125 protein-coding genes, 1 tRNA gene and 1 pseudogene (2 of these 127 running past the window's edge) are annotated in these 107,884 nt (G+C 66.5%); 56 read left to right on the forward strand and 71 right to left on the reverse strand.

Features of this window, described 5'->3' with window-relative positions; genetic code table 11:
• Both ACNI3R_RS09460 and aat read left to right on the forward strand, forming a co-directional pair.
• A protein-coding gene (locus ACNI3R_RS09460; protein WP_426182467.1) for a hypothetical protein crosses the window boundary here: on the forward strand, window positions 1-17 show its 3' end. It extends 397 nt beyond the left edge of the window; the window shows 17 of its 414 coding nt (coding positions 398-414); the start codon falls outside the window, past its left edge; its stop codon occupies window positions 15-17.
• 94 nt (window positions 18-111) lie between these two features.
• Window positions 112-861, forward strand: a complete 750-nt coding sequence (gene aat, locus ACNI3R_RS09465; protein ID WP_426182469.1) for a leucyl/phenylalanyl-tRNA--protein transferase — start codon at window positions 112-114, stop codon at window positions 859-861.
• 35 nt (window positions 862-896) lie between these two features.
• Here the strand turns inward: aat and ACNI3R_RS09470 are convergent.
• The 6 genes and pseudogenes from ACNI3R_RS09470 to ACNI3R_RS09495 all read right to left on the reverse strand — a co-directional run.
• Window positions 897-1,130 (reverse strand): annotated as a pseudogene (locus ACNI3R_RS09470) (DUF2155 domain-containing protein); the annotation flags it as partial.
• A 245-nt stretch (window positions 1,131-1,375) separates the two neighbouring features.
• Window positions 1,376-1,870, reverse strand: a complete 495-nt coding sequence (mlaD, locus tag ACNI3R_RS09475; protein ID WP_426182471.1) for an outer membrane lipid asymmetry maintenance protein MlaD — start codon at window positions 1,868-1,870, stop codon at window positions 1,376-1,378.
• Window positions 1,871-1,873: 3 nt separating this feature from the next.
• On the reverse strand, window positions 1,874-2,257 hold the full coding sequence (locus tag ACNI3R_RS09480) for an NADH:ubiquinone oxidoreductase subunit NDUFA12 (RefSeq protein WP_296618922.1): 384 nt from the start codon (window positions 2,255-2,257) through the stop codon (window positions 1,874-1,876).
• 98 nt (window positions 2,258-2,355) lie between these two features.
• Window positions 2,356-2,835 (reverse strand): DUF192 domain-containing protein, encoded by a 480-nt coding sequence (locus ACNI3R_RS09485; protein WP_426182474.1) that lies wholly within the window; start codon window positions 2,833-2,835, stop codon window positions 2,356-2,358.
• 2 nt (window positions 2,836-2,837) lie between these two features.
• Window positions 2,838-3,362 carry a cold-shock protein gene (locus tag ACNI3R_RS09490; protein ID WP_426182476.1) on the reverse strand — a complete coding sequence of 175 codons (525 nt, stop codon included), beginning with the start codon at window positions 3,360-3,362 and terminating at the stop codon, window positions 2,838-2,840.
• A 133-nt stretch (window positions 3,363-3,495) separates the two neighbouring features.
• Window positions 3,496-4,059, reverse strand: a complete 564-nt coding sequence (locus ACNI3R_RS09495) for a regulatory protein RecX (protein ID WP_426182479.1) — start codon at window positions 4,057-4,059, stop codon at window positions 3,496-3,498.
• A gap of 162 nt (window positions 4,060-4,221) precedes the next feature.
• On the opposite strand from ACNI3R_RS09495, the gene ACNI3R_RS09500 reads away from it, so the two are divergent.
• The 11 genes from ACNI3R_RS09500 (at window position 4,222) to ACNI3R_RS09550 (ending at window position 12,567) form a co-directional block, all read left to right on the forward strand.
• The gene (locus ACNI3R_RS09500) at window positions 4,222-5,946 is read left to right on the forward strand and encodes a fatty acyl-AMP ligase (protein WP_426182481.1); all 1,725 of its coding nucleotides are present in this window, start codon (window positions 4,222-4,224) and stop codon (window positions 5,944-5,946) included.
• Between the two features lie 113 nt (window positions 5,947-6,059).
• Window positions 6,060-6,779, forward strand: a complete 720-nt coding sequence (locus ACNI3R_RS09505; protein ID WP_426182484.1) for a hypothetical protein — start codon at window positions 6,060-6,062, stop codon at window positions 6,777-6,779.
• A gap of 93 nt (window positions 6,780-6,872) precedes the next feature.
• Window positions 6,873-6,948: transfer RNA gene (locus tag ACNI3R_RS09510), tRNA-Trp, on the forward strand.
• A 148-nt stretch (window positions 6,949-7,096) separates the two neighbouring features.
• Entirely contained in the window at window positions 7,097-7,294 is a 198-nt protein-coding gene (secE, locus tag ACNI3R_RS09515) for a preprotein translocase subunit SecE (protein ID WP_426182486.1), read from the forward strand.
• A 21-nt stretch (window positions 7,295-7,315) separates the two neighbouring features.
• Window positions 7,316-7,855: a transcription termination/antitermination protein NusG gene (nusG, locus tag ACNI3R_RS09520; RefSeq protein WP_426182489.1), complete on the forward strand. Its 540-nt coding sequence runs from the start codon at window positions 7,316-7,318 to the stop codon at window positions 7,853-7,855.
• 193 nt (window positions 7,856-8,048) lie between these two features.
• The gene (gene rplK, locus ACNI3R_RS09525; protein ID WP_165323192.1) at window positions 8,049-8,480 is read left to right on the forward strand and encodes a 50S ribosomal protein L11; all 432 of its coding nucleotides are present in this window, start codon (window positions 8,049-8,051) and stop codon (window positions 8,478-8,480) included.
• A gap of 4 nt (window positions 8,481-8,484) precedes the next feature.
• Window positions 8,485-9,183 (forward strand): 50S ribosomal protein L1, encoded by a 699-nt coding sequence (rplA, locus tag ACNI3R_RS09530; protein ID WP_426182493.1) that lies wholly within the window; start codon window positions 8,485-8,487, stop codon window positions 9,181-9,183.
• A 215-nt stretch (window positions 9,184-9,398) separates the two neighbouring features.
• Window positions 9,399-11,231, forward strand: coding sequence for a methyl-accepting chemotaxis protein (locus tag ACNI3R_RS09535; protein WP_426182496.1), 1,833 nt, complete (start codon window positions 9,399-9,401; stop codon window positions 11,229-11,231).
• Window positions 11,232-11,454: 223 nt separating this feature from the next.
• Entirely contained in the window at window positions 11,455-11,649 is a 195-nt protein-coding gene (locus tag ACNI3R_RS09540) for a hypothetical protein (protein ID WP_426182499.1), read from the forward strand.
• A gap of 206 nt (window positions 11,650-11,855) precedes the next feature.
• Window positions 11,856-12,173: a phosphoribosyl-ATP diphosphatase gene (locus tag ACNI3R_RS09545; RefSeq protein ID WP_426182502.1), complete on the forward strand. Its 318-nt coding sequence runs from the start codon at window positions 11,856-11,858 to the stop codon at window positions 12,171-12,173.
• Between the two features lie 16 nt (window positions 12,174-12,189).
• Window positions 12,190-12,567, forward strand: a complete 378-nt coding sequence (locus tag ACNI3R_RS09550; RefSeq protein ID WP_426182505.1) for a histidine triad nucleotide-binding protein — start codon at window positions 12,190-12,192, stop codon at window positions 12,565-12,567.
• A gap of 30 nt (window positions 12,568-12,597) precedes the next feature.
• Here ACNI3R_RS09550 and ACNI3R_RS09555 read toward each other — a convergent pair whose 3' ends face one another.
• Genes ACNI3R_RS09555 through ACNI3R_RS09580 form a run of 6 tightly spaced genes read right to left on the reverse strand, consistent with a single transcriptional unit; the run spans window position 12,598 to window position 20,055 of the window.
• Window positions 12,598-13,839 (reverse strand): TolC family protein, encoded by a 1,242-nt coding sequence (locus ACNI3R_RS09555; protein ID WP_426182508.1) that lies wholly within the window; start codon window positions 13,837-13,839, stop codon window positions 12,598-12,600.
• Window positions 13,836-14,135: a DUF3240 family protein gene (locus ACNI3R_RS09560; RefSeq protein ID WP_426182511.1), complete on the reverse strand. Its 300-nt coding sequence runs from the start codon at window positions 14,133-14,135 to the stop codon at window positions 13,836-13,838. Before ACNI3R_RS09560 ends, ACNI3R_RS09555 begins: the two co-directional genes overlap by 4 nt.
• Complete coding sequence (locus ACNI3R_RS09565) at window positions 14,128-17,199, reverse strand: efflux RND transporter permease subunit (protein ID WP_426182514.1); 3,072 nt, start codon at window positions 17,197-17,199, stop codon at window positions 14,128-14,130. Before ACNI3R_RS09565 ends, ACNI3R_RS09560 begins: the two co-directional genes overlap by 8 nt.
• A 3-nt stretch (window positions 17,200-17,202) precedes the next feature.
• Complete coding sequence (locus ACNI3R_RS09570; RefSeq protein WP_426182517.1) at window positions 17,203-18,318, reverse strand: efflux RND transporter periplasmic adaptor subunit; 1,116 nt, start codon at window positions 18,316-18,318, stop codon at window positions 17,203-17,205.
• 46 nt (window positions 18,319-18,364) lie between these two features.
• Window positions 18,365-19,381 (reverse strand): sensor histidine kinase, encoded by a 1,017-nt coding sequence (locus tag ACNI3R_RS09575; protein ID WP_426182520.1) that lies wholly within the window; start codon window positions 19,379-19,381, stop codon window positions 18,365-18,367.
• Window positions 19,381-20,055, reverse strand: a complete 675-nt coding sequence (locus ACNI3R_RS09580) for a response regulator (RefSeq protein ID WP_426182523.1) — start codon at window positions 20,053-20,055, stop codon at window positions 19,381-19,383. The genes ACNI3R_RS09575 and ACNI3R_RS09580 overlap by 1 nt, the downstream gene beginning before the upstream one ends.
• A 198-nt stretch (window positions 20,056-20,253) precedes the next feature.
• Here ACNI3R_RS09580 and ACNI3R_RS09585 point away from each other — a divergent pair, with 198 nt between their 5' ends.
• Complete coding sequence (locus tag ACNI3R_RS09585; RefSeq protein ID WP_426182526.1) at window positions 20,254-21,777, forward strand: amino acid permease; 1,524 nt, start codon at window positions 20,254-20,256, stop codon at window positions 21,775-21,777.
• Between the two features lie 54 nt (window positions 21,778-21,831).
• Here the strand turns inward: ACNI3R_RS09585 and ACNI3R_RS09590 are convergent, their stop codons facing one another.
• Window positions 21,832-22,833 carry an adenosine kinase gene (locus ACNI3R_RS09590; RefSeq protein ID WP_426182528.1) on the reverse strand — a complete coding sequence of 334 codons (1,002 nt, stop codon included), beginning with the start codon at window positions 22,831-22,833 and terminating at the stop codon, window positions 21,832-21,834.
• A gap of 93 nt (window positions 22,834-22,926) precedes the next feature.
• On the opposite strand from ACNI3R_RS09590, the gene ACNI3R_RS09595 reads away from it, so the two are divergent.
• Entirely contained in the window at window positions 22,927-23,295 is a 369-nt protein-coding gene (locus ACNI3R_RS09595) for a hypothetical protein (RefSeq protein ID WP_426182531.1), read from the forward strand.
• A 3-nt stretch (window positions 23,296-23,298) separates the two neighbouring features.
• Here the strand turns inward: ACNI3R_RS09595 and ACNI3R_RS09600 are convergent, their stop codons facing one another.
• Window positions 23,299-23,907 carry a TetR/AcrR family transcriptional regulator gene (locus ACNI3R_RS09600; protein ID WP_426182534.1) on the reverse strand — a complete coding sequence of 203 codons (609 nt, stop codon included), beginning with the start codon at window positions 23,905-23,907 and terminating at the stop codon, window positions 23,299-23,301.
• Window positions 23,908-23,955: 48 nt separating this feature from the next.
• Here ACNI3R_RS09600 and ACNI3R_RS09605 point away from each other — a divergent pair, with 48 nt between their 5' ends.
• Window positions 23,956-24,396, forward strand: coding sequence for an ABA4-like family protein (locus ACNI3R_RS09605; protein WP_426182537.1), 441 nt, complete (start codon window positions 23,956-23,958; stop codon window positions 24,394-24,396).
• Window positions 24,393-25,223: a hypothetical protein gene (locus ACNI3R_RS09610; protein ID WP_426182539.1), complete on the forward strand. Its 831-nt coding sequence runs from the start codon at window positions 24,393-24,395 to the stop codon at window positions 25,221-25,223. Before ACNI3R_RS09605 ends, ACNI3R_RS09610 begins: the two co-directional genes overlap by 4 nt.
• Here the strand turns inward: ACNI3R_RS09610 and ACNI3R_RS09615 are convergent.
• The 24 genes from ACNI3R_RS09615 to efp all read right to left on the reverse strand — a co-directional run bounded on the left by ACNI3R_RS09615 (window position 25,212) and on the right by efp (window position 46,825).
• Complete coding sequence (locus tag ACNI3R_RS09615; RefSeq protein ID WP_426182542.1) at window positions 25,212-26,009, reverse strand: PEPxxWA-CTERM sorting domain-containing protein; 798 nt, start codon at window positions 26,007-26,009, stop codon at window positions 25,212-25,214. The genes ACNI3R_RS09610 and ACNI3R_RS09615 overlap by 12 nt on opposite strands.
• 165 nt (window positions 26,010-26,174) lie before the next feature.
• Entirely contained in the window at window positions 26,175-26,444 is a 270-nt protein-coding gene (locus ACNI3R_RS09620; protein ID WP_426182545.1) for a DUF1467 family protein, read from the reverse strand.
• 24 nt (window positions 26,445-26,468) lie between these two features.
• Entirely contained in the window at window positions 26,469-28,049 is a 1,581-nt protein-coding gene (locus ACNI3R_RS09625; protein ID WP_426183136.1) for a ribonuclease J, read from the reverse strand.
• Window positions 28,050-28,129: 80 nt separating this feature from the next.
• Window positions 28,130-28,912, reverse strand: a complete 783-nt coding sequence (locus tag ACNI3R_RS09630; RefSeq protein ID WP_426182548.1) for a type III pantothenate kinase — start codon at window positions 28,910-28,912, stop codon at window positions 28,130-28,132.
• A gap of 29 nt (window positions 28,913-28,941) precedes the next feature.
• Window positions 28,942-29,652, reverse strand: coding sequence for a biotin--[acetyl-CoA-carboxylase] ligase (locus tag ACNI3R_RS09635; RefSeq protein WP_426182551.1), 711 nt, complete (start codon window positions 29,650-29,652; stop codon window positions 28,942-28,944).
• 46 nt (window positions 29,653-29,698) lie between these two features.
• A complete protein-coding gene (gene nuoN, locus ACNI3R_RS09640) occupies window positions 29,699-31,138 on the reverse strand; it encodes an NADH-quinone oxidoreductase subunit NuoN (protein WP_426182554.1) in 1,440 nt (479 codons plus the stop codon).
• Complete coding sequence (locus ACNI3R_RS09645; RefSeq protein WP_426182557.1) at window positions 31,138-32,664, reverse strand: NADH-quinone oxidoreductase subunit M; 1,527 nt, start codon at window positions 32,662-32,664, stop codon at window positions 31,138-31,140. The genes nuoN and ACNI3R_RS09645 overlap by 1 nt, the downstream gene beginning before the upstream one ends.
• Window positions 32,665-32,668: 4 nt before the next feature.
• On the reverse strand, window positions 32,669-34,762 hold the full coding sequence (nuoL, locus tag ACNI3R_RS09650; protein WP_426182559.1) for an NADH-quinone oxidoreductase subunit L: 2,094 nt from the start codon (window positions 34,760-34,762) through the stop codon (window positions 32,669-32,671).
• 103 nt (window positions 34,763-34,865) lie between these two features.
• Window positions 34,866-35,171, reverse strand: coding sequence for an NADH-quinone oxidoreductase subunit NuoK (nuoK, locus tag ACNI3R_RS09655; RefSeq protein WP_296625521.1), 306 nt, complete (start codon window positions 35,169-35,171; stop codon window positions 34,866-34,868).
• A complete protein-coding gene (locus ACNI3R_RS09660) occupies window positions 35,168-35,779 on the reverse strand; it encodes an NADH-quinone oxidoreductase subunit J (protein ID WP_426182562.1) in 612 nt (203 codons plus the stop codon). The genes nuoK and ACNI3R_RS09660 overlap by 4 nt, the downstream gene beginning before the upstream one ends.
• 160 nt (window positions 35,780-35,939) lie before the next feature.
• Window positions 35,940-36,425, reverse strand: coding sequence for an NADH-quinone oxidoreductase subunit NuoI (gene nuoI / locus ACNI3R_RS09665; RefSeq protein ID WP_426182565.1), 486 nt, complete (start codon window positions 36,423-36,425; stop codon window positions 35,940-35,942).
• Window positions 36,426-36,430: 5 nt separating this feature from the next.
• Window positions 36,431-37,477, reverse strand: a complete 1,047-nt coding sequence (gene nuoH, locus ACNI3R_RS09670) for an NADH-quinone oxidoreductase subunit NuoH (protein WP_426182568.1) — start codon at window positions 37,475-37,477, stop codon at window positions 36,431-36,433.
• On the reverse strand, window positions 37,474-39,483 hold the full coding sequence (gene nuoG, locus ACNI3R_RS09675) for an NADH-quinone oxidoreductase subunit NuoG (RefSeq protein ID WP_426182571.1): 2,010 nt from the start codon (window positions 39,481-39,483) through the stop codon (window positions 37,474-37,476). The genes nuoH and nuoG overlap by 4 nt, the downstream gene beginning before the upstream one ends.
• Before the next feature lie 13 nt (window positions 39,484-39,496).
• Window positions 39,497-39,643 (reverse strand): hypothetical protein, encoded by a 147-nt coding sequence (locus tag ACNI3R_RS09680; protein WP_426182574.1) that lies wholly within the window; start codon window positions 39,641-39,643, stop codon window positions 39,497-39,499.
• Entirely contained in the window at window positions 39,640-40,935 is a 1,296-nt protein-coding gene (gene nuoF, locus ACNI3R_RS09685; RefSeq protein ID WP_426182577.1) for an NADH-quinone oxidoreductase subunit NuoF, read from the reverse strand. Before nuoF ends, ACNI3R_RS09680 begins: the two co-directional genes overlap by 4 nt.
• Window positions 40,936-41,034: 99 nt before the next feature.
• On the reverse strand, window positions 41,035-41,184 hold the full coding sequence (locus tag ACNI3R_RS09690; RefSeq protein ID WP_426182580.1) for a hypothetical protein: 150 nt from the start codon (window positions 41,182-41,184) through the stop codon (window positions 41,035-41,037).
• Entirely contained in the window at window positions 41,181-41,858 is a 678-nt protein-coding gene (locus tag ACNI3R_RS09695; RefSeq protein ID WP_426182583.1) for a complex I 24 kDa subunit family protein, read from the reverse strand. Before ACNI3R_RS09695 ends, ACNI3R_RS09690 begins: the two co-directional genes overlap by 4 nt.
• Entirely contained in the window at window positions 41,858-42,163 is a 306-nt protein-coding gene (locus tag ACNI3R_RS09700) for a nuclear transport factor 2 family protein (protein ID WP_165325137.1), read from the reverse strand. The genes ACNI3R_RS09695 and ACNI3R_RS09700 overlap by 1 nt, the downstream gene beginning before the upstream one ends.
• Window positions 42,164-42,189: 26 nt before the next feature.
• Entirely contained in the window at window positions 42,190-43,410 is a 1,221-nt protein-coding gene (locus tag ACNI3R_RS09705; protein WP_165323224.1) for an NADH-quinone oxidoreductase subunit D, read from the reverse strand.
• Window positions 43,410-44,189 (reverse strand): NADH-quinone oxidoreductase subunit C, encoded by a 780-nt coding sequence (locus ACNI3R_RS09710; RefSeq protein ID WP_426182587.1) that lies wholly within the window; start codon window positions 44,187-44,189, stop codon window positions 43,410-43,412. The genes ACNI3R_RS09705 and ACNI3R_RS09710 overlap by 1 nt, the downstream gene beginning before the upstream one ends.
• Window positions 44,186-44,752, reverse strand: a complete 567-nt coding sequence (locus ACNI3R_RS09715; RefSeq protein ID WP_426182590.1) for a NuoB/complex I 20 kDa subunit family protein — start codon at window positions 44,750-44,752, stop codon at window positions 44,186-44,188. The genes ACNI3R_RS09710 and ACNI3R_RS09715 overlap by 4 nt, the downstream gene beginning before the upstream one ends.
• On the reverse strand, window positions 44,743-45,120 hold the full coding sequence (ndhC, locus tag ACNI3R_RS09720) for an NADH-quinone oxidoreductase subunit A (protein WP_426182593.1): 378 nt from the start codon (window positions 45,118-45,120) through the stop codon (window positions 44,743-44,745). The genes ACNI3R_RS09715 and ndhC overlap by 10 nt, the downstream gene beginning before the upstream one ends.
• A 194-nt stretch (window positions 45,121-45,314) precedes the next feature.
• On the reverse strand, window positions 45,315-46,139 hold the full coding sequence (locus ACNI3R_RS09725) for an inositol monophosphatase family protein (protein WP_426182596.1): 825 nt from the start codon (window positions 46,137-46,139) through the stop codon (window positions 45,315-45,317).
• 122 nt (window positions 46,140-46,261) lie between these two features.
• A complete protein-coding gene (gene efp / locus ACNI3R_RS09730) occupies window positions 46,262-46,825 on the reverse strand; it encodes an elongation factor P (RefSeq protein ID WP_056361879.1) in 564 nt (187 codons plus the stop codon).
• 206 nt (window positions 46,826-47,031) lie between these two features.
• On the opposite strand from efp, the gene ACNI3R_RS09735 reads away from it, so the two are divergent.
• A complete protein-coding gene (locus ACNI3R_RS09735) occupies window positions 47,032-47,256 on the forward strand; it encodes a twin transmembrane helix small protein (protein WP_426183138.1) in 225 nt (74 codons plus the stop codon).
• A gap of 13 nt (window positions 47,257-47,269) precedes the next feature.
• Window positions 47,270-47,839, forward strand: a complete 570-nt coding sequence (locus ACNI3R_RS09740; RefSeq protein ID WP_426182600.1) for a cob(I)yrinic acid a,c-diamide adenosyltransferase — start codon at window positions 47,270-47,272, stop codon at window positions 47,837-47,839.
• Window positions 47,840-47,878: 39 nt separating this feature from the next.
• Here the strand turns inward: ACNI3R_RS09740 and ACNI3R_RS09745 are convergent, their stop codons facing one another.
• On the reverse strand, window positions 47,879-48,013 hold the full coding sequence (locus ACNI3R_RS09745) for a hypothetical protein (protein WP_426182602.1): 135 nt from the start codon (window positions 48,011-48,013) through the stop codon (window positions 47,879-47,881).
• Window positions 48,014-48,146: 133 nt separating this feature from the next.
• On the opposite strand from ACNI3R_RS09745, the gene uvrA reads away from it, so the two are divergent.
• From uvrA to ACNI3R_RS09760, 3 genes are all read left to right on the forward strand, one after another.
• Window positions 48,147-51,230, forward strand: a complete 3,084-nt coding sequence (gene uvrA, locus ACNI3R_RS09750) for an excinuclease ABC subunit UvrA (protein ID WP_426182604.1) — start codon at window positions 48,147-48,149, stop codon at window positions 51,228-51,230.
• A gap of 85 nt (window positions 51,231-51,315) precedes the next feature.
• Window positions 51,316-51,978 carry an SOS response-associated peptidase family protein gene (locus ACNI3R_RS09755; RefSeq protein WP_426182606.1) on the forward strand — a complete coding sequence of 221 codons (663 nt, stop codon included), beginning with the start codon at window positions 51,316-51,318 and terminating at the stop codon, window positions 51,976-51,978.
• Between the two features lie 104 nt (window positions 51,979-52,082).
• Complete coding sequence (locus ACNI3R_RS09760; protein ID WP_426182609.1) at window positions 52,083-53,204, forward strand: calcium-binding protein; 1,122 nt, start codon at window positions 52,083-52,085, stop codon at window positions 53,202-53,204.
• Window positions 53,205-53,249: 45 nt separating this feature from the next.
• Here ACNI3R_RS09760 and ACNI3R_RS09765 read toward each other — a convergent pair whose 3' ends face one another.
• The 3 genes from ACNI3R_RS09765 to ACNI3R_RS09775 form a co-directional block, all read right to left on the reverse strand.
• Window positions 53,250-53,711, reverse strand: coding sequence for a hypothetical protein (locus ACNI3R_RS09765; protein WP_426182612.1), 462 nt, complete (start codon window positions 53,709-53,711; stop codon window positions 53,250-53,252).
• 120 nt (window positions 53,712-53,831) lie between these two features.
• On the reverse strand, window positions 53,832-54,677 hold the full coding sequence (locus ACNI3R_RS09770; protein ID WP_426182615.1) for an AAA family ATPase: 846 nt from the start codon (window positions 54,675-54,677) through the stop codon (window positions 53,832-53,834).
• Between the two features lie 93 nt (window positions 54,678-54,770).
• The gene (locus ACNI3R_RS09775; RefSeq protein ID WP_426182618.1) at window positions 54,771-55,445 is read right to left on the reverse strand and encodes a DUF6975 family protein; all 675 of its coding nucleotides are present in this window, start codon (window positions 55,443-55,445) and stop codon (window positions 54,771-54,773) included.
• Window positions 55,446-55,662: 217 nt separating this feature from the next.
• On the opposite strand from ACNI3R_RS09775, the gene ACNI3R_RS09780 reads away from it, so the two are divergent.
• Window positions 55,663-56,190 carry a J domain-containing protein gene (locus ACNI3R_RS09780; protein ID WP_426182621.1) on the forward strand — a complete coding sequence of 176 codons (528 nt, stop codon included), beginning with the start codon at window positions 55,663-55,665 and terminating at the stop codon, window positions 56,188-56,190.
• Here ACNI3R_RS09780 and ACNI3R_RS09785 read toward each other — a convergent pair whose 3' ends face one another.
• From ACNI3R_RS09785 to ACNI3R_RS09820, 8 genes are all read right to left on the reverse strand, one after another.
• Window positions 56,191-57,144 carry a DNA topoisomerase IB gene (locus tag ACNI3R_RS09785; protein ID WP_426182624.1) on the reverse strand — a complete coding sequence of 318 codons (954 nt, stop codon included), beginning with the start codon at window positions 57,142-57,144 and terminating at the stop codon, window positions 56,191-56,193. It lies immediately after the preceding gene.
• 57 nt (window positions 57,145-57,201) lie between these two features.
• Window positions 57,202-57,621, reverse strand: coding sequence for a SecDF P1 head subdomain-containing protein (locus ACNI3R_RS09790; protein WP_426182627.1), 420 nt, complete (start codon window positions 57,619-57,621; stop codon window positions 57,202-57,204).
• Window positions 57,618-58,031, reverse strand: coding sequence for a SufE family protein (locus ACNI3R_RS09795; RefSeq protein WP_426182629.1), 414 nt, complete (start codon window positions 58,029-58,031; stop codon window positions 57,618-57,620). The genes ACNI3R_RS09790 and ACNI3R_RS09795 overlap by 4 nt, the downstream gene beginning before the upstream one ends.
• A 51-nt stretch (window positions 58,032-58,082) precedes the next feature.
• Window positions 58,083-58,793 (reverse strand): ATP12 family chaperone protein, encoded by a 711-nt coding sequence (locus ACNI3R_RS09800; RefSeq protein WP_426182632.1) that lies wholly within the window; start codon window positions 58,791-58,793, stop codon window positions 58,083-58,085.
• Window positions 58,790-59,470: an HAD-IA family hydrolase gene (locus ACNI3R_RS09805; RefSeq protein ID WP_426182634.1), complete on the reverse strand. Its 681-nt coding sequence runs from the start codon at window positions 59,468-59,470 to the stop codon at window positions 58,790-58,792. Before ACNI3R_RS09805 ends, ACNI3R_RS09800 begins: the two co-directional genes overlap by 4 nt.
• Window positions 59,467-60,600 (reverse strand): RluA family pseudouridine synthase, encoded by a 1,134-nt coding sequence (locus ACNI3R_RS09810; RefSeq protein WP_426182637.1) that lies wholly within the window; start codon window positions 60,598-60,600, stop codon window positions 59,467-59,469. Before ACNI3R_RS09810 ends, ACNI3R_RS09805 begins: the two co-directional genes overlap by 4 nt.
• The gene (gene crcB, locus ACNI3R_RS09815; RefSeq protein ID WP_426182639.1) at window positions 60,597-60,974 is read right to left on the reverse strand and encodes a fluoride efflux transporter CrcB; all 378 of its coding nucleotides are present in this window, start codon (window positions 60,972-60,974) and stop codon (window positions 60,597-60,599) included. The genes ACNI3R_RS09810 and crcB overlap by 4 nt, the downstream gene beginning before the upstream one ends.
• A gap of 87 nt (window positions 60,975-61,061) precedes the next feature.
• Window positions 61,062-61,613: a hypothetical protein gene (locus tag ACNI3R_RS09820; RefSeq protein WP_426182642.1), complete on the reverse strand. Its 552-nt coding sequence runs from the start codon at window positions 61,611-61,613 to the stop codon at window positions 61,062-61,064.
• Between the two features lie 88 nt (window positions 61,614-61,701).
• On the opposite strand from ACNI3R_RS09820, the gene ACNI3R_RS09825 reads away from it, so the two are divergent.
• The 13 genes from ACNI3R_RS09825 (at window position 61,702) to ACNI3R_RS09885 (ending at window position 75,498) form a co-directional block, all read left to right on the forward strand.
• On the forward strand, window positions 61,702-61,923 hold the full coding sequence (locus ACNI3R_RS09825; RefSeq protein ID WP_296625299.1) for a hypothetical protein: 222 nt from the start codon (window positions 61,702-61,704) through the stop codon (window positions 61,921-61,923).
• The gene (locus ACNI3R_RS09830; protein ID WP_426182645.1) at window positions 61,923-62,369 is read left to right on the forward strand and encodes a cupin domain-containing protein; all 447 of its coding nucleotides are present in this window, start codon (window positions 61,923-61,925) and stop codon (window positions 62,367-62,369) included. Before ACNI3R_RS09825 ends, ACNI3R_RS09830 begins: the two co-directional genes overlap by 1 nt.
• Before the next feature lie 113 nt (window positions 62,370-62,482).
• On the forward strand, window positions 62,483-63,169 hold the full coding sequence (locus tag ACNI3R_RS09835; RefSeq protein ID WP_426182648.1) for a Crp/Fnr family transcriptional regulator: 687 nt from the start codon (window positions 62,483-62,485) through the stop codon (window positions 63,167-63,169).
• A gap of 74 nt (window positions 63,170-63,243) precedes the next feature.
• Window positions 63,244-63,888 carry a phosphoribosylanthranilate isomerase gene (locus tag ACNI3R_RS09840; protein WP_426182650.1) on the forward strand — a complete coding sequence of 215 codons (645 nt, stop codon included), beginning with the start codon at window positions 63,244-63,246 and terminating at the stop codon, window positions 63,886-63,888.
• Complete coding sequence (gene trpB, locus ACNI3R_RS09845) at window positions 63,885-65,102, forward strand: tryptophan synthase subunit beta (protein WP_426182652.1); 1,218 nt, start codon at window positions 63,885-63,887, stop codon at window positions 65,100-65,102. Before ACNI3R_RS09840 ends, trpB begins: the two co-directional genes overlap by 4 nt.
• Before the next feature lie 34 nt (window positions 65,103-65,136).
• Complete coding sequence (trpA, locus tag ACNI3R_RS09850; RefSeq protein WP_426182655.1) at window positions 65,137-65,952, forward strand: tryptophan synthase subunit alpha; 816 nt, start codon at window positions 65,137-65,139, stop codon at window positions 65,950-65,952.
• Entirely contained in the window at window positions 65,949-66,803 is an 855-nt protein-coding gene (gene accD, locus ACNI3R_RS09855) for an acetyl-CoA carboxylase, carboxyltransferase subunit beta (RefSeq protein WP_426182658.1), read from the forward strand. The genes trpA and accD overlap by 4 nt, the downstream gene beginning before the upstream one ends.
• Window positions 66,804-66,850: 47 nt before the next feature.
• Complete coding sequence (locus tag ACNI3R_RS09860; protein WP_426182661.1) at window positions 66,851-68,176, forward strand: bifunctional folylpolyglutamate synthase/dihydrofolate synthase; 1,326 nt, start codon at window positions 66,851-66,853, stop codon at window positions 68,174-68,176.
• A 77-nt stretch (window positions 68,177-68,253) separates the two neighbouring features.
• A complete protein-coding gene (locus ACNI3R_RS09865) occupies window positions 68,254-68,685 on the forward strand; it encodes a DUF6628 family protein (RefSeq protein WP_426182663.1) in 432 nt (143 codons plus the stop codon).
• Window positions 68,686-68,786: 101 nt separating this feature from the next.
• Window positions 68,787-71,471: an aconitate hydratase AcnA gene (gene acnA, locus ACNI3R_RS09870; RefSeq protein WP_426182666.1), complete on the forward strand. Its 2,685-nt coding sequence runs from the start codon at window positions 68,787-68,789 to the stop codon at window positions 71,469-71,471.
• A 118-nt stretch (window positions 71,472-71,589) separates the two neighbouring features.
• The gene (locus tag ACNI3R_RS09875) at window positions 71,590-72,717 is read left to right on the forward strand and encodes a hypothetical protein (RefSeq protein WP_426182668.1); all 1,128 of its coding nucleotides are present in this window, start codon (window positions 71,590-71,592) and stop codon (window positions 72,715-72,717) included.
• Window positions 72,718-72,776: 59 nt separating this feature from the next.
• On the forward strand, window positions 72,777-74,078 hold the full coding sequence (locus ACNI3R_RS09880; RefSeq protein ID WP_426182671.1) for an Hsp70 family protein: 1,302 nt from the start codon (window positions 72,777-72,779) through the stop codon (window positions 74,076-74,078).
• Window positions 74,079-74,166: 88 nt separating this feature from the next.
• Complete coding sequence (locus ACNI3R_RS09885; RefSeq protein WP_426182674.1) at window positions 74,167-75,498, forward strand: MFS transporter; 1,332 nt, start codon at window positions 74,167-74,169, stop codon at window positions 75,496-75,498.
• 9 nt (window positions 75,499-75,507) lie between these two features.
• Here the strand turns inward: ACNI3R_RS09885 and ACNI3R_RS09890 are convergent, their stop codons facing one another.
• The 4 genes from ACNI3R_RS09890 to ygfZ form a co-directional block, all read right to left on the reverse strand.
• Window positions 75,508-76,038, reverse strand: coding sequence for a cytochrome b (locus ACNI3R_RS09890; protein ID WP_426182677.1), 531 nt, complete (start codon window positions 76,036-76,038; stop codon window positions 75,508-75,510).
• The gene (locus tag ACNI3R_RS09895) at window positions 76,035-77,069 is read right to left on the reverse strand and encodes a catalase family peroxidase (protein ID WP_426182680.1); all 1,035 of its coding nucleotides are present in this window, start codon (window positions 77,067-77,069) and stop codon (window positions 76,035-76,037) included. Before ACNI3R_RS09895 ends, ACNI3R_RS09890 begins: the two co-directional genes overlap by 4 nt.
• Window positions 77,070-77,079: 10 nt before the next feature.
• Window positions 77,080-78,207 (reverse strand): zinc-binding dehydrogenase, encoded by a 1,128-nt coding sequence (locus ACNI3R_RS09900; RefSeq protein WP_426182682.1) that lies wholly within the window; start codon window positions 78,205-78,207, stop codon window positions 77,080-77,082.
• Between the two features lie 82 nt (window positions 78,208-78,289).
• Window positions 78,290-78,970: a CAF17-like 4Fe-4S cluster assembly/insertion protein YgfZ gene (gene ygfZ / locus ACNI3R_RS09905; RefSeq protein WP_426182685.1), complete on the reverse strand. Its 681-nt coding sequence runs from the start codon at window positions 78,968-78,970 to the stop codon at window positions 78,290-78,292.
• Between the two features lie 103 nt (window positions 78,971-79,073).
• Between ygfZ and ACNI3R_RS09910 the strand changes: the two genes are divergently transcribed.
• Both ACNI3R_RS09910 and ACNI3R_RS09915 read left to right on the forward strand, forming a co-directional pair.
• Window positions 79,074-80,396 carry a dihydroorotase gene (locus ACNI3R_RS09910; protein ID WP_426182687.1) on the forward strand — a complete coding sequence of 441 codons (1,323 nt, stop codon included), beginning with the start codon at window positions 79,074-79,076 and terminating at the stop codon, window positions 80,394-80,396.
• A 232-nt stretch (window positions 80,397-80,628) separates the two neighbouring features.
• Complete coding sequence (locus tag ACNI3R_RS09915) at window positions 80,629-81,111, forward strand: CHAP domain-containing protein (protein ID WP_426182689.1); 483 nt, start codon at window positions 80,629-80,631, stop codon at window positions 81,109-81,111.
• A 40-nt stretch (window positions 81,112-81,151) separates the two neighbouring features.
• On the opposite strand, the gene ACNI3R_RS09920 is transcribed toward ACNI3R_RS09915, so the two are convergent.
• Entirely contained in the window at window positions 81,152-81,823 is a 672-nt protein-coding gene (locus tag ACNI3R_RS09920; RefSeq protein ID WP_426182692.1) for an HAD family hydrolase, read from the reverse strand.
• A 104-nt stretch (window positions 81,824-81,927) separates the two neighbouring features.
• Between ACNI3R_RS09920 and ACNI3R_RS09925 the strand changes: the two genes are divergently transcribed.
• From ACNI3R_RS09925 to ACNI3R_RS09940, 4 genes are read left to right on the forward strand one after another with little or no spacing between them, the layout of a single operon-like run.
• The gene (locus ACNI3R_RS09925) at window positions 81,928-83,025 is read left to right on the forward strand and encodes an ABC transporter permease (protein WP_426182694.1); all 1,098 of its coding nucleotides are present in this window, start codon (window positions 81,928-81,930) and stop codon (window positions 83,023-83,025) included.
• Window positions 83,025-83,843: an ABC transporter ATP-binding protein gene (locus tag ACNI3R_RS09930; protein ID WP_426182696.1), complete on the forward strand. Its 819-nt coding sequence runs from the start codon at window positions 83,025-83,027 to the stop codon at window positions 83,841-83,843. The genes ACNI3R_RS09925 and ACNI3R_RS09930 overlap by 1 nt, the downstream gene beginning before the upstream one ends.
• A 7-nt stretch (window positions 83,844-83,850) precedes the next feature.
• Window positions 83,851-84,798 carry an MlaD family protein gene (locus ACNI3R_RS09935; RefSeq protein WP_426182698.1) on the forward strand — a complete coding sequence of 316 codons (948 nt, stop codon included), beginning with the start codon at window positions 83,851-83,853 and terminating at the stop codon, window positions 84,796-84,798.
• 5 nt (window positions 84,799-84,803) lie between these two features.
• Entirely contained in the window at window positions 84,804-85,391 is a 588-nt protein-coding gene (locus tag ACNI3R_RS09940; protein ID WP_426182701.1) for an ABC-type transport auxiliary lipoprotein family protein, read from the forward strand.
• Between the two features lie 17 nt (window positions 85,392-85,408).
• Here the strand turns inward: ACNI3R_RS09940 and ACNI3R_RS09945 are convergent, their stop codons facing one another.
• The 8 genes from ACNI3R_RS09945 to ACNI3R_RS09980 form a co-directional block, all read right to left on the reverse strand.
• Complete coding sequence (locus tag ACNI3R_RS09945; RefSeq protein ID WP_426182704.1) at window positions 85,409-85,654, reverse strand: hypothetical protein; 246 nt, start codon at window positions 85,652-85,654, stop codon at window positions 85,409-85,411.
• A gap of 22 nt (window positions 85,655-85,676) precedes the next feature.
• Entirely contained in the window at window positions 85,677-85,925 is a 249-nt protein-coding gene (locus tag ACNI3R_RS09950) for a hypothetical protein (RefSeq protein WP_426182707.1), read from the reverse strand.
• Between the two features lie 23 nt (window positions 85,926-85,948).
• A complete protein-coding gene (locus ACNI3R_RS09955; RefSeq protein WP_426182710.1) occupies window positions 85,949-86,206 on the reverse strand; it encodes a hypothetical protein in 258 nt (85 codons plus the stop codon).
• Between the two features lie 9 nt (window positions 86,207-86,215).
• Window positions 86,216-86,518, reverse strand: coding sequence for a hypothetical protein (locus ACNI3R_RS09960; RefSeq protein ID WP_426182713.1), 303 nt, complete (start codon window positions 86,516-86,518; stop codon window positions 86,216-86,218).
• Between the two features lie 157 nt (window positions 86,519-86,675).
• The gene (gene pspC / locus ACNI3R_RS09965) at window positions 86,676-87,059 is read right to left on the reverse strand and encodes an envelope stress response membrane protein PspC (RefSeq protein WP_426182716.1); all 384 of its coding nucleotides are present in this window, start codon (window positions 87,057-87,059) and stop codon (window positions 86,676-86,678) included.
• Window positions 87,060-87,098: 39 nt separating this feature from the next.
• Window positions 87,099-87,362 (reverse strand): envelope stress response membrane protein PspB, encoded by a 264-nt coding sequence (gene pspB / locus ACNI3R_RS09970; protein ID WP_426182719.1) that lies wholly within the window; start codon window positions 87,360-87,362, stop codon window positions 87,099-87,101.
• 4 nt (window positions 87,363-87,366) lie between these two features.
• Complete coding sequence (gene pspA / locus ACNI3R_RS09975; RefSeq protein ID WP_426182722.1) at window positions 87,367-88,038, reverse strand: phage shock protein PspA; 672 nt, start codon at window positions 88,036-88,038, stop codon at window positions 87,367-87,369.
• An 82-nt stretch (window positions 88,039-88,120) separates the two neighbouring features.
• A complete protein-coding gene (locus tag ACNI3R_RS09980) occupies window positions 88,121-88,267 on the reverse strand; it encodes a hypothetical protein (RefSeq protein WP_426182724.1) in 147 nt (48 codons plus the stop codon).
• Between the two features lie 170 nt (window positions 88,268-88,437).
• Here ACNI3R_RS09980 and pspF point away from each other — a divergent pair, with 170 nt between their 5' ends.
• Both pspF and ACNI3R_RS09990 read left to right on the forward strand, forming a co-directional pair.
• Complete coding sequence (gene pspF, locus ACNI3R_RS09985) at window positions 88,438-89,496, forward strand: phage shock protein operon transcriptional activator (RefSeq protein ID WP_426182727.1); 1,059 nt, start codon at window positions 88,438-88,440, stop codon at window positions 89,494-89,496.
• Complete coding sequence (locus ACNI3R_RS09990) at window positions 89,493-90,233, forward strand: glycosyltransferase family 25 protein (RefSeq protein ID WP_426182729.1); 741 nt, start codon at window positions 89,493-89,495, stop codon at window positions 90,231-90,233. Before pspF ends, ACNI3R_RS09990 begins: the two co-directional genes overlap by 4 nt.
• A 57-nt stretch (window positions 90,234-90,290) precedes the next feature.
• Here the strand turns inward: ACNI3R_RS09990 and ACNI3R_RS09995 are convergent, their stop codons facing one another.
• The gene (locus ACNI3R_RS09995) at window positions 90,291-90,857 is read right to left on the reverse strand and encodes a urate hydroxylase PuuD (RefSeq protein WP_426182732.1); all 567 of its coding nucleotides are present in this window, start codon (window positions 90,855-90,857) and stop codon (window positions 90,291-90,293) included.
• Between the two features lie 236 nt (window positions 90,858-91,093).
• Between ACNI3R_RS09995 and ACNI3R_RS10000 the strand changes: the two genes are divergently transcribed.
• Window positions 91,094-91,723 carry a superoxide dismutase gene (locus ACNI3R_RS10000; RefSeq protein WP_426182735.1) on the forward strand — a complete coding sequence of 210 codons (630 nt, stop codon included), beginning with the start codon at window positions 91,094-91,096 and terminating at the stop codon, window positions 91,721-91,723.
• Between the two features lie 46 nt (window positions 91,724-91,769).
• On the opposite strand, the gene ACNI3R_RS10005 is transcribed toward ACNI3R_RS10000, so the two are convergent.
• The 6 genes from ACNI3R_RS10005 to ACNI3R_RS10030 all read right to left on the reverse strand — a co-directional run bounded on the left by ACNI3R_RS10005 (window position 91,770) and on the right by ACNI3R_RS10030 (window position 98,499).
• A complete protein-coding gene (locus ACNI3R_RS10005; protein WP_426182738.1) occupies window positions 91,770-93,077 on the reverse strand; it encodes a methyl-accepting chemotaxis protein in 1,308 nt (435 codons plus the stop codon).
• 108 nt (window positions 93,078-93,185) lie between these two features.
• On the reverse strand, window positions 93,186-93,800 hold the full coding sequence (locus ACNI3R_RS10010) for a septation protein A (RefSeq protein ID WP_426182740.1): 615 nt from the start codon (window positions 93,798-93,800) through the stop codon (window positions 93,186-93,188).
• Window positions 93,797-94,732 (reverse strand): signal recognition particle-docking protein FtsY, encoded by a 936-nt coding sequence (ftsY, locus tag ACNI3R_RS10015; RefSeq protein ID WP_426182743.1) that lies wholly within the window; start codon window positions 94,730-94,732, stop codon window positions 93,797-93,799. Before ftsY ends, ACNI3R_RS10010 begins: the two co-directional genes overlap by 4 nt.
• Complete coding sequence (gene mtaB / locus ACNI3R_RS10020) at window positions 94,729-95,976, reverse strand: tRNA (N(6)-L-threonylcarbamoyladenosine(37)-C(2))-methylthiotransferase MtaB (protein WP_426182746.1); 1,248 nt, start codon at window positions 95,974-95,976, stop codon at window positions 94,729-94,731. The genes ftsY and mtaB overlap by 4 nt, the downstream gene beginning before the upstream one ends.
• Window positions 95,976-96,791: a diaminopimelate epimerase gene (gene dapF / locus ACNI3R_RS10025; protein ID WP_426182749.1), complete on the reverse strand. Its 816-nt coding sequence runs from the start codon at window positions 96,789-96,791 to the stop codon at window positions 95,976-95,978. Before dapF ends, mtaB begins: the two co-directional genes overlap by 1 nt.
• Before the next feature lie 64 nt (window positions 96,792-96,855).
• Window positions 96,856-98,499 (reverse strand): putative bifunctional diguanylate cyclase/phosphodiesterase, encoded by a 1,644-nt coding sequence (locus ACNI3R_RS10030; RefSeq protein WP_426182752.1) that lies wholly within the window; start codon window positions 98,497-98,499, stop codon window positions 96,856-96,858.
• A gap of 254 nt (window positions 98,500-98,753) precedes the next feature.
• Between ACNI3R_RS10030 and ACNI3R_RS10035 the strand changes: the two genes are divergently transcribed.
• The 11 genes from ACNI3R_RS10035 to ACNI3R_RS10085 all read left to right on the forward strand — a co-directional run bounded on the left by ACNI3R_RS10035 (window position 98,754) and on the right by ACNI3R_RS10085 (window position 107,664).
• On the forward strand, window positions 98,754-100,349 hold the full coding sequence (locus tag ACNI3R_RS10035) for an isocitrate lyase (protein WP_426182754.1): 1,596 nt from the start codon (window positions 98,754-98,756) through the stop codon (window positions 100,347-100,349).
• A gap of 270 nt (window positions 100,350-100,619) precedes the next feature.
• Window positions 100,620-102,104 carry a signal recognition particle protein gene (gene ffh / locus ACNI3R_RS10040; protein ID WP_426182757.1) on the forward strand — a complete coding sequence of 495 codons (1,485 nt, stop codon included), beginning with the start codon at window positions 100,620-100,622 and terminating at the stop codon, window positions 102,102-102,104.
• Between the two features lie 42 nt (window positions 102,105-102,146).
• A complete protein-coding gene (gene rpsP / locus ACNI3R_RS10045) occupies window positions 102,147-102,563 on the forward strand; it encodes a 30S ribosomal protein S16 (RefSeq protein WP_426182759.1) in 417 nt (138 codons plus the stop codon).
• 156 nt (window positions 102,564-102,719) lie between these two features.
• Window positions 102,720-103,193: a ribosome maturation factor RimM gene (gene rimM / locus ACNI3R_RS10050; protein WP_426182761.1), complete on the forward strand. Its 474-nt coding sequence runs from the start codon at window positions 102,720-102,722 to the stop codon at window positions 103,191-103,193.
• Window positions 103,190-103,468 carry a hypothetical protein gene (locus tag ACNI3R_RS10055; RefSeq protein ID WP_426182764.1) on the forward strand — a complete coding sequence of 93 codons (279 nt, stop codon included), beginning with the start codon at window positions 103,190-103,192 and terminating at the stop codon, window positions 103,466-103,468. Before rimM ends, ACNI3R_RS10055 begins: the two co-directional genes overlap by 4 nt.
• 33 nt (window positions 103,469-103,501) lie before the next feature.
• Window positions 103,502-103,846 (forward strand): AbrB/MazE/SpoVT family DNA-binding domain-containing protein, encoded by a 345-nt coding sequence (locus tag ACNI3R_RS10060; RefSeq protein ID WP_426182767.1) that lies wholly within the window; start codon window positions 103,502-103,504, stop codon window positions 103,844-103,846.
• Window positions 103,843-104,217: a type II toxin-antitoxin system VapC family toxin gene (locus tag ACNI3R_RS10065; protein WP_426182769.1), complete on the forward strand. Its 375-nt coding sequence runs from the start codon at window positions 103,843-103,845 to the stop codon at window positions 104,215-104,217. The genes ACNI3R_RS10060 and ACNI3R_RS10065 overlap by 4 nt, the downstream gene beginning before the upstream one ends.
• Before the next feature lie 106 nt (window positions 104,218-104,323).
• The gene (trmD, locus tag ACNI3R_RS10070) at window positions 104,324-105,064 is read left to right on the forward strand and encodes a tRNA (guanosine(37)-N1)-methyltransferase TrmD (RefSeq protein WP_426182772.1); all 741 of its coding nucleotides are present in this window, start codon (window positions 104,324-104,326) and stop codon (window positions 105,062-105,064) included.
• Window positions 105,065-105,066: 2 nt separating this feature from the next.
• On the forward strand, window positions 105,067-105,456 hold the full coding sequence (gene rplS, locus ACNI3R_RS10075; RefSeq protein ID WP_426182775.1) for a 50S ribosomal protein L19: 390 nt from the start codon (window positions 105,067-105,069) through the stop codon (window positions 105,454-105,456).
• 192 nt (window positions 105,457-105,648) lie between these two features.
• A complete protein-coding gene (locus ACNI3R_RS10080) occupies window positions 105,649-106,674 on the forward strand; it encodes an aspartate-semialdehyde dehydrogenase (protein ID WP_426182778.1) in 1,026 nt (341 codons plus the stop codon).
• Between the two features lie 216 nt (window positions 106,675-106,890).
• Complete coding sequence (locus ACNI3R_RS10085) at window positions 106,891-107,664, forward strand: alpha/beta fold hydrolase (RefSeq protein ID WP_426182781.1); 774 nt, start codon at window positions 106,891-106,893, stop codon at window positions 107,662-107,664.
• An 18-nt stretch (window positions 107,665-107,682) separates the two neighbouring features.
• Here the strand turns inward: ACNI3R_RS10085 and ACNI3R_RS10090 are convergent, their stop codons facing one another.
• Window positions 107,683-107,884: the 3' portion of an alkylphosphonate utilization protein gene (locus ACNI3R_RS10090; RefSeq protein ID WP_426182784.1), read on the reverse strand. It continues 101 nt past the right edge of the window; the window shows 202 of its 303 coding nt (coding positions 102-303); its start codon lies beyond the right edge, outside the window — the gene reads right to left on this strand; the stop codon is at window positions 107,683-107,685.

Genomic DNA, 107,884 nt, shown 5'->3' on the forward strand with positions numbered 1-107,884 from the left:
CCGAAGCGGAGCAATAGACCCGCGCCAGCTTCCGCTACGTCAAGCGGGATGGTGCGCGGGGCGGCTTGGGATATCGGCCGGGCGGCGCTATAGTCGGGGGCGGATCCGCACATGAAGACAATCGACCCCGACCTGCTCCTCAGAGCCTATGCGATCGGCGTGTTCCCGATGGCGGACAGCCGTGGTGCCGACGATGTCTATTGGGTCGAGCCCAAGAAGCGCGGCATTTTGCCGATCGACCAGTTCCGCCTGTCGCGCTCGCTGGCCAAGGTGATCCGTTCGGATCGCTTCACGGTCACCTGCGACACCGCCTTTGCCGAGGTCGTGGCGCAGTGCGCGGAATCGACCGATGACCGGCCCGACACCTGGATAAACCCCGCGATCGAATCGGCCTATGCCGATCTCCACCGGCGCGGCCATGCGCATTCGGTCGAATGCTGGCGCGACGGCCATCTGGTCGGCGGGCTCTACGGCGTGCGACTGGGCGGCGCCTTCTTCGGGGAAAGCATGTTCAGCCGCGAAAGCAACGCGTCGAAGGTCGCGCTCGCCTGGCTGATCGCGCGCCTCCAGGTCGGCGGTTTCCGCCTGCTCGACTGCCAGTTCATCACCGACCACCTCCGCTCGCTCGGCGCGATCGAGGTGAGCCGCGACGACTATGTGGCATTGCTGGACGGGGCACTGGGCGTCGCCGGCCTCGGCGCAGGCGGGGCGGCAGCCGGAACTCCGGTCGACGGCGGCGCGGGCTGGTCGCCGCCCGACTTCTTCGCGCTCGATGGTGTCGCGACGCGGCCCGACAGGCGCACCGTGTCCGGGCCGATATCGGGGTGCACCATCGTGCAGCTCTTGGGCCAGACGTCGTAGACCGCGTCCTCGACCGCGTTGAGCGACGGGGATTCCTTGAACAGCCAGCCCGAAAAGATCCGCCGCCACGCCCCGTCGCGTCCGCGCACGTCGGTCTGGACGAAGGCGCCAGTGAGCTTCTGATCCTCCCAGGGTGCGGTCGTCTCGCAGGCGCGCAGGCGAACGATCACGTCGCCGACACGGATCGCCTGACCGGGCCGCATCTTCAGATCGCGCGACTCGCCATTGCGCTTGTTGAGCAGGCCGAGCACCGCCACACGGTCGCCCATCGGCGTACCTTCGGTGACGAGCGGCTTGTCGGGAATGGGGTCGGCGACGGGAACCGCCGCCTGAGCCGCATTGGCGGGTTCGGCGGCCGCGCTTTCGCTCTCTTCGCCTGCGGGATCGAGCGGCACGGCGCCCGCCTGTTCTTCGGACTGGACGGCTTCGACCGGAGCCTGCTGCTGCCCGATCGCCTGCCAGGCGCCAAAGGCGACCAGGCCGCCGAGCGCGACCGCGCCCAGCAGGACCGGCTTCACGGCTTGGCCGCTTCGTCGCTGCCGCCGCCCGACGAGCCACCGGACTTGTTGATGAACTGGCCGACCATGCCCATCAGGTCCATCGCACCCTGCGTGTCGGCGATGGTGTCGCCTTCCTTCAGCGATACGGTGTCACCGCCGGGGATCAGCGAGATGAAGGTCGCACCCAGAAAGCCTTCCGAGGTGATCGCCGCGCTGCTGTCGGCGGGCAGCTTGACCGCCGGATCGAGCGCGAGCTTGACCTTGACCTGATAGCTTTGCGGGTCGAGCGCTTGCTCGGCAACGGTGCCGACTTTCATGCCGGCCACGCGCACGTCGCTGCCGACGTTGATGCCGGTGCTGTTGGGGAAGAAGGCGGTGACGTGGATCGCCCCTGCCTTGGCGCCGCCGCCGGTCGCGCCATAAGCGAACCAGACAAACCAGACGGCGAACAGAATGACGAACAGGCCGACCAGCGCTTCGCCGATATTTTCACGCAACAGCGATTTCATGACTCAGTTCGGGCTCCATGCCTCATAATCGCCGGTCGCCGCCGCTCGGACGCCGCCCCGCTCCAGGGCACCAGACGGACGATAGGCCGCTTCGGTTCCCGTCAGGTTCGGCACCGCCGGCTGCTGCCAGGCGCGGGGCGCGGGCAACTGGTCGGGGGTGAAGTCGGTGCTGTAGTGCAGCCAGCCATGCCATTCGGCCGGCACCCGGCTTGCGTCATTGGCACCGGAATAGATCACCCAGCGGCGGGGGCGACCGTCGGTCGCCTTGCCACCCTCATAATAGACATTGCCCAGCGAGTCTTCGCCGATGCGGGTGCCATTCTTCTTGGTAAAGCGGAGCGTGCCGATCGTGGCGCCGTCCCACCAGGTGAAAATCTTCTTGAGCATGAAGTTCGCTTAGCCTCTGCCGCCCATGCCGTGCAACCGTTTAGACGCTGGACCCCGGCAGCTTGCGCAGGGCTGAACATCGCTGCCGGATTTCGAGATCATTTGCCGGCCCAGGCAACGCGATCACCCTCGACGATGCCATGGCGCGCCGCGCCGCCCCCGGCGATCTCCAGCACGGCCGCGACGGGCTCGCCCGACGGAATCGGGCTCAGATCCTCGGGCACGGCATTGGCGGCGATCCGGGCAATGCTGCCATCCGCACGGATGAAGATCAGGTCGAGCGGAATATAGGTGTTCTTCATCCAGAAGCTGGCGAAGCGCGGCGGGGTCATCGGGAAGATCATCCCGCGATCCTCGGCGAGGCTGGTGCGGTACATCAGGCCCCGGGCCTGCTCTTCGGGGGTACGGGCGACCTCGACGCGGAACGCGACCTTGCCGGCCTTGGTCGCGATGCTGAGCGGCACGGTCGCAGCAGCCGCTTCACCGGCGGCAGCATCGCGCGCGCCAGCTGGCCCGGGCGCACAGGCGGCGAGCAGCATGGCGGCGGCAACAGCGCCGGGCAGACGCAGGGCGCGCATGATCAGTCCGCGATCAATTCGACCGCGAGCGGCCCCTTGCGGCCCTCGGCGATGCGCGCGCGCATCCGAGTCTCAGGCAGCAGATCGGCGAGGCCCGCACGGCGGACCGTCTCCATGTGCACGAAGATATCCTGCACGTCGCCCTCGCGGACGACGAAGCCATAGCCCTTGAGTCGATTGAACCATTTGACCACGACGGGCTCGGGCTCGCCGGCAGTATCGATCAAGGCGGTGGGATCGACGCGGTCGGCATTGCGCTTGGCGACGAGATCGGGATCAGGACCGGTGGCGGTCGACAGATCGATCGCGAGAATGCGGCGCGCCTGCAGGCCGCGGTCGCGGGCGACGACCTCGCAGGCCACGCGCGCGCCTTCGGGCAGGGTGCGGCGGCCATGGTCGCGCAGCACAGAGAAATGGACCAGCACGTCGCCCTTGTCGCCGTCGGTGGCGATGAAGCCGAAGCCGCGGGTGGCGTCGAACCATTTGACCGCCCCCACAACGGTCTCGGCGGGCTCGCCTGCTGACATCGATAGACGTTCTTGGTCGCTGTCCAAGCTGACATCGCGCAACGTCACAGACGCAACTGACTTATCATTCATTGTCGAGATACCCGCTGCTTGACGTGGCAGTTTATCACAGCGCCCCGCTGAAACGAAGCTCTTACGTGCCAGGGCGCCTTCCATCGCTCGTTACGCCGTCGACTTCAATATCCAGTTCGGCCGCGTCCATCGCCAGCACGCGCGCAACGATGTCCATCGGATGCCCGGCCCGTGCCATGGCGGCGACCCAGCGGCGGTGCTCGTCCCGATCCGGCACATGATCGGCATAGGGGCCGATCCGGCGGCGCCGCGCGAAGCACAGCGCGGCGTCCTCGGCTCCGGAGTCGATATCCTCGCGCACCATATCGGTCGTCTCGGCATCGATCCCCGACGCCCGCAATGACGCCACGATCCGCCTGGCACCATAGCCGCGCCGGAGCAGCGACTGCGCGCGCGCATCGGCGAAGGCCCCGTCGTTGACATAGCCGCGCTCGGCAAAGCGCGCGACCATCGCCTCGACCGGCGGCGCCCCCTCCCCCGCCCATCCGCGTTCCCTGAGCTTGCGGCGCAGATAAGCGGTCAGCTTCGCCCGCGTCGTCGCGTAGCGCGCGGCATAATCGAGCGCGGCGCGGGACAGCGTTTCGGCGTCATAAGGACGGGCTTCGCGGGGAGCGGATCGGGGCATACGCCATCTTTGTGCCACAGTCGGGCCGGATTTTGAACGCGTGGCTGGGTGAATGCAGCCAGCTTGTACAGGCCTGTCCGGCGATCGGGCCGCCGCCATGGAGGTGCGTCGATGCTGGAAGGGGCCGAAATCACTTCGGAAAGACAAGGGATCAAGACGAGAATGGCATTGGTGCCGACGCCGACAGTCGATGCGCTGCCGCGCCGCTTCGCCGATTTCGAGACGCTCGGTGAAGCGCTCGACTATGCCGCGAGCGGCGTTCGCGGGCTGAACTTCCATGACGCCCGCGGAACGCTGACGACGCCTTATCCCTTCGCGCAGCTGCGCATCGACGCGCTCGCCAATGCACGGCGCCTGATAGCGGCCGGCATCGCCCCCGGCGACCGCATCGCGCTCGTCGCCGAAACCGGCCCCCATTTCGCAGCGCTGTTCTTCGGCGCGGTCTATGCCGGCGCCTGGCCGGTTCCGTTGCCGCTGCCAACCTCCTTCGGCGGCAAGGACAGCTATATCGACCAGCTGGTCGTCCAGCTGTCGAGCTCCGATCCCCGGATGCTCTTCTATCCTGAGGAGCTGTCCGAAATGGCGTCGGCCGCCGCTGCGCAGCGCGGCGTCGAAGGACTGACCTATGAGGGCTTCGAGACCCGCGACGCGCCAGAGGCTCCGCTGCCGCAGTCGGCCCCGGACGAGATCGCCTATCTGCAATATTCGAGCGGCTCGACCCGGTTCCCGCACGGCGTCGCGGTGACGCATCGCGCGCTGCTCAACAATCTCGCCGCCCATTCGCACGGCATGCTGGTCGAGCCACTCGATCGCTGCATCAGTTGGCTGCCCTGGTATCACGACATGGGGCTGGTCGGCTGCCTGCTCTCGCCGATCGCCAACCAGGTGTCGGCCGACTATCTCAAGACCGAGGATTTCGCCCGCCGTCCGCTGGCGTGGCTCGACCTGATCAGCCGCAACGAAGGAACGACGATCAGCTATTCGCCGACTTTCGGATACGACATCTGCGCGCGGCGCATGTCGAGCCAGACCAAGGCGTCGGACAGGTTCGACCTGTCGCGCTGGCGGCTGGCGGGCAATGGCGCCGACATGATCCGTCCCGACGTGATGCAGTCCTTCGTCGATGCCTTTGCCGAGGCAGGCTTCAAGGCGAGCGCCTTTCTGCCGAGTTACGGTCTCGCCGAAGCGACGCTGGCGGTATCGATCATGCCTCCCGGCGAAGGCATCGTCGTCGAGCTGGTCGAGGAAACCCAGCTGTCGGGCGGCGCCCATAGTCAGGATCGCCCGCGCCGCTTCCGCGCCGTGGTCAATTGCGGCAAGCCGGTCCGCGACATGGCCGTCGAGATTCGCGACGAGGATGGCTCCCCGCTCCCCGAGAAGATGATCGGGAAGCTGTGGGCCAAGGGCCCGTCGATCATGACCGGCTATTTCCGCGACCCGGATGCGACCGACGCCTGCATGGTCGACGGATGGCTCGATACCGGCGACATGGCCTATATGTCGAACGGCTATATCTACATCGTCGGCCGCGCCAAGGACATGATCATCATCAACGGCAAGAACCACTGGCCGCAGGATATCGAGTGGGCCGTGGAGCAGCTGCCGGGCTTCAAGGCGGGCGACATCGCCGCTTTCTCGATCACCACGCCGGGCGGCGAGGAAGCGCCGGCGGTGCTGGTCCAGTGCCGCACCTCGGATCCCGCAGAGCGGACCCGCCTGCGCGACCAGATCCGCGACAAGGTCCGCTCGATCACCGGCATGCATTGCGTGGTGGAGCTGGTGCCACCGCGGACCCTGCCCAAGACCAGCTCGGGCAAGCTGAGCCGGGCCAAGGCACGCAATCTCTATCTGGCGGGCGAGATCCAGGGCTACGACATCGCGGCGTGAGGCCCGGTCGGCCGCCATCGTCGACCGGAGAGCTTGATCCCCGGCGGCCGACCGCTGCAAGGTGGAGCAGCGCGCTCGGCCTGCCCCGATCGACGCTGCGGAGACGATCCCCGATGCGCTTTCGATTGCTGATCTCGTCGCTGCTGGCGCTCGCCGCCACCGCCGCCCAGGCGCTGCCGCTCGATCCGCTGGGCGATCCCGGCCAGTTCCGTCGCGATATCGAGACGATCAACAGCAAGCCGCTGCCCGATGGCGAAGCCTTGGCGCGCGCAGTGGGCGAAGCCGTCGCGTTCGACGCACGGATGCGCGGCCGCTGCCAGCCGAAGAAGCTGCGCATAGGCCCGCTTGCACCCGTCACGCTCGACGGCATGGTCACCGGACTGATCGTCGCCGGCAAGATTGAGAATGGCTGGATCACCTCGGTCGTGCTGGAGGACTGCCCAGCGGGCGACCCGATTCGCATCCTGCTTTTGCGCGACGCCGACGGGACGACCCTGCAGGGCATCTTCGCCGGTCAGGGTGACACGCTCGCCTGGCCGACATTGGCGCGCGAGGCGCTGCGCGCGACAGTGGCGATGGCGGCGCAGCGGCTGACCGCCGAGGATCCCGCCTGTGTGCCGAAGGACCTGACGCCGACCAGCGTGCGGATCACCGGAACCAGCCCCGATCTGGGGCCCGACCAATATGGCATAAGGCTCAAAGGTTCGTGGAGCGAGCTTTGGACCTTCGAACCCTGCGGCCATCGCCTGTCGATCCCGATCGCCTTTCGCACCAATGGCAATGGCGGCGCCTATTGGGATCTCGACCGGGGCGGCGTCCTGTACGTGCGCTGATCCCGCCGATCGACGGACAGCGTCACCGTCTATTGGCTGCAACCCCTTGCGCTTCCATGACCCCACCGCTATGTGCCCGCTTCTCGGACCCGGAGGAGTGTAGCTCAGTTGGTAGAGCATCGGTCTCCAAAACCGAGGGCCGGGGGTTCGAGTCCCTCCACTCCTGCCATTTGAAATGGTCGGTTGGCCGAAGGGTACGAGGTGCGAAAAGAGGTCGGGTCCGCCGGTCGTTAAGGCCGAGAAAGCGGGCAGCGGCCTCTTGTCGCTATTTTGATGTTTTCCCGGATTTTCGAATCGGGGCAGGATAGGCTGGGAACGTGGCGAAGACTTCTCCCGTCGAGTTCATCAATCAGGTGAAGGCCGAGACCCGCAAGGTCGTCTGGCCGAGCCGGAAGGAAACCGTGACGACCACCATCATGGTGGGCATCATGACGACGGTCCTCGCCTTGTTCTTCTTCGGGGTCGACCAGTTCTTCTCGGCGATCGTGAAGTTCCTCCTGTCCCTGCTGGGCTAAGAAACGGAGACGTTGGCGTTCATGGCGCGCTGGTACATCATTCACGCCTATTCGGGCTTCGAGAACAAGGTCCGCGAAGCGATCCTGGCCGATGCCTCGCGCCTGGGCCTGGAACAGCTCGTCGAGGCCGTCGAGGTTCCGACCGAGAAGGTCACCGAAGTCCGCCGCGGCAAGAAGATCACGTCGGACCGGAAGTTCTTCCCCGGCTATGTGCTGGCGAAGCTCAGCATGAACGACGACGTCTATCACCTCGTCAAGAACACCCCGAAGGTGACCGGCTTCCTCGGTTCGTCGGGCAAGCCGCAGCCGATCAGCGAGGCTGAGGCCGCCCGAATCCTGAACACCAAGGAAGAGGCCGCCGCCGCCGCACCGAAGACCAAATTGCGCGTCGACTATGAGATCGGCGATCAGGTCAAGGTGCTCGACGGTCCGTTCGCGAGCTTCAACGGCGTCGTCGAGGAACTCGACTTCGACCGCAGCCGCGTCAAGGTTTCGGTGTCCATCTTCGGCCGCGCAACCCCGGTCGAGCTCGAATTCGAGCAGGTCGAGCGCGCCAAATGATTTCGGAGTGCCGGCTTGCGCCGGTGCGTCCACCCTGTTCCGGAGCGATCCGGGAGGGCGCCTTCGAGGCGCCCGACGTCGCGGGAGAGGGCTTCGGCCTTCGCAGGAACCGCTAAACTTGAACGGTCGGATTGCGGGATCGGTGCTGGCACCCTTCCACCACGCACACCGGCCAACACAGAGTGAGTGAGACATGGCAAAGAAGATTACGGGCTACATCAAGCTCCAGGTGCCCGCTGGAAAGGCGAATCCGTCGCCGCCGATCGGCCCCGCGCTCGGTCAGCGTGGCGTCAACATCATGGACTTCTGCAAGGCGTTCAACGCCCAGACCGGTGACCAGGAAGTCGGCACCCCGCTGCCGACCGTCATCACCGTCTATGCGGACCGTTCGTTCAGCTTCGTCACCAAGACCCCGCCGGCCAGCTATCTGCTGAAGAAGGCTGTCGGCCTGAAGTCGGGCTCGAAGGAGCCGGGCAAGGCGACCGCCGGCAAGATCAAGCGCTCGCAGCTGTCCGAGATCGCCCAGATCAAGATGAAGGACCTCAACGCCAACGACATCGACGCGGCGACCCGCATCATCGAAGGTTCGGCCCGCGCGATGGGCCTCGAAGTGGTGGAGGGCTGAGATCATGGCCAAGCTGAGCAAGAAGCAGAAGAACCAGCAGGCGTCGGTCGACAGCCAGAAGCTGTATGGCATCGATGAGGCGATCACCCTCGCCAAGCAGAACGCGACTTCCAAGTTCGACGAGACCATCGAGGTCGCGCTGAACCTGGGCGTCGACCCGCGCCACGCCGACCAGATGGTCCGCGGCGTCGTCACACTGCCGAAGGGCACCGGCAAGGACGTCCGCGTCGGTGTGTTCGCCCGTGGCGCCAAGGCCGACGAAGCCAAGGCCGCCGGTGCCGAAGTCGTCGGCGCCGAAGATCTGCTCGAGCAGATCCAGGGCGGCACGGTCGATTTCGACCGCTGCATCGCGACCCCGGACATGATGGGTCTGGTCGGCCGTCTCGGCAAGATCCTGGGTCCGAAGGGCCTGATGCCGAACCCGAAGCTGGGCACCGTCACGATGAACGTCGCCGAAGCCGTCAAGGCGGCCAAGGGCGGCCAGGTGGAGTTCCGCGTCGAGAAGGCCGGCATCATCCACTCGGGCATCGGCAAGGCGAGCTTCCCGGCCGAGGACCTGCGCGCGAACTTCGACGCCTTTGTCGACGCCATCGTCAAGGCGAAGCCGTCGGGCGCCAAGGGCAAGTATCTGCGCAAGGCCGCCGTCAGCTCGACGATGGGCCCGGGCGTCAAGATCGACGTCGCGGAGGTCGCGGGCGCCTGATCGCCAGCGACGTCCAGAGAACCGGAAGGGGTCGGGAGCAATCCCGGCCCCTTTTTCGTTGCGCGGCCGACAGACCCTAGACCTTCGTCTAAGATTCGATTGCAAAACAGGATGCGGAATTAGCGCCCCCTTAAGCCCCCCGATGCAACTCCGGTCCCAGCCCCCGGACATTCCCCTGTGCCCGGCGGCACCCAATTTACGTGATGGAGACGTGCGTGGCTCAGGACTTGGGCAAAATCGAAAGCTGGGTGACCAGCCGGGCTCTGGGAGAGAGGCTGTCGCTGCAGACGCGGGCGACGCTGATTTCCAGCCTGCTGATCATGCTGGCGATCATCGGCGGTTCGCTGCTGAGCCTCCAGATGATCAGCGAGGATGGTCATGTATCGAATCAGGCGCTGTCCTCAGCGTTGCTCGAAAAGGATTTCGCGTCGCTCGAGCGCGACGTGTTCCGCAATGCGCTGGTCCGTTCCGAGGAAAGCCGCGGCGATGTGGTGACCAACCTGTCCGACATGTCGAAGGCGATCGCAGCCGTGCGCGCCGATTCGGACGAGGCCGACCTGCCGCTGATCGACGCGATCACCGCCGCGCAGACCAAATATTCGTCGCTGGTTTCCACCTCGATGGAAAATGGCGGACCGAATCCCGCAGAGCTTGCCGCGATCATGGCCGCCGGCAACAAGGTGGACGACTCGATCGAGGCGATCCGCAACCCGATCATCGCCCGTGCCGAGGCGATTGCCGCCAAGCAGATGGCGCTGGCCTTCGTCACCATGGCGCTGACCGCGCTGATCGCGCTCGGCGGCGGCTGGCTGGCTTACAAGATCGCCCGTTCGATCCGCACCAGCGTCGGCGAGGAGCTGGCCGAGGTCAGCGGCGTCATGACCCAGATCACCAACGGCCGTTACGACGTGACCGTGCGCCATTGCGAGCGCGGTGACGAGATCGGCGACCTGTCGCGGGCTGCCGTCCGCCTCCGCGACGCCAGCCGCGAGCGCGATGAGGCCGAGCAGGCGCTGCGCAACATGATCGACATTGTCGGCAGCAATCTGCGCCAGCTGGCCGATGGCGACCTGCGCGTCGTCCTGCCGCCGCTCGGCTCGGGCTATGAGACGCTGCGCGACGACTTCAATCGCACCATCGCCGCGCTGCACGACGCCATGGCCGAAGTCGCCCGTTCGGCCGAGTCTATCCATGTCGGTTCGTCCGAAATCAGCCGCGCCACGATCGATCTGGCGCAGCGTTCCGAGCAGCACGCCGCCGAACTGGCCGTGACTGCGGAGACCATCTCGGGCGTGACCGCCGCCGTCGGCGCGACCTCGAACCGCACCGCCCAGGCCGACGACTTCGTCCGCTCGGCGGTCCGCGAGGCCGATGCAGGCTCCGAAGTGGTGCAGCGCGCCGTCAGCGCGATGGCAAACATCGAAAAGTCGACCGCCGAGATCGGCCAGATCATCTCCGCGATCGACGCGATCACCTTCCAGACAAACCTGCTGGCACTCAACGCCGGTGTCGAGGCGGCACGTGCCGGTGAAGCCGGCAAGGGCTTCGCAGTCGTCGCCAACGAAGTCCGCGCGCTCGCTCAGCGCTCGGCCGACTCGGCAGCCGACATCCGCGCGCTGATCGACACCAGCGTGACGCAGGTGGCGTCGGGCGTCGAAATGGTCCGCCAGGCCGGTACCGCCTTCGACAGCATCGGATCGCGCATCCGCGAGATAACGACGATCGTGTCGGAGATCAGCGAGAGTGCCGCCGATCAGGCCGCCAAGCTGTCGAGCAGCAACAAGGTGATGGCCGGCATGGATGGCGTCACCCAGCAGAATGCGGCGATGGTCGAGGAGAGCACCGCCTCGGTCCGCCAGCTGGCCGACGAAGCCGATACGCTGGCCGAGCTCGTTACCCGCTTCCGCCTGCGTGAGGCCGAAAAGAAGGCCCGGATCGTTACGCCAATGGCTCCGGTCGCCGCCCGTGCACCGGCAAGGGCCGCCAGCCGTCCGGCGGTGAGCGGCAATCTCGCCCTGCGCGATGAACAGGACTGGGCCGGCTTCTGACGCCTTCTGGCCAGACGGCGTCGTCCCGAGGGGGCGGTCGGAGCGATCCGGCCGCCCTTTTCCGTGTCGGGATACTTGACAGGAACGACAGGGCATTAACCAGCCGCTGCCGCACTTCCCCCGGAAATACGCGCTTTCCAGGATTTGGCACGCTTCTGGCTTAACGATTGAAGAACCCGTTTCGGCTCGTCGCGAGGGCAGTGCGGGGGAAGGAGAACCGATCGTGGGTATCGCAGTCCGGGGGGTTTTTGCGGTGCTCGCAGCGGTCGCTCTCGCTTTCCCCGCCATGGCCCAAGCCGAGACGGTTTCGGATTGGCTGGAGTATGTACCCCAGCCGAGTGCGTTGATTTTGCTTCTGGTCGCGGTCGCCGGCGTGCTGGTGGGGCGCATTGCAAGCCGCCGGCGGCGCGACCCCTGAAGCGAAGTCCCGGTAGTGTTCACCAGTATAGTGTCGAGTGGATTTGCGTACGAGTTTGCTTTTTCCCCTGTAGCGTTGCGCGGCGTGTTCGGCCCCCGTCCGCCCTTCCCCGAGATACTCGGCGAACGGCAGGCGGGGGCCGTGCCGTGTTCGGCGCCCGCGCTTCGACATTGACCTGACGCGCCTGCCGGGCTTTGAAGCGCGGTATGACCTCGACACTCCACACGCTCGAATCGACCATCGCCGCCCGGCGCGGAGCCGACCCGTCTGCGTCCTATGTCGCCTCGCTGTTCGGCAAGGGGCTGCCGAAGATCGCGCAGAAGCTGGGCGAGGAGGCGGTCGAAACCGTGATCGCCGCGCTACAGGGCGACTCGAAGGCCGTCATCGGAGAGGCTGCCGACCTGCTGTTCCACCTGCTCGTCCTGCTCAATGAGACCAAGGTGCCGCTGTCGGATGTCCTTGCCGAGCTCGAGCGGCGCGAGGGACTGTCCGGGCTGGCCGAAAAAGCCGCCCGCACAGCCTGAATGACCGGAGATACCGATGCCCATCGATGCGACCCAGCCCTATGACGACGGCAACATCTTCGCCCGGATCCTGCGCGGCGAGCTGCCGTCGAAGACCGTCTATGAGGACGAGTGGGCGCTCGCCTTTCACGATATCAACCCGCAGGCGCCCCTGCACATCCTGGTGATCCCCAAGGGACGCTATGTGTCGTGGGACGATTTCAGCGAGCGCGCGAGCGAAGCGGAGATTGCCGGATTTATCCGGGCCGTCGGCAAGGTCGCGCGGGATGCCGGCCTGCCCGCGCCGGGCTATCGCCTCCTCGCCAATGTCGGCGGGCACGGGCATCAGGAGGTTCCCCACCTCCACGTCCACATCTTTGGCGGCCGTCAAATGGGCGCGATGCTGCCCCGCTGAACGATCGGAGCCGGCCCCACACTGGCCGGATCACTGGACATGTTCGTCGAGCCACAGCGCATGGGCGTCGATGCGCAGCCGCGTGATCGCGCGATGCGCCTCGGCGCGGGCCTCGATCTCGGCCCGCCGCGTCTCTCGCGCCTGACGGCGTGCGTAGAGCAGATCGGCCAGATCGACATGGCCGAGCGCATTGCCCTGTTCGGTGCGCCCGGCGGCGGCGTCCGCTGCAGCAGCAGCCTTCTCCATCTCGATCCAGGCGGCATGCCGACTGCGTGCGCCGGACAGATCCGCGCTCGCGGTCGCCTCGACCGACCGCTGTACCGCCGACAGCTCGAAACGGGCGGCATCCGCCTCCGCTCCCGCCTGGTCCGCGACCGCCCGCCGGTGACCGCCGCCGAGCGGGATCGACGCGACGACGCCGGCGCCGCGCTCCATCCCGCTGCGCTCGCTGAACATCCGCACACCGAAGGAGGGATCCGCCACGCGGTCGGCCCGCGCGCGACGCGCCAGCACGTCCATGCGCATCGCTTCGCGGTCGGCCGCGACGATCTCGTGGCTGTTCTCGACAACCTTATCGCGCAGGCGATCGAGCCCGCCGTCGGGTAGCTCGGGCACAGCCAGCGGCGGCGGTTCCTCGCCCATCACGAGGTCGGGGAAATTGGCGGCCAGCTTCGCCCGCGCCTGCTCGCGCTCGGCGAAGGACGCCGCGGCCTGTGCCTCGATCTGGCCGAGCGCGGCGACCGCCTGATCGACTTCCAGATCGGAGGCATCGCGGAGCCGTCGGCGCAGGCGAACGGCATCGACAGCCTTGCGCGCGAGCACCGCGCTGTCGCGATCGTTGCGATGCAATTCGCCCGCTGTCAGCCAGTCATACCAGAGCGTCGCCAGCTCAAGTGCCGTCTGGTGGCGCACATCCTCCATCCGGTTTTCGGCGACATCGACGCCGAGATTGCCCGCAGTGCGGTCGAGCCCCGCCTTGCCCGGCAGTCGGAACGGCCGACTTACGGTTACGTCGAACTCGTCATAGCCGCCCTCGCGATCGACGCTGCGGCGGATATAGCTGCCGTTGACGACCGCTTCCTGCGTGCCGCGCCGAAGCGCTACGCCCTGCGCGCGCGCCGCCTCCAGCCTCGCGCGGGCCGCCGCGACGGTGGGGTGGCCGTCGAGTGCAGCGAGAACCTGGGGCGTCGGCGGCAGGCTGGATGCCGCGAGTGCGGGCCGCGAAAGCGCGGCGACCACCCAGACCGATGCCAGAAGGCGAACGATCCTCATCCGATTCTCCCTCGCGCCGCAATCGGGGTGGCGAACCAGCGGACCGGCCAGCGACGGCGCGCGCTCTCGACCGTCGCGACCAGCGAGGCGGCCGCTTTTTCGTCGACAACCAGCTCGACCGCGCTGCGCCGGAGCGTCGCCAGCACCTGCTCGCCGGTCCCGGCATCGCTGAAGTCGCGGCCGAGGACGCGCTCGTCGCGCAGGTGAACCGGCGCCTGGGCGACAGCGCGCAGCGCCTCGGCGATCGCCTCGGCATCGGCCGACGCACAATGGAAGCAGAGCAGCACCTCAGCCACGGGCAGCCTCCGCGCGGCTTTCGCCGAATCGTTCGTAGAGCATGGGCAGCAGGATCAGGGTCAGCAGGGTGGAGGTGACGAGGCCGCCGATCACCACGATCGCCAGCGGGCGCTGAATCTCGGACCCGGGCCCCGTCGCGAAGAGCAGCGGCACCAGCCCGAAGGCGGTGATGCTGGCGGTCATCAGCACCGGGCGCAGCCGTCGCTCCGCACCCAGGCGAACCGACTGCGCGATGGGCAGGCCTTCGTCGCGCAGCTGGCGGAAATAGGCGACCAGGACGAGCCCGTTGAGGACCGCGATGCCGAGCAGGGCAATGAAGCCGACCGAAGCGGGGACCGAGAGATATTCGCCCGACGCCCACAGGCTGACAATGCCACCCACCATCGCGAAGGGGATGTTGAGCAGGATGATGATCGCCGCCCGCAATGAGCGAAGCGTGCCGAGCAGCACCCCGAAGATCAGCAGCAGCGCGCCCGGCACGACCAGCGCGAGCCGGGCAGAGGCGCGTCGCTGATTCTCGAACTGGCCACCCCAGACGATGCGATAGCCGTGCGGCAAGGTCACCTTTGCCGCGACCGCAGCTTGCGCGTCGTCGACATAGCCGACAAGGTCGCGGCCCGAGACGAACGCCTGAACGAGAGCGAAGCGCGATCCATTTTCATGGTCGAGCTTGACCGGCCCCTCCGCGCGCTCGACTTTGGCCATGTCACTGACGCGGGCGAGCGTCCCTTCGGGCGTGTGCAACTGGAGGTCGGCGAAGCGGGCCGGATCGGCGCGCAGGCTCTCGTCGCCCCGGATCAGGATCGGCACGCGCTTCTGCCCTTCGGCGACCACCCCGGCGCGGACGCCCTCGACCTGCGCGCGCAGCGAGTCCTGCAGCTGGTCGATCGGCATGCCGAAGCGGCCGGCAGCGGCACGGTCTATGTCGAGGCGCAGATAGTCGACGTTGGAATTGGCGACGGTCATCACCTCGGACGCGCCGTCGATCCCGGACAGGACGTGCTGCACCTGCCCGGCCAGATCGGCGAGCGTCGCGAGATCGGGACCGAAGATCTTCACCGCCAGGTCGCCGCGCGCACCGGTGAGCATTTCCGACACGCGCATCTCGATCGGCTGGGTGAAGGTCGGTTCGATCCCCGGCAGCCCTTCCATTGCCTTGCGCATCTCGGCGAGGACGAAGTCCTTGTCGCCACGCCATTCCGAGGCGGGCTTGAGCCGGATGAAATTGTCGGTTTCGTTGGGCCCCATCGGATCGAGCCCGATTTCGTCCGACCCGACGCGTGCGATCACCTCGCTCACTTCGGGAATGGCCTTCAGCGTGCGGCCGACGAGCAGATCGTCGCGCACCGACTGGTCGAGGCTGATCGAAGGGAGCTTGCTCGTCTGGACGATCATCGAGCCCTCGTCCATCGTCGGCATGAAGGTTTTGCCGACGGCGCCATAAGCGATGCCCGCGACCACCAGCCCCGCCCCCGACAGCGCATAGACCAGCCGCCGTCGCGCGAAGGCCGCCTCCAGCAGCGCATGGTAGCGCGGGTTGAGCCAGCGCATGATCCAGGGCTCGCCATGATAACCGCTTCTGAGCCCATAGGAAGACAGCACCGGCACCAGCGTCAGCGCGAGCAGCAGCGACCCCGCCAGCGCGAACACGATGGTGAGCGCGACGGGGGCGAACAGCTTGCCCTCCAGCCCCTGCAGTGAGAGCAGCGGCAGGAAGACCAGCGCGATGATGACGATGCCGGCCGTGACCGGCACGATCACCTCGGCGGTGGACCGGAAGACGAGGTTGAGGCGCGGGTGCCCCTCGTCATGCTCGCGGCCCAGCCGCTCGACGATATTCTCGACCACCACGACCGCGCCGTCGACGAGCATCCCGATCGCGATGGCGAGCCCGCCCAGGCTCATCAGATTGGCGGACAGGCCCATGCCGCGCATGAACAGGAAGGTGATCAGCGCCGCCATCGGCAGCGTCACCGCGACGATCGCCGCCGCGCGCCAGTCGCCGAGGAACAGGATCAGCAGGATGACGACGAGGATCGTCGCCTCGATCAGCGCCTTTTCGACCGTGCCGACCGCGCGTCCGATCAGGTCGGAGCGATCGTAGAAGACGTCGAGCCTGGCCCCGGCCGGCAGAGCGCGCTCGACCTCCGCCAGCCGCTCGCGGACGCCGTCGACCACCTGCCGGGCGTCGGCACCACGCAGGGCGATCACCAGCCCCTGCACCGCTTCGCTCTCGCCGTCCTTGGTGACCGCGCCATAGCGTGTGAGGCTGCCCATGCCGACGGCGGCGACATCGCCGAGCCTGACGATCCGGCCGTTGCGACTGGCGACGACCATCGAAGACAGGTCCTCGACCGAGGCGATCGCGCCGACCGACCGCACGATCAAGGCCTCCTCGCCGCTGGTCAGCCGGCCAGCCCCATCATTGCGGTTACCGCGCTCTATCGCGGCGCGCAGTTCGTCGATCGACAGGCCCGCGCTCGCCAGCGCGACCGGATCGGGACGCACCTCGAAGCTGCGGACGAAGCCGCCCAGCGCATTGACGTCGGCGACGCCGGGCACGGTGCGCAGCGCGGGGCGGATCGTCCAGTCGAGCAGGTCACGCTTCTCTTGCAGCCCCAGCGGCCCTTCGATCGTGAACATGTAGATGTCGGACAAAGGCGTGGAGATCGGAGCGAGGCCGCCGCTGACGGCGTCGGGCATATCGGCAAGGACACCGCCCAGCCGCTCCGCCACCTGCTGGCGCGCCCAATAGATGTCGGTGCCATCGGCAAAGTCGATCGTGATATCGGCGATCGCATATTTGGCGGTCGAGCGCAGGATCGCCTGACGCGGGATGCCGAGCATCTCAATCTCGATCGGCGCGATCACCCGGCTTTCGACCTCTTCCGGGGTCATGCCGGGGGCCTTCAGGATGATCTTGACCTGGGTCTGGGCGATGTCGGGATAGGCATCGACCGGCAGCGTCGAAAAGGCCCAGCCGCCGAGGCCGGCCGTGACGAGCGCCAGCATGAGGACCAGCAGGCGATAGGACAGCGCCTGCGCGACGAGCGAGCGAAGCATCGATCAGCGCGCCAGGGCCAGCGCCTTGAGCGCGCTGGTCCCGGCCACGGCGATCAGTTCGCCCGGCTTCACGCCCGAAAGGAGCAGCGCCTGCCCGTCGCTGGTCGCGCCACTGGAGACGGTGCGGATGCGGAAGCCGCTGCGGGTCCGGACGAAGACCACGTCATGGCCGTCGAGACTGGTGACCGCTTCCGCAGGCACCGACACCGCGCCTGCCGGCGGCGGGCCTTCGAGCGTGACGCTCGTCGCGCGCCCGGCGATCACGCCGGGCCCTGCGGGAAGCTTCGCCTTGAGCGTGATCGAACGGGTGGCGGGATCGATCGTGCTGCCGACCGAGGTGACCGTCCCTCGCGCTGCGCCGAGACGGATGCCCATGCCGGGTCGCGCCTGACCGGCCAGCCGCTCGGGCAATTGTGCCTCGACCTCGTAGCGGTCGACCGCGTCGATCACATAGGGCGCGCCGGTGCCGTCGACCGGATCGCCGGCCTGCAGCATGGCCTTGGTCACCCGGCCCGCGATCGGGGCGACGAGTGTGTAGGTACCGTTGCCGCCGCGCCCGTTGACGAGATCGAGGATGCGCGCCTTTTCGGCGACATCGGCGCGCGCCTCTGCGGCCTGGGCCTGCGCCTCGTCGAGCCGGGCACCCGCGACGACGCCCGCCTTCTGTAGCTGCGCCATGCGCTGCGCGCTCGAACTGGCGACGCCCAGCCGCGCCCGGGCACGGGCGAGGTCGCCGCTCAGCGAGACGACGTCGCGGCTGGCGATCACCGCCAGGGGCTGGCCGCGCCGGACACTGTCGCCCTCGACCGCCATCGTACGGACCACCACGCCGGGTAGTGCGGCGGCGACCGCAACGCGCGCGCCGGGCGGCGGCACGACCACCGCCGGCAGCTGCGCAATCGGCGCACTGGTCGCGACCATCGCCGGGACCGTCCGGATCGCGAGACGGCCCAGTTGATCGGGCGTCAGCGGGAGAATGTCGGATGGCGGCGCGGCAGCCGCAGTCGTGCCGTCCGGCTCACCGTTGCGGGCGGGCTCGCCGCCCATGCCCCACCACAGGAGACCCGCAGCGACGATCGCCGCCAATCCCCCAATCGCATAGCCCCGATAGTTTCGCATGCGCAGCAATTAGCCTGCGAAGCTGACGCCTGCCTGACGGGGCCGGTCAGTTGATCCGAAAGTCGAGGATAAGCTCGCGCTGCATCTGATCGGTCGAAAGGCGCCCGCCGGCCGCCACCATGATGCGGTCGGCGATGGCCAGGCCGAGCCCGGCGCCGGTCCGACTGGCATGGTCGGCGCGGCTGTGTCGCTGGACGAGAACCGCCAGCCGGTCCGGGGACAGGCCCTCTCCCTCGTCGCGAACGCGCAACGTCGCGCCGGGGCCGGCGGCAACGATCACCGAGCCGCCCTCCGGCGTTGCGCGGATCGCATTTTCCACCAGATTGCGCAGCGCCGCCGCGATCGCTTCACGGTGTCCGTTGACGACCGGGGGCGCGCCGACGGTCTCGATCGCGATGCTGCGCCCGGCGTCGATCGCCTGAGCCGCCATCAGGGCGACCACCTCCTCGGCAATCTCGGGCAGGATGACAGCCCGTGGGGGCTGCGCCGCGACCGCACCCGAATCGACCTGGGCAAGCAGCATCAGCTGGTCGATCAGCCTGCGCATGGCGGACAGATCATGTTTGAGCCGCGCGATTTCGGGATGGTCGATGCTGTCGAGTTCGAGCGACAGCACGGCGAGCGGCGTCCGCAGTTCGTGCGCGACGTCGGCGGCGAAGGCCTCGTGCCGGGCCGCCGCTTCGTCGAGCCGACCAAGCAAGCGGTTCACCGCCTGGGCGAAGGGCAGCGCTTCGGCGGGAAAGCGCCCGGTATCGATGCGGATGCCGCGCTCCATGCCCTGCGCGCTTTCGATCGCCTGCGCCGCATCGCCAAGCGGGGCAAAGGCACGTCGGATCACCCAGAGGCTGGCGAAGGCGAGCGGGAGAACGAGGACGAGCACCGGCAGGCCGACATGCTCGGTCATCTCCTCGATCGCGAGATCGAGTGCCGGTCCGGGGCCGAGATCGCTGAAGGACAGCCCATATTCGAGCAGGACGCCGAATATCAGCAGCACCGTCCCGCCGGCGCCGATCAACGACAGGCCGAGACCAAGCCGGCGAATGACCGAACGTCGCGTCGGCATCAGTCTGCCGCGCGGAGCATATAGCCCAGCCCTCTTATGGTGTGCAGCATCCCTCCCGCGCCGGCCTGGTCGAGGCGGCGGCGCAGGCGCGAGACGATCGCCTCGACCGCGTTGGGGGTGACCGGCTCGGCAAAGCTGTAGAGCGCATCTTCGATCACGGACCGGCGCACCACCGTCCCCGCCTGGCGCATGAGGATTTCGAGCAAGTCGGCCTCGCGCCGGCCGAGATCGAGCATCCGGCCTTCGACACTGGCCTGCCGGGTCGCTGTATCGAAGCGCAGCGGCCCGTTCTCGAGCAGGCTGTTCGCGCGCGGGCCGGGTCGGCGAAGCAGCGCACGGATCCTGGCGGCGATCTCGTCGATCTCGGCAGGCTTGGTGACATAATCGTCGGCGCCGGCATCGAGACCGGAAACCCGCTCCTCGAGCGATCCTCGCGCGGTCAGGATCAGCGCCGGCACGCTCTCCCCTGCCCTGCGCCGCGCTGCGAGCCAGTCCACCCCGTCGCCATCGGGCAATCCGAGGTCGAGGATCAGCGCATCATAATGAGCGGTGGCCATGGCCGCGTCCGCCGCATCGAGCGAATGGGCGGTGTCGCAGGCCAGCCCGCGACGGCCCAGGCCTTCGGCGGTCAGGGCCGCGAGCCGCGCATTGTCCTCGACGATCAGCAGCCGCACATGACCTCCTAGCGCGCCGGGCCCGCACGTCCCGCAACGCGACGCTTTTCGCTACAGCAGACCAGCATGGCGAGGCAATCTGACCTCAGCCTGACGCAAGGGTCCGCGCAATTCTATTGCGCGGTTAAAATTAGGGGCTAGGCTGCACTTCCCATGACCGGCCGCGCACCAGAAGCCGGCCAGACAAGGGACATCCGCATGATATTCGGGCGCGTAAAGCCTCTCGACGCCATTCTCGCTACCGCAGCCAAGAAGTCGCTGCACCGGTCCTTGGGCCCCTTCCAGCTGACCATGCTGGGCATCGGCGGCATCATCGGCACCGGCATCTTCGTTCTCACCGCCGAAGCCGCCCAGAAGGCGGGGCCGGGCATGATGCTCAGCTTCATCATCGCCGGTTTCGTCTGCGCGGTTGCCGCGCTCTGTTACGCCGAAATGGCAGCCATGGTGCCCGTATCGGGCTCGGCCTACACCTATAGCTATGCCGTGATGGGCGAGCTGGTCGCCTGGATGGTCGGCTGGGCGCTCGTGCTCGAATATGCGATCGCGGCGGGCGCCGTCTCGGTCGGATGGTCGGGCTATGTCGTCGGGCTGTTCCAGCATCTGACAGGCATAACCGTGCCAAAGACCTTCATATTGGGTCCGATCGACGGCGGCCTGATCAATATTCCGGCTGCGATAATCGCGCTGGTGGTGACCTGGCTGCTCGTCCTGGGCACCAAGGAGAGCGCGACGGTGAACGCCGTCCTCGTGGCGATCAAGGTCGCCGCGCTGAGCCTGTTCGTCGTGCTGGCTCTGCCGGTGATGAACCTGCAGCATTTCGACCCCTTCGCGCCGCTCGGCTTCGCCGGCATCTCGGCCGCCGCCGCGTCGATCTTCTTCGCCTATGTCGGCTTCGACGCGGTCTCGACCGCCGCCGAGGAGACCAAGAACCCGCAGCGCAACATGCCGATCGGCCTGATCGGTTCGCTCGGCATCTGCACCATCTTCTACATGCTGGTTGCGGCCGGCGTGATTGGCGGCGTCGGCGCGCAGCCGATGCTCGACGCGGCCGGCAATGGGCTGCCGACCGGGTCGACCGAGCTTGCCGCCGCCTGCTCGGCGATCGGCGACGCCAAGGTCGTCTGCTCGAAGGAAGCACTGGCCTGGACGCTGCGCGAGATCGGGTGGCCGCAGGTCGGAAACCTGATCGGCCTTGCCGCCGGTCTGGCACTGCCCTCTGTCATCCTGATGATGATGTTCGGCCAGACCCGCATCTTCTTCGTGATGAGCCGCGACGGGCTGCTGCCGTCGGCCTTTTCGCGGGTTCATCCGAAGTACAAGACCCCGCATGTCGTGACGATCATGACCGGCGTGTTCGTGTCGATCTTCGCCGCCTTGTTCCCGGTCGGCGCGCTGGCCGACATCTCCAATTCGGGTACGCTGTTTGCCTTCGCGGCGGTCTCGATCGCGGTGCTCGTGCTGCGTCGGACCGAGCCGGGCCGCAAGCGTCCGTTCAGGACGCCGGCCGTGATGATCGTGGCGCCGCTCGCTGCAGCCGGCTGCTTCTACCTGTTCTTCAGCCTGTCCTTCTATACGAAGTCGTTGTTCTTCGGCTGGGCCCTGGTCGGGCTGGTCGTGTACTTCTGCTACGGTTATCGGAAGAGCAACCTCGGTCGCGGAATCGTGGACACCCACGAAACCGATGCCGACGCCCCGCCGCTCCCGGTTCCGCCGGTCGACTGATCGGCGACCGTCGACAGACGTCAGAAGTCCGGCGAAAGCCGGGCTTCCTTCGTTTCAGCGCTGGTCGAGACGACTCTCGATCAACCCGGCGAGATCCTCGTCCAGCGGCAGGCGCGGTCCCATCTGGGCGATGATCCGGCCGGCGGCGATCGATCCCATGCGCAGGCAGGTCTCGATGTCCCGCCCGCGCGCCAGTCCGGCGAGAACGCCGGCGGCGAACAGGTCGCCCGCGCCGGTCGTGTCGACGATCGGCCCGAAGGGTTCGGCCGGCACCGCCACGCGGCGTCCGCCCTCGATCGCGATCGCGCCCTCCGCACCGCAGGTCGCGATCAGCAGCGGAACGCGCCCCGACGCCCATGCGAGCCCCGCCTCGAAATCGGATCGGCCGCTGAGCTCGGCCAGCTCGCCCTCGTTGGCGAACAAGATGTCGATGGTTCGCAGCTCAAGCAGTTCGACGAAATCGTCATGATGCTCGCGGACGCAAAACTCCGAGGACAAGGTGAAGGCCGTCCGCCGGCCGTGACGGCGCGCCATGTCCAGGGCGGCGCGGCAGGCAGCGCGCGGCTCCTCAGTCCGCCACATATAACCCTCGACATAGAGGATCGCGCTGTCGGCGGCGATGCCCGCGTCGAAGGCGGCAGCGGGCAGAAATTCGGAGGCGCCGATCGCGGTGTTCATCGTGCGATGGCCGTCCGGGCTGACGATGATCAGGCAGCGGCCGGTGGGCGTTTCGATCGGCGGCAGCGGAAAGTCGATGCCGCTGGCGGTCATGTCGCCCGCGAAGAGCAGGCCCAGCCGATCCCGGCCGACCTGCCCGACGAAGGCGAGCCGAAGACCGAGGCGCGCGAGCGCCGCCATGGTGTTGGCCGCCGACCCCCCGCACACCTCCTCGCACAGGCCCATCGCTTCGTGCAGGATCACCGCGCGATCGGGATCGATCGGCTGCATCAGCCCGCGCTGAAGCCCTTGCGCGGACACGAACTGATCATCCTTGTGGCAGAGCACGTCGACCAGCGCATTGCCGATCGCGACCACATCGTAGCGGGGTGGAATCATGCCGCCTCCCCTAGAGCGAGACGCGCCGCGTTGGAAGGGCGCCCCGCGGCAACGGGCTTGCGCCGCGTCGCTAATGGTGCTGATCGCTCCCTTATGACGATGCGCCCGCTTCTGCTGACCATTCCCATCGCCCTGCTGGCCTCCTGCGGCCCGGCCACACCACCCCCGACGCTGACGCCGCCGCCCCCGGTGCGGACCGAAGCAGGACTCGATCGCGTCCTGGGTCGGGATGCCCGCGCGCTGATCGCCTTATTCGGCACGCCGAACCAGGATGTCCGCGAGGGCACCGCGCGAAAGCTTCAATATGCGAGCAGCGTCTGCGTGATGGATGCCTATCTCTATCCATCCGCACCGGGGCGGGAGGCAGTGGTGACGCATGTCGACGCGCGGCTGCCCAATGGCGAGGACATCGACCGCGCCTCGTGCATCGCTGCGCTCAGCCGCCGGCGCGAGGCGCGCTGACCGCTACAGCGCCAGGCGGTCGAGCACCGCCGGCAGCAGCGCATCGACTGCACGTTCGGCCGCTCCCTCGTCGCCTCCGAACACACCGCTGAGCGCGAGTTGGGTAAAGCCGTGGACCGTCGCCCAGGCGGCCAGCGACGACGCTGCGTCCACCTCGCACGGGCTGGCGTCCGCTGCCCCCTCGCCCCGCACGACGCGGTCGAGAATCAGGAAAGCACGCCGGTTTGCGGCTTTCAGCTCTTCATCCGCGGCATCCACCAGCCCGCGTCGCCAGATCAGGTCGAAAGCCGCACGATGCGCGAGTGCGAAGCGGACATAGGCCATGCCCTGCGCGCGCAGGCGGGCGATGCGATCGCGGCCGACATCGGCCTGCTCCAGCGCATCACCGAACGATCTGCTGGTGACCGTTGCGAGCGCCGTCAACAGGCCACGCGCGTCGCCGAAATGATGTCCTGGTGCAGCCGGCGAAACCCCCGCCCGCCGCGCTGCTTCGCGCAGCGAAAAGCCGTCCGGACCGCGCTCCTCGACCACCGCGCGCGCAGCATCGATCAGGGCATCGCGCAAGGCGCCATGGTGATAGCGGCTCCTCCGGCTAATCTTGACACTGTTCATATCATCGGCCATCACCAATCTGTACAGTGTACAGATAGGAGTCGCAACATGGGCCTGCCTGCACAGATTTTCGCGATCGCCAATCTCCTCGCCATGATCGCATGGCTGGCCCTGCTGGCGACCCTTCCTTTCCCCACGATCCGGACGCGAACCAACCGACTCGCGACGATCGCCGTGCCGGTGCTCCTCGCGCTCGCCTATGCCGCGCTGCTGATCGGCGGAGGGCCGGCACCCGGCGAGGGCGGCTTTGGGTCGATTACCGAAGTCAGGGCGCTCTTTGCCGACGACTCCATGCTGACCGCCGGCTGGATCCACTATCTGGCCTTCGATCTGTTCGTCGGAGGATGGGTCGCCCGCGACGCGGCCGACCGCGCCCTGCCCTGGTGGCTGCTTCCGCCCTGTCTGATCCTGTGTTTCCTGTTCGGCCCGACCGGCCTGCTTGCCTATATGCTGGTCCGCACGCTGATTCAGCGAAAGGCGGCAGCATGACGACGGCCCTCGCTACCCGCCCGTCGGGCCCGCTTGCGCGTCTGGCCGACGATCTGGTTGCTGGGGACCGGCTGCTCGCGCGATATGGCTTCCTCCTTCTCGGCCTGTTTCCGGTCGCGCTGCTGCTGCAGACAATCGACCCGCGCCTGTTGGCGAGCGGCGTCGATCCCTGGGTAAAGCCGGCCAAGTTCCTGCTGTCGCTGGGCCTGTTCGCGCTGACGACCGCGTGGATCACCGGCTTCGTCGCGTCAGGGACGAGGGACACGCCGCTGCTTCGCGCCAATCGCCGGATCATTGTCGCGGCTGCGACGTTCGAGCTCGCCTACATCATCGTCCAGGCGGCGCTCGGGGAGGCATCCCATTTCAATCGCGATACGCCGCTGCATGCCGCGCTTTACGCTCTTATGGGTATCGGGGCGACCATGCTCGTCGCGGCGATGCTGCCGATCGCTGGCCAGCTGGTGCGCCACCCCATTGCAGGGCTCCGCCCTTCGTTCCACTTCGCGCTGATCGCCGGCCTGGTGCTCACCTTCCTCCTCGGCGGCGGGCTCGGCCTATATATGGGCGCACAGACGAGCCATGCGGTCGGCCCCGAGGGGCACGGCCTGCCGCTTTTCGGCTGGAACCGGGTCGGCGGCGACCTGCGGGTCGCCCATTTCCTGGGGATGCACGCCCAGCAGGCGATCCCGCTGCTGGGCCTTGCCGTTCGCGGTCTTGATGAACACCACGGCTGGGCACTGCTGGTCGCGGGCACCCTGCTCTACTGCGCGCTGACCTTGGCGAGCTTTGCCCAGGCCGTCTCGGGACTGCCGGTTCTAGCTGCGTGAAAGCGTACCGAAAGGGATCACCGGTCGCGTACGGCGGCGGAGGCTATGGCCGACCAGGCCGAACCCGAGGATCAGCATCATCCACGTGCCTGGCTCCGGTGCGACGATCACCGCCTGGACGAGGAAGTCCTGCTTGCCCGCGACCGTCAACGCCTGCAGGCCCTGCGCGAGCGGGGCCGAGCCATTGGCCGTGCTGACATAGTTCAGATAGGTCTGCGCCTGCGCGATGACCTGCGAGAAGTTGGACGAGGCCGGGGTCGAGAAATAGGTCGTGCCGCTGGTGACGTCGAAGGGGTTGCTCGACGATTCGCTGACGATCTCCCACAGCGCGATCTGGAGCGCCGAGGCCTGAACGGCGGTCATCGGCGCGGACAAATTGGGAGCGAACTGACCGAACAGCTGCGATATCTGGAGCGCCTTGCCGACGCCGATCCCGCCGGAGATGCTGCTCTTGCCAGCCTGCGCGAGAGGATCGACCGTGTAGGTGTAGCTCGAATTGAGCGTCGCGTCCTCATAGGGTTCGACGCAGAAGGCGAAGAAGCTGTTGCCGGAGCCCTCCAACTGCTGCGTGTCGGTACCGCCCGTGCGCGTGAAGGTCGCCAGGCCGTTCAGCACCTGGCTGGCAAAGGGCGTACCGTTGGGGCGAATGGCGTTCATGGTGATCGTACTGCCGGACCCGACGCTGTTCAGTGTCGCGATGATGGTCGCGGCTGAGGCGCTGGACGCCGTGCAGACGCTGGCCAGGCCCAGCATGAAGGAAAGCGCCATGATATGCAGACGGTGCATGATATCGGTCCCCACGCGACCGGTCGTTCCGGCCCTTTCGTTATGGGTAAAAGCTAAGCAAGAAGCGGGCCAGCCGCAGCGCCCATTGATTTCGCGGTAAAAATGCTGGGCGGTGTCGAGCGGCTGTAAAATACTCCGACAGCAAAGAAAGCCCCGCCGGTGGTATCAGCGCCCGTGCAGGCGGCTCAGATCGAGCAGGTCGGCCGTCACCCAGCCATTGACGTAATTGACGTAGAACAGGCCGAAGGCGACCGCCGATACGATCGTGGTCCAAAGCAAGGTACGCCACACCGAGAAACGCGGCGTGGCACTTTCGACCTGCCCGGGCACCGCCGCCTCGGGCTCCGCGCTGCTGCGGAGCCGGAAGGGCAGAACGAGGAACAGACAGCCCCACCAGAAGAGCAGATAGATCGCGATGATCGACGTCAACTTCATGGCGCCGCCTTCCCCCGAAAGCCGTCAGATACGGATGATCGACACGTCGACGATCGGCTTCTTGCCGGTCCAGGCGGTCGCGCGCCGGCGCACGGCGAGACGCACCGCCTCGCGCAGTTTCGCCTCGTCGCGTCCGCCTTTCCGGACCGCGCCCTTCGCGGCCTCGGCGGCGTCCGCGAGAAAGGCCTCGCGGTCCTCTTCAACGGGCAGACCCTGGATCATGAGCGACGGCTCACCCCGCAACCGGTCGCCCTTCTCGAGCACCAGCGTGACGCCGACGAAGCCATATTGCGCCACACGCCGTCGCTCGTTCATCGTCGAGCCGTCGGCGGGCAGGATCACGTCGCCGTCGAGAACCAGCCGTCCGGTGCGCTCCTGGCGGATCGCCTTCGGCCCGTCGGGCGCGAGGCGGACGACCGTGCCGTTCTGCTGGACGATGCCGTGCGGCACGCCTTGTGCCTTGGCGAAGCGGGCCTGCTCAGCCATGTGGCGCAGCTCGCCATGGACCGGCAGGATGATCTCCGGACGGATCCAGTCGTACATCGCCGCCAGTTCGGGGCGGCCGGGATGGCCCGAGACGTGGACATCGGCCTGACGCTCGGTGATCATCTCGATCCCCTTTGCCGCCAGCGCATTCTGGATGCGGCCGATGGCAATCTCGTTGCCCGGAATCTGCTTCGACGAGAAGACGACCGTGTCACCGGCCGAAAGCTTGACCGGATGGCTGTCGAAGGCGATCCGCGACAGCGCAGCGCGCGCCTCGCCCTGGCCGCCGGTGGCGATGATCATCACCTCCTGCGGGGGCAGGCGCATCGCATCCTCGACGTCGATGATCGGCGGGAAATCCTTGAGGTAGCCGCTCGACTTCGCCACCCGGATGATCCGGTCGAGCGAGCGGCCCGCGACGCACAGCTTGCGTCCGGTGTCGTTCGCCACTTCGCCCAGCGTCTGCAGCCGCGCAGCGTTCGAAGCGAAGGTCGTGACGAGCACGCGCGCCTTGCAGGCGCCGATGACCTCGTCGAGCCCCTTGCGCACCGAGGCTTCGGAGCCCGATGCTTCGGAATTGAAGACATTGGTCGAATCGCAGACGAGCGCGAGGACGCCCTTGTCGCCGATCGCCTTCAACTCCTCGGCGGTCGAGGGAATGCCCAGCACGGGCTCGTCGTCGAGCTTCCAGTCGCCGGTGTGGAAGATGCGGCCATAGGGCGTCTCGATCAGCAGCGCGTTGCCCTCGGGGATCGAATGGGCGAGCGGGACATAGGTGAAGCCGAACGGCCCCAGCGCGAAGCTGCCCTCATTGTCGATCACGTGGAGTTCGACCTTGTCGGTGATGCCCTCTTCGTCGAGCTTGCCGCGGATCAGCTCCGCCGTGAACTTGGTCGCATAGAGCGGAACGCCGAGATCGGCGGCGAGGTAGGGGATCGCGCCGATATGGTCCTCATGCCCGTGCGTCAGGACGATGCCGAGCAGGTCGTCGGCACGCTCCTCGATGAAGGCGAGCTCGGGCAGGATCAGCTCGACACCCGGATAGCCGGGATCGGCGAAGGTCAGGCCGAGATCGACCATCACCCATTTGCCCTGGGTGCCGTAGAGATTGACGTTCATGCCGATCTCCCCGGAGCCGCCAAGCGCCAGGAAGAGCAATTCGTTACCGGGAGTCGTCACTTAGAAAATTGTCCAATCTGTCAAAGCCGGGCCTTCAGCCGGTCATACATGATGCCGAGGCCCTGGATGGTGAGGTCGGGCTCGATGCTGTCGAACAGTTTGACATGGCGTTCGAACAGCGGCGCGAGCCCGCCGGTGGCGATGATCTTCACGGGGCGACCGACCTCGGCCTTCATGCGGCCGACGAGCCCCTCGATCATCGAGACATAGCCGAAATAGATGCCGACGAGCATCTGGCTGGTGGTCGTGCGGCCGATCACGCTGGCGCTCTCGGGCGCCTCGATCGCGATGCGTGGCAGTTTTGCCGCCGCCCCGACCAGCGCGTCGAGCGACAGGTTGATGCCCGGCGCGATGATCCCGCCTTTATAGGCGCCGGTATAATCGACCACGTCGAAGGTCGTCGCGGTGCCGAAATCGATCACGATCAGGTCGCCGGGATGGCGGCGATGCGCCGCTATGACGTTCACCGCACGGTCGGCGCCGACATTCTGCGGCTCGTCGACGTCGAGGGTGATCCCCCATTCGACGGGCGGCCGGCCCGCAACCAGCGCGGTCACGCCGAAATATTTACTCGCCAGCACTTCCAGATTGTGGAGAGCGCGCGGCACCACCGTGGCGACGATAACCGCTTCGATGGCCGACCGCTCATAGCCTTCGAGCTGCAGCAGCTGGTGCAGCCACACCGCATATTCGTCGGCCGTGCGCCGGGGATCGGTCGCAATGCGCCAGCGCGCCTTGATCGCGTCACCGTCGACCAGCGCGAAAACGATGTTGGTGTTCCCTGCGTCGATCGCAAGCAGCATGACCGGTACGAGTCCTTCCTTCGGGGCGCCTATAGCAGGAAAACGTCGCCTGCGTGCACATGATGCACATGTCCATCGGGGCAGCGCAGTTTGAGCGCGCCTTCGGGGGTCAGACCATCGAACAGGCCTTCGAGCACGCCTTCGGGTGCTTGCACGCGCAGCGCCGTACCGATGGGGTGCGCACGCATTTGCCACCTGGACAGGATGACGGCCAGTCCTTCCCCCCGCCAGCGGCCGAGCCACGCGGAAAAGCGTGCTGCCAGTTCCTCGGCGAAGTCCGCGGGCGAAGGCGGCGACAGGCCGAGGCCGGCGAGGCTGATCGTGGGCCGATCGAGACCGATCGGATGATGGGCCAGGTTCACCCCGATCCCGACGACCACGGCGTCGTCGGCGCCTTCGAGCAATATGCCCGACAGTTTGGCACCATCGACGAGAAGGTCGTTCGGCCATTTGATCGACAGCCGGTCCGCCCCCACCCAGGCCTGCAACAGCGCGTCGAGCGCGACCGCCGCCACGAAGGCGAGGCTCGACGCCGGCGGATCGCCGGGCAGGCGGCGCACCAAGGTGGATCCGTAGAAATTGCCGGGCGGCGAAACCCAGGGACGTCCCTGCCGGCCGCGACCGCCGGTCTGGGCGTCAGCGCGGATCCAGCTACCCTCCGGTGCTCCGGCGCGGGCGAGCGCGGCGACGTCGGCGTTGGTCGAACCGGTCTCGGCGACGTGCTGGATCGCCGGGGTCATGCCGCCATGTCCCCGGCCATCATGCAATCAGGCCTTTTGCAGGCTATCAGAATAGCGCGCGCGCCGCCGTCATGCTCGTCGCGTCGAGCAGCGGGATCGCCAGATAGCCGAGCGGCGATACCGCAAGAGCCATGAGGACGATGACACCACCTTCGACGCGCGAATCGGCGGGAGCGAAGCCCTCGGCAGGGTCGTCGAAGTAGATCGTCTTGACGATCTTCAGATAATAGAAGGCGCCGATCACCGAGGTCGCGATGCCGATCATCGCGAGCGGCCAATAGCCGGCGCGGACGAGCGCATCGAACACCAGGAATTTCGGCCAGAAGCCGAACAGCGGCGGAATGCCCGCCAAGCTGAACATGAAGATCGCGAAGGCTGCCGCGAGACCCGGACGCGTGCGCGACAGACCCGAAAGGCTGGCGATCGCTTCGACCGGGCGGCCATCGGCATCGCGCATCTGCAGAAGGCAGGCGAAACTGCCGAGCGTCATCGCGACGTAAACCGCGAGATAGGTCAGCGTGGCCGCGATGCCGTCGGCAGTTCCGGCGGCGAGGCCGAACAGCGCGAAGCCGACATTGTTGATCGACGAATAGGCAAGCAGCCGCTTGATGTTCGACTGGCCGATTGCGGCGACGCCGCCGACGATCGTCGAGGCGAGCGCGGCGAAGACGACGATCTGGCGCCACTGATCGGTGGCCGAGCCCATCGCCTCGACCGAGACGCGCATGAGGAGGGCCATGGCGGCAACCTTGGGGGCCGAGGCGAAGAAGGCCGTGACCGGGGTCGGCGCGCCTTCATAGACGTCTGGCGTCCACATGTGGAACGGCACCGCCGAAATCTTGAAGGCGAGGCCCGCCAGGACGAAGACCAGGCCGAACATCGTGCCGATGCCGATGTCCTTCGACATGGCGTCGGAAATGCCCGCGAACAGGGTCGTGCCGGTGAAGCCGTAGAGCAACGAGATGCCGTAGAGCAGGATGCCCGAGGCAAGCGCGCCGAGGACGAAATATTTGAGCGCCGCTTCGGCCGAGCGCGTGTCGCGGCGCAGGAAGCCGGCGAGGACATAGGCCGAGAGCGACTGCAGTTCGAGGCCGACATAGAGCGTCAGCAGGTCGCCCGCCGACACCATCATCCCCATGCCGACGGCCGACAGCAGGATCAGCACCGGATATTCGGCGCGATAGCCGCCCGCCCGGGCAAAGAAGCCGGGCGCAAGCAGCACCGAGACCGCCGCCGCGATATAGATCAGCAGCTTGGCGAAGGCCGCGAAGCTGTCGGCGATATAGAGGCCGTCGAAGCCGGGCCCGCCGCTGCCGGCCGGGCCGGTGAGCGAAAAGGCGGCAGCGCCGAACAGCGCGACCGCACCCCAGCCGATAGCGCGGGACAGGCCGTCACCACCGAAGGCGGCGACGAGCAGCAGGAGCAGCGCTCCGACCGTGAGGATCAGCTCGGGGACGGTGAGAGCGAGGGAGGCGGTAATCGACATCAGTGGTGCGCCTCCGCATGCGCCGACGCTTGAGCTGGGACAGGACCGACGGCGACCTTGGCGTCGCCATGGGGAGCCGTGGGCGCGAGCCGGGCGAGGATCGCCCCGACATCGTTGCGCATCGGCGCGAGGAAACTTTCCGGATAGACGCCCATCCAGAGGGTAGCGGCCGCAAGCGGGGCGAGGATCGCCATCTCACGCGCGGTCAGATCGGGCATGGTCGCCGCTTCCGCCGTGCGCGCCGAGCCGTAGGCGATGCGCGCATAGAGGTAGAGCATATAGGCCGCGCCCAGGATCACGCCGGTGGTGGCGACGAAGCCGACCCAGGAGGAGATCTCATAGGCGCCGACCAGCGACAGGAACTCGCCGACGAAGTTGCTGGTGCCCGGCAGGCCGACCGAGGCCATGGTGAACAGCAGGAACAGCATCGCATATTTGGGCATGTTGTCCGACAGGCCGCCATAGCGGGCGATCTCGCGGGTGTGCATGCGGTCGTAGATCACGCCGACGCACAGGAAGAGCGCGCCCGAGACGAGACCGTGGCCGAGCATGACCATCAGCGCGCCTTCGAGGCCCTGGCGGTTGAAGGCGAACAGGCCGATGGTGACGAAGGCCATGTGCGCGACCGACGAATAGGCGATCAGCTTCTTCATGTCCTCCTGCACCAGCGCGATCAGCGAGGTGACCACCACCGCGACCATCGACAGGCCCAGGACCAGCCACATCAGCTCGGCCGAGGCGACCGGGAACATCGGCAGCGAGAAGCGGACGAAGCCATAGCCGCCCATCTTGAGCAGCACGCCGGCCAGGATGACCGATCCGGCCGTCGGCGCCTGAACGTGCGCGTCGGGCAGCCAGGTGTGGACCGGCCACATCGGCATCTTCACCGCGAAGGAGGCGAAGAAGGCGAGGAACAGCCAGGTCTGCGCTTCCGGCGGGAAGTCATAGGCCATCAACGTCGGGATGAAGGTCGTGCCGGCCTCGTTCACCATCCACAGCATCGCGATCAGCATCAGCACCGATCCGAGCAGCGTGTAGAGGAAGAATTTGTAGCTGGCGTAGATCCTGTCCGCGCCGCCCCAGATGCCGATGATCAGATACATCGGGATCAGGCCGGCTTCGAAGAAGATGTAGAACAGGAACAGATCCTGCGCCGCGAAGACGCCGATCATCAGCGTTTCCATCAGCAGGAAGGCGGCCATATATTCGGGCACGCGCTTCTCGATCGCCTCCCACGAGGCGGCGATGCAGATCGGCATCAGGAACACCGACAAAACGATCAGCAGCAGCGCGATGCCGTCGATGCCAAGCGCCCAGGCGAAACGCCCGAACAGCGCGACATGCTCGGTGAACTGCCACTGCGCGCCGCCGATCTCATACCGGTTCCACAGCAGCAGGCCGAGCGCGAGATCGACGAAGGTCACGAAGAGCGCGATCCAGCGCGCCCCCTTGTCCCCGGCGAACAGACAGGCGAACGCGGCCACCAGCGGCAGCGCGATCATCAGGGAAAGGATCGGAAAGCCCATCGCGTCAGCCCACAATCGCCCAGGTGGCCGCGGCCGCAAGGCCGAGCAGCATCACCAGAGCATAGGTATAGAGGTAGCCCGACTGCGCCGCCCGCGCGATCGTGCCGGTGCGGACCACCAGCGCCGCGACGCCATTGGGGCCGAAGCGGTCGATCGTGCCCTGGTCGCCCTTCTTCCAGAAGAAGCGGCCGAGCCAGAAGGCCGGTACGACGAACATGTAGTGATAGAGTTCGTCGAAATACCATTTGTGCAGAAGGAAGTCGTAGAGGACCCGGAACTGCGCGGTGAAGCGCGCCGGAACCGTCGTGTCGAGGACATAGGCCCACAGTGCGATCAGCAAGCCGATGAACATGACTGCGGTCGCCGACAGCTTCACCCACAGCGGCACCTCATGCATCGCATGCATCAGATGCTCGTCGAACACCAGGCTGCCCGCCCAGAAGGCGGCACCATGGTCACCCTCGATGAAATAGGGCGCCCAGATCCAGCCTGCGAAGATCGCGCCCAGCGTCAGCACGACGAGCGGGATCAGCATCGGGAACGGGCTTTCATGCGGATGATAGCCCGCATCGCCCTCGAGCGCATGACCGTGGCCATGATCATCATGACCATGCGCCGCATGCGCATCATGGCCGTGCGGATCATGACCGGCATCCTCCTGCGCCGGGGCATCGTCGTCATGGCCGTGGCCATGCGCGTCGTGCACCGCATGCTGGATATGCTCGGAACCGGCCCAGCGCGGCTTGCCGTAGAAGGTCAGGAAGACCAGGCGCCACGAGTAGAAGCTGGTGAGCAGCGCCGCGAAAACCGCGATCGCGAAGGCGAAGCCGCCCGAGGTGGTGCCGCTGGCAAAGGCTGCCTCGATGATCGCGTCCTTCGAGTAGAAGCCTGCGAAACCGAACACGCCCAGAATACCGACACCGGTGATCGCGAGCGTACCCGCCATCATCGCGAAAAAGGTCAGCGGGATATGCTTCCGCAGCCCACCATAGAAACGCATGTCCTGCTCATGGTGCATCGCATGGATCACCGAACCCGCGCCGAGGAACAGCAGCGCCTTGAAGAAGGCGTGGGTGAACAGGTGGAACATCGCCGCGCCATAGGCGCCGACGCCGGCCGCCATGAACATGTAGCCGAGCTGCGAGCAGGTCGAATAAGCAATCACGCGCTTGATGTCGGTCTGCGTGGTACCCACCGTCGCCGCGAACAGCGCGGTCGCCGCGCCGACATAGGTGACGACGTGCATCGCGGTCTGGCTGACCTCGAACATCGGCGACAGGCGGCAGACCATGAACACGCCGGCGGTGACCATCGTCGCGGCGTGGATCAGCGCCGACACCGGGGTCGGGCCTTCCATCGCGTCCGGAAGCCAGGTGTGCAGGCCGAGCTGGGCCGACTTGCCCATAGCGCCGACGAACAGCAGCAGACAGATCAGCGTCATCAGGTCGACGCGCGCGCCGAGGAAGCCGATCGAGGCATTGGCGTAGCCCGGAGCGGCTGCCAGGATCTCGGGGATCGAGACGGTGCCGAACACCAGGAAGGTGGCGAAGATACCGAGCGAGAAGCCGAAGTCGCCGACGCGGTTGACGACGAACGCCTTGATCGCGGCCTGATAGGCCGACTTCTTGTGATACCAGAAGCCGATCAGCAGATAGGACGCCAGGCCGACACCTTCCCAGCCGAAGAACATCTGGATGAGGCTGTCCGAGGTCACGAGCATCAGCATCGCGAAGGTGAACAGCGACAGATAGGCGAAGAAGCGGGGCTGGCTCGGATCCTCCGCCATATAGCCCCAGCTATACAGGTGGACGAGGCTCGATACCGTGGTCACGACCACGAGCATCACAGCCGTCAGCGTGTCGACGCGCAGCGCCCAGTCGACGGCAAGATCGCCCGACTGGATGAAGGTCAGCACCGGCACGACATGCGCCGTCGCATGGCCCGCCATGAAGTCGATGAACACCGGCCAGCTCAGCGCGCAGGACGTGAAGAGCGCGCCCGTCGTGATGCACTTGGCGATGGTGTTGCCGAGCATGCGGTTGCCGAGACCGGCGACGATCGCGGCGAGCAGCGGCAGGAAGACGATGGCGGTGATCATGCCGCAAGGCTCCCGTGCGTCATTGCGGCGAAAGCCGGGCTATCGGATTTTCGGCACGCGACCGTGGCGCGCGCCGGCATGGCGGACAGGGACATGGTTGAACTCACCCCTTCATCCGGTTGATGTCGTCGACCGCGATGGTGCCGCGGCCACGGAAATAGATGACCAGGATGGCCAGGCCGATTGCGGCCTCGCCAGCGGCGACGGTCAGCACGAACATCGCGAAGACCTGCCCCACCAGATCGCCCAGATAGGCGGAGAAGGCGACGAGGTTGATGTTCACCGCCAGCAGGATGAGCTCGATCGCCATCAGGATGATGATGACGTTCTTCCGGTTCAGGAAGATGCCGAACACCCCCATGACGAACAGGATAGCCGAGACCACCAGATAATGTTGGAGCCCAATCACAGGTCCACCCCCTGGCCGACGGCCGGCTTGACGTTGCGCACCGCGTCTTCCGGACGGCGCATGTTCTGGGCGGCCACATTCTGCGCCTTCACGCCGCCGCGGGTGCGGTGGGTAAGGACGATCGCGCCGATCAGCGCGACGAGCAGGACGAGGCCCGCACCTTCGAAGATGTAGAGGTAGCGCGTGTAGATCAGCGTGCCGATCGCCTCGATATTCGGTACTTCGCCCGGCGTCGGCGCGATGCGCGACGCCATGTCGACGCCACCGGCCGTCCAGGCGCCGATCGCGAAGATCATCTCAGCCGCAAGCACCAGCACCAGCAGTACGCCGAAGGGCAGATATTGCGCGAAGCCGGCCCGCAATTCGGCGAAGTCGATGTCGAGCATCATGACGACGAACAGGAACAGCACCGCGACCGCGCCGACATAGACGATGACGAGCAGCATCGCGATGAACTCGGCGCCGACGAGCACCATGAGCCCGGCCGCGTTGAAGAAGGCGAGGATCAGCCACAGCACGCTGTGCACCGGGTTGCGCGCCAGGATGGTGAGCGTCCCGGAGGCGATCACCAGCGAGGCGAACAGGTAGAAGGCGATGGTCTGGATCACGATTGAACCTCAACCCCTGGGCCGACAAGCCCCGCCCCTTCAGGGGAGGGGTTGGGGTGGGGCCTCACCCCAAGAAAGGCGCTGGCGGACAGGTCCCACCCCTGAAAAGGAGGGGTGAAGGAGGACCAGCCCTGACGCCGGAACGAAGTCACGCGCGCCATTACCGGTACGGCGCGTCGGCGGCAAGGTTGGCGGCGATCGCGGGTTCCCAGCGGTCCCCGTTCGAAAGCAGCTTCGCCTTGTCGTAGATGAGTTCTTCGCGCGTCTCGGTCGAATATTCGAAGTTCGGACCCTCGACGATCGCGTCGACCGGGCAGGCTTCCTGGCAGAAGCCGCAGAAGATGCACTTGGTCATGTCGATGTCGTAGCGCGTCGTGCGGCGCGAACCGTCGTCGCGCGGCTCGGCCTCGATCGTGATCGCCTGCGCCGGGCACACCGCCTCGCACAGCTTGCACGCGATGCAGCGTTCCTCGCCGTTCGGATAGCGGCGCAGCGCATGCTCGCCGCGAAAGCGCGGGGAGAGCGGGTTCTTCTCATAGGGATAGTTGATCGTCGCCTTGGCCTTGAAGAAATATTTCAAGGTCAGCAGATGCGCCTTCACGAACTCCCAGAGCGTGAACGACTTGATGATGTAGCCGAGGCTCATCGGGCTCAAACTCCGTAGCGGGTGAGCATCAGCCACCCCGAGACAAGGAACACCCAGAACAGCGACAGCGGCAGGAAGACCTTCCAGCCCAGCCGCATCAGCTGGTCATAGCGGTAGCGCGGCACGGTCGCCTTCACCCAGGAGAAGATGAAGAAGAAGACCATCAGCTTGGCGAAGAACCAGACGATGCCCGGCACCATGTAGAGCGGCGCCCAGTCGACCGGGGGCAGCCAGCCGCCCCAGAACAGGATCGCGTTGAGGCCGCACATCAGGATGACATTGGCATATTCGCCGAGCCAGTAGAGCGCGAAGGACATCGACGAATATTCGGTCTGGTAGCCGGCGACGAGCTCCGACTCCGCCTCGGTCAGGTCGAACGGCGCGCGCGCCGTCTCCGCCATGGCCGAGATCAGAAAGACCACCGCCATCGGGAACAGCAGCGGGTTGAAGCCATAGCCGTTGATGAAGCCGAAGATGTGGGCACGCTGCCCTTCGACGATCGCCGACATGTTGAAGCTGCCGGTCCACAGCACCACCGAGATGAGCACGAAGCCGATCGAGACTTCGTAGCTGACCATCTGCGCCGCCGCGCGAAGCGCCGAATAGAAGGGATATTTGGAGTTGGACGCCCAGCCCGCGATGATCACGCCATAGACGCCGATCGACGAGGCCGCGAGGACGTAGAGCAGGCCGATATTGATGTCGGCGAGCACCACGCCCGGCGCGAAGGGGATCACCGCCCAGACGATCAGCGCCACCGTGAAGGTGATGATCGGCGCGAACAGGAACAGGCCCTTGTTAGCGGCAGCCGGGATGATCGTTTCCTGCAGGAAGACCTTCGCACCGTCGGCGAAGCTCTGCAGCAGGCCCCAGGGGCCGACGACATTAGGGCCGCGGCGCAGCGCCATCGCCGCCCAGATCTTGCGGTCGGCATAGATGATCATCGCCACCGCAAGCATCAGCGGCAGTGCGATCACTAGGATGCCGATGATCGTCGAGGCCAGCCAGGCCCATTCGAAGGCGAGGCCCCAGCTTTGGAACAGCGCGGTCATTCGGCGGCCTCCGCGAAGCTCTGCCCATGGATAAGCTCGGCCGAGCAGCGCTGCATCGTGTCGCTCGCGCGAGCGATCGGGTTGGTCAGGTAGAAGTCCTTGACCGGATAGCCGACCGGACCGGAAGCGCTCGTGGCGAGGCCCGTCGGGACCGACCAGCCATAAGCGGCGAGGCCCTCGACACCCAGGGCAGGCACCTCGGCGATCATCGCGGCGCGCAGCTGATCGAGCGTATCGAACGGCAGTTTGTGGCCGAGCACGTCGGAGAGGGCGCGGAAGATAGCCCAGTCCTCGCGCGCATCGCCCGGCGGGAAGACCGCCCGGTCGCTGCGCTGAACGCGGCCTTCGGTGTTCACATAGGTGCCCGGCTTCTCGGTATAGGCCGCACCCGGCAGGATGATGTCCGCGCCGGCGGCACCCGCATCGCCATGATGACCGACATAGACCTTCAGGCTCTTGCCGAAGCGCGACAGGTCGACATCGTCGGCGCCGAGCAGGAAGAGCAGCTTCGGCGCGGCCTCGGCAATATCGGCGATGCCGCCCTTCTGCGCATAGCCGAGCATCAGCCCGCCCATCCGCGCGGCGGCGAGGTGGACGACATTATAGCCGTTCCAGCCGTCCTTCACGAGGCCGAGCGGCTCGACCAGCGCAAGGGTCGCGCCCTGCGCGCCGGCCTTGAGCGCCCCGCCGCCGACGATCACCGCCGGGCGTTCGGCCTTGGCGAAGGCGTCGAGCACCTCCTGCGGCAGCGCACCGAGCAGGCCGAGATCGTTGCCGAGCCAGCTGACCGGGTAGGTCAGGTCGACCTGTTCGCCGATCGCGAACACCTTCGCTCGCTTGCGGACGACCGCCTTGCGGACGCGCGTGTTGATCAGCGGCGCTTCCCAGCGGAGGTTGCTGCCGACCAGCAGGATCACGTCAGCAGTCTCGATGCCGGCGATCGTGCTGTTAAAATTGACCGCCGAGAGGCTCGACACGTCATAGTCCATCCCGGTCTGGCGGCCCTCGATCAGGGTCGATCCCATCGCGCCGAGCAGCGCCTTGGCGGCATACATCGTCTCGCAGTCGAGCTGGTCGCCCGCGATTGCGGCGACCGACGAGCCCGCCCTGGCGGCCTTGATCGCGGCAAAGGCATCGGCCCAGCTCGCCTCGACCAGCTTGCCGTCCTTGCGGACGAACGGACGATCGAGACGGCGACGGACGAGCCCGTCGACGGCATGGCGCGTCTTGTCCGACGCCCATTCCTCGTTCACGTCCTCGTTGATCCGGGGCAGCACGCGCAGCACCTGGCGGCCGCGGCTGTCGAAACGCACATTGGTGCCAACCGCGTCCATCACGTCGATGCCGAGCGTCTTCTTGAGCTCCCACGGACGCGCCTCGAACGCATAGGGCTTGCTGGTCAGCGCGCCGACCGGGCACAGGTCGACGACATTGCCCGAAAGCTCGCTGGTCACCGCCTTTTCGAGATAGGAGGTGATCTGCATATTCTCGCCGCGATAGACCGCGCCGATCTCCTCCACGCCCGACACTTCCTCCGCGAAGCGGACGCAGCGGGTGCACTGGATGCAGCGGGTCATCGTCGTCTTGACGATCGGGCCCATATATTTGTCGGTGACGGCGCGCTTGTTCTCGCCGAAGCGGCTCTGGCCGCGGCCATAGGCGACCGACTGGTCCTGCAGATCGCACTCGCCGCCCTGATCGCAGATCGGGCAGTCGAGCGGGTGATTGATCAGGAGAAACTCCATCACGCCTTCGCGCGCCTTCTTCACCATCGGCGACTGGGTGAGGATTTCCTGATTGTCGGCGGCGGGCAGCGCGCAGGAGGCCTGCGGCTTGGGCGGCCCCGGCTTCACCTCGACGAGGCACATGCGGCAATTGCCGGCGATCGACAGCCGCTCATGGTAGCAGAAGCGCGGGATTTCCTTGCCCGCGGCTTCGCACGCCTGGAGCACCGTGGCGCCGGCGGGGACTTCGACTTCGATCCCGTCTACGGTCAGTTTCGGCATAGGTCCTCGACGGTCATCCCTGAGTGTCAGCGGGCGGCGGAGCCACGGCGCGCTGATAAAGAGCTTCGGCCAGCACTGCACGCAGCGACTGGCGGTTTGCCTTGAGCGTGGCGCCCAGCGGCAGGCACGGCCCGAGCGTCGGGACGGACAACGCGTTCATTCGGCGGCCTCCATCAACGCCGCGCCACCGCGCTCCGCGATGCGGCGCTCGACTTCGGGACGGAAATGGCGGAGCAGGCCCTGAATCGGCCAGGCGGCCGCGTCGCCGAGCGCGCAGATGGTGTGGCCTTCGACCTGCTTGGTTACGTCGAGCAGCATGTCGATTTCCTCGACCGCCGCGTCGCCGGTGCGCAGGCGCTCCATGACGCGCCACATCCAGCCCGTGCCTTCGCGGCAGGGGGTGCACTGGCCGCAGCTCTCATGCTTGTAGAAATAGCTCAGGCGGCTGATCGCACGGACGATGTCGGTCGACTTGTCCATGACGATGACTGCCGCCGTACCGAGGCCCGAACCGACGCCCTTGAGGCCGTCGAAATCCATCGGCGCGTCCATGATCTGGGCGGCCGGCACCAGCGGCACCGACGATCCGCCCGGGATCACCGCGAGCAGATTGTCCCAGCCGCCGCGGATGCCGCCGGCATGCTTGTCGATCAGCTCGCGGAAGCTGATCCCCATCGCTTCCTCGACCACGCAGGGCTTGTTCACATGGCCCGAGATCTGGAACAGCTTGGTGCCTTTGTTGCCTTCGCGGCCGATCCCCGCGAACCAGCTCGCGCCGCGCCGCAGGATCGTCGGGGCAACCGCGATCGACTCGACATTGTTGACCGTGGTCGGGCAGCCATAGAGGCCGGCACCCGCCGGGAAGGGCGGCTTCAGGCGCGGCTGGCCCTTCTTGCCCTCGAGGCTTTCGATCTGCGCGGTTTCCTCGCCGCAGATATAGGCGCCCGCGCCGCGATGGACGAAGACGTCGAAATCATAGCCCGAGCCGGCGGCATTCTTGCCGAGCAGGCCGGCGGCATAGGCTTCCTCGACGGCGGCGAAGAGCACCTTCGCCTCGTAGATGAACTCGCCGCGGATATAGATATAGGCGGCACGAGCCCGCATCGCGAAGCCCGCGACCAGCGCGCCTTCGATCAGCTTGTGCGGATCGTGACGGATGATCTCGCGGTCCTTGCACGAGCCCGGCTCAGATTCGTCCGCGTTGATCACCAGGAAGCTCGGACGGCCGGGCTTCGGCTCCTTGGGCATGAAGCTCCACTTCATGCCGGTCGGGAAGCCGGCGCCGCCACGACCGCGCAGACCCGAGGCCTTGATCTCCTCGATGATCTGGTCAGGCCCGCGTTCGAGCAGTTTCTTCGTATTGTCCCAGTCGCCGCGTTTGCGCGCCGCCTCGAGGTTCCAGGGCTGGAACCCGTAGAGGTTGGTGAAGATGCGATCCTTGTCGTCAAGCATCGAAGGCACCCCGAACAGGAAGCGCGGCTCCGGCAGGGGCCGGATGACCGAGGGAGAGGCCGGTCGGTGCCGGCACGGTGAAAAGGCCGATAACAGCCATCAGATCTTCTTTCCGAACAGCTTTTCGGCCACGAAATAGGCCAGCAGGCCCAGACCGATCGCGATTGCGACGCCCAGCAGTTTGAAGGTCACCTTTACGAGGATGACCGCCAGCACGACCGTGACGATGATCGCGATCAGCGCGCTCATGCGGGCGCATCCCAGCGTCCGCGATAGTCGTGATTTTCGCCGACCATCTCGACCAGCGTCGTCGGGCCGCCTTCGGGGCAGCTCGTCTGGCGGTCGATCTGCGGACCGATCTTCGGCTGCTCGCCGCGCGCGAGCGCATCAAGCACGGTCGTCATGCTGTCGAAGGTCAGATCCTCGTAATTGTCGTCGTTGATCTGGACCATCGGCGCATTGGCGCAGGCGCCGAGGCATTCGACCTCGGTCAGCGTGAACAAGCCGTCGGCCGTCGTAGCGCCCTTCTTCATGCCCTTCTTGTAGCAGGCATCGAGCACGTCGTCGGAGCCGCGCAGCATGCACGGCGTCGTGCCGCACACCTGCACATGATAGCGGCCGACCGGCGCCAGATTGTACATGGTGTAGAAGGTCGCGACCTCGAACACGCGGATATAGGCCATGTCGAGCTGCTTGCCGATATATTCCATCACCGGCACGGGCAGCCAGCCCTGGGTGTTGGTCTCGGCGCCGACCTGGCGCTGCGCCAGATCGAGCAGCGGCATCACCGCCGACTGCTGGCGCCCCGGAGGATAGCGGGCGATGATCTTCTTCACCTGCTCGGCATTGTCCGCCGTCCAGGCGAAATTGCCCCAGCGGGCGCGGGTCTCGGCCTCATCGGGAATATGGGCTGCGTCAGCCATCAGCGCACGAACTCCACGCGCGACACCTTGTCGCCTTCGAAACTGTAGATGCTCATCACCTCGAACGGCTCGGCATCGCTGGACCGGTACACCTTCTCGTGAAGGAGGACATAGTCGCCCAGCTGCTGGCCGGAGAGGATTTCGGCGCGGTTCTCGGGGAACTGCGCGAACATCGCCTTGAGCCCTTCGCGAACGCCCTCGCGCCCGTCGCGCAGCACCGCGCCGCGATAGCCGGCCTCGGCCGCATCGTCGGTCATCAGCGCGACATAGGCGTCGGCGTCCTGCGCATTGTAATGCGCGATCATCTGCTCAGCGATCGACAGCTTGCTGCTCACCGGTCGCACTCCCCGAACACGACGTCGATCGCCGAGAGGATGGCGGTGGTGTCGGCGAGCATGTGACCCTTCATCATGAAGTCCATCGCCTGGAGATGGCTGAACGCGGTCGGGCGGATCTTGCAGCGATAGGGCTTGTTGCTGCCGTCCGAGACCAGATAGACGCCGAACTCGCCCTTCGGGCTCTCGGTCGCGACATAGACGTCGCCCTCGGGAACGTGGAAGCCCTCGGTGTAGAGCTTGAAATGGTGGATCAGCGCTTCCATCGAGCGCTTCATCTCGCCGCGCTTGGGCGGCACGACCTTGCGGTCGAGGCTGGCGATCGGCCCTTCGGGCATTTCGCGCAGGCACTGCTTGATGATGCGCGCCGACTGGCGGACTTCCTCGATGCGGACCATGATCCGGTCATAGCAGTCGCCCTTGGTGCCGACCGGAACCTCGAAGTCCATGCGGTCATAGACGTCGTAGGGCTGCGCCTTGCGGATGTCCCAGGGAATTCCGGCGGCGCGGATCATCGGGCCGGAGAAGCCCCAGGCGATCGCGTCTTCCTTGCTGACCACGCCGATGTCGACATTGCGCTGCTTGAAGATGCGGTTGTCGGCGAACAACGACACCGCGTCCTCGAACAGGCGCGGCATGCGGTCGTCGAGCCAGTCGCCGATGTCGGTCAACAGCTTGAGCGGCACATCCTGATGCACGCCGCCCGGACGGAACCAGGCCGAATGCATGCGGGCGCCCGAGGCCCGCTCGAAGAAATTGAGGCAATCCTCGCGGATTTCGAACAGCCACAGGTTCGGCGTCATCGCGCCGACGTCCATGACGTGCGCGCCGATGTTGAGCATGTGGTTGCAGATGCGGGTCAGCTCGGCAAACAGCACGCGCAGATATTGCGCGCGGATCGGCACTTCGAGCTGGAGCAGCTTTTCGATCGCCAGCACATAGCTGTGCTCCATGCCGAGCGGCGAACAATAGTCGAGCCGGTCGAAATAGGGCAGCGCCTGCAGATAGGTCTTATACTCGATCAGCTTCTCGGTGCCGCGATGGAGCAGGCCGACATGCGGGTCGACACGCTCGACGATCTCGCCGTCGAGTTCCATCACCATGCGCAGCACGCCGTGCGCGGCCGGATGCTGCGGACCGAAGTTGATCGTGTAGTTCTGGATCTCCGTCTCGCCCTTCTGGACCTCGGGAGTCAGCGTGTCATAGGTCGAAGCCATTACTTCTTCGCTCCGTCGCCGAGCGGATCGGCCTTGCCTTCGCCGGTCTGCCCCACATGATCGGTCGTCTTCGGCGTGGGCGGCGGTGCCTTGCCCTCGACCGGCTTGGGCGCGGTGCCGGCCGGAGCGGGCGCGGGCGTCGGCGCACCCGGCTGCGTCGCCGAGACCTTCTCGTCGCCGGGAAGGATATAGTCGGCGCCTTCCCACGGGCTCATGAAGTCGAAGCTGCGGAAATCCTGCGCCAGCTTGACCGGCTCATAGACGACGCGCTTGTGCTGCTCCGAATAGCGCAGCTCGACATAGCCCGTCAGCGGGAAGTCCTTGCGCTGCGGATGGCCGCGGAAGCCATAGTCGGTCAGGATGCGGCGCAGGTCGGGGTTGCCCTCGAACAGCACGCCGTACATGTCGAACACCTCGCGCTCGAGCCAGCCGGCGACCGGCCACAGCCCGGTCACGGACGGCACCGGAGTGACTTCGTCGGCCGCGACATGGACCCGGATGCGATGGTTCCGCGTCAGGCTGAGCATGCAATAGACGACCTCGAACCGCTCGGCGCGGTCGGGATAGTCGACGCCGGCGATCTCCATCAGCTGCTGATATTCCAGCTGATCGCGCAGGATCGTCATCGTCTCGACCAGGCTGTCGCGGGCGACGTGCAGCGCATATTCGCCGACGCACTGGCGCAGCTCGATCAGGCGCACGCCAAGGGCGGCGGTCACCGCCTCGGCAAACCCGTCCTTGGCCGCGAAACGCGGGAAGGTCAGCGACGTGTCACTCATCTCTCGAGCGTCCCCACGCGGCGAATCTTACGCTGCAATTGCATGATGCCGTAGAGCAGCGCTTCGGCGGTCGGCGGGCAGCCGGGCACATAGATGTCGACCGGCACGATCCGGTCACAACCACGCACGACCGAATAGCTATAGTGATAATAGCCGCCGCCATTGGCGCAGGAGCCCATCGAGATCACATATTTGGGCTCGGACATCTGGTCATAGACGCGACGCAGTGCCGGGGCCATCTTGTTGCACAGCGTACCGGCGACAATCATCACGTCCGACTGGCGCGGAGAGGCGCGCGGCGCGGCGCCGAAGCGCTCGAGGTCGTAGCGCGGCATGTTGACGTGGATCATCTCGACCGCGCAGCAGGCAAGACCGAAGGTCATCCACCACAGCGAGCCGGTCCGCGCCCACTGGAACAGCTCCTCGGCGGAGGTGACCAGAAAGCCCTTGTCGTTGACCTCGGCCTGCAGCGACTTGAAGAAGTCGGCATCGGGCTGGACGAGATCGCCGCCGAAGCCTTCCAGCTTGTGCGGATTGCGCGCCGGATCGAGCGTCACTCCCATTCCAGGGCTCCCTTCTTCCACGCGTAGATGTAACCGATCGTCAGTTCGACCAGGAAGATCATCATCGAGGCCCAGCCGGCAAAGCCGATGCCGCCCAGCGACACGGCCCATGGATAAAGGAAGGCCGCTTCGAGATCGAAGATGATGAACAGGATCGCGATCAGATAGAAGCGCACGTCGAACTGCGCACGGCTGTCCTCGAAGGCCGGGAAGCCGCATTCATATTCGGTGAGCTTCTCCGGGGTCGGCTTGTGCGAGCCGGTCGCGCGTGACACGAGCATCGGCAGGAACACGAACGCGCTCGACAAAGCGAGAGCGACCCCCAGGAAGATCAGGATCGGTAGATATCCAGCGGCGACTGACGCCATGAACAGGCTCCGAGCAGAGGGCCGGGAATCCGGCCTTTGGCGCGACCTTTAGGCGCGCCGCATGTGCGAAGCAAGGTGTCGGGGAGTGAGAATGACTCGCAAAAAGGTCAGTGATTCCCGCAGATTTCCGGGAAGCTGGTCCTTGGTGCAGGCGCGCACCCGCACCGCCGCCCACGAGCGGCGGCGCGACGCCCTCAAAGCCCCTTGACGCCCTGCGCGACGAGCTTGTGCAGGCGCGTGGCCAGCCCGTCATTGGTGGCGAGATATTCGTTGCGCTCGTGCATCCGGTCGCCACCGCGGAAATCGCTGACGAAGCCACCCGCCTCGCGCACCAGCAGGATGCCGGCCGCCACGTCCCAGATCTTGAGCTCCGACTCCCAGAAGGCGTCGAACCGGCCGGCCGCGACCCAGGCGAGGTCGAGCGAGGCGGCGCCGAAGCGACGGATTCCGGCGATCTCGGGCCCGACCTGGGCAAAGATGGCGCTCCACTTGCGGATATCGCCATGGCCGAGGAAGGGGATGCCAGTCGCGACCAGCGCATCGGCGAGTTCGCGGCGGGCGGACACGCGCAGGCGACGGTCCTGCAACCAGGCGCCCCGCCCCTTTTCCGCCCAGAAGCTCTCGTCGGTCAGCGGCTGATAGATCAGGCCATGGCTGACGTCGCCGCGCGCCTGGCCCGGCCGGGCCGGCTCCTCGACCGCGATCGAGATGGCGAAGTGCGGGATGCCGTGGAGGAAGTTGGTCGTGCCGTCGAGCGGGTCGATGATCCAGCGCGGCTTGTTGGGATCGCCCTCGATCTCGCCGCCCTCCTCCAGCACGAAGCCCCAGTCGGGACGCGCGCGCTTGAGCTCCTCGACCAGCGTCTGTTCGGCGCGCTGGTCGGCCATCGACACGAAGTCGGCCGGGCCCTTGCGGCTTACCTGCAGCTGCTGGACCTCGTTGAAGTCGCGGCGCAGGCGTGGCGCGGCCTTGCGCGCGGCGCGGTCCATGACGGTGATGAGGCCGGAATGGCTGACCAAGATACTTCTCCGTTCGTGCCGGCCGGGCGGCACTGACTACGCGATACAGGGGCCCGCCGACATTCGGGGAGGGGCCGATACAGGCGGGCCGGCCCGGAGACCGGCCGCGCGATCAGGCAGGATCAGTCCGCGCGGCGGACATATTCCTGGCTGTAGACGTCGACGACGATACGGGTGCCGCTGGCGATGTGCGGCGGCACCATCACGCGGACGCCGTTCTCGAGCAGCGCGGGCTTGTAGCTGGACGAGGCGGTCTGCCCCTTCACCACGGCATCGGCCTCGACGATCAGTGCCTCGACGGTGTCGGGCAGCTGCACCGAGATCGGGCGCTCGTCGTAGAGTTCCATGACGACGTCCATGCCGTCGTTGAGGAAGGCGGCGGCATCGCCGAGCAGATCGCGCGGAAGCGTGATCTGCTCGTAGCTATCCTTGTCCATGAAGGTCAGGTCCTCGCCCTCGGCGAACAGGAACTGGAAATCCTTGGTGTCGAGGCGAACGCGCTCGACCGTCTCGGCGGAGCGGAAACGGACGTTGTTCTTGCGCCCGTCGATCAGATTCTTCATCTCGACCTGCATATAGGCGCCGCCCTTGCCGGGCTGCGTATGCTGGATCTTGACGGCGCGCCAGATGCCGCCTTCATATTCGATGATGTTGCCGGGACGGATGTCCACGCCGCTGATCTTCATGGTTCACCTGAGACTGAGGATTTGAAAGAGCCGGCGCGGCCATAGCCGCAGCGCCGGAAAAGGGCAAGGCGAGTCCATTATCCGGGGCTTCCCGGCAGCGGTCGTCAGGCTTCGAGGGGCCGGGACGAAGTGAACGAAAGGGAAGATGCCCGACGGCGCGGTACATTGCGGTTCACCTGCCCTGCCGATCGCGCTACATCATGCGGATGAATACAGTCTTCTTCATCCTCATCCTGCTCGCGGTGATCGCCACGGTCGTCGCACTGGTGCGGGGAATCATCGCCTTCCTCAAGACGACGGAGGAAGACCTCAAGGCAGGAACGGTCAGCCGATCGGGCCTGCAGCAGAACAAGATGATGCGGATGCGCATCGCCTTTCAGGCGATCGCGGTGATCCTGGTCATCCTGCTGCTGATGATGAGCCGGTCCTGAGCCGCCCACTCCCATGGTCAGGCTGAACAGAATCTACACCCGCACGGGTGATGCGGGCGAAACGGGCCTCGTCGACGGATCGCGCCTGCCCAAATGCGCGCCGCGCATGGCAGCGATCGGCGACGTCGACGAGCTGAACTCGGCGATCGGCGTCGCCCTGACCCACGATATGCCGGAGGCGGCCGGCGCGAAGCTGTCGCGGATCCAGAACGAGCTGTTCGACCTCGGCGCCGATTTCGCCACGCCGGGCCCCGACTTCGCCCCGTCCGAGATGGTGCTCCGCATCGTCGAATCGCAGGTCGAGCGGCTCGAGACCGAGATCGACGAGATGAACGAGGCGCTGGAGCCGCTGCGCAGCTTCATCCTGCCCGGCGGCCATCCGGCGGCGGCCGCGATCCATCTGGCGCGGGCGATCTGCCGGCGGGCCGAGCGGTCCGCCGTCGCGGCGGATCGCGACGCGGGGCTCAACCCGGTCGGCATGGCCTATGTGAACCGCCTGTCCGATCATCTGTTCGTGCTGGCCCGCTGGATCAATCTGGCGGGATCGGGCGACATATTGTGGAAGCCGGGGGCGACCCGCTGAACGGGACCGCACGCCCGGCGGCGCGGACGACCGCGCCGGTCAGACGTGCGAAACCGCCTCCATCGCGTCGGGATCGCCGATCATCCGGTCGAGCAGGATGAATCCCACCGACATGAAGACCAGAGCGATCAGGAGCGACTGCACAAGCTCCCGGCGACTGATCAGACCAAGCATCGCAACGTCCTCCACCAACGGAAAGCCGTGCCCCTTCTAGGCGATAGAGGGTTGAGAAACGCTTAACCACTGCCCACATCGGCGGCCGACGGACCGCCTTGCGCGCGGCGAACAAATCTGGAACATTCCCGACATGCTCACACATATCTCGGTGCGCGGCGCGCGCGAACATAATCTCAAGGGCGTCGACGTCGACCTGCCGCGCGACAAGCTGATCGTGATCACCGGCCTGTCGGGATCGGGCAAGTCCAGCCTTGCCTTCGACACCATCTATGCCGAGGGCCAGCGGCGCTATGTCGAGAGCCTGTCGGCCTATGCTCGCCAATTCCTGGAGTTGATGCAGAAACCCGACGTCGATCATATCGAGGGCCTGTCCCCGGCCATCTCGATCGAACAGAAGACGACCAGCCGCAACCCCCGCTCGACCGTTGCGACGGTGACCGAGATCTACGACTATATGCGCCTGCTATGGGCGCGCGTCGGCGTGCCCTATTCGCCCGCGACCGGCCTGCCGATCGCCGCGCAGACGATCAGCCAGATGGTCGACCGCATCCTGCAGTTGAAGGAGGGCACGCGCTTCCTGCTGCTCGCCCCGGTCGTGCGTGGCCGCAAGGGCGAGTATCGCAAGGAACTGGCCGAATGGCAGAGGGCCGGCTTCAGCCGCGTCCGCATCGACGGCGAGAATTACGAGATCGAGAACGCCCCGGCGCTCGACAAGAAGTACAAGCACGACATCGAGGTGGTGGTCGACCGCCTCGTCGTCCGCGAAGGCATCGAGACCCGGCTGGCGCAGAGCCTCGAAACGGCGCTGCGCCTGGCTGATGGCCTGGCCTTTGCCGATCTGGTCGACACGACCGTGGCCGAGGCGACCGTACAACGCCCCTCCACCGGCTTCGCCGGTCCCCCTCCCCGTTCCGGGGAGGATCAGGGAGCAGGCAATCCTCCCCGGCACGGGGAGGGGGACCAGCCGCAGGCTGGTGGAGGGGCAGCCGTCCGCGAAATGCCCGTCGCCTTCCAATATGGCGAGGCGCTCGCCGATGCCGCCGGCAAGACCACTGGCGGCATGAAGAAGACGGGCATCCCCGCCAACCGCATCACCTTCTCCGAGAAGTTCGCCTGCCCCGTCTCGGGCTTCACCATCGCCGAGATCGAGCCCCGCCTTTTCTCGTTCAACGCGCCACAGGGCGCCTGCCCGGCCTGCGACGGCCTCGGCGAAAAGCTCTATTTCGATCCGCAGCTGGTCGTCCCCAACGAGGCGCTGTCGATCAAGCAGGGCGCGGTCGTGCCCTGGGCCAAGTCGAACCCGCCCAGCCCTTATTATATGCAGGTGCTGAGCTCGGTCGCGCGCGCTTATGGCTTCAAGCTCGAGACGCCCTGGAACGAGCTGCCGCAGGAGCATCGCGACGCGGTCCTCTACGGCACCAAGGGCAAGGCCATCACCCTGACCTTCATCGACGGGCGCAAGAGCTACGACGTCCAGAAGCCGTTCGAGGGGGTGATCCACAATCTCGAGCGCCGCATGCTGGCGACCGAGAGCGCCTGGATGCGCGAGGAACTGTCCAAATATCAGAGCGCAGCCCCTTGCGAGGTCTGCGGCGGCGCCCGCCTCAAGCCCGAGGCGCTGGCGGTGAAGATCGCGGGCGAGGACATCTCGATGTCGACGCGGCGCGCGGTCGGCCCCGCCCTCGCCTTCTTCCGCGACATGCCCAACCATCTCAACGAGCAACAGCGCGCGATCGCCGAGCGCATCCTCAAGGAGATCGTCGAGCGGCTGGGCTTCCTCGACAATGTCGGGCTCGACTATCTCAACCTCGATCGCACCTCGGGCACGCTGTCGGGCGGCGAGAGCCAGCGCATTCGCCTCGCCTCGCAGATCGGCTCGGGCCTGTCGGGTGTGCTCTACGTGCTCGACGAGCCGTCGATCGGCCTCCACCAGCGCGACAATGACCGGTTGCTGATCACGCTGCGGCGTCTGCGCGACCTCGGCAACACCGTGATCGTGGTCGAGCATGACGAGGACGCGATCCGCACCGCCGACTATATTCTCGACATGGGGCCGGGTGCCGGCGTCCATGGCGGCGAGGTCGTCGCCTCGGGCACGCTCGACCAGATCCTCGCGCATGAGGACAGCCTGACGGGGGCCTATCTGTCGGGCCGGCGGATGGTCGACGTTCCGAAGAAGCGGCGCAAGGGCAATGGCAAGAAGCTGACCGTCCACGGCGCGCGCGCCAACAATCTGAAGAACGTCACCTCATCCATTCCGCTGGGCACCTTCACCTGCATCACCGGTGTGTCGGGATCGGGCAAATCGAGCTTCACGATCGACACGCTCTACGCTTCGGCCGCCCGCCAGTTGAACGGGGCACGGGTCGTGGCCGGCGCGCACGACAAGATCAGCGGCCTCGACCATTGCGACAAGGTGATCGACATCGACCAGTCGCCGATCGGCCGCACCCCGCGCTCGAACCCGGCGACCTACACCGGCGCCTTCACCAATATCCGCGACTGGTTCGCCGGCCTGCCCGAGAGCGAGGCGCGCGGCTACAAGCCGGGGCGTTTCAGCTTCAACGTCAAGGGCGGACGCTGCGAGGCCTGCCAGGGCGACGGCGTGCTCAAGATCGAGATGCACTTCCTGCCCGACGTCTACGTTACGTGCGACGTGTGCCACGGCGCGCGCTATAATCGCGAGACGCTGGAGGTGAAGTTCAAGGGCAAGTCGATCGCCGACGTGCTCGACATGACGGTCGAGGATGCGGTCGAGTTCTTCAAGGCGGTGCCCCCGATCCGCGACAAGATGGCGATGCTGGCCGAGGTCGGCCTCGGCTATGTCAAGGTCGGGCAGCAGGCGACGACGCTGTCGGGCGGCGAAGCGCAGCGCGTCAAACTGGCCAAGGAATTGTCGCGCCGGTCGACCGGCAACACCCTCTACATCCTCGACGAGCCGACGACCGGCCTGCACTTCGAGGACGTCCGCAAGCTGCTCGAAGTACTCCACGCGCTGGTCGAGCAGGGCAATACGGTGGTGGTGATCGAACATAATCTGGAGGTCATCAAGACCGCCGACTGGATCATCGACCTGGGCCCCGAAGGCGGCGTCCGGGGCGGCGAGATCGTCGCGGAGGGGACGCCGGAGAAGGTCGCGAAGGAGCCGCGCAGCTATACCGGCCATTATCTGAAGCCGCTGCTGGAGGCGGGTGCGCAGGTGGCGGCTGAGTAGGTTTCCCGGCGCGCATCGCAGAGACTTGCCCCGTCCCGCTCCTCACCCCACCTTCCCGACCGACCCACCCGGAGCGTGACGGCGCATGTGCAACGAGGTGGCCCGCCGGATCGAGCTGGGCCTGATACGACAGGATTTCGCCGAGTTGCGCATCCCGCTGCGCTTCAGCGAAGGGGTGCCGAACATGGCGCCGTTGCCGAGCGTGCGGATCACGGACCGGACGGTGATCATCCGCGCCGCGCGCGATGCGTCCACCCAAGCGGCGTACGAGGCTCCCGACATGGCGCTGGCCGCCGAACTGGTCACCCGGCGATGGAGCTGGCCGGGGGCCTCGGGCAAGCCGGTCTACAACTACCGCAGCGAGGGACGCGATTTTCGCAATTCGGCGCGGCAGGGCCGCTGCCTGGTCCCGGTCGACGGATTCTACGAGTTCACCGCGCCCGCCGATCCGCGCGCGAAGCGCAAGGACAAATGGCTGTTCCGCTGGAACGCGCGCGACTGGTTCGCGATCGCCGGCCTGTGGAAGAGCGATCCCGCCATCCCCGATCCGGCCGGCGAAGCCTTCACCCTGCTCACCTGCGAGCCCGGCCCCGACATAGCGCCCTATCACAGCCGGCAGGTGGTGTTGCTCGACCGTGCGGATTGGGCCGGCTGGCTCGACGGGTCGGCACCGGCGCAGGCGCTGCTGCGCCCCACGCCCGGCGGCACGCTGAGCGTCGAGCCGGCGGGAGAACCGCGTTTGCTCTAGGCCCAGGCAGATAGGGTCCATTTTCGATCATTTTGCAGTCCCCTCGCGCTTGACCCCGTCCCGAAGCTGACGGCACCTGCTGCCCATCATCAGGGGAAAGCGACATGGCGATCATCACCGCACCGGCCGCCGGGCGCCTGCGCATGGACCTGTTCAATTTCGACCGGCTGACCGATTTCGATTCGGTCATCGTGACCCAGACGAGCAACCTGCTGGCGATCGATGTCGACGGCTATCGCTATGCCTTCACGGGCACCGGCGTTCGCTACAACGGCTTTGGCGAGCCGATCAGCGGCGCCATCACCGGCTTTCGCTTCACCCAGGGGTCGACCGTCCTGTTCGAGGCGAGCGGCTTCTCGGTCAACGCCTCGCTCTTCTATCTGCTCACCTACGCGCCAAATGATCCGCTGAGCCTGCTGCTGGCCGGCAATGACGATTATCGCGGCGGCGGCCTCGCCGACGTCGTCCGCGACGTCTTCGGTCACAATGTCATCATGGGCGGCGGTGACAGCGACACGCTCACCGGTGGCAACGGCAACGACCATATCTACGGCCAGTCGCCCAGCGGAGGGGCTGACGGCGGGGATCTGCTCAACGGCGGCGGCGGTTCGGATTATCTGCAGGGCAATGCCGGGCGCGACACGATCGACGGCGGCAGCGGATCGGACCGGATTCAGGGCGGTGCCGACGACGACAGCATCCTGGGTGGCGCAGGGCATGACGTCATCAACGGCAATCGCGGCAAGGATTTGGTCCAGGGCGGTGCCGGCAATGACGCGCTGCGCGGTGGGCAGGATGACGACACGGTCCAGGGCGGCGATGGCGACGACCTGATCATGGGCGATCGCGGCGTCGACCGGCTGGAAGGCGGCAGCGGCCGCGACGTCTTCCTGTTCGGGCCCGACAGCGCAACGATCGGGGCCGACCTCCAGGCGATCGACCGAATAGTCGATCTTTCGACGGTCGATGATGCCCTGTCACTCGGCTTTCGTCCCGAAGCGATCCTGGAGGGCAGCGTCTCGACCTCGCTCGCCGAGGCGCAGGCGCTCGCCCAGTCGCTGTTCGATCAGCGCGCCGGAGTTCACGAGGTCGCACTGATCCGGCTGAGCGGCGCCAATGATGCGGTTCTGTTCTGGTCGCAGGACGGCGGCGGCGGCGTCAACGCGGCCATCGCGCTGGGCGCGTCGTTCGTGAGCGCGTCGCTCGCCTTCGACGATTTCATCTGAGGCTCGCGGCTTATATCCACTCCTGTCACGAAGGAGTGGGCACGTTCAAACGATCTGGCTGCGCTGCGTCATCGGTTCGAAGCGGCGCATGACGACCCGGATGTCGGGGCCGACGCGGCGCTCGATGCGGCCTTCGAACAGGTCGGGGCTTATCGCCTCGGCGACAACGTCCAGCCGGAAGATCGGATCATTGGTTCCGAACATCCGCTGATAGCCGCCGCCGAAGCCGTGGCGCACGATCGTCAGCGATGCCTGCAAGGTGGTGCCGTCGAGCCGAAAGCCGCCGTGGAAGATGACATGGCCGTCGCCGCCCGCCATGCGGTCGGCCTCGACGTGAACGACCCCGCCGCGCGTTTCGTCGTCACGACAGCCAAAGGCACCGAAGCGCAAAGTCCACAGGCCCTGGAGGTCGTCGATCGTCACGCTGCCGGCCTGTGCGCCGATATCGAGCCAGCGCCCGGCAACGGGATGCCGCAGGTCGAATGCTTCGCGGTCCGGTCGTTCCATATGCCAACGCCCTCGCAACAGACTGACGTCGCGAGGGAAAATGGCTGAGCGACCGAGTCGGATACAGACCCGGTGAAATACCTGAGCATTTTGGACGAAAGTCGCGTGACCGGCGTCCCGTCAGTTGCCCGAACGACGGGCAAGGAAAGCGAGGCGCTCGAACAGCATGATGTCCTGCTCATTCTTGAGCAGCGCGCCATGCAGCGGCGGGATCGCCTTCTTGGGGTCGCGATTCTGCAGAACCTCGAGCGGCATATCCTCGACCAGCAGCAGCTTGAGCCAGTCGAGCAGCTCGCTCGTCGACGGCTTCTTCTTCAGGCCCGGTACCTCGCGGATCTCGTAGAAGATATCCATCGCGCGCGACACCAGCGTCTTCTGGATGTCCGGGAAGTGGACGTCGACGATCGCCTGCATCGTCTCGCGGTCGGGAAATTTGATATAGTGGAAGAAGCAGCGACGCAGAAAGGCGTCGGGCAGCTCCTTCTCGTTGTTCGAGGTGATGACGACGATCGGCCGCTCCTTCGCCGCCACCGTTTCGCCGGTCTCGTACACGTCGAACGACATGCGATCGAGTTCCTGCAGCAGGTCGTTCGGGAACTCGATATCGGCCTTGTCGATCTCGTCGATCAGCAGCACCGGCAGGGTCGGCGCGGTGAACGCCTCCCACAGCTTGCCCTTGCGGATATAGTTGCCGATGTCGTGAACCCGCTCGTCGCCCAGCTGGCCGTCGCGCAGGCGGGCGACCGCATCATATTCGTACAGGCCCTGATGCGCCTTGGTGGTCGACTTGATGTGCCACTGGATCAGCGGCGCACCGGTCGCCGCCGCGATCTCATGCGCGAGGACGGTCTTGCCGGTGCCCGGCTCGCCCTTGACCAGCAGCGGACGCCGCAGCGTGACGGCGGCGTTGACCGCCACCTTCAGGTCGTCGGTCGCCACATAGTTGCTCGTACCTTCGAAGCGCACGCCAATCTCTCCCGCCGGAAAACCGCTGTTTCCGGCGATAGGGTGCGACGGCGCCGCTTGTCCAGCCCTGTGGCACTGCCTTTGGGGGCGGGGTCAGAGCAGGGCTTCGACCCTTGCGCCGGAGCGCGCCTCCAGCAGATCCCACAGGCCGCGATGCTGGATCAACAATTGCTGTGCGCCAAAGACGATCGCGCGTTCGGCCGCCGGCGATTCGATCAGTTCCAGGACGCCCAGGGTCTGGCGCATCGACGGCAGCGCCGGTGGGGTGAGCGTCACGCCGAAGCGCTGCGCCGCCGCGTCGACCACCGTACGGATCGCCCGCCAGTCGAGCACCAGCGCAGCCGCCGCGCCCAGCGCACAGCCCTTGCGTTCGGACCGCGCCAGCATCTCCAGCGCGTGCCGCTGTCCGGCAACGGCGGTTTCGCAGCCGGCATGCCCCGGCGTGCTGGGCAAGGGCCCCGCCGCCACGACCGTCCGCATCAGATAGGCACGCTCCTGGGCAAAGCCCTCCGCTGCCGCATCGAGCCAGGCGCGGACAGTCTCCTCGGGCGGGCGCTGCTGTGCGAGATCAACGACGCCCGGATGGCCGCCGTGCAGGCTCGAAATCAGATGCACCGCGTCCGCAAGGTCGCGCGCCGCTTCCCGCCCACGGGCGAAGATGGCGGAGGCGATATAGGGATGGGTCTTGCCACCGTCGGCCGCGAGCAGCGTGCCGACCGCTTCGGCCGCGCCAGGACGCGCGGCCTCCTTGTGTACTTGATACGCCATACGCAACAGGTCCCGAATACAACCGGTTCACACACGATCGGCAAAGACACCGCCTCTCGCGAGACCCTCCTAGCCCAACTGCGGTAAATGCCCCGTTTACGGCGCGAACTTTATTTTGTGGCCGGCATGCGGCGGGATCTCGACTGGGCCTGCACGATGGTGAAGGCGCAAAACATCAATTCCCCGTTCACCCCATCGACGCTACAAGGGACGGCTTATGGCGCGATCATCCCGTACGAATGACTGGGGCTTTCCCCGCTGGCGAGGCTATGGCAGCGAGCGCGGGGCGAGCAAGGTGCGGATGTGCGACCGCCATGGCTGCGACCAGCCGGGCGACTGCCCCGCCCCCAAATCCCCCAACAGCCGCGAACGCTGGTATTTCTGCCCGCGCCACGCCGAGGAATATAACCGCAACTGGGATTATTTCGCCGGCCTCTCGGCCGAGGAAGCGGCAGAGCGCGAGGCAAATGAAAAGCGCGACGCGTCGGGCTTTACCGAGCAGGCCTATCATAGCTGGGGCGGGCCCGGCGACGGTCGCTGGACCCGCGACGAACTGCGCGCCTTCGAAACGCTCGAACTCGAATCGGATGCCGATTTCGAGGAGGTTAAGGCCGCCTGGCGCCGTCTCGCGAAGGCCAATCACCCTGACGTCAAACCGAACGACCCGCAGGCTGCGGTCAAGTTCCAGGCCGTCCAGGCCGCCTTCGAGATATTGCGCCGCGCCGAAGAACGACGCCCGCGCTGATCAGCCGGTAAGAACGGCCAGGCTCGCGCGCTCGCTGCGGCGGAGTCGTGCCGGTCGCGCAGGAATCGTCCCGATCCACTGCCCCGCCTTGGCCATCTCGACGAAGGCCGGCGCGACATAGGAGGACCGGCAGACGGCCGGCGTGTTGCCGAGCTGCGCCGCAACCTCGCCCAGCAATGTCTTCACCGATGTCCGCCGGTCACGCGATAACATACCTGCCGCCACCGCGCAGGCACGCCAGGTGCGGAAGGTCTTGGCGGTGCCGGTGCCGTCGGTCAGTTCGGCGATCCACTGGTTGACGTCGGCGGCGCGGACGCGCAGCCCCGAGCGCATCGCGAACAGTTCGCCCGAACCAGCGCGCTTCAGTTCCGCCAGCGCCGCAGCGAGGGTGGCGTCCTTGGCCGACAGATCGGCCCTGATGCCGTGTTTGCCATAGAAGCAGAGGCGGATCTGGTCGCCCTGGATACGGGCATGGCGGTTGAGCAGCGTCGTCGCCCCGAAGCTGCCATGCGCCGCCGAATCCGATGACCCGACCCGGATTGCAAAGCCGTCGAGCAGGCGAACCGCCGCAGCGCGCGCCTTTTCCCACGGATCGTCGCTCTCCAGCGCCTTGCGCACGACCGCGCGCAGATGCGGGAGATGCTTGGCAAAGGCCGGGAGCGCGGCGAATTTCTCTTCGTCTCGCGCTTCGCGCCAGCGACCATGATAGCGATATTGGCGGCGGCCGGCGGCATCGATCCCGGTGGCCTGCACCGGCGCATCGGGATCGGGATTGATCCAGACCTTGCGCCACGCCGGCGGGATCCCCAGCGCCAGGATGCGCATCCGCTGCCCGGCATCGGCGACGGTCGTTCCGTCGGGCGCGATGAAGCGCCAGCCCCGCCCGCGTCGCAGCCGGGTGATGCCGGGCGCAGCGTCGATCCGTTCGGCGGGGTCTATCGGGCGATGGTCCATGGCGTTGAAACGCCCGACCGGGCGAATCGCTGCGCCGCCCTGCGGTACCCCGTCAGCCTATTCGCTGCCCAGATCGTCGGGCAAAGGGTCGCGGCCGGAGATGCGGCGGGCCAGCGCCTCGCCATCGGTCAGGCTCCAGCGGCCGGGCAGTTCGATCACGCCGTCGGCGATCGGCTTGCGAACGAGTTCGGCCGCGAGCGTCTTGCCGTCGAGCGCGATCAGCAGCGGCTTGCCGACCAGCGCGCCGCTGATCCCCTCCAGCCGCTTCGCCGCATCGGGGGTCAGCGTGAGCATGATGCCGACCTTGCCGTTGATGTCGGGCAGAGCGCGTGCATCCAGCACATCGGCGGGCGCGAAGGCCTCGCCGCCTATGCTGAGCTTGCCGGTCGCGAAGGGCAGGGTCGCGGCGTGCACCATCGCGACGGGGACGGCCAGCGGCACGGCGGCGATCAGGGCCAGAGCAAGACGTCGGCTCATGCGTAACGCTCCGCGGTCGACCGGATCAGCGCGATCATGTTGGGGATGCCCTGGGTGCGGTTGGAACTCAGCTGGTTGCGGAGATCGAAGGGGGCAAGCGCGCCTTCGATATCGGTCGAACGAATGTCGGCCGGCGCCTGATCCTGCACCGTCAGCAGCACCAGCGCGATGATCCCCTTGGTGATCGCCGCATTGCTGTCCGCCAGGAAATGCAGGCGTCCGTCATCGAGCACGGTCGGATAGACCCATACGCTGGCCGAGCAGCCGCGCACCAGTGTGGCGTCGGTCTTCAGTGCATCGGGCATCGGCTCCAGCGTGCGACCCAGATCGATCAGAAGGCGGTAGCGATCGTCGGCATCGAGAAACTCATATTCCTCGCGGACATCGGTCAATTGCGTAGCTTCGGTCATGATCCTGCATCCATAAGGCGGCGAATGGCCCGCGTCATCCTGTCGCTGCGGTCAGGCGGCGACGTCGACCGGAACGAGCAAGGCCAGGAAGCGCGCCGCCGCGCGGAAGTCGGCCCGCTTGACCTCGCGGGCGCGCATCGCAAGCTCGTCCTCGCCCCATTGCTCGACCTGCCACAATTCGTCGAGCTGGCCGGCGGCGAAGGCGCCATCGACGTCGATCTCGCCTTCGGCCACCGCCAGCGCGATGATCAGCGAGCCCGATATGGTGACGAGCGGATGGAGCGCGACCATCCGGAACGGGTCATAAGCCCGGACCGCAGCCGACAGACGCTCGATCGTATCGTCGGGCTGGGGCCGGTGGATGATCCCCGTCGCGATCTCGAACTCGACGCCATAGCGCTCGCCGGCCCAGTCGAGCAGCGGATCCCAGGCTTCGCATTGGCGGGCGATCAGCTCCGACGGGCCGTCTGCGCGATAGCAGGTCAGGTCGCTTTCGGCATAGGCCGACAGACCGCGCGCAAAGGCGGGGGGATCGGCGAGCACGCGGTCGAGCGCGGCGTTGGCAAGCCCGGTCAGCTTCATGGTACGCGGGTCGATGTCCTCGCCCTGCGCGTTCCATTCGCCGACGATGGCGGATGCGAGCGCGGCGGTCGGCACGACCAGTTCGGCGCGCGCCGGGGTCTTTACCGCACGTCCGTCGAGACGGATGCCATAGCCTCCGGCCACCGTTTCGGTCGCCGCCTGTTTATAGAATCGCTTCATGCGCGCGCTGATAGCGCCAGTTTCAGGATTTCGGGAAGCTGATCCGGATGATCGGCGACGAAATGCGCGCCCTCGTCGAACAGTTCCTCCGGCGCATGATAGCCCCAGGCGACACCGATCGCGGCACAGCCCGCGTTGATCCCCATGCCGATGTCGAAGCTGGTGTCGCCGATCATCGCGCTCGTCTCGGGCAGCGCGCCCGCCTCGGCCATCGCCAGCAGCGCCATCGAGGGATGCGGCTTGGACGGGTGGCGGTCGGCGGTCTGGAGCGAGACGAACAGCCGTTCGAGCCCGTGGACCTCGAGACAATGCTTCAGCCCGCGATCGGACTTGCCGGTGGCGACCGCAAGCATCCAGCCATCGGCGTCGAGCGCGTGGAGCAGCTCGGCGACGCCGGGAAAGAGCGGCTCGTCGACCAGGCCGGCACCCCGCATCGCCTGGAAACTGCGCTTATAGGCCTCGGCCAGCTGAACGTGCAGGCCATGATCGGCATCGGGCAGCAGCCCGGCGATCGCCTGGGTCAGGCTCAGCCCGACGACGCGCCGGATCGCCGGATTGGGGGGTGGCGGCAGGCCTTCGGCGGCAAAGGCCTCGACCATCGCCCGGCAGATATTGGCCTGGCTGTCGACCAGCGTGCCATCGCAATCGAAGATGGCGAGCCGGTTCGGTCCGGTCATGCGCGGCTGCGCCCCCGCCGCTCGCCGCGTCGCGCCTTACGGGCGTCCTTGGCCCGCGCGGTCGCGATCCGGCGCTTGCCTTCCTCGGTCGTGGAGAATTTCACCTCGTCGATCGGCAGGTCGCCCTGCGACTGGGTGAAGCCAAGATTGCGCAGCGTGTCGACGATATGCTCGGGCGGCTCTGCGAAGATGTCGATCTGCCCGCCATCGGGATGATCGACCCGCAGGCGGCGCGCATGGAGGTGCATCTTGCGGCTGATCGTGCCCGACAAAAAGGCTTCCGCCCCGCCATATTTGCCGTCGCCGACGATGGGATGGCCGATCGCCGCCAGATGGACGCGCAGCTGATGGGTCCGGCCGGTATAGGGCTGCAATTCGAGCCAGCAGGCGCGATTGCCGACGCGGTCGATCATCCGGTAGCGGGTCCGCGCGGGCGAGCCTTCTTTCTCGTCGACATACATCTTCTCGCCGCCGGTGCCGGGCTGCTTGCCGATCGGCAGTTCGATCATGCCGTCCTCGATCGAGGGAACCTCGGTGCAGACCGCCCAATAGACCTTGCGTGCGGTCCGGCTGCTGAACGCCTTGGCGAAATGGGCCGCAGCGCGCGAGGTGCGCGCGAGCAGCAGGACGCCCGACGTGTCCTTGTCGAGGCGGTGAACCAGCTTCGGGCGACTCTCCGCATCGAACTGCAGCGCGTCGAGCAGCCGGTCGACGTGCATTTCGGTCTTGGTGCCGCCCTGCGTCGCCAGCCCCGGCGGCTTGTTGATCACGATCGCCTGACGATCGCGATGGATGACCAGGCTCTGCGCGAAGGCGATCTCGTCGGGGGTCAGCGGTTCGCGCGGCCGTTCAGGCCGCTTGGCTTTGGCGGCGCTCGCAGCGACCGTCGCGGCCGCGACGATTTCGGCCGGGGGGACGCGGATCGTCTGTCCGGCCTCGATCCGGTCGCCAGGCGCGGCGCGACGGCCATCGACGCGCAACTGGCCCGTCCGCGCCCAGCGCGAGACGATGTTGAAGCTGGTATCGGGCATGTGCCGCTTGAACCAGCGATCGAGACGAATGCCGTCATCGTCATAGCCGACGACGAACTGGCGACCCTCGCCGCTCTCGCTCCTGGGGGGCTCGCTCATGCGAACACCCGCGACAGGCCGACGCCCAGGAACAGCATCAGCACCGAACCCGCGACCGACGACACGGCATAAGCGGTCGCCATCAGATATTCGCCCCGGGTCAGCATGTTGAAGGTTTCGAGGCTGAACGCCGAGAAGGTGGTGAAGCCGCCGAGCACGCCCACGCCGAGGAAAAGCCTGAGCGGCTCACCATCGACCGGCGAGCGGGCGACGACACCGGCCAGAACGCCCATCAACAGGCCGCCGAGCAGGTTCACCAGCCAGGTGCCATAAGGAAAAGCAGGGCCGAGCTGGCGCAGCGCGACCGAGGATATGTGAAAGCGAAAGGCCGCGCCGATGGCGCCGCCGATCATGACAAGAAGCATTGGGGGCATGTCGGCTCCTTTAGAGCCTGATCGCCCCGCGTGAAAGCGCTTTGCGCGCCCCGGCCAGCCGGACCGGGCGCGCGCCATCCGCTTGCCCTATTTCGCCGACATGTCGACCATGACGATGGTGCCCTGGGTGCCCTTGCCCGCAGGCTGGAGCGTGATCGTCATCGGATCGCCTTCCCCATTCACCGCCGTCACCGTCGAAGCCGCACCGGTCCTGGCGAGCTTCACGCCGGTGAAGTCCGCCTGCCCGGCCGCATCGGCATAGTAGCGCGCGACCACATCGGGCGCGGCCGGGCTGACGAAGCGGATCTCGACGCGGCCATTGCCACCCTCCTTGTCGGTGACGTTGACGCCGGTCATCTTCGAACCGGGATAGAGCTTCATCCCGTCGATGTTCATGTCCTCGCCGCCCAGTTCGATGCCCGGAACCTTGATCTTGGCATCGATCCCCGGAATCGACAGCGACAGCGAGGACGGCTCGTCGGCGGACGCCATGGCGACATTGCCGCCGGCGTCGATCGAAATGGCCGCCGATTCGCCCGCGTTCGCATTGGCGTCGCCCTTGGCATCGTCGTTGACCTTGATCTCGCACGCGGCCAGCAGCAGCAATGGCAGCGCCGCCATGACGATCATCTTTCGCATCCCCGGTTCCTCATCCCATTTCGACTGCTGTGTTACTAAAACAGTACAGCGGTTGCAATCGCGTCGGTCATGGTGGAAGCTGCATGCCATGTTCAATGTCCTCTCTCTCGGCTTCGGCTTCATCGCGCTATGTGGTGCGATCCTCGGCTTCTTCCCCTTTCTCGGCTGGTTCAACTGGGCGGTGGTGCCAGTCGCGCTGATCGGCGCCGCATTCGGCATCCTGTCGCACAGCGACAGCGGCCGGCGGCTCAACAGCTTCGTGCTGGTCGTGGGCATCGTCCGGCTGATCATGGGCGGAGGGCTGTTCTGATGCCGCTTCCCGCCGATGAGGACGCCCGGCGGATCGTCGAGGCGCTGGGGCTGGCCCCGCATCCCGAGGGCGGCTGGTATCGCGAGACCTGGCGCGAGGGCGGCAGCGATGCGCCTGCACGGGGTTACGCAACCGCCATCTATTTTCTGCTCGAGGCCGGCCAGCGCTCGCACTGGCACCGGGTCGATGCCGCAGAGCTGTGGATGTTCCATGCCGGCCACGCCCTCGACCTGCTGATCGCTGCTGACGCCGGCGGTCCGACCGAGACGATCCGGATCGGCCCCGACGTCGCTGCCGGGGAGCGGCCGCAGGGCATCGTCCCCACGGGCGCCTGGCAGGCGGCACGGGCGGACAAGGGCTGGGCACTGGTCGGCTGCATCGTCGCACCAGGCTTCGACTTCTCCGGCTTCGAACTGGCGCCGCCCGGCTGGTCGCCGGCGAACTGATCCCCATCTGCCGCAGCGTCACCCCAGGGGACATGCCCGGAGGATCGCTTGCAGAATCGAGCCATGGCGTGCACGGTGCTCCCGGGCGGAGTACAGCGTAAATGGGGGCCGGGATGACACCAGCGGAGCTGCTGGCGCATTTGCCGAAGGGCAGCGTCTTTGCGGAATGCGATGAGCGGGAGCTGGCCGACCTTCTGTCGATCGGAACGCTGCAGGCGACCCGCACCAATGACGAGATTTTGACCCAGGGCGACGAGGGCACCTCGCTGGTCATCGTCCTCGACGGGGTCGTGCGCATCTCGATGGTGACCCCCAATGGCCGCGAGATCATCCTCGATTACGCCGAAGCAGGCGCGGTTCTCGGCGAGATCGCGGTACTCGACGACAAGCCGCGCACGGCGTCGGCGGTCGCGATGTGGCCGGGGCGGGTGATCCGGATTACCCGCGCCAAATTCTTCGGTTTCATCGAACGCCATCCCAGGGTCGCGATACGCCTGCTCAAGGAGATGGCGCGCCGCCTGCGCGAGACCGACAGCACGATCGAGAGCGACCGCGCCTTCACCACCGCCCCGCGCCTCGCCCGCTATCTGAAGCGGCTGACCGACCAGAAGATGCACGGCACCCGCCTGACGCGCGACCTCAGCCAGTCCGAACTGGGCAGCTTCGTCGGCATCAGCCGCGAGAATATCAACCGCCAGCTGGCAGCCTGGGCGAGCGAGGGCGTGATCGAGCTGACCCAGGGCAAGATCCGCATCGTCGACCCCGACTATCTGACCCAGATCGCCGAAGCCGCCGACTGATCGCCGGAATGCAGGAGCTGTCTGATCGGACAGACAGGTTGACGCGGGCGGCGCAGAGTCCGACAGACCGCGCCATGCAGCGAGTCACCGCCAAGATCTGCGGCCTGTCCACGCCGGAAACGGTCGATGCCGCCGTGCGCCATGGCGCGTCGCATCTGGGTTTCGTCTTCTTCCCGAAGAGCCCGCGCAACGTCGATTTCGAACAGGCGCGTTCGCTGACGATGCGGGTGCCGCCCCATATCGGCAAGGTCGGGGTGTTCGTCGACGCCGAGGATGATGTGATAGACGCGGCCGTCCGCACGGGCGGCATCGATGCGCTGCAGTTGCACGGCAAGGAAGCGCCGGCCCGCCTCGCTGCGCTGCGCCAGCGCCATCCGGGCATCGCCCTGTGGAAGGCGATTTCGGTGCGCAACCGCGCCGATCTGGACGCGGCGCATGCCTATCGCCCGGTCGCCGACGTCATCCTGTACGACGCCAAGACGCCCGAGGGCACGCTGCCCGGCGGCATGGGGCTGCGCTTCGACTGGACCCTGCTCGACGGCTTCGACCATCCGCAGCGCTGGGCATTGTCGGGCGGGATCGACACCGACAATGTCGAGCGTGCGGCCGGCACGACCGGCGCGCGTCTGATCGACACTTCGTCAGGCGTCGAAAGCGCCCCCGGCATCAAGGCTGTGGACAAGATCGCCACCTTCCTCCAACGGATCGCATCATTATGACCGCTTCGCTTACGAACACGCTGCGCAACGGACCGGACGAGCAGGGCCATTTCGGCCAGTTCGGCGGCCGCTATGTCAGCGAGACGCTGATGCCGCTGATCCTGGACCTGGAGCGCGAATATCGCGCGGCGCAGGCCGACCCCGCCTTCCATGCCGAACTCGACGACCTGATGGCCAATTTCGTCGGTCGGCCGAGCCCGCTCTATTTCGCCGAGCGGCTGACCGAGCATCTGGGCGGCGCGAAAATCTATCTGAAGCGCGAGGAGCTCAACCACACCGGCGCGCACAAGATCAACAACTGCATCGGGCAGATCCTGCTCGCCCGGCGGATGGGCAAGACCCGGATCATCGCCGAGACCGGCGCGGGCCAGCACGGCGTCGCCACCGCGACCGTCGCGGCGCGCTTCGGCCTGCCCTGCACCATCTTCATGGGCGCGGTCGACGTCGCCCGCCAGCAGCCCAATGTGTTCCGCATGAAGCTGCTCGGCGCCGAGGTCCAGCCGGTGACCTCGGGCGCGCAGACGCTCAAGGATGCGATGAACGAGGCGCTGCGCGACTGGGTCGCGAACGTCCACGACACCTTCTACATCATCGGCACAGCCGCCGGCCCGCACCCCTATCCGGAACTCGTCCGCGACTTCCAGTCGGTGATCGGCCGCGAAACGCGCGAGCAGATCATGAAGGTCGAAGGCCGCCTGCCCGACATGCTCGTCGCCTGCGTCGGCGGCGGGTCGAACGCGATCGGCCTTTTTCACCCCTTCCTCGACGATCCCGATGTCGAGATGATCGGGGTCGAGGCCGCAGGCGAAGGAGTCACCACCGGCCGGCACGCATCGAGCCTCGCCGGCGGCACCCCCGGCGTGCTCCACGGCAACCGCACCTATCTGCTTCAGGACGACGACGGCCAGATCACCGAGGCACATTCGATCTCGGCCGGCCTCGACTATCCGGGCATCGGCCCCGAGCATAGCTGGCTGCACGAGATCGGCCGCGCGCGCTACATCCCGGTCACCGATGCCGAGGCGCTCGAGAGCTTCCAGCGGCTTGCCAAGCTGGAGGGCATCATCCCCGCGCTCGAGACCGCCCATGCCCTGTCCGCGATCGAGAAGATCGCGCCGACCATGGGCAAGGACAAGATCATCGTGCTCAACCTGTCGGGCCGCGGCGACAAGGATATCTTCACCGTCGCCGAGGCCCTCGGGGTGAAGATGTGAGCACTACCCCGACGATTGCACCGGAGTCGAACGCATGAGCCGCCTGTCCGCAACCTTCGCCCGGACCCGCGCCGAGGGGCGCGCCGCGCTCGTTGCCTTCATCACCGGCGGGGACCCGACCCCGGCCGACAGCGCGGCGATGCTCGACGCGCTGGTCGAGGGCGGTGCCGACGTGATCGAACTCGGCATGCCTTTCACCGATCCGATGGCCGACGGCCCCTCGATCCAGCGCGCCAATCTGCGCGCGCTGGGCGCGGGCACGACGACCGGCGACCTGCTGGCGATCGCAAGCGCCTTCCGTGAGCGTCACCCCGATGTGCCGCTGGTGCTGATGGGCTATGCCAATCCCATGGTCCGCCGTGGCGCCGACTGGTTCGCGGCCGAAGCAGCGAAGGCCGGCGTCGACGGCGTGATCTGCGTCGATATTCCACCCGAGCAGGATTCGGTGCTCGGCCCGGCGCTCCGCGCGGCAGGGCTCGACCTGATCCGGCTGGCGACCCCGACGACCGACGCGGCGCGCCTTCCGGCCGTCCTCGATGGTGCCTCGGGCTTCGTCTATTATGTGTCGGTCGCAGGCATCACCGGCATGCAGCAGGCCGGCCAGGCGAGCATCGAGTCGGCGGTCGAGCGGCTGCGCGCCGCGACCGACCTGCCGATCGCGGTCGGCTTCGGCGTGCGCGGGCCCGAACAGGCCGAAGCGATCGGCCGCGTGGCCGACGGCGTCGTGGTCGGATCGGTCATCGTCGACCTGATCGGCGAGCATGGCGCGGCGGCCGCGCCGCATGTCCGCGATTTCACATCCACCCTCAGCGCCGCCGTCCGGCGCGCCGCGAAGGAGAAGGCCGCATGAGCTGGCTCGACCGCGTCCGCAAAAAGATCCCGTTCATCACCAAGCGGGATTCGCCCGACAATCTGTGGCACAAATGCCCGGGTTGCCAGCAGATGGTCTTCGCCAAGGAATATGAGGCGAACCTGTCGGTCTGCCCGAAATGCGGCCATCATGGCCGGATCGGCCCCGACGCGCGCTTCGACCAGCTGTTCGACAATGGCGTCTACACGCTGTTACCCGCGCCGCAGGTCCGCGAGGATCCGCTCAAGTTCCGCGACTCCAAACGCTATACCGACCGCATCAAGGAAGCCCGCACCAAGACCGGTGCGCAGGACGCCTATGCCAATGCGCGCGGCACGATCGAGGGCTTCAAGGCGGTCATCGGCGTGCAGGACTTCGCCTTCATGGGCGGATCTATGGGTCTTGCCGTCGGTGCGGCCTTCGTCGCGGGCGCCGAGGCCGCGATCGCCGACAAATGTCCCTATATCGTATTCACCGCCGCCGGCGGCGCGCGGATGCAGGAGGGCATTCTCTCGCTGATGCAGATGCCCAAGACCACGGTGGCCATCGCCAAGCTGCGCGAAGCGGGTCTGCCCTATATCGTCGTGATGACCGATCCGACGACGGGCGGCGTCACCGCCTCCTATGCGATGCTCGGCGACATCCAGATCGCCGAGCCGGGCGCGCTGATCGGCTTCGCCGGCCAGCGCGTCATCGAGCAGACGATCCGCGAGAAACTGCCTGAAGGCTTCCAGCGCGCCGAATATCTGCTCGAGCATGGCATGCTCGACATGGTCGTGTCGCGCCACAAGCTGCGCGCGGAGCTGGCGCGGCTGATCGACTATCTCTGCCCCGGCAAGAAGGCAGCCTGAGGCAGCCCGGGGGCTCCGGACCGATTTTCGAGACGGCGACAGGTACGATGGCCGACCATGCGATTTCCAGCGACCCGGCGGTACAAGCCCAGCTAGATCGGCTGTCGCTGCTGTCGCCCGGCGCCGACATCCTAGGGCTGGAGCGGATAGCGCAGCTATGCGAGCGGCTGGGCCATCCCGAGCGCCGGCTGCCGCCCGTCTTCCATGTCGCCGGCACCAATGGCAAGGGCTCGACCTGCGCCTATCTGCGCGCCGCGATCGAGGCCGCGGGGATGACCGCGCATGTCTTCACCAGCCCCCATCTTATCCGCTTCAACGAGCGCATCCGTATCGCCGGCACGCTGATCGACGATGCCGAACTGGCGGCATTGCTGGCCGAAGTGCTCGATATCTCGGAGGGCGTAGCTCCGAGCTTTTTCGAGGTCACCACCGCCGCCGCCTTCCTCGCCTTCTCGCGCCATCCGGCCGATGCCTGCATCGTCGAGGTCGGCCTCGGCGGACGGCTGGATGCGACCAACGTGATCGCCGAGCCGATGATCTGCGGCATCGCCCAGCTGGGCCTCGACCATCAGAGCTTCCTCGGCGACACGATCGAAGCAATCGGGGCGGAGAAGGCTGGCATCGCCAAGCCCGGCGTGCCGATCATGACGCTCCATTATCCGGACAGGGTCGCCAACCGCGTCGGCCAGGCGATCGGCGCGGCCGGCGGCGAATGGCATGCCAAGGGCGGCTCCTGGGACGCGGTCGCCTATCAGGGGCGGCTCCATTATCGCGACAGCCAGGGCAAGCTCGACCTGCCTCTGCCGGGGCTCGCCGGGCATCACCAGGCCCAGAATGCCGCGCTCGCTGTGGCGATGCTGCGCAAGCAGGATCGCCTCGCCATACCCGCTTCGGCCTTGCGCGCGGCGATGGGCTGGGCGGACTGGCCCGCCCGACTCCAGCATCTGCGCGGTGGCACGCTCGTCGACATGTTGCCGCCAGGGTCGGAACTTTGGGTCGATGGTGGCCATAATCCGTCGGCCGGCCGGGTGATCGGCGATTTCCTGCGCTCGCACCAGGCATCGGGTCGCCCGCTGCACATCGTGATGGGGCTTCTCGCCAACAAGGATGCCGGTGGCTTCCTGGCCGCGATGGGGCGCCTGTCGGCCAGCTTCCACATGGTGCCGGTGCCGGGGCATGAGCATCATGCCCGCGACGATCTCACCCAGATCGCCCGGCTGGCCGGTTTCGAGGCCCATTCGGCGGCTTCGGTCGAGGGTGCGTTGGCGCGCATCGCGGCGGGTGGCGGCACGGCTCCGCCGACCGTGCTTGTCGGCGGCTCGCTCTATCTGGCTGGCCGTACACTGGCCGCCAACGGCACCGTCATCGACTGAGCCGGCGCCCCACTATTGCGATTGACTCGCATTAGCTATCGTGCTTCTCTTGCCTTCCAACGGTGAGAGAGATGACCATGTCCGACGAAGCAAGCTCGACCGCCCACCTCCTGCCCCATGGCGCGCCCGACCGTTCGGGGAACAGGCTCCTGCTGCTCACCATTCGCCGGATGGGCGTCGGCGGGCTCAACGATGCCCAGGCTGCGTTCATGCTGATCGGCAGTTTCGGCTTGTCGTTCCGCCGCCCGCTGATCCTCGTCCGCGCACTGATGGCCGAAGTCGCCCGCGCGTCGCAGCGGACGATCATGATCGCGCCGTCCTGCTGCTGCCGGATGACCGATGCGGAGTCGATATTGCTGGACGCGGTCGCGGTATCGCTCGACACGCCCGGTTCGGCACATCGCGCCTTCGGCCGCCTTCTGGGTGTGGAAACGGCGATCGGGGTGCTGTCGAGCGCGCAGGCGGTGGCACAGGCCTTCGCCGATCTGGGACGCCCGCTCGACGGCTGATCCTGCGGGTCGTGCGACCCGCCCTCTCCCTCTTTCCCTTGCGCGAACCCCTCGCTATAGCCCCGCTCGACTCTCGCATTTGCAGCATAGGGGCATAGCCAATGACGGCCGTCGGTCAGGACTCTCTCAAAACCCGCTCCACCCTCAACGTCGATGGCAAGCATTATGCCTATTACTCGCTCGCCAAGGCGTCCGAGCGGCTCGGCGACATCTCGCGCCTGCCCTTCTCGATGAAGGTGCTGCTCGAAAATCTCCTGCGCTTCGAGGACGGCGTGACCGTCACCACCGAAGACGTCCAGGCTATCGTCGACTGGCAGAACAACCCCACGTCCGAGCGTGAAATCCAGTATCGCCCGGCCCGCGTCCTGATGCAGGACTTCACCGGCGTTCCCTGCGTGGTCGACCTCGCCGCGATGCGCGACGCGATCAGCAAGCTCGGCGGCGACGCCCAGAAGATCAACCCGCTCGTCCCCGTCCACCTCGTCATCGACCACTCGGTGATGGTCGACAGCTTCGGCACGCCCAAGGCGTTCGACGAGAATGTCGCGCTCGAATATGCGCGCAACGGCGAACGCTACGAGTTCCTCCGCTGGGGCTCGAAGGCGCTCAACAATTTCAAGGTCGTGCCCCCGGGCACCGGCATCTGCCACCAGGTGAACCTCGAGAACATCGCCCAGACGGTGTGGAGCTCCCCCGACGGTTCGGGCGTCGACGTCGCCTATCCCGACACCTGCGTCGGCACCGACAGCCACACCACCATGGTCAATGGCCTGGGCGTGCTCGGCTGGGGCGTCGGCGGCATCGAGGCGGAAGCCGCGATGCTCGGCCAGCCGGTCTCGATGCTCATCCCGGAAGTCGTCGGCTTCAAGCTGACCGGCACGCTCAAGGAAGGCATCACCGCGACCGACCTGGTGCTGACCGTCACGCAGATGCTGCGCGCCAAGGGCGTCGTCGGCCGCTTCGTCGAATTCTACGGCCCGGGCCTCGACGCGCTGTCGCTCGCCGACCGCGCCACCATCGCCAACATGGCGCCCGAATATGGCGCGACCTGCGGCTTCTTCCCGATCGACGACGCGACGATCACCTATATGCGTCTCACCGGCCGTTCGGCCGAGACCGTCGCGCTGGTCGAAGCCTATGCCAAGGAGCAGGGCTTCTGGCGCGTCGCCGGGGCGCCCGATCCGGTGTTCACCGACACGCTCGGACTCGACATGTCGACCGTCGAGCCGTCGCTCGCCGGTCCGCGTCGCCCGCAGGACCGCGTGCTGCTCAGCCAGGTCTCGGCCGGCTACAATGGCGAGCTCGCCAACGGCTACAAGAAGGCCGACGAGGCAACCAAGCGCGTCGCAGTCGAGGGCACCGATTTCGACATCGGCCATGGCGACGTCGTGATCGCGGCGATCACCAGCTGCACCAACACCTCGAACCCGTCGGTCCTCGTCGCCGCCGGCCTCGTCGCCCGCAAGGCGAACGCGCTCGGCCTCAAGGCGAAGCCCTGGGTCAAGACCTCGCTCGCCCCCGGATCGCAGGTGGTCACCGACTATCTCGAAAAGGCCGGCCTGCAGAAGGATCTCGACGCGATCGGCTTCAACCTGGTCGGCTATGGCTGCACCACCTGCATCGGCAATTCGGGCCCGCTGCCCGAGCCGATCTCGAAGGCGATCAACGCCAATGACCTGGTCGCCTCGGCGGTCCTGTCGGGCAACCGCAACTTCGAGGGCCGCGTGTCCCCCGACGTGCGTGCCAACTATCTGGCCTCGCCGCCGCTGGTCGTCGCCTATGCGCTGTTCGGCACCACCGCCAGGGACATCACCACCGATCCGATCGGCACGTCGAAGGACGGCAACCCCGTCTATCTGAAGGACATCTGGCCGAGCACCGCCGAAGTCGCGAACACGGTCGCCTCGGCGATCGACTCCGACATGTTCGTCAAGCGCTATGCCAATGTCTATCTGGGCGACAAGAACTGGCAGGCGATCGACGTCGAAGGTTCGGACACCTACACCTGGCGCGCGGGTTCGACCTATGTCGCCAACCCGCCTTATTTCGACGGCATGTCGATGACCCCGGCTCCGGTCGGCGACATCGTCGACGCCCGCCCGCTCGCGATCTTCGCCGACTCGATCACGACCGACCACATCAGCCCGGCCGGTTCGATCAAGCTCGACAGCCCGGCCGGTCGCTATCTGACCGAGCATCAGGTGTCGAAGGCGGACTTCAACAGCTATGGCGCGCGTCGCGGCAACCATGACGTGATGATGCGCGGCACCTTCGCCAATATCCGGATCAAGAATCAGATGATCCCGGGCATCGAAGGCGGCCTGACCAAGCACATCCCGTCGGGCGAAGTGCTGGCGATCTACGACGCGGCGATGAAGTACAAGGACGAGGGCACCGCGCTCGTCGTCATCGCGGGCAAGGAATATGGCACCGGCTCGTCGCGCGACTGGGCGGCGAAGGGCACCAACCTGCTCGGCGTCCGCGCCGTCATCGCCGAGAGCTTCGAGCGCATCCACCGCTCGAACCTGGTCGGCATGGGCGTTCTGCCGCTGCAGTTCGCCGAAGGCATCGACCGCACCACGCTCAAGCTTGACGGCACCGAGACCTTCTCGATCGACAATGTCGCGGGTCTTCGCCCGCGCCAGACGGTCAGCGTCAAGATGACGCGCGCCGATGGCTCGACCGAGACCTTCGAGACCCGCTGCCGGATCGATACCGTCAACGAGCTCGAATATTTCCTCAACGGCGGCATCCTGCAGTACGTGCTGCGCAAGCTCGCCGCCTGATCGGAAACGCTTGAAGAAAGGGGCCGGTCCGCAGCTGCGGGCCGGCCTTTTTCATGCCCGCACGGCAACCGCAAGCATCCCGCTTCCGCCCGCGACGCCGACGCTCTAGGGTCCCGCCATGATCGCGTCCGAAGCCCGCCCGAAGATCGTCCTGCACATCGGCCAGGGCAAGACCGGCACCTCCGCGCTGCAATCGGCGCTGGCCCGCAATCATGATCTGCTGAAGAGCGTGGGCGTTCTCTACCCCGATCATCCAAGCGCCGAGCAGGCGCGCGCCGGCCATGTCATGTCGGGCAATCTCGACCCCGAAAACTGGTTCGAGGGGCAGGTGATCCCGATCGTGGCTGCGGCCCCGGGCTTCGCGACCTATGTCTTTTCGAGCGAGCATCTGTTCTGGCGGATGGACGCGTTCCTTGCCGCCGAGGGCCGCTACCGCGACATCTATGATTTCGAAATCCTGATGGCCGTGCGCAGCCCGATCGAGATGCTCCCGTCGGTCTATCAACAGGCCGTGAAGCGTGGCGGCTTTCACGAGGACATCGCCGCCTTCGCCGAGCATGAGACGAGCGCGCGCATCGCCGCCGATCTCGTCGCCGCGATGGAGCGGGCGGGCATCGCCTTCACCCTGTTCAACTATTCGGCGATCCGCGACGCGATCGTGCCGCGCCTGCTGGATCACATCGGCGTCCGCGCCATCGTCGAGGGCGGGCATGCCGCGAAGGTGGGCCGGGTCAACCGCTCGCTGACCCTGGCCGAACTGGCCTTCGTCCGCTTCGTCAACCAGATCTTCGGCGCGGACTATGGCCGCCTCATCGCCGATACGCTCGTCAACGAGCTGCCCGACATCGACGGACAGTTACCGTCGCTGGACGAAGCGCTGCGCGACGCGGTGATCGCGCGTAACGAACAAGCGGTCGACCGGCTCAATGCCTGCCTCCCGCACGCCGAGCGGATCGACCTCTACGCGCCGCCCCGATCGCCCGCGCCCGACCGGGGCGAGGCGCTGTCGCCCGAACAGGCCGCGCTGATCCGGCGCATCTTCCCCGCCGCCCTCACGCCGGCGGATGGCGTCATCCTGCGCGACATAGCGATGACCTATGAGCGCGCGGCACCGCTGTCGCGCGACGACGCGATCCGCCTGATGGAATATGCACAGAAAGCGCGCCCCCATGGGCAGATCATCGCGGGCAAGCTCGCCGAATGGCGCGCTGCTGGCGACGCAGGCGCAGGCCGGACGGAAGGCTGACGGGCTTGCGGGGAGGGGACGCGACTGCCATAGGCGCCGGCCCCATGGAGAAGCCCAGCATGTCCGCTCCCAGCGCCGGCGAGGCCATTGGCCTGGATTTCGGCACCACCAACAGCGTCGTCGCGCAGGCCCGTACCGACGGCACCGCCGAGCTGCTGTCCTTCGCGGGCGACCGTGCGACGGGCGCGGTATTCCGCTCGGCGCTGTGTTTCTGGGAGGATGACGGCGCGCGCGGCGGCGTCGCTCATGAAGCCGGCCCCTGGGCGATCGCCGAATATCTCGACTATCCGCAGGGCAGCCGTTTCATCCAGTCGTTCAAGTCGGTTGCCGCCAGCCCGCTGTTCGATCAGGCGTCGATCTTCGGCAAGCGCCTGCGCTTCGAGGAACTGGGCCAGCTCTTTCTTGAACGGCTGCGCAGCCACGCCGGCCCGGCGTTCGACCCACGCGGCCGCCGGATCGTCATCGGCCGTCCGGTCACCTATGCGGGCGCCCGCGCCGATGCGGCGCTGGCGCGCGAACGCTATGACAGGATGTTCGCGGGCTTCGGGGCCGAGATTCATTATGTCTATGAACCGCTGGGCGCGGCGTTCAGCTATGCCTCGCGCCTGACCGAGCCGACCACGCTGCTGGTGGCCGACTTCGGCGGCGGCACCAGCGACTTCTCGCTGGTGCGGGTCGGCGCGCCGCACGAACGCCCGCGCTGCGTTCCGCTCGGCTCCTCGGGCATCGGCATCGCCGGCGATCGCTTCGACAGCCGCATCGTCGAAAATCTCGTGCTGCCGCTGCTCGGCAAAGGCGGCAGCTATCGCTCCTTCGACAAGGTGCTCGAGATTCCGGGCGGCTATTTCGCCGATTTCTCCGATTGGTCGCGGCTGGCACTGATGCGCAACCGCCGCACGCTGGAGGAACTGGAGAAGCTCCGGCGCAGCGCGCTCGATCCCGAGGCGATCGGCCGGATGATCGCGATCGTCGAGCATGAACTGGGCTATGCCCTCTACGACGCGGTGGGAACGCTCAAGCGCCAGCTGTCGGAGCAGGAGGTCGCCCGCTTTCGCTTCACCGGCGGCGGGCTCGACCTCGATCGCGAAGTGACTCGCGCAGAGTTCGAGGGCTGGATCGCCGCCGATCTGGCGCGCATCGACGCGGCGGTCGATGAGGCCCTGCTCGGCGCCGGGATCGCGGCGAACCAGGTCGACCGGGTGTTCCTGACCGGCGGTTCTTCGCTGCTGCCGGCGATCCGCAACCTGTTCGCCCGCCGCTTCGGCGCGGAGCGGCTCGGCTTGGGCGGCGAGCTGACCTCGATCGCGCACGGGCTCGCGCTGATCGGCCAGGCGGAGGACATCGCCGACTGGACGGTGTGAGCCGGCCTCTCCAAAGAGCGGCGTGGCACCGGCGCCGCATCGCGCTATGAGGGCGGCACAACCGGCCATTGGAGAGCGTCGTCCCGCCATGCAGCACGAGCAGACCGCAGACCTTCCCTATCTCCGCAAGGTCGTGGGGGCGTCGATGGCGGGGACGGTCGTCGAATGGTATGAGTTCTTCCTCTACGGCACCGCCGCGACTCTCGTCTTCGGCAAGCTGTTCTTCCCCCAGACGGGCAATGAGCTCGACGGCATCATCGCCGCCTTCGGTACCTATGCAGTGGGGTTCATCGCCCGGCCGCTCGGCGGGATCGTGTTCGGCCATATCGGCGACAAAGTCGGCCGCAAGTCGCTGCTCCAGTTCAGCCTGGTCCTGATCGGCCTGTCGACCTTCCTGATGGGCTGCCTGCCGACCTTCGGTACGATCGGCTATTGGGCGCCCGCGCTGCTGGTCTTCCTGCGCTTCGTCCAGGGCTTCGCGCTCGGCGGCGAATGGGGCGGCGCGGTGCTGCTGGTGGCGGAGCACAGCCCGAACCGCAGCCGCGCCTTCTGGGGTAGCTTTCCGCAGGCCGGTGTGCCGCTGGGCAATCTCCTCGCCACCGTCGTGCTGCTGCTGCTGTCGGCAACGCTCGACGAAACGCAGTTCCTGAGCTGGGGCTGGCGGATCGGTTTCTGGCTGTCGGTCGTGATCGTCGCGGTCGGCTATTATATCCGTACCCAGGTCACCGACTCCCCGATCTTCGAGGCGGCCAAGGCCGAAGCGGAGCAGAAGGCCGAGGCCGGCTATGGCCTGACCGAGGTGTTCCGCCGCTATCCGCGCGGCGTATTCAACGCGATGGGCCTGCGCGTCGGCGAGAATATCCTCTATTATATGGTGGTCACCTTCTCGATCACCTATCTCGCCCATATCGGCGTCGACACGACCGAGATCCTGACGCTGCTGTTCTGCGCGCATCTCCTCCATGTCTTCGTGATCCCGGCGGTCGGGGCTCTGGCCGACCGGATCGGGCGGCGACCCGTCTATCTGATCGGCGCAGCCCTCACCATGGCCTGGCCCTTCGTCGCCTTCCCGCTGTTCGGCACCGGCAGCGCCTGGATCATATTGTCGGCGATCCTGCTCGGCATGGTCGTCCATGCCTTCATGTATGCCGCCCAGCCCGCGATCATGGCCGAGATGTTCCCGACGCGGATGCGCTATTCCGGCGTGTCGCTCGGCTATCAGGTAACGGCGATCGTCGCCGGCTCCTGGGCGCCGCTGATCGGGACCTGGCTGCTGCGCGCCTATGACCGGTGGGAGCCGATCGCCTTCTACATCCTCGGCGCGGGCGCGATCAGCCTGATATCGGCTCTGATGATGCGCGAGACGCGCGGCGTCTCCCTGCTCGCGATCGACCAGGCAGACCGCGCAGCGACCGCCTGACCGGCAGGCTCAGCCGCCGCGCAACATCGAGCGGAGCACATCGTCGCGCCGCACCCAGCCATGGTGGAGCGCCGCGCCGATGTGGACCAGCAGCAGCGCGAACAGGCCCCAGCTCATCAGGAAATGCGCCTCGCGCAGCCAGCCATAGCAGGCGAGGTCGGGGGCGACGAGCGGCGGCAAGGTGAACAGACCGAAGGGTCGCACCGGCGTGCCAGCCGCGCTCTGCATCGCCCAGCCCGACAGCGGCACCGCGAACATCGCGGCATAGAGCAGCCAGTGGCTCGCCTTGGCCGCGAAGACCTGGGCCGGCGAGAGATCGGCGGGCAGCGGCGGCGCGGTGAAACGCAGCCGGTTGAGCAGGCGCAACGCGGCGAGCAGCAGCACGAGGATGCCAAAGGACTTGTGCAGCAGGATGGCGGGATCGTGCCAGCCCGACAGGCTCGTCACCATCGACACGCCCAGGAAGAGCATCGACAGGATCAGCGCTGCCATTGCCCAATGGATCAGCCGCGCGCTTGCGGGAAAGCTGGTGCGGCTCATCGGGCGTCTCCCAAGGCAGTCTCACGGGCACGGCGACGATAGGATTCGGCATAGGCCGAGGAACGGGCCCGCAGGATGGGATCGTCGCTCGGCGCGATGCCCTCCGGCAGGACGAGCGGATCGAAGGTCAGCCCATTGCACGCGCCGCCCGCCTGCGGACGCATCGCGGTGATGCGCAGCACGCCCGCCGAAAGCTGCTGTCGATCCGCAGGCCAGGGCTTGGTCGCATCGTCGGGATCGTCGCCTGCGCCCGCGAAAGTGAAGACCAGGTCGAACTCGACCGGCCCGCGCGCGAGCCGCGCGGCAAGCTCTTTCTGCAGCGCCAGCGGATCGTCGCTCTCCTGCAGGGGAAGCGCGGCCGCTTTCGGCACCGCCTGCCAGCGTACAGCGCGGCGGGTGCCATCAGGTGCGACAAGGTAGAAGGCGTTGATGCTGTTGTAACGCTCGGTCGCCCAGCTGCTGCTCGGCTTGTAGGCGGCTTGCCAGCTGCGGAAGGGCGCGCTTTCGGGATGCGCCGCAAAGAAGGCGGCAATGCGTGCCGGATCGGGCTTGCCCGTCGCCGGGTCGGGCTTCATCGCGCCGATCTGGTCGAAAAAGGCCTGCGGCGTACCGACGGCGAGCACCGGCGGCGTGTTCATCGCCGAGCGCCATTGCTGCCCATCGGGTTGCGCGAGCATGAAGGCGAGGCTGCGGACCGACGCCTTGAGATCGGGCGCCGTCGGATTGCCGCCACCCAGAGAGAAGCGACCGAGCAGTGGCGTCGAGCCCCGCGCGAATAGCGGTGCGCGGCTATAGGAGGCGAGCGCGCCCGAGGACTGGAAGCTGCCGGTCAGGCAGACACCTTTGGCATGGGCGCGGCGGAAGCCGGCGAAGACCTTTTCGCCCTGCATCCGGTTGATCAGCTTCTGCGTCGTCAGGCCCCGCCCGCCCAAGCGACCCGACGCCCAGAGAAACGCCGCGAGCAGCAGCACGATCACGCCGACGATAGCGGCCAGCCGCGCTGCCGAGGCCTTCCCCTTGGGTGTCGTCATCCTGTGGTCCTCAGCCGCGGCTCGGATCGATCAGATATTTCTCGCCGGTCGCCTTGCGCTCATAAGCGCGCAAAATGTCCGGATCGAGCGCCTCCGCGAGGCTGATCGTGCGGGTGTAGCGGCTGGCGAAGGTCGTCGTCAGCTCGTCAACGACGCGCTGGCGGAGCCGGTTCGCCACCTCTTGCCCGGCCTTGCGCAGGAAGGGCATCAGCAGCCAGGCCGACACGCCCCACTGGAAGCCGAAGGCCAGGCGGTTGAGCGTGGTCGGGCTCTGGTCGAGCGCGCCATAGAGATACATCTGCTTGAACACCTCCGAGCCATAGCGGTTATACCCGCTGGAACGCGCATTGGCCGCCTGCTCCATCGCCGTGAGAATGTCGCTGGCGAGGCGTCCTCCGCCGATCGCGTCGAAGCCGACCGTCGCCTCGGTTTCGCTGATCGCCGCCAGCAGCTGCGCCTGGAAGTCGGGCGCGCGGCTGTCGAGGACATAGGTGGCCCCGATGTCGCGCAGGATCGCTGCCTGCTCCTCCGAGCGGACGATGTTCACCAGCGGGATCCCGTCGGCCAGGCAGATCTTCTGCAGCATCTGGCCCAGGTTGGAGGCGGCGGCGGTGTGGACGATCGCCTTGTGCCCCTCGCTCCGCGCCGTTTCAACGAAGCCGAGCGCGGTCAGCGGATTGACGAACATCGCCGCACCATCGGCCGCGGTCGCGCCATCGGGAAGCGCCAGCACCTCGCTCGCTTTCAGCTTGCGATAATCGGCATACATGCCGCCTCCGAAGGCGCCGACCTTGCGTCCCTCCAGCGCCTTGGCCGAAGCGCCGGCGGCGACCACCGTGCCCGCACCCTCATTGCCGACCGGCAGCGACTGGCCGATACGCGCCGCGATCGCGCGCAGCCGCTCCCTGGGCACGTCGAATGCCAAGGCCGGCTGATCGGCGCTGCCCTCGCTGCGGATCGACGACAGGTCGGCCGGGCCGACGAGCAACCCCAGATCGGACGGATTGATCGGGGCCGCCTCGATCCGCACGATGATCTCGTCGTCGGCCGGCGCATCGAGCGCGACCTCTTCCAGCGTCAGCCGCAATGTGCCGTCCTCGGCGACGTTCGAGCGAAGTTCGCGTCCAGTGAAACTCATCGTCATTCTCCCTTGCGGCCGTCGCCCCTGGCGACGGCGTCGCGGCTCGGTCCGGCGAAGCACAGGCTCCGCCGCAGGATCTTCAGGCGGTCTGCCCGCCCTCGACCGTCATCCAGACGGGCACGAGGGCAGGATCGAGGCCGTCCATCTGGCGGCGCTCGACGCTGCCGTCGGGGAGTATGACGAGCCGGCGGTTCACCTTGTTCCGCCAATTCATCCGTGCGGTGTTTTCCTGCCCGACATAGCAGCCCTTGGTGAAGCTCACGCCGTTGAGCAGATCGGCATTGCATTCGAGCCACAGCGTCTTGTCGGAGCCGAGTTCGGCAACGCCTTCGGCAACGCCGAGCGCCTTGCGATGCGCGTGCCAGCCCGGCGCAGCACCGTCGGCGGGCGCGAGCCAGCGGCGGCCGAGCGCCGGCAGTCGGGGGTCGGCTACGCCCTCCGTTCCCGTCGCGGACCAATGCACGGCCAGCGTCTCGTCGCGCGCAATGGTGATCGGCCGGCGCAGGCGGTAGAGCGTCAACCGCCGCACCAGCGCCTCCGCCTGGTCCGCCTCGCAGTCGATCAGCAGATCATCCTCCGCATCGGCGGGATCGGCCCAGATGAGGAAGTCGAACAGCGCCTTGCCCTGCGGCGTCAGCAGGCCCGCCCAGACCGGCAGCGGGCCGGCGACGTCGTTGGTGACGAGGCCCTGGAGAAAGTCGCGGACGCCCTGTCCCGAAAGACGGATGACGGCGCGATCGATGAGGGTGGTATCGGACATGCGCAGAAGGTAGGAGCATCTCCGCCGGAAGTTAACCCGTGCCGACGCGGAGAAGGTGCCGATCGCGACATCGCCTCCGCCGGCGCAACGATGGTGGCTGCACATGACCTATGACCTGATCCTCAAGAACGGAACGGTGTGGACCGTCGGCGGGCCGATCGCGGCCGATGTCGGCGTCAAGGACGGACGCATTGCGGGCATCGGCGTCACGGGCGACGCTGGCGAGACGATCGACTGCACCGGGCTAGACGTGCTCCCGGGCGTAATCGACAGCCAGGTCCATTTCCGCGAACCGGGGCTCGAAACCAAGGAAGATCTGGAGAGCGGCAGCCGCTCGGCGGTGCTCGGCGGCGTCACCGCCGTGTTCGAGATGCCGAACACCAAGCCCAACACCGATTCGGCCGAAGCCGTCGCCGACAAGCTCGCCCGCGCCCATCACCGCATGTGGTGCGATCATGCCTTCTACGTCGGCGCCACGACCGCCAATGCCGAGGCGCTGGCCGAGCTCGAGCGGCTACCCGGCACCGCAGGGGTCAAGATCTTCATGGGCTCGTCGACCGGCAGCCTGCTCGTCGCCGAGGACGAGCATCTGGCGCGCGTGCTGCGTTCGGGCAGCCGCCGGGTCGCGATCCATGCCGAGGATGAAGCGCGGATGATTTCGCGCGAGGGCGAGCGGATCGAGGGCGACCCGTCGAGCCATCCGGTGTGGCGCGACGACGAAAGCGCCATCCTCGCCACCCGCCGCATCCTGCGGATCGCGCGCGAGACCGGCCGGCGCATCCATATCCTCCACATCACCACGCCCGACGAGCTGGCACTGATCGCCCAGAACAAGGACATCGCCACCTGCGAGGTGACACCGCAGCATCTGACGCTGGCCGGCGAGGAAGCCTATCCGCGCCTCGGCACCTATGCCCAGATGAACCCGCCGATCCGTTCGGGCGCGCATCGCGACGGGCTCTGGCATTACCTCCGTCAGGGGGTACCCGATGTGCTGGGATCGGACCACGCGCCGCACACGATCGAGGAAAAGGCGCGGACCTATCCCGCCACCCCCAGCGGCATGCCCGGCGTCCAGACGCTGCTTCCGCTGATGCTCAACCATGTCGCCGAAGGGCGGCTGACGCTCCAGCATCTGATCGCGCTGACATCGGCCGGCCCGCAGCGCGTGTTCGGTCTTCGCAACAAGGGACGGATCGCGCTCGGCTATGACGCCGATTTCACCATCGTCGACCTCAAGGCGCGCTGGACGATCGAGGAAAGCTGGCTGGCTTCGCGCTGCGGCTGGTCGCCCTTCACCGGCATGGCGCTGACGGGCAAGCCGCTCGGCACGATCATTCGTGGCAATCGCGTGATGTGGGAAGGCAGCCTGGCCGATTCGGCGATCGGAGAGCCCGTCCGTTTCGACAGCGTGCCGCTGGCCTGATCGGGCGATTCGCCCCCTGACGCCACGGCACGCTTTCAGCCGATCGTTGCGCCACCGTGCCGCCGCCTGTGGATAAGATGCAGGTCATCGCTTGGCGCAAACGACTCGCCGAATATGAGCGGCAGCTTAACCGTGATGGGCTTTCCTAACGCCGTCTGTGCTGCCAGTCACAGGCTACGGGACGGGTTGGGGAATCCAAATGACCAGAACGACGCGCGCAATGATTGGTTCCATGCTGCTTGCCTGCATGGCGATCGCGCCGTCCGCCGCCCAGGCCCAGACCATCCAGTGCGCACCCTTTGCCCGCATGTTCTCCGGCATCCAGCTGTTCGGCGCCGCCGCCAGCTGGTGGAACCAGGCGGTCGGTAAATATCTGCGCGGCTCGACCCCGCAGATCGGTTCGGTGATGGTGTTCAAGGCGATCGGCTCGATGCGCTCGGGCCATGTCGCCACCGTGACGAAGGTCGTCAGCGACCGCGTGATCAAGATCACCCACGCAAACTGGTCGGTCATCAATGGCCGCCGCGGCCAGGTCGAGCGTGACGTGACCGTGGTCGACGCCTCGCCGTCGAACGACTGGAGCCAGGTCAAGGTGTGGTTCGCACCGATCGGCAAGGTCGGCAACAAGGCCTATCCGGTCAACGGCTTCATCTACAAGGATGGCTCCACGTCCACCGCCGCCGCCGTTCAGGCGCTGCAGAGCGCCGAGGGCTGATCACCCTCCCGGCGCCCAAGCGCCGGTTCGATGCTTCTTCTCAATCCCAGTCGACGATCGTCCATCCGCGACGGCGCGCTTCCTCGCGCAGCCCCGCATGGGGATTGGACGCGATCGCCTCATCCGCCCATTCGAGCACCGGCACGTCGGAGATATGATCCGAATAGAAGCGGATACGGCATGCCGAGCGGTCGAGCCGCTCCAGCCCCATCCATGCCTGGATCATCCGCAGCTTGGCGGGACCATAGCAATTCTCGCCATCGACCTTGTGGCTGACATAATCGTCGATGCCCTTGATCGCCCCGGTGGCGATGACATCGTCCATGCCCAGCCGCCGGGCGATCGGTTCGACCCAGATGCGCGACGACGCCGTCGCCAGCACCAGCCGGCGACCGGCGGCGCGGTTTTCGGCCAGGCTTTCCAGCGCACCGGCCCGGACATTATGCTTCAGGATGTGGTCGGCGAAGCTCTCGGCGATCGGCGTCAGCCGGTCGGCATGGATGCGACGCCCGATCAGCATCGCCTGGTTGAGCTCCTTGACGCGCTTGCGCTCGATCAGCTTGCAGACATAAGCCAGCATCACCCCGGCGGCGAAGGGCACGAAGACGAGGCGCCAGGGCGCCAGCCGCGTGGCCGCGTGGATCATGAAGGGGGTGAAGGTGCCGGTCCGGGTGATCGTCCGGTCCATGTCGTAGATCGCGAGTTCGGTCATCGGCCCGCCCTATAAGCAACAATTGGCAAGGAACAAATCACGGGGCGACACATTTCATTACGGATGCTTGCCGATCTCCGGTCTTTGCGCCACTCCTGGGTCTGATGAACGCTCCCGCCGATTTTCAGTTCGATCAGGGCATATTGCGCTTTTCCGGCGAGCTGACGCTCGCCAGGATCGGTGATCTGTCGCGCCGGCTGTCGGCGCTCGACGCAAGCCCGGAAGAAATCGACCTCAAGGACGTCGACCGGATGGACACGGTCGGGGCGTGGCTCGTCCACCGGATCGTGCGGCGTTGCGATGCACGCGTCGTCGGCGCCGACGAAGAGGTTTGCCAGCTGCTCGAACAGCTCGCCGCCGCCGACAAGCCGCTCAAGATCCGACCCGATTCGAGCCCGCCTTTCGTGCGCGTGCTGCGCGAGATCGGCGACGCAGTCTATGCATCGCTCGATTCGCTGCGCGGACTGGTCGGCTTCTTCGGCGCAACGATGATCGGCCTCTGGGGCCTGATCACCCACCCGCGCAGCTTCCGCTTCAACGCGATGACGCGCCAGTTCGAGGTCGTCGGCGTCAAGGCGCTGGCGATCGTCGGGCTGATGAGCTTCCTGATCGGTATCGTCATCGCCCAGCAGGGCGCAGTGCAGCTGCGGCAGTTCGGGGCGGAAGTGTTCGCCGTCAACCTGATCGGGCGCATAACCCTGCGCGAGCTGGGCGTGCTGATGACCGCGATCATGGTCGCGGGCCGCTCGGGCAGCGCCTTCGCCGCACAGCTCGGTTCGATGAAACTCGCCGAGGAGATCGACGCGATGCGGACGATCGGCGTATCACCGATGGAAGCACTGATCCTGCCACGCGTCCTGTCGACCGTCATCCTGATGCCGTTGCTCGGTTTCTACGCGGCGGTCGTGGCCATCATCGGCGGCGGCATCTTTTGCTGGATCGACCTCGACATACCGCCGATAACCTTCATCCAGCGCATCCGCGAGGTGGTGCCGATGACCGACCTGTGGGTCGGCCTTATCAAGGCCCCGGTGTTCGGGCTGCTGATCGCGATGTGCGGCTGCTACCAGGGCATGCAGGTCAAGGGCAATGCCGAGGAGGTCGGCCTGCGCACGACCGCCTCGGTGGTTCAGGCGATCTTTCTCGTCATCGTCATCGACGCGGTGTTCGCCGTGTTCTTCAGCTCGATCGGGTGGATCTGATGGCGCGGCTGAACGTCCATGACGGGGATATCGTCATCCGGGTGCAGGGTCTGCGCAATGCCTTTGGTGACCAGATCGTGCATGAGGGGCTCGATCTCGATGTGCGTCGCGGCGAGATCCTCGGCGTCGTCGGCGGATCGGGTACCGGCAAGTCGGTGCTGATGCGCTCGATCATCGGGCTGCAGCGCCCGGTGATCGGTACGGTCGAGGTGTTCGGCGAGCCGATGATCGACCGCGACGAAAGCGAGGCCAAGCAGGTCCGCAGCCGCTGGGGCGTTTTGTTTCAGGGCGGCGCGCTGTTCTCGACGCTGACCGTGGCCGAGAATGTCCAGGTCCCGATCCGCGAATATTATCCCCGGCTCGATCCGGTGCTGCTCGACGAGATCGCCGCCTATAAGGTCGCCATGTCGGGCCTGCCGGCGGAGGCGGGTCCCAAATATCCGTCCGAACTGTCGGGCGGTATGAAGAAGCGCGCAGGTCTGGCGCGAGCACTTGCGCTCGATCCGCAGCTGCTGTTCCTTGACGAGCCGACGGCGGGGCTCGACCCGATCGGTGCCGCCGCCTTCGACGAGTTGATCCGGTCGCTGCAGAAGACGCTCGGACTCACCGTTTTCCTGATCACCCACGACCTCGACACGCTGCATGCCATCTGCGACCGGGTCGCCGTGCTGGCGGACAAGCGCGTGATCGCGGTTGGAACGATCCCGGAACTATTGGCGTTGGACCATCCGTGGATTCAGGAATATTTCAACGGCCCACGTGGGCGAGTGGCGGCCGATGCCGCCGAACGGGCGGCTGCAAAGGGCGCCGGGGAATGAGGGACTGATGGAAACCCGGTCTAATCATGTGCTCGTCGGCGGGGTCGTTCTGGCCCTGCTCGTGGCGTTGCTGGCGTTTATCGTCTGGCTGGCGGGGTTCAACACCAACAGCATCCAGCGCTACGACATCTTCTTCAAGACGTCGGTCGACGGCCTCGCCAAAGGGTCGCCTGTGAACTTCTCTGGCGTCCCCGTCGGCAAGGTCGAAGAGATCCGGCTGATGCCCGACAGCCCCGAATTCGTTCGCGTCCGCATCGCGGTCGAGAAGGACTCGCCGATCCTCCAGGGCACGACCGCCACCATCGCGGGCGTCGGCTTCACCGGGGTCAGTCAGGTCAATCTGGATGGTGCGGTCAAGAATGCTCCGCCGATCGTCGAGCCGGGACCTTACGGCGTTCCCGTGATCCCGACCAAGCCGGGTGCGCTGGGCGAACTGCTCAATTCGGCGCCCGAACTGCTTCAGCGCATCTCCACGCTGACCGGACGGCTCACCGAACTGCTCAACGAAAAGAATCAGAAATCGATCACCGGCATCCTCGCCAATGTCGACCGGCTGTCGGGCGACCTGGCCAATCGTGGCCCGGAGATCGCGGCCGCCGTCGTCCAGTTGAAGACCACGATGGAGCAGGCGGGCCTCGCAGCCGAACGCGTCGGCGAACTGGCCGAGACGACCAACGGCGTTGTTCAGAGCGATGTCCGCCCGGCCATGGCCAATCTCAACAAGGCGACCGCTTCGGCCCAGCACACGCTGGAGACCCTCGACGCGGCGATCACCGACGCCCGTCCGGGCCTGAAGAGCTTCTCGTCCGAGACTGTGCCACAGATCAACCAGCTCGTTCGCAACATCGCCGAGATGTCGGACTCGCTGAACGCCATTTCGTCGAAGCTCGACCGGGGCGGCGCCGGCGCCGTGCTCGGCGGATCTAAGCTTCCCGATTATAAGTCGAAGGATTGAGGGTCATGCTGCGCCGTTCGCTGATCGCCGTTTCTGCCGCCGTTCTTCTGTCGGGCTGCGTCAGCCTGGGTGAGGATCCGCCCGAGCGGCTGGTGGGTCTGACCGCGCAGGCGACCGTTCCGGCCGGCACCGCCAAGGTCGCCCGCGATGCGCAGGCCGTCAGCGTCGCGATGCCCGCCCTTCCCTCGCAGCTGCGAAACCAGCGCATCGCGGTGCAGACGGGCATGACCTTCGCCTATCTGCCCAAGGTCGCCTGGGTCGATACGCCCGGTGCCCTCTTCCGCTCGGTTCTCGCCGAGACGATCGAGGCGAAGACCGGCCGCTTCGTGCCGGACCATCGCAATGCGTCGATCACCCCGGACAATCGCCTCGGAGGCACGCTCATCGCCTTCCAGCTGCTCGGTGGACAGCGGCAGGTTCTGGTGACCTATGACGCAACGCTGGCGCGGGCGGGCAGCGACGAGGTGAAGACCCGCAGGTTCGAGGCGCGTATCCCGGTGGCGGGCGAGGACGCCGCGAGCGTGACGGCGGGTCTCAATCAGGCCGCCAATCAGGTGGCGGCGGACGTGGCGGACTGGATCGGTCAGGGCTGAGCCCGACCGGCGGCGTGTCAGAGGTCGACGCCGGAGGCGATCGCTTCGAGCTTGCGGATACGTTCCTTGAGATCGGCCAGTTCGATACGCGCGGCGGGCGACGGCCCGAGCGATGGCTCGCTCGCAACCGGAATGCGCCGCTCGAGGCGCATCCTTTCCAGTTCGAGCCAGCCGCGCCAGCCGGCCAGCGCCGCCCAGGCGACGACGCCGAGGCCAATCAGTCCCGCCCCGCTCACGGTGAGCCAGAAGGTAGAGTCGATCATGGTCCCGTTCCTTCCTTGAGGATCAGTCGACCCGGCGCAGCGCCTCGATCTCGCGATCGAGGGCCATGCCGCGGTCATTTTCGGTGGCGATGCGTTCGAGGACGGCGACCCGCTCCTTGAGCAGGCGCATCTCTTCCCGCAGCCTTTCGGTGTCACCATTGTCGCGCCGGGCCCATTTTTCGCCCTTGCGCGTAACGCCATATTTGGCGCGGAATATGCTCGTGACCGCCGTGATGGCGACGATCAGCACGACCATTTCAAAGGGGTTCATCCTGCTTCTCCTCGCGGATGCAATCAGTTGAGTGGTTGATCGCGCAGACGATCGATCTCGGCTGCCAGATCGGTGGAACGGTCCGTCAGGATCCGTTCGAGCACCGCAACGCGCTGTTCGAGCCGTTCGGTCTTCGCCGCATATTGGGCGGCCTTCTCGGCGGTGTCCCTGGACAGGACCTCGATCTGCTTCTTCCGCAGCGACATCCATTCGGTGGCGACCCAGCCGAGGATGGCGACCAGCGGAATGCTGGCGATCATGTAGTAAAAGAGATTGACCATAAGAGGACCTCAGTTGGCCGGGCCGCGCAGGGCGTTGATTTCCTGGTCGAGGCGGAAGCTGCTGTCGGTGACGATGCGTTCGACCGTGGCGAGCCGCTCCTTGACGGCGGACAGTTCGGCCCGAAGCTGGGCATTCTCGCCGGAGAGGAGCTTGACCCGCTCCATCGTCTCGTCGCTGCTGCGCGGATAGACAGCCTTGCCCCAGCTGTTCTCCAGCGGATAGCCATGCTTGACCCTGAGCCAGGTCGTCACGATCCAGCCGGCGACACCGAGAATGGCGACGATCGTCGCACCCGGCACCAGAACTGCCATCGGAATATCCATCTGTCTTCCCCTAACCCGACAGCCATCGCTGTTTACAGGACTGTCGGTTCGACCGTTCGACGAACATCATTCCCGGTTCGACGAACGCCATGATGTTGACGGTGCCGCGCCTCGACGGCCTTGGCGATCCGGCGCGAAGCGCAGCTCAGCGGAGCGCGTCGATCTCGCGGGCCAGCGCCGAATTGTGGCTGGTGACGTGCGTCTCGACATCGGCAATCCGGCGATCGATGTCGCGGAAGCGGGCGCGGACGTCACGGACCGAGGCGCCGGGCCGGGCCCGCACGGTCTGCCAGAACTTCTGCTCCTCGCGGTCGCTTTCGTAGAATTCGCGCGGCTTGTCGTCGACCAGCCAGTTGACCAGCAGATAGGCGACCAATGTCCAGGGAAAGCCCCCGATCAGGGTCAGCAACACGGTGCCGACGCGGACCAGCGTGACGTCGATCCCGGTATAGTCGGCAAGTCCCGCGCAGACGCCCAGCCATTTGCGGTTGCGCTTGTCGACATAGAATTTTGTGCGGCGAGCGGACATTTCGAACCTTCCCTTCCTGTTCTGTCGGCGTCCTGGCGATCAGTGATCGCGGCGCCATTCCTCCTGGCCACGCTCTGCGACCTGGCGCGGCCGCCAGCTGGGGTCCTGACTGTCCAGGATCCGTTCCAGCGTGGCGACGCGATCGTCCAGGCGACGGGCCATTTCATGCATGTCGTCGAGAAGCTTCTCGTCCTCGACCGTCAGCCCGCCATTCTTCTTCCACTGGGTGACATAGTGAAAGACCAGCCAGGGCAGGCCGAGAAAGAGGATGCCGACCACCCCGATCGGGACGAGACCTTCCATCGCCTCAGGCCCCCTTGCTCTGCGCCTTGGCCTTCAGCGCGGCCAGTTCGGCGTCGACCTTGTCGGACGAGCGCAGTTCGGCGATCTCCTCCTCGAGCGACTTGGGTGCGGCGCCCATGCCCGCCGCTTCGGCGCGACCCTCGGCATAATCGACGCGGCGTTCGAGCAGTTCGAAGCGCGAGAAAGCTTCGTCGATCTTCGGACCGGCATACATTTCCCGCATGCGAGCACGGTTGTTCGCCGATTCGAGTCGGGTGACGATGCTGTTCTGGCGCGCCCGCGCCTCGCGCAGCTTGCCCTGCAGCTTGGCGATGTCGGCTTCGGACGCCTTCAGCGACTCATCGAGCAGGTCGATCTCTTCGTGCAGCTGGCCGGCGAGATCGGCGGCCTTCTGCTTTTCGACCAGCGCGGCCTTGGCCAGGTCCTCGCGGTCCTTGGACAGCGCCAGTTCGGCCTTTTCCAGCCAGTTGGCCTGGACGGTCTCGAGCTTGGCGATCTGGCGACGCAGTTCCTTCTGGTCGGCGATCGTCCGCGCGGCGGAGGCGCGCACCTCGACGAGAGTCTCCTCCATTTCGAGGATAATCATGCGGATCATCTTCGCCGGGTCTTCGGCCTTGTCGAGAAGGTCGGTGACGTTGGCGGCGATGATGTCGCGGGTGCGGGAGAAAATCCCCATCTGTCAGGCTCCTTGATTACGCTCGATACTGGCTTGGCGGGACCGCCGGCAGTCTAACCCGTCCGGCGGCGGACGCCATGCGTTAACGGAGGGTACCCTCCTGCTGGAAGGCGGCGGGGCCGATCTGCGCAGGGGCAACCGCCCCCAGGATACAGATCAGCGAGAGAAGCACGGCGCCCACGGCCGAGACCGTGATGCGCTGGAGGTCGATGGTGTCGAAACCGAACATTATCCTGTTTCCCTGTCGTTCCGGTTCCGGCAGTGCCGGTATGGCTGATGCAATGCAGAAGCCGTGCCAATTCCAAAAATCCCATATTTACAAAGTAATAGTGGAGGCCGAGAGGAGGTTGGCACATTTCGCTATTGCCAAGTCTTGGGATTTTACGCCAATCCTGTGGCATGCAGCGCGAAGCCCAGTTCATCGGCCAGTCGCTGGCCTTTCTCGACTCGGTCGAGCGGGCCAGCCGCGCCGCCGCGCTCAACCGTCCGGTGCTCGTCATCGGCGAACGGGGCACCGGCAAGGAGCTGGTCGCCGAGCGCCTCCATCGCCTGTCGCAGCGCTGGGATGGCCCGCTCGTCACGCTGAACTGCGCCGCCCTGCCGGAGACGCTGATCGAGGCCGAGCTGTTCGGTCATGAAGCCGGCGCCTTTACCGGCGCAACAAAGGCACGCGCGGGGCGTTTCGAAGAAGCGCATGGCGGGACGCTCTTCCTCGACGAACTGGCGACGCTGTCGATGGGCGCGCAGGAGCGGCTGTTGCGCGCGGTGGAATATGGCGAGGTCACGCGGATTGGTGCGTCGCGGCCGGTTCGGGTCGACGTCCGCATCGTCGCCGCGACGAACGAGCATCTGCCGAACCTCGTCGAGCGTGGGCGCTTCCGCGCCGATCTGCTCGATCGGCTGTCGTTCGAGGTCATCACCCTGCCGCCACTGCGCGCCCGCGACGGCGACGTGCCGGTCCTCGTCGATCATTTTGGCCGGCGCATGGCTTCGGAACTGGGCTGGCCGCATTGGCCCGGCTTTTCGGCGGGGGCCACCACAACGCTGGTCGACCATCCCTGGCCCGGCAATGTCCGCGAGCTGCGCAACGTGGTCGAGCGCGCCGTCTATCGCTGGGACGATCCGGAGCGGCCGATCGACGATATCCAGTTCGATCCGTTCGAGAGCCCCTGGCGTCCGGCAACGGCATCGGCCGCGCCCGTCGGAGCGAGCCCGACGGCGGCCGCAGCATCCCCCGAAAGGGCCGGTTCACCCGCGGCGCAGGCTGCGGTCTCAGCGCCAGCGAGCAGCTGCGAGGACTTCCGGACGGCGGTCCTGACCTATGAGAAGATGCTCTTGGAGGATGCGCTGCGCCGCTGCCGCTTCAACCAGCGCGCCACCGCGCTCGCGCTGAAGCTCAGCTACGACCAGCTGCGCCATGCGCTGCGCCGTCACGATCTGCTCGACCGGCAGGGATGAGCCTGGCCGATCGCCTCTTCGCGACCTTCGATCGGCTCTATGTGATCAATCTCGCGGCCCGGGACGACCGCAGGCAGGAGATGGCGGGCGAACTCGCGCGGCTCGGTCTCGGCTTCGACCATCCCCATGTGCGGCTGTTCGATGCGATCCGGCCCGAATCCGCCGGCCCCTTTCGCAGCGTCGGTGCGCACGGCGCCTTTCTGAGCCAGCTTGGCGTACTGACCGAAGCGCGCAGCGAGGGGATGCGATCGATCCTGATGCTGGAGGACGATTGCGACTTCGTGGCGAGCGCGCCGGGCCGCCTGCCGGAGCTGCTCGACCGGCTCGATGCCGAGGGGCTCGGCCTCTTCTATGGCGGCCATGAATTGCCCGAAGGCGATGCGGGCCTCGATCTGACCGGCTCCGGCCTCATGCGGGTCCCCCCTGCGCTGAATATCCGGCTTGCCCATTGCCTGGGGTTCGGCCCGGCTGCGATCGCAGCGCTGCCCGGCTATCTCGACGCAATGCTGGCACGCCCCGCCGGCAGCCCGGATGGTGGCCCGATGGACGTCGATGGCGCCTATAACTGGTTTCGGCGCGCAAGGCAGGATTGCCCGACCCATCTCGCCATTCCGCCGATCGCCTATCAGCGCCCGTCGCGCACCGATATTTCGGCGACCGGGCCGCTCGATCGGCTGCCCGGACCGCTGCGAAGGATCGCGCGCGGCGCGCGGCGCGCCTGGCAAAGGCGCCGCTGAAACAAAAGGGCCGGAGGATTGCTCCCCCGGCCCGTTCATCCGTGGAGTCGATGCTTCTCAGCCGAAATTGGCGTTGGTCATCGAATAGAGCATCGGGATCGAAAGCAGCGTGTTGGTGCGCGAGAAGATCATCGCGGTCTTGGCAGCGGCCGCCTTGGTGTCGGCGTCGGCCTCGACGATGCCCAGCGCCTTCTTCTGCGCCGGCCAGATCAGGAACCACACGTTGAACGCCATGATCAGCGCCAGCCACATGCCGATCCCGATCAGGCGATAGTCGGGCGCGAAGGTCAGCGCGGCAACCAGATAGCCGGTCACATGCGCCACCGACAGGCCGGTGACGACGGTCAGCAGCGCGCCATAGCGGAAGAAGAACAGCGCCTTGGGAGCGATATATTTGGTAACGCCCGGCTTCAGCTCGGCCGGCACCGACGGCATGGTCGGAATCTGGACGAAGTTGAAATAATAGAGAAGGCCGATCCAGACGATACCGAAGAACACGTGCAGCCAGCGGAGCACATAGTTGGCAAGCATCGACGGGTCCGGATGTGCATAGGCGATCAGCGCGATCGCGGCGGCCAGGCCGACGGCCAGCACCAGGTGCAGATTGGCGAAAAATTTATCCATGGAATTCCCCTGCATCTTGCGTCCGCACCCTTGGCAACGCGGATCGCTTTCCCGGCGCAGTTTAGAAATTCGTTCCGCTTTTGTCACACATTATGATGAACGCGCGATGCCGTTCGGCGGCGGGAGCGATGCCGCGTCGCCGGAACGCCACGACAGGTCGCTTTTCGGTGGACCTTCCCGCCCTCCAAATCGTTGAGGAGCCGTATTTTTCCATCCACAGGCTCATGGAGTTTCCAATGGCGTTCTCGCTTCCCACCCTTCCCTTCGACCGTGCGGCGCTGGAGCCGGTCCTGTCGGCGGAGAGCTTCGACTATCACCATGGCAAGCACCATCAGGCCTATGTCGACAAGGTCAATGGCTGGCTCGACGAGAAGGGGCTGAAGGGCAAGTCGCTGGTCGAGATCGTCAAGCTGGCCAAGGACATGGGCGACAAGCCGCTGTCGAACAACGCGGGCCAGATCTGGAACCATAATTTCTTCTGGCAGTGCCTCGCCCCGGAGGGGTCGACAAAGCCGTCGGACAAGCTGGCGAAAATGATCGAGGCGAGCTTCGGCAGCCAGGAGGAACTGGTGAAGAAGCTGTCCGCCGAAGCGGTCGGCCATTTCGGCAGCGGCTGGGCCTGGCTTGCGCTCGCGGGCGACAAGCTGGTCATCACCTCGCTCCACGATGGCGAGACGCCGCTCAGCCAAAGCGATCTCAAGCCGCTTCTGACCCTCGATGTGTGGGAACATGCCTATTATATCGACTATCGCAACGCCCGGCCGAAGTTCGCCGAATCCGTGCTCGGCAAGGTCGTGAACTGGGACTTCGTCTCGCGCAATGTTGAAGGCGATGCGGTCGCGGCTGCAGACCTTCCCGCCGCCTGAAAGTGGCTGGCTGACATCGGCAAGCGCCCCCTCGCCGGAGGGGGCGCTAAGCCTCTTCGATCTCGTCCAGAAAGCGTCCCAGCCTCTGTCGCAGCCGCGCTGCGCCATCGGTCAATGAGCGGGCTATCCCGGAAATCTGCTCGGCGCCTGACGCCGCATCCGCGGCACTGCCGCTGATCTCCGACGCCTGGGTCCGGATGTGCTCATTCGCCCCGGCGGCGTCGCGGACATTGGCGCTGACCGCTTCTCCCACCTTGCGATTGCGCTCCACAGCCGCATCGACCGTGGCCGACAGATCGTCGAGCGCGGCGATGGCGGCCTCGATACCGGCCTGCCCGGCCGCGACGCTGCCAACACCGCTGCGCACGCTGTCGATCCGCGCGGCGATCAAGCCGACTGAATCGCGTGTCTGGCGGGCGAGCGCTTTCACCTCGGAAGCGACGATCGCAAAGCCCCGCCCGGCTTCGCCCGCGCGCGCCGCCTCGATCGTGGCGTTCAGCGCGAGCAGATTGATCCGCCGGGCAACGGCGTCGATCGTTTCCACGACCGCCCCGATCTCATCGGTCGTTTCACCCAGCTGCCGGGCGCGGCGCCCGCCCTCCTCGATCATTCCGGCAACGTGCAGTGTCGACGAGCGAGCGGCGGCAACCTCGCTGCTCAGCTGGCCGAGCGATGCCACCAGCTCCCGGCCCTGTTCGGCAACGGCACCGACATTGTCGGCCGCCTGCGCGGCAGCGGTCATGACCGAAAGGCCCTTGGCGCCGACATCGCGAGCCCGGGCGCCCATGCGGCCTGCGCTTTCCTCGAGCGCCGAAGAGACCTCCATCATGTCGCCCGACAAGGCCGCCGCCTCCGCGCGCATCGCGCTCGACGCCTCGGCGATGCGGCGCAACCGCGCCGCGCGACGTCGGCCCAGTTCCGCCTCGCGATCGGCGGCAAGCCGCAACAAGGTCCGACCACTGACAGCCCCGACGAAACGGCCCTCGCGCGTAAGGAGAATGGCGTCATGCCCCTCCCCCGACGAGACGAGCGCGAAAAGTTCGCCGAGGGGCGCGTCGGCCTCGGCCACCGGCACGGCGCTGACGAAACCGTCGAGGCGACGATAGAGGCTGTGGTTGCACAGCAGCGCATGGCCGAACGGGTTGAGCAGAAGGCGGCGGACGTCGCGCTCGAGCACGGCACCGAGCGGACGACCGTCTCCGTCGACGACGGGAAGCGCCTCCAGTTCCGGACAGTCGCGAAAACAGGCGATCACGTCACGGACTCCGGACTCTGCCCCGACCGATCGGGTGATCATCGCCGGGCGCAGACGCTCATCCACCCTTGCGGGCATGATCGCCATATCGAAGCTCATCGACGCCTCCTCCGCCCAAAGTCCTAAGCGGCGCTGGTAAACGGAAGGTAAGCCCAGCGTTACAGTTTGATGAAACTTACATGAAATACAGAGGCTTAGCGAAAGGTTTCAGCCCTGCGGGGGCAGCGCAGCATCCTCGGCCGTCTCGCTGTTCAGCCCGTGCCGCATCAGCATCGGCACATTCGCGATGGCGAACAGGATCGTCGCGGGGAGCGCACCCCACAATTTATAGCCGAGCCAGAATTCCATGCTGGTCGAGCGCCACACCGCCTCGTTCGCGACCGCCATGGCCACGAAGAAGATCGCCCAGTTGCGGGTGAGCTTGGTCCAGCCGAGGTCGGTGAGGCCGGGATAAGCCTGGCCAAGGACGAGCTTCAGCGTAGGCCGGTCGGTGTAGAGGCCGAAGCCGAGAATGCCGGCGACCATCAGATAATAGACGGTCGGCTTCATCTTGATGAAAGTGGCGTCGTGCAGCCACACGGTCAGGCCGCCGAAGACGGCGACCATCACACCCGAGAAGAGCAGCATCGGCGAGATGCGCCGCGTCCGTATCCACGACGCAGCGATGGCGACGAAGGTCGCCCCCATGAAGATCGCGGTCGCCCGAACGACGTCCTTGGTCAGCCACCAAGCCGCCAGATAGACGACCAGCGGACCCAGATCGATCAGCAGCTTGAGTCCCGAACCGGCCTCGCGGTCGGGCGCAGGTGTCGACGCGCTCATTTGGCTATCCTCTCGAGGCCCGCGATCGCGCGTGCTACCTCTGCAGGGTCGAAGGGCTTGAGGTCGTCGATCGACTCGCCAAGGCCGATCGCATGGACCGGCAGGCCATAGCGTTCGGCGGCCGCGACCAGCACGCCGCCGCGCGCCGTTCCGTCAAGCTTGGTCATCACCAGACCGGTCACTCCGGCGGTTTCCTTGAAGATCTCGATCTGGCTCAACGCATTCTGCCCGGTCGTCGCGTCGAGCACGAGCAGCACGTCATGCGGCGCGGCGGGGTTGAGCCGGCCCAGCACGCGCCGGATCTTGCCGAGCTCGTCCATCAGGCCGGTCTTGTTCTGCAGGCGACCGGCAGTGTCGACGATCAGCACGTCGATGCCCTTCTCGGTCCCCTGCTTCACGCCCTCGAAGACGAGGCTGGCCGCGTCGCCGCCTTCCTGGCCGCTGATGATCGGCACGCCGATCCGGTCGGCCCACACCTTGAGCTGTCCGATCGCGGCAGCCCGGAAGGTGTCGCCGGCGACCAGCATCACCGCATAATCCTGTTCCTGCAGCCAATGCGCCAGCTTGGCGATCGTGGTCGTCTTGCCCGACCCATTGACGCCGATCACGAGGATGACCTGCGGACGCGGGAAGGCCTCGATTTCGAGCGGCTTGGCGGCAGGAGCGAGGACCTTTTCGATTTCCTGTGCGACGATTTCGCGCAGGCGGCGTTCGTCGAGGCCCTTGTCGAACATTTCTCCGGCGAGGCGCTCGCGAATCCGGCGCGATGTCGCCGGCCCGAGGTCGGAGGCGATCAGCGCCTCCTCGATCTCGTCGAGCGTGGCGTCGTCGAGCGCGGCCTTGCCGAACAGGCCGGTCAGATTCTCGCCCAGCCGATCGGAGGTTTTCCTGAACCCCCCGAAAAGCTTTTCGTGCCAGCGCAATTCGCTCATTCGATCCTGCCTGTTAGGCCATGCTCGTCATGGCCGGTGATGGTTGCCTCGGCGATGCTGCCTACGCGCGGGATGGTGCCTTCGATCCGCACGCGGGCGAAATTGGGTGCATGGCCGACCCCGCCGCGCTCGACCAGCAGGCTCTGCCGGCTGCCGACCAGCCCGGCGAGCCACGCCTTGCGGCGCGCATCGCCCCGCGCGCGCAAGGCCTCGGCCCGGGCACGGATGACGGAGGGCGGCAGTTGCGGCATCCGCGCGGCGGGCGTGCCGGCACGCGGCGAATAGGGAAAGACATGTGCGAAGACGATGTCGCAATCGTCGATCAGCGCGGCGCTGTTCGCCGCCATCGCCTCGTCCTCGGTCGGAAAGCCGGCGATCAGGTCGGCGCCGATCGCGATCTCGGGCCGGGCGGCCTTGAGCCGCTGCACCATCGCAACGGCATGCGCGCGGTCATGGCGGCGCTTCATCCGCTTGAGGATCATGTCGTCGCCAGCCTGCAACGACAGATGCAGATGCGGCATGATCCGCGCTTCGCCGGTCAGCAGCGCGAACAGACGGTCGTCGATCTCGACCGAATCGAGCGAGGACAGGCGCAGCCGGCGCAGGGCGGGTATATGGGTCAGGATACGCTCGACCAGCTGCCCCAGCGTAGGGCTGCCTGGAAGGTCGGGACCATAGCTGGTGAGATCGACGCCCGTCAGCACGACCTCTTCATGGCCCTGGTCGACCAGCGCGTGGATGCGGTCGATCACGCGTCCGGCGGGGACCGAGCGGCTGTTCCCTCGACCCTGGGGGATGGCGCAGAAGGTGCAGCGATGATCGCAGCCATTTTGCACCTCGACGAAGGCACGCGCATGGCCGGCAAAGGCCGAGGCCATATGCCCGGCGGTCTCGCGCAGTTCCATGATGTCGGAGACGTGGATGTCCGCCACCGGTCCGCGTTCGAAGGCGAGCAGGTCGGGCCGCGCCTTTTCCGCATTGCCGATCACGCGGGCGACCTCTGGCATGGCGGCGAAGGCCGCGGGGTCGATCTGCGCAGCGCAGCCGGTGACCACGATCCGCGCATCCGGGCGGCGGCGCGCGGCGCGGCGGATCGCCTGCCGGGTGCGGGTGACGGCCTCGTTGGTGACGGCGCAGCTGTTGACGATGATCAGGCCGTTATCGTCCGCCGCTGCGGCGCGCATGGCCTCGCTCTCGGCGATGTTGAGCCGACAGCCCAGGGTGATCAGCTCGGGGCCGCTCATCAGAGCGCTCCCATATCCGCCCCGAGATCGAGCTCGCCGGTAAAGACATGGGTGGCGGGACCGGTCATGCGCACCGGGCGGCCCGGCGCCCAGTCGATCGTCAGCGGTCCACCGGGCAGCGTCACGCGCACCGGCGAGTCGACGAGGCCCGCGCGGATCGCCGCGACCGCCGTCGCGCAGGCACCCGTTCCGCAGGCATCGGTCAGCCCGACGCCGCGCTCCCACACGCGCAGCCGGATATCGGAGCGGCTGTCGACGGTCGCGACGTTGACGTTGATCTTCGCCGGAAACAGCGGGTCGGTCTCGATCAGCGGGCCGAGCCGCTCGAGCGGCACCGCATCGGTCTCACCCACGAAGAAGATCACATGCGGATTGCCGACATTGACCGCAGCCGGCGCCTCCAGCATTTCCCAGCCGACCGGCATCGCCCGCGTGTCCATCGCATAGGCCAGCGGGATCGCGTCCCAGTCGAAGCTTGGCTCGACCAGGTCGACTGCGACGGCATCGCCCTCGGCCCGGCCTTCGAGCATTCCGCCGAGCGTTTCCAGCCGCGCCGTTCCGCCCAGCAGGCTGACGACGCAGCGGGTCGCGTTGCCGCAGGCTTCGACCTCGCTGCCATCGGCGTTGAAGATGCGCATCCTGGCATCGGCGACATCCGACGGCTGGAGCAGGATCAGCTGGTCGCAGCCGACCCCGGTCTTGCGATCGGCGATCGCCCGGACGCGGGCGGACGCGAGTTCGACCGCGCCGTCACGCGCGTCGATCACGACGAAGTCGTTGCCCAGACCGTGCATCTTGTGAAAGCGAAGCTTCATGGCCCGCGCGGCTTAGGGTTTCAGCGCGACGAAGTCCACAGGCGGGCCCCTCCTTGCGGCGGGATCAGGCGCGCTTCTTGCGTCCCTGACGCATCGCGACGACACCGCCCGCCACCGCGCTGGGGCTGGCGGCGATCAGCTGCCCCCGCCCGGCGAGCAGGCCGCGCGTGTTGCGCGCCGGCGCCGCGCGGCCGAAATGCCAGCCCTGCACGGTGACATTGCCGATCTCGCCGAGCAGGGCCGCGATCTCGGCATTTTCGACGCCTTCGGCGATCACCTCGATGTTCAACCCTTCGGCCAGAGACATGATCATGCGGACGAGCGCGGCGGCATCGGCATCCTCGACCATGCGCAGGACGAAGCTCCGGTCGATCTTCACCCGGTCGAGCGGCATCGCGCGCAAATGGGTCAGGCTGGAATAGCCTGTGCCGAAATCGTCGAGCGCGACACGGATGCCCTGGTTCTTGAGGCTGGCAATGATCGCCAGAGCGAAGCCCTGATTTTCGAGCAGTGCAGCTTCGGTGATCTCGATCTCGAGCCGCTCGGCGGGAAAGTTGAGCTCGGTCAGCAGCTTGACGATCTTCTGCGCGAGCCAGGGGTCGCGCATCTGCGTCGGGCTGATGTTGACCGCGAGGATCAGCGCCGGATCCCATTGCCGCGCCTCGGCGATCGCCGCGCGCATCACCGACATCGACAATTCGCCGATCAGCCCCGATTCGTCGGCTACGGGGATGAACACCACCGGCTCGATCACGCCATGGTCGGGATGCTCCCAGCGTGCCAGCACCTCGAAACCGCGAATGGCGCCGGTCGCCAGATCGATCTGCGGCTCGAACCAGGGAACGATCTGCCCGCTCGGAATCCCAGCGCGCAGGCCCAGTTCGATCTCGTTGCGCAGCTCCAGCTCGCGTTCCATGCTGGAGTCGAACCAGGCGCGCTGGTTCCGCCCGGCGCGCTTGGCGGCATAGAGAGCGATATCCGAGCGGCGCATCAGCGTGTCGATCGTGCGGCATCCCGGCTCGGTGCGGGCGATGCCGACCGAAGCGCCGATCCGCGCCTGTACCCCGCCGATCGAGAAGGGCTCCTTCATCCGCGCCAGGATCGCGTCGGCTACACCTTCTACAGCCGAGGGCTCGTCGGGATTGATCGGAAAGGCACAGGCGAACTCGTCGCCGCCGAGGCGGGCGGCAAGCGCATTGGCGGGGAGCGGTGCCACGATCGCTTGGGAGGCGGCACGCAGCAACTGGTCACCGGCCAGATGGCCGTGCATGTCGTTGACCGACTTGAAATGGTCGAGGTCGATCATGAGCATCGCGAGCGATCCGTTGCGCGGCAGGACATGATCGATCATCCGGGCGCCCGCCTCCGCCAGCGCACGCCGGTTGAGCATGCCCGTGAGCGGGTCGCAGGTCGCCAGCTCGCTGGCGCGCGCCTCGGCAGCGCGACGAAGTTCGACCTCATATTTGAGGGCCCGGTAGCGCCGCCACCCCAGCAGCATCAAAGCGAGGTTGAGCAGCAGGACCGAAATGGTGAGGTTGTCGCCGACCGAGAGCGAGGCCCCCTGCGCACGCACCAGCGTGCCGACCACACTGAGCGCCGAGACGATCACCAGCAGGACGGCAGCGATGGTGACGCCCGCCGCGAGCAGATCACGACGGTCGCGGACGGGGCGCGCGGACGGGCCCTCCCCCAGCATCCTGTCGTGCATGTCTGTCTCCGGCCAAATCGATCGTCCGACTCTAGGAGCGGCTGGTTGCCAAGCCTTTAACGCGGAGTCCGGACAGCGCCTTTTCGATCGTGACCGACTTGTCCGCGCCCTGGCAGTCTGTAAACTTCTTACATATTTTCATTGATCAGCGGCCCGCACCCCACTGCTCGACCCGCTTTTGCACATGCCACCTACTGACTTTTCGAGCTTTTGGGCGTCAGTGGCGGCATAACTTGTACAGCAGGACACAAATCATGAGCTACCAGGACGAAATCGCACAGGCCGAACAGCTGATCCGCCAGAAGGGTTCGCCCTGGGCCGGGATCGGCGCCGAGGCGGTCGCCCGGATGCGCCTGCAGAACCGCTTCCAGACCGGCCTCGACATCGCCCGCTACACCGCGAAGATCATGCGCGAGGACATGGCGGCCTATGACGCCGACCCTGCCAACTACACCCAGTCGCTGGGCTGCTGGCACGGCTTCATCGGTCAGCAGAAGCTGATCTCGATCAAGAAGCATTTCGGCACCACCAAGCGCCGCTATTTGTATCTGTCGGGCTGGATGGTCGCCGCGCTCCGCTCCGACTTCGGTCCGCTGCCCGACCAGTCGATGCATGAGAAGACCAGCGTTCCGGCGCTGATCGAGGAACTCTACACCTTCCTGCGCCAGGCTGATGCGCGCGAGCTCAGCCTGATGTTCCGCGAGCTCGACAAGGCGCGCGAGACCGGCAACCAGGTCGAGGAACAGCGCCTGATCCACGCGATCGACAATTATCAGACGCACGTCGTGCCGATCATCGCCGACATCGACGCCGGCTTCGGCAATGCCGAGGCGACCTATCTGCTTGCCAAGAAGATGATCGAGGCCGGCGCCTGCGCGCTCCAGATCGAGAATCAGGTGTCCGACGAGAAGCAGTGCGGCCACCAGGACGGCAAGGTCACCGTGCCGCACGAGGACTTCCTCGCGAAGATCCGCGCCTGCCGCTACGCCTTCCTCGAACTGGGCATCACCGACGGCATCATCGTCGCACGCACCGACTCGCTCGGCGCGGGCCTCACCAAGCAGATTGCTTACTCGGCCGAGCCGGGCGACATCGGCGATCAGTATAACAGCTTCCTCGACTGCGAGGAGATCACCGACATCTCCACCATCAACGGCGACGTCGTGATCAACCGCAACGGCAAGCTGATGCGCCCGAAGCGCCTGCGCTCCAACCTGTTCCAGTTCCGCGAGGGCACCGGCGCCGACCGCTGCGTCCTCGACTGCATCACGTCGCTGCAGAACGGCGCGGACCTGCTGTGGATCGAGACCGAGAAGCCGCATATCGAGCAGATCGCCGGCATGGTCGACCGCATCCGCGAGGTCATTCCGAACGCCAAGCTGGTCTACAACAACTCGCCCTCGTTCAACTGGACGCTGAACTTCCGTCAGCAGGTGTTCGACCGCTGGCAGCAGGAGGGCAAGGACGTCTCGGCCTATGACCGCAACCGTCTGATGAGCGTCGACTATGACGGGTCGGACCTCGCCAGTGAAGCCGACGAGAAGATCCGCACCTTCCAGCGCGACGCAGCGAAGCGGGCGGGCATCTTCCACCACCTGATCACCCTGCCGACCTATCACACCGCGGCGCTGTCGACCGACAACCTCGCCAAGGAATATTTCGGCGACGCCGGCATGCTCGGCTATGTGCTCAACGTGCAGCGTCAGGAGATCCGCCAGGGCATCGCCTGCGTGAAGCACCAGAACATGTCGGGCTCGGACATCGGCGACGACCATAAGGAATATTTCGCCGGCGAAGCGGCCCTCAAGGCCGGCGGCGTTCACAACACGATGAACCAGTTCGCAGCATAAGTGGACGGCATAGACATCGGAGAGGCTCGGGAGGACCCGTCGCGCAAGCGGCGGGCCCTCTTCGCATGAACGGGCCGCCGGTCGCCAAGCCCATATAGAAATTGCCTTTCGCGCCTTTTGCGGGTACAGGCGACCCCGTCTTACAGACAAGGAAAGCATTGGAAGCGTCCACGGACGCACGCTGGCCGGCGAGGTTTCGCCCGCCGGCGCGCTTTGCGTTTCGGGTTTGAAAGGCTGGATTCCCGCGCTTCGGCGCAGCTGGAGAAACGCATGTTCGAAAGTCTGAGCGAAAGGCTGGGCGGGGTCTTCGACCGCCTGCGCGGCCGCGGCGCGCTCGCCGAATCGGACGTGCGCGAGGCGATGCGCGAAGTCCGCATCGCGCTGCTCGAAGCCGATGTGGCGCTGCCGGTCGTCCGCACCTTCGTCGACAAGATCACCGAACAGGCGGTCGGGCAGCAGGTCCTGCGCTCGGTCACGCCGGGCCAGCAGGTCGTCAAGATCGTCAACGACGCGCTGGTCGAAATGCTCGGCGCCGAGGCTTCCGACCTCAATGTCGACGTCAGTCCGCCCGCCATCGTGATGATGGTCGGCCTGCAGGGCTCGGGCAAGACGACCACCACCGCGAAGATCGCCAAACGCCTGACCGAGAAGGGCCGCAAGAAGGTCCTGATGGCGTCGCTCGACGTCAACCGCCCGGCCGCGCAGGAGCAGCTGGCGGTGCTCGGCACCCAGGCCTCGGTCGCAACCCTGCCGATCGTCGCCGGCCAGCAGCCGGTCGACATCGCCCGCCGCGCGGTGCAGGCCGCGAAGCTGCAGGGCTTCGACGTGCTGATGCTCGACACCGCTGGTCGCCTCCATGTCGACCAGGCGCTGATGGAGGAGATGAAGGCGGTCGCCGCCGTCGCCGATCCCGAGGAAATCCTGCTGGTCGTCGACGCGCTGACCGGCCAGGACGCGGTCAACGTCGCCAAGAACTTCTCCGATCAGGTCGCACTGACCGGCGTCGTGCTGACCCGGATGGACGGCGATGCGCGCGGCGGCGCCGCGCTGTCGATGCGCGCCGTCACCGGCAAGCCGATCAAGTTCGTCGGCACGGGCGAGAAGCTGGACGGCATCGAGCTGTTCCAGCCGTCGCGCGTCGCCGGTCGCATCCTGGGCATGGGCGACGTCGTCAGCCTGGTCGAGCGCGCGACCGAAACGATCAAGGCCGAGGAGGCCGAACAGCTCGCCGCCCGCATGGCGAAGGGTCTGTTCGACATGAACGACCTGCGCAACCAGCTCAACCAGATGCGCCGGATGGGCGGCCTTTCCGGCCTGGCCGCGATGCTGCCGGGCATGAAGCAGGTGAAGCAGGCGATGGCCTCGGGCGCGGCCGACGATCGCGTGCTGGTGCGCATGGATGCGATCATCGGCTCGATGACCCCCAAGGAGCGCGCCAAGCCCGAGCTGCTCAACGCGAAGCGCAAGATCCGCGTCGCCAAGGGGTCCGGCACGACCGTCCAGGACGTCAACAAGCTCCTGAAGATGCATCAGGACATGGCGACCGTCATGAAGAAGATGAAGAAGATGGGCGGCCTCAAGGGCCTCGCCGGTCTTCTGGGCGGTGGTGGTGGCCTCGGCGGCCTGCTTGGCGGCGGCGCGGGCGGCATGCCCCCGATGCCGGGCGGCGGCGGAAGCCTCCCCGGCCTTCCCGGCATGCCCACCAATCCGCAGGGCCTGCCCCCCGGTTTCCAGAATTTCTTGAAGAAGAAATAAGCACTTAATCCAGATCAGTACGATTTCAGAAAGGAAGTCCCCATGTCCGTCTCGATCCGTCTCGCCCGTGGCGGCGCCAAGAAGCGCCCTTATTACCGCATCGTCGTCGCCAATTCGCGCAGCCCGCGCGACGGCGCCTTCATCGAGAAGATCGGCGCCTATAACCCGCTCCTCTCGAAGGACGATCCCAAGCGCGTCGTACTCGACACCGAGCGCGCCAAGCATTGGCTGTCGGTCGGCGCGCAGCCGACCGATCGCGTTGCCCGCTTCCTCGACGCTGCCGGCGTGAAGGAGCGTGCCGCCCGCAGCAACCCGAAGAAGGCCGAGCCGGGCGAGAAGGCCAAGGAGCGCGCCGAGGAGCGTGCCGCCAAGCTGGCCGCCGCCGAGGAAGCCGCCAAGGCTCCGGTCGAGGAGGCTCCGGCCGCCGAAGCTCCGGCCGAAGAAGCCGCCGAGGCCTGATCCTTTCCCTTCGGGGATCGACAAGGTGCGATGCCGCCCCCTGCCCTGTCGCCGGTCATCGACCGGCGGCGCGGCGGGCCGGGCGGCTCGCCATTTCCGGGGGTGTCCGTCAAGCCTGTCCCGGCTTTGCGCTCCAATCCCGCTGAGGAGACCCGCATGACCAGCGATCGTCCCATCGTCCTCGCCGCGATCATCGGCGCGCACGGCCTGCAGGGCGAGGTGCGGCTCAAGCTGTTCAGCGAGGATCTGAAGGCCTATCCGACGCTCAACGGCGCCGGGCGGACCTTCACGCTCAAGTCGCTCCGGACGGGCGCCAACGGCGCAGTCGCGCGCTTCGCAGAGATCGCCGACCGCAACGCCGCCGAGGCGCTGCGCGGAACCGAACTGAGCGTACCGCGCTCGGCGCTGCCGCCGCTCGCCGAGGGCGAATATTATCATATCGACCTGATCGGCCTGCCCTGCTTCGCTGGCGACGCCCCGATCGGGACCGCCGTCTTCGTCGAGGATTTCGGGGCTGGCGATGTCCTCGAAATCGAGAAGCCCGATGGCAAGCGTTTCATGGTTCCCGTCGCCAAGGCGGTCACGATCGAGCCCGAGCGGCTGCTGATCGATCCGGAGTTCGTCGAATGAATCCCATCACCGCCTATCTGCTGATCGGTTCGCTCTATCTGGTGATCATCGCTTATGGCGTCGTGCGGACGCGCAAGCGCCGCCTGCCGGTCCAGCTGCGGATCGTCAGCGCCGCGCTGCAGGTCGCGGTGCCCCCGGCGGCGATCGCGGCGCTGCTCGCCTATGGCGCCGATGCGCAGACCTTTTCGACCTGGTTGCCGCTCCTTGGCCTGATGGCGCTCGCCGGCTTCTTCCTGGCGCTCTGCACCGACATTGTCGCACGGCGGCTGGTGTAGTATATACGCAGCGTAGATACGGACAGGTGCTGCATGACCGAGGCCAAGAAGATTTTCCTGGCGAGCATTTACGGCTCGATCCCGAGTCTTAAGCTGAAGGAAGTCGCCTTCTATCGTGCGCGAACCTTCAAGTCGGGCAATTCGCTCGCTCTGCGACTGCCCGCCGGCCTTGGCCTCGAGCCGGGCATGGAGATGGAATTGCGGGTCGAAGACGGCCAGCATTATACCTTCAACCCCGTCGAGACCCCCAAGCGCAAATTCGCGATCGACAAGGTGTGGGGATCCGCGACCAACCTGCAGCCGATCAAGGCCGCGGACAGGCTCTTCGAAGAACGACCGCTGGCAGGCTGCGACGGCACGGACTCCGAGGGCCCGTGAAATATCTCCTCGATTCCAACATCATCATTCTCATGACGATGGCATCGGGAGAGGTGCTGCGTGCACGCGCGGCGGAATGCGACGAAGGCGATATGGTCACATCGACCATCGCTCTGGCCGAAGTGGCCTATGGATCGGTCCAGGGAAAACCGCCGGCCCTGGACCAGCTGCGCGCCTTCCTCGAAGAGGTCCCCGTTCTCGATTTCGGGGTGGAGGCCGCACTGGCCTATGCATCGCTTCCTTTTCGCCGCGCCAGCTATGATCGGCTTATCGCAGCCCACGCATTGTCTGTCGGCCTCGTCGTCGTCACCGACAATGTAACGCATTTTGCCGACATCCCCGGCATCAAGGTCGAGAACTGGACGATCTGAATGGGTCGGCGCCTCGACTTTGCTCTGTCCGCACCAATCATTTTCGAATCTTCAGACATTGGCGTGACCGCCTTCGTCATCGGATCGTGCCTGGACCTTTGCTGACATGACCTTCACCGCCACCATCCTCACCCTTTACCCGGAGATGTTCCCAGGCCCGCTCGGCGTGTCGCTGGCGGGGCGGGCGCTGGCGGAGGGGAAATGGGCGTGCGCTCCGGTTCAGATCCGCGACTTCGCCACCGACCGGCACCGATCGGTCGACGACACCCCGGCCGGCGGCGGTGCGGGGATGGTGATGCGCGCCGACATATTGGCGCGCGCGGTCGACCATGCGCTCGAACGTCAACCCGATGCTCCCCTGCTCGCGATGACGCCGCGCGGTGCGCCGCTGACCCAGGCCCGCGTGCGACAGCTCGCCGCCGGGCCCGGCGTCACGATTCTGTGTGGCCGATTCGAGGGAATCGACGAGCGCCTGTTCGAGGGGCGTCCGATCGAACAGATTTCGATCGGCGACTATATACTTTCGGGCGGGGAAATGGGCGCTCTGACCCTGCTCGACGCTTGCATTCGGCTGCTTCCCGGCGTAATGGGCGCCCCCGATAGCGGGGACGACGAGAGCTTCGAAACGGGGCTTCTCGAATATCCGCATTATACCCGACCTGTCGAATGGGAAGGGCGCACGATCCCCGAAGTGCTGCGATCTGGGGATCATGCGAGGATCGAGGCATGGCGCAAATCCATGGCCGAGACCGATACAAGGCTAAGGAGGCCGGACCTTTGGGAGCGCCATGAGGGCGCTCGGGACCAGTCTCCCTCTGGCGCGCGGCGACAGAAGAAGGAGCGATGAGCATGAACCTCATCCAGCAGCTCGAAGCCGAGCAGATTGCCAAGTTCAAGGAAGCGAAGTCGATTCCCGATTTCCGCCCCGGTGACACGCTGCGCGTCGGCGTGAAGGTCGTCGAAGGCGAGCGCACCCGCGTCCAGGCCTATGAGGGCGTCTGCATCGCCCGCGCCAACAAGGGCATGGGTTCGTCGTTCACCGTTCGCAAGATTTCGTTCGGCGAAGGCGTCGAGCGCGTCTTCCCGCTCTACTCGCCGAACGTCGAGTCGATCGAAGTCGTCCGCAAGGGCGTCGTCCGTCGCGCCAAGCTCTATTACCTGCGCGGCCGCCGCGGCAAATCCGCGCGTATTGCGGAGCGTCGTGACAACAAGCCGGCCGCCGAGGCCCAGGAAGCCTGAGACCGGGCTCTCCCAACCAAACCTCGCAAGCGGCCGGCTCCCCAGGGAGACCGGCCGTTTGTTTATCCCGAGATGTTTACATCCCTGTCATTCCCACCCGCTGCGCCGCGCGCACAGGATCATGAGCCGCTCATGCTCCGCCGCTCTCGTCCGGCGAACCCATCGGGAATGACCGCCTAGAAGGAACTGACCATGGGCTATCGTGTCGTCGTCGCAGGTGCCACCGGCAATGTGGGCCGCGAAATGCTGAACATTTTGGCCGAGCGCGAATTTCCGATCGCGGAGCTCGCCGTCCTCGCCTCGGCGCGCAGCCAGGGCGACATGATCGAGTTCGGCGAAACCGGCAAACAGCTCAAGGTCCAGAATATCGAGAATTTCGACTGGGCGGGATGGGACATCGCCCTGTTCGCGATCGGGTCGGACGCCACCAAGGTCTACGCGCCGATCGCCGCCGCCGCCGGCTGCACCGTCATCGACAATTCGTCGCTCTACCGGATGGACCCGGACGTGCCGCTGATCGTGCCCGAGGTGAACCCGGAGGCGATCGACGGCTACAAGGCGCGCAACATCATCGCCAACCCGAACTGCTCGACCGCGCAGATGGTCGTCGCGCTCAAGCCGCTGCACGACGCCGCGACGATCAAGCGCGTCGTCGTGTCGACCTATCAGTCGGTCTCGGGCGCCGGCAAGGCGGGCATGGACGAGCTGTTCGAGCAAAGCCGCAACATCTTCGTCGGCGACCAGGCCGAGCCGAAGAAGTTCACCAAGCAGATCGCTTTCAACGTGATCCCGCACATCGATAAGTTCCTCGACGACGGCTACACCAAGGAAGAGTGGAAGATGGTCGTCGAAACCAAGAAGATCATGGACCCCAAGATCAAGGTCACCGCGACCTGCGTCCGCGTGCCCGTCTTCGTCGGCCATTCCGAATCGATCAACATCGAGCTGGAGAAGGAGCTGTCGGCCGAGGACGCGCAGAAGATCCTGCGCGAGGCGCCCGGCGTCATGCTCGTCGACAAGCGCGAGGACGGCGGATATGTCACGCCCGTCGAATGCGTGGGCGAGTTCGCGACCTATGTCAGCCGCGTGCGCGAGGACCCGACCGTCGAGAACGGCCTGGCGCTGTGGTGCGTCTCGGACAACCTCCGCAAGGGCGCCGCGCTCAACGCGGTCCAGATCGCCGAACTGCTCGGCCGTCGCCACCTGAAAAAGGCCTAAGCCGCCAGTCTTTTCCCGCCGCCCCGGCAGTGCCGGGCGGTGGGGAAGGACGATCGCCGCGACGAGAGCCGTCGCAGCTCCAAGCGCCCGGCCGCTTGCCCCCTACACGGCCTTTCGGCTCGGAAAGCCTCCATGAAGCGTGGATCGACACGAAGCAGCTCCCGCGCTACCGGACCGACGAGCACCAGACGCTCGTCGATCGCTGGATGAAGACCCTTGGCAGACGCCCCGACTGAGACCACCCTACACAGCTTCGCGGGCGCCGACGGGGCGCCCATGGCCTGGCATGGCATGGGGCCGGAGGATGGCCGCCCGGTCATCCTGATCCACGGCCTGTTCTCGAACGCGCAGACCAACTGGGTGCGCTATGGCCATGCCGCCAAGCTGGCGGCCAAGGGGCGACGGGTGATCATGCCCGACCTGCGCGCGCACGGGCAGAGCGCCAAGCCGCACGACGCCTCGGGCTATTCGAGCGACATCCTGGCCGACGACAATCTCGCGCTGATCGATCAGCTGGGCTTTGGCCCCGGCGACTATGATCTGGGCGGCTATTCGCTAGGCGGGCGGACCACCGCGCGCATGCTCGTGCGCGGCGCGCGGCCGGGCAAGGCGATGCTGGCGGGCATGGGCCTCGAAGGGCTGCTCGACCTCGGCGGTCGGGTGTCCTTCTTCCGCAAGGTGCTCGAAGGGATCGGCACCCACCAGAAATTCTCGCCCGAATGGATGGCCGAAGGCTTCCTGCGCACCACCGGCGGCGACGCCAGGGCGCTGCTCCTGCTGCTCGACAATTTTCCGCGCATCCAGCGGGCGTCGCTGACCGAATTGTCGCTGCCGATCCTGGTGCTGACGGGATCGGAGGACCAGGACAATGGTTCGGCCCGGGCGCTCGCCGCGCTGCTGCCCAATGCCGGCTATGTCGAGGTGCCGGGCAACCATATGAGCGCGGTCACCCTGCCCGAGATGGGCGACGCGATCGCCGACTGGTTCTGACGGCCGCGCCGATCCCGATCAGCGCTTGCGGACGAACTCCGCGCGCAGGACGAGGCCGCGAATGCCATCGAACTTGCAGTCGATCTCCTGCGGATCGCCGGTCAGCGCGATCGACTTGATCAGCGTGCCGCGCTTCAGCGTCTGGCCGGCGCCCTTCACGTCGAGGTCCTTGATCAGCGTCACCTGATCGCCATCGGCCAGGAGATTGCCGACCGCATCG

Source organism: Rhizorhabdus antheiae, from assembly GCF_049889055.1.
GTDB lineage: Bacteria > Pseudomonadota > Alphaproteobacteria > Sphingomonadales > Sphingomonadaceae > Rhizorhabdus.

Bases quoted from the DNA above. Each gene is read 5' to 3' on its own strand.
- aat (WP_426182469.1), top strand. From the start codon at position 112: ATGAAGACAATCGACCCCGACCTGCTCCTCAGAGCCTATGCGATCGGC.
- mlaD (WP_426182471.1), bottom strand. From the start codon at position 1,870: ATGAAATCGCTGTTGCGTGAAAATATCGGCGAAGCGCTGGTCGGCCTG.
- ACNI3R_RS09480 (WP_296618922.1), bottom strand. From the start codon at position 2,257: ATGCTCAAGAAGATTTTCACCTGGTGGGACGGCGCCACGATCGGCACG.
- ACNI3R_RS09485 (WP_426182474.1), bottom strand. From the start codon at position 2,835: ATGCGCGCCCTGCGTCTGCCCGGCGCTGTTGCCGCCGCCATGCTGCTC.
- ACNI3R_RS09490 (WP_426182476.1), bottom strand. From the start codon at position 3,362: ATGTCAGCAGGCGAGCCCGCCGAGACCGTTGTGGGGGCGGTCAAATGG.
- ACNI3R_RS09495 (WP_426182479.1), bottom strand. From the start codon at position 4,059: ATGCCCCGATCCGCTCCCCGCGAAGCCCGTCCTTATGACGCCGAAACG.
- ACNI3R_RS09500 (WP_426182481.1), top strand. From the start codon at position 4,222: ATGGCATTGGTGCCGACGCCGACAGTCGATGCGCTGCCGCGCCGCTTC.
- ACNI3R_RS09505 (WP_426182484.1), top strand. From the start codon at position 6,060: ATGCGCTTTCGATTGCTGATCTCGTCGCTGCTGGCGCTCGCCGCCACC.
- nusG (WP_426182489.1), top strand. From the start codon at position 7,316: ATGGCGCGCTGGTACATCATTCACGCCTATTCGGGCTTCGAGAACAAG.
- rplK (WP_165323192.1), top strand. From the start codon at position 8,049: ATGGCAAAGAAGATTACGGGCTACATCAAGCTCCAGGTGCCCGCTGGA.
- rplA (WP_426182493.1), top strand. From the start codon at position 8,485: ATGGCCAAGCTGAGCAAGAAGCAGAAGAACCAGCAGGCGTCGGTCGAC.
- ACNI3R_RS09545 (WP_426182502.1), top strand. From the start codon at position 11,856: ATGACCTCGACACTCCACACGCTCGAATCGACCATCGCCGCCCGGCGC.
- ACNI3R_RS09550 (WP_426182505.1), top strand. From the start codon at position 12,190: ATGCCCATCGATGCGACCCAGCCCTATGACGACGGCAACATCTTCGCC.
- ACNI3R_RS09555 (WP_426182508.1), bottom strand. From the start codon at position 13,839: ATGAGGATCGTTCGCCTTCTGGCATCGGTCTGGGTGGTCGCCGCGCTT.
- ACNI3R_RS09565 (WP_426182514.1), bottom strand. From the start codon at position 17,199: ATGCTTCGCTCGCTCGTCGCGCAGGCGCTGTCCTATCGCCTGCTGGTC.
- ACNI3R_RS09570 (WP_426182517.1), bottom strand. From the start codon at position 18,318: ATGCGAAACTATCGGGGCTATGCGATTGGGGGATTGGCGGCGATCGTC.
- ACNI3R_RS09575 (WP_426182520.1), bottom strand. From the start codon at position 19,381: ATGCCGACGCGACGTTCGGTCATTCGCCGGCTTGGTCTCGGCCTGTCG.
- ACNI3R_RS09585 (WP_426182526.1), top strand. From the start codon at position 20,254: ATGATATTCGGGCGCGTAAAGCCTCTCGACGCCATTCTCGCTACCGCA.
- ACNI3R_RS09590 (WP_426182528.1), bottom strand. From the start codon at position 22,833: ATGATTCCACCCCGCTACGATGTGGTCGCGATCGGCAATGCGCTGGTC.
- ACNI3R_RS09595 (WP_426182531.1), top strand. From the start codon at position 22,927: ATGACGATGCGCCCGCTTCTGCTGACCATTCCCATCGCCCTGCTGGCC.
- ACNI3R_RS09600 (WP_426182534.1), bottom strand. From the start codon at position 23,907: ATGAACAGTGTCAAGATTAGCCGGAGGAGCCGCTATCACCATGGCGCC.
- ACNI3R_RS09605 (WP_426182537.1), top strand. From the start codon at position 23,956: ATGGGCCTGCCTGCACAGATTTTCGCGATCGCCAATCTCCTCGCCATG.
- ACNI3R_RS09610 (WP_426182539.1), top strand. From the start codon at position 24,393: ATGACGACGGCCCTCGCTACCCGCCCGTCGGGCCCGCTTGCGCGTCTG.
- ACNI3R_RS09615 (WP_426182542.1), bottom strand. From the start codon at position 26,009: ATGCACCGTCTGCATATCATGGCGCTTTCCTTCATGCTGGGCCTGGCC.
- ACNI3R_RS09620 (WP_426182545.1), bottom strand. From the start codon at position 26,444: ATGAAGTTGACGTCGATCATCGCGATCTATCTGCTCTTCTGGTGGGGC.
- ACNI3R_RS09625 (WP_426183136.1), bottom strand. From the start codon at position 28,049: ATGAACGTCAATCTCTACGGCACCCAGGGCAAATGGGTGATGGTCGAT.
- ACNI3R_RS09630 (WP_426182548.1), bottom strand. From the start codon at position 28,912: ATGCTGCTTGCGATCGACGCAGGGAACACCAACATCGTTTTCGCGCTG.
- ACNI3R_RS09635 (WP_426182551.1), bottom strand. From the start codon at position 29,652: ATGACCCCGGCGATCCAGCACGTCGCCGAGACCGGTTCGACCAACGCC.
- nuoN (WP_426182554.1), bottom strand. From the start codon at position 31,138: ATGTCGATTACCGCCTCCCTCGCTCTCACCGTCCCCGAGCTGATCCTC.
- ACNI3R_RS09645 (WP_426182557.1), bottom strand. From the start codon at position 32,664: ATGGGCTTTCCGATCCTTTCCCTGATGATCGCGCTGCCGCTGGTGGCC.
- nuoL (WP_426182559.1), bottom strand. From the start codon at position 34,762: ATGATCACCGCCATCGTCTTCCTGCCGCTGCTCGCCGCGATCGTCGCC.
- nuoI (WP_426182565.1), bottom strand. From the start codon at position 36,425: ATGAGCCTCGGCTACATCATCAAGTCGTTCACGCTCTGGGAGTTCGTG.
- nuoH (WP_426182568.1), bottom strand. From the start codon at position 37,477: ATGACCGCGCTGTTCCAAAGCTGGGGCCTCGCCTTCGAATGGGCCTGG.
- nuoG (WP_426182571.1), bottom strand. From the start codon at position 39,483: ATGCCGAAACTGACCGTAGACGGGATCGAAGTCGAAGTCCCCGCCGGC.
- ACNI3R_RS09680 (WP_426182574.1), bottom strand. From the start codon at position 39,643: ATGAACGCGTTGTCCGTCCCGACGCTCGGGCCGTGCCTGCCGCTGGGC.
- nuoF (WP_426182577.1), bottom strand. From the start codon at position 40,935: ATGCTTGACGACAAGGATCGCATCTTCACCAACCTCTACGGGTTCCAG.
- ACNI3R_RS09690 (WP_426182580.1), bottom strand. From the start codon at position 41,184: ATGAGCGCGCTGATCGCGATCATCGTCACGGTCGTGCTGGCGGTCATC.
- ACNI3R_RS09695 (WP_426182583.1), bottom strand. From the start codon at position 41,858: ATGGCTGACGCAGCCCATATTCCCGATGAGGCCGAGACCCGCGCCCGC.
- ACNI3R_RS09700 (WP_165325137.1), bottom strand. From the start codon at position 42,163: ATGATCGCGCATTACAATGCGCAGGACGCCGACGCCTATGTCGCGCTG.
- ACNI3R_RS09705 (WP_165323224.1), bottom strand. From the start codon at position 43,410: ATGGCTTCGACCTATGACACGCTGACTCCCGAGGTCCAGAAGGGCGAG.
- ACNI3R_RS09710 (WP_426182587.1), bottom strand. From the start codon at position 44,189: ATGAGTGACACGTCGCTGACCTTCCCGCGTTTCGCGGCCAAGGACGGG.
- ACNI3R_RS09715 (WP_426182590.1), bottom strand. From the start codon at position 44,752: ATGGGAGTGACGCTCGATCCGGCGCGCAATCCGCACAAGCTGGAAGGC.
- ndhC (WP_426182593.1), bottom strand. From the start codon at position 45,120: ATGGCGTCAGTCGCCGCTGGATATCTACCGATCCTGATCTTCCTGGGG.
- efp (WP_056361879.1), bottom strand. From the start codon at position 46,825: ATGAAGATCAGCGGCGTGGACATCCGTCCCGGCAACATCATCGAATAT.
- ACNI3R_RS09735 (WP_426183138.1), top strand. From the start codon at position 47,032: ATGAATACAGTCTTCTTCATCCTCATCCTGCTCGCGGTGATCGCCACG.
- ACNI3R_RS09740 (WP_426182600.1), top strand. From the start codon at position 47,270: ATGGTCAGGCTGAACAGAATCTACACCCGCACGGGTGATGCGGGCGAA.
- ACNI3R_RS09745 (WP_426182602.1), bottom strand. From the start codon at position 48,013: ATGCTTGGTCTGATCAGTCGCCGGGAGCTTGTGCAGTCGCTCCTGATC.
- uvrA (WP_426182604.1), top strand. From the start codon at position 48,147: ATGCTCACACATATCTCGGTGCGCGGCGCGCGCGAACATAATCTCAAG.
- ACNI3R_RS09755 (WP_426182606.1), top strand. From the start codon at position 51,316: ATGTGCAACGAGGTGGCCCGCCGGATCGAGCTGGGCCTGATACGACAG.
- ACNI3R_RS09760 (WP_426182609.1), top strand. From the start codon at position 52,083: ATGGCGATCATCACCGCACCGGCCGCCGGGCGCCTGCGCATGGACCTG.
- ACNI3R_RS09765 (WP_426182612.1), bottom strand. From the start codon at position 53,711: ATGGAACGACCGGACCGCGAAGCATTCGACCTGCGGCATCCCGTTGCC.
- ACNI3R_RS09775 (WP_426182618.1), bottom strand. From the start codon at position 55,445: ATGGCGTATCAAGTACACAAGGAGGCCGCGCGTCCTGGCGCGGCCGAA.
- ACNI3R_RS09780 (WP_426182621.1), top strand. From the start codon at position 55,663: ATGGCGCGATCATCCCGTACGAATGACTGGGGCTTTCCCCGCTGGCGA.
- ACNI3R_RS09785 (WP_426182624.1), bottom strand. From the start codon at position 57,144: ATGGACCATCGCCCGATAGACCCCGCCGAACGGATCGACGCTGCGCCC.
- ACNI3R_RS09790 (WP_426182627.1), bottom strand. From the start codon at position 57,621: ATGAGCCGACGTCTTGCTCTGGCCCTGATCGCCGCCGTGCCGCTGGCC.
- ACNI3R_RS09795 (WP_426182629.1), bottom strand. From the start codon at position 58,031: ATGACCGAAGCTACGCAATTGACCGATGTCCGCGAGGAATATGAGTTT.
- ACNI3R_RS09800 (WP_426182632.1), bottom strand. From the start codon at position 58,793: ATGAAGCGATTCTATAAACAGGCGGCGACCGAAACGGTGGCCGGAGGC.
- ACNI3R_RS09805 (WP_426182634.1), bottom strand. From the start codon at position 59,470: ATGACCGGACCGAACCGGCTCGCCATCTTCGATTGCGATGGCACGCTG.
- ACNI3R_RS09810 (WP_426182637.1), bottom strand. From the start codon at position 60,600: ATGAGCGAGCCCCCCAGGAGCGAGAGCGGCGAGGGTCGCCAGTTCGTC.
- crcB (WP_426182639.1), bottom strand. From the start codon at position 60,974: ATGCCCCCAATGCTTCTTGTCATGATCGGCGGCGCCATCGGCGCGGCC.
- ACNI3R_RS09820 (WP_426182642.1), bottom strand. From the start codon at position 61,613: ATGCGAAAGATGATCGTCATGGCGGCGCTGCCATTGCTGCTGCTGGCC.
- ACNI3R_RS09825 (WP_296625299.1), top strand. From the start codon at position 61,702: ATGTTCAATGTCCTCTCTCTCGGCTTCGGCTTCATCGCGCTATGTGGT.
- ACNI3R_RS09830 (WP_426182645.1), top strand. From the start codon at position 61,923: ATGCCGCTTCCCGCCGATGAGGACGCCCGGCGGATCGTCGAGGCGCTG.
- ACNI3R_RS09835 (WP_426182648.1), top strand. From the start codon at position 62,483: ATGACACCAGCGGAGCTGCTGGCGCATTTGCCGAAGGGCAGCGTCTTT.
- ACNI3R_RS09840 (WP_426182650.1), top strand. From the start codon at position 63,244: ATGCAGCGAGTCACCGCCAAGATCTGCGGCCTGTCCACGCCGGAAACG.
- trpB (WP_426182652.1), top strand. From the start codon at position 63,885: ATGACCGCTTCGCTTACGAACACGCTGCGCAACGGACCGGACGAGCAG.
- trpA (WP_426182655.1), top strand. From the start codon at position 65,137: ATGAGCCGCCTGTCCGCAACCTTCGCCCGGACCCGCGCCGAGGGGCGC.
- accD (WP_426182658.1), top strand. From the start codon at position 65,949: ATGAGCTGGCTCGACCGCGTCCGCAAAAAGATCCCGTTCATCACCAAG.
- ACNI3R_RS09860 (WP_426182661.1), top strand. From the start codon at position 66,851: ATGGCCGACCATGCGATTTCCAGCGACCCGGCGGTACAAGCCCAGCTA.
- ACNI3R_RS09865 (WP_426182663.1), top strand. From the start codon at position 68,254: ATGTCCGACGAAGCAAGCTCGACCGCCCACCTCCTGCCCCATGGCGCG.
- acnA (WP_426182666.1), top strand. From the start codon at position 68,787: ATGACGGCCGTCGGTCAGGACTCTCTCAAAACCCGCTCCACCCTCAAC.
- ACNI3R_RS09875 (WP_426182668.1), top strand. From the start codon at position 71,590: ATGATCGCGTCCGAAGCCCGCCCGAAGATCGTCCTGCACATCGGCCAG.
- ACNI3R_RS09880 (WP_426182671.1), top strand. From the start codon at position 72,777: ATGTCCGCTCCCAGCGCCGGCGAGGCCATTGGCCTGGATTTCGGCACC.
- ACNI3R_RS09885 (WP_426182674.1), top strand. From the start codon at position 74,167: ATGCAGCACGAGCAGACCGCAGACCTTCCCTATCTCCGCAAGGTCGTG.
- ACNI3R_RS09890 (WP_426182677.1), bottom strand. From the start codon at position 76,038: ATGAGCCGCACCAGCTTTCCCGCAAGCGCGCGGCTGATCCATTGGGCA.
- ACNI3R_RS09895 (WP_426182680.1), bottom strand. From the start codon at position 77,069: ATGACGACACCCAAGGGGAAGGCCTCGGCAGCGCGGCTGGCCGCTATC.
- ACNI3R_RS09900 (WP_426182682.1), bottom strand. From the start codon at position 78,207: ATGAGTTTCACTGGACGCGAACTTCGCTCGAACGTCGCCGAGGACGGC.
- ygfZ (WP_426182685.1), bottom strand. From the start codon at position 78,970: ATGTCCGATACCACCCTCATCGATCGCGCCGTCATCCGTCTTTCGGGA.
- ACNI3R_RS09910 (WP_426182687.1), top strand. From the start codon at position 79,074: ATGACCTATGACCTGATCCTCAAGAACGGAACGGTGTGGACCGTCGGC.
- ACNI3R_RS09915 (WP_426182689.1), top strand. From the start codon at position 80,629: ATGCTGCTTGCCTGCATGGCGATCGCGCCGTCCGCCGCCCAGGCCCAG.
- ACNI3R_RS09920 (WP_426182692.1), bottom strand. From the start codon at position 81,823: ATGACCGAACTCGCGATCTACGACATGGACCGGACGATCACCCGGACC.
- ACNI3R_RS09925 (WP_426182694.1), top strand. From the start codon at position 81,928: ATGAACGCTCCCGCCGATTTTCAGTTCGATCAGGGCATATTGCGCTTT.
- ACNI3R_RS09930 (WP_426182696.1), top strand. From the start codon at position 83,025: ATGGCGCGGCTGAACGTCCATGACGGGGATATCGTCATCCGGGTGCAG.
- ACNI3R_RS09935 (WP_426182698.1), top strand. From the start codon at position 83,851: ATGGAAACCCGGTCTAATCATGTGCTCGTCGGCGGGGTCGTTCTGGCC.
- ACNI3R_RS09940 (WP_426182701.1), top strand. From the start codon at position 84,804: ATGCTGCGCCGTTCGCTGATCGCCGTTTCTGCCGCCGTTCTTCTGTCG.
- ACNI3R_RS09945 (WP_426182704.1), bottom strand. From the start codon at position 85,654: ATGATCGACTCTACCTTCTGGCTCACCGTGAGCGGGGCGGGACTGATT.
- ACNI3R_RS09950 (WP_426182707.1), bottom strand. From the start codon at position 85,925: ATGAACCCCTTTGAAATGGTCGTGCTGATCGTCGCCATCACGGCGGTC.
- ACNI3R_RS09955 (WP_426182710.1), bottom strand. From the start codon at position 86,206: ATGGTCAATCTCTTTTACTACATGATCGCCAGCATTCCGCTGGTCGCC.
- ACNI3R_RS09960 (WP_426182713.1), bottom strand. From the start codon at position 86,518: ATGGCAGTTCTGGTGCCGGGTGCGACGATCGTCGCCATTCTCGGTGTC.
- pspC (WP_426182716.1), bottom strand. From the start codon at position 87,059: ATGTCCGCTCGCCGCACAAAATTCTATGTCGACAAGCGCAACCGCAAA.
- pspB (WP_426182719.1), bottom strand. From the start codon at position 87,362: ATGGAAGGTCTCGTCCCGATCGGGGTGGTCGGCATCCTCTTTCTCGGC.
- pspA (WP_426182722.1), bottom strand. From the start codon at position 88,038: ATGGGGATTTTCTCCCGCACCCGCGACATCATCGCCGCCAACGTCACC.
- ACNI3R_RS09980 (WP_426182724.1), bottom strand. From the start codon at position 88,267: ATGTTCGGTTTCGACACCATCGACCTCCAGCGCATCACGGTCTCGGCC.
- pspF (WP_426182727.1), top strand. From the start codon at position 88,438: ATGCAGCGCGAAGCCCAGTTCATCGGCCAGTCGCTGGCCTTTCTCGAC.
- ACNI3R_RS09990 (WP_426182729.1), top strand. From the start codon at position 89,493: ATGAGCCTGGCCGATCGCCTCTTCGCGACCTTCGATCGGCTCTATGTG.
- ACNI3R_RS09995 (WP_426182732.1), bottom strand. From the start codon at position 90,857: ATGGATAAATTTTTCGCCAATCTGCACCTGGTGCTGGCCGTCGGCCTG.
- ACNI3R_RS10000 (WP_426182735.1), top strand. From the start codon at position 91,094: ATGGCGTTCTCGCTTCCCACCCTTCCCTTCGACCGTGCGGCGCTGGAG.
- ACNI3R_RS10005 (WP_426182738.1), bottom strand. From the start codon at position 93,077: ATGAGCTTCGATATGGCGATCATGCCCGCAAGGGTGGATGAGCGTCTG.
- ACNI3R_RS10010 (WP_426182740.1), bottom strand. From the start codon at position 93,800: ATGAGCGCGTCGACACCTGCGCCCGACCGCGAGGCCGGTTCGGGACTC.
- ftsY (WP_426182743.1), bottom strand. From the start codon at position 94,732: ATGAGCGAATTGCGCTGGCACGAAAAGCTTTTCGGGGGGTTCAGGAAA.
- mtaB (WP_426182746.1), bottom strand. From the start codon at position 95,976: ATGAGCGGCCCCGAGCTGATCACCCTGGGCTGTCGGCTCAACATCGCC.
- dapF (WP_426182749.1), bottom strand. From the start codon at position 96,791: ATGAAGCTTCGCTTTCACAAGATGCACGGTCTGGGCAACGACTTCGTC.
- ACNI3R_RS10030 (WP_426182752.1), bottom strand. From the start codon at position 98,499: ATGCACGACAGGATGCTGGGGGAGGGCCCGTCCGCGCGCCCCGTCCGC.
- ACNI3R_RS10035 (WP_426182754.1), top strand. From the start codon at position 98,754: ATGAGCTACCAGGACGAAATCGCACAGGCCGAACAGCTGATCCGCCAG.
- ffh (WP_426182757.1), top strand. From the start codon at position 100,620: ATGTTCGAAAGTCTGAGCGAAAGGCTGGGCGGGGTCTTCGACCGCCTG.
- rpsP (WP_426182759.1), top strand. From the start codon at position 102,147: ATGTCCGTCTCGATCCGTCTCGCCCGTGGCGGCGCCAAGAAGCGCCCT.
- rimM (WP_426182761.1), top strand. From the start codon at position 102,720: ATGACCAGCGATCGTCCCATCGTCCTCGCCGCGATCATCGGCGCGCAC.
- ACNI3R_RS10055 (WP_426182764.1), top strand. From the start codon at position 103,190: ATGAATCCCATCACCGCCTATCTGCTGATCGGTTCGCTCTATCTGGTG.
- ACNI3R_RS10060 (WP_426182767.1), top strand. From the start codon at position 103,502: ATGACCGAGGCCAAGAAGATTTTCCTGGCGAGCATTTACGGCTCGATC.
- trmD (WP_426182772.1), top strand. From the start codon at position 104,324: ATGACCTTCACCGCCACCATCCTCACCCTTTACCCGGAGATGTTCCCA.
- rplS (WP_426182775.1), top strand. From the start codon at position 105,067: ATGAACCTCATCCAGCAGCTCGAAGCCGAGCAGATTGCCAAGTTCAAG.
- ACNI3R_RS10080 (WP_426182778.1), top strand. From the start codon at position 105,649: ATGGGCTATCGTGTCGTCGTCGCAGGTGCCACCGGCAATGTGGGCCGC.